At 32.0% G+C, this 115343-nt stretch carries 111 protein-coding genes and 2 tRNA genes (2 of these 113 cut by a window edge); 67 read left to right on the top strand and 46 right to left on the bottom strand.

Annotation, left to right across the window (positions count from 1 at the left end):
• Positions 1-121 carry the end of a hypothetical protein gene (locus tag IUY40_RS06035; RefSeq protein WP_195735964.1) on the top strand. Its footprint begins 1256 nt before the window's first position, so only the last 121 of its 1377 coding nucleotides appear in the window; its start codon lies beyond the left edge, outside the window; it ends in the stop codon at positions 119-121.
• 52 nt (positions 122-173) lie between these two features.
• On the opposite strand, the gene IUY40_RS06040 is transcribed toward IUY40_RS06035, so the two are convergent.
• Entirely contained in the window at positions 174-1535 is a 1362-nt protein-coding gene (locus IUY40_RS06040; RefSeq protein WP_195735965.1) for a hydroxymethylglutaryl-CoA synthase, read from the bottom strand.
• Between the two features lie 318 nt (positions 1536-1853).
• Between IUY40_RS06040 and IUY40_RS06045 the strand changes: the two genes are divergently transcribed.
• The 3 genes from IUY40_RS06045 (at position 1854) to IUY40_RS06055 (ending at position 5370) form a co-directional block, all read left to right on the top strand.
• Complete coding sequence (locus IUY40_RS06045; RefSeq protein WP_195735966.1) at positions 1854-2519, top strand: succinate dehydrogenase cytochrome b subunit; 666 nt, start codon at positions 1854-1856, stop codon at positions 2517-2519.
• A gap of 11 nt (positions 2520-2530) precedes the next feature.
• A complete protein-coding gene (locus IUY40_RS06050) occupies positions 2531-4531 on the top strand; it encodes a fumarate reductase/succinate dehydrogenase flavoprotein subunit (RefSeq protein WP_195735967.1) in 2001 nt (666 codons plus the stop codon).
• A 92-nt stretch (positions 4532-4623) separates the two neighbouring features.
• Positions 4624-5370 carry a succinate dehydrogenase/fumarate reductase iron-sulfur subunit gene (locus IUY40_RS06055; RefSeq protein ID WP_195735968.1) on the top strand — a complete coding sequence of 249 codons (747 nt, stop codon included), beginning with the start codon at positions 4624-4626 and terminating at the stop codon, positions 5368-5370.
• 72 nt (positions 5371-5442) lie between these two features.
• On the opposite strand, the gene IUY40_RS06060 is transcribed toward IUY40_RS06055, so the two are convergent.
• Positions 5443-7746, bottom strand: coding sequence for a family 20 glycosylhydrolase (locus tag IUY40_RS06060; RefSeq protein WP_195735969.1), 2304 nt, complete (start codon positions 7744-7746; stop codon positions 5443-5445).
• Between the two features lie 201 nt (positions 7747-7947).
• Here IUY40_RS06060 and IUY40_RS06065 point away from each other — a divergent pair, with 201 nt between their 5' ends.
• Positions 7948-8721, top strand: coding sequence for a DeoR/GlpR family DNA-binding transcription regulator (locus IUY40_RS06065; protein ID WP_195735970.1), 774 nt, complete (start codon positions 7948-7950; stop codon positions 8719-8721).
• On the opposite strand, the gene IUY40_RS06070 is transcribed toward IUY40_RS06065, so the two are convergent.
• The 8 genes from IUY40_RS06070 to IUY40_RS06105 all read right to left on the bottom strand — a co-directional run bounded on the left by IUY40_RS06070 (position 8718) and on the right by IUY40_RS06105 (position 19284).
• Complete coding sequence (locus IUY40_RS06070; RefSeq protein ID WP_195735971.1) at positions 8718-9788, bottom strand: membrane dipeptidase; 1071 nt, start codon at positions 9786-9788, stop codon at positions 8718-8720. The genes IUY40_RS06065 and IUY40_RS06070 overlap by 4 nt on opposite strands.
• 20 nt (positions 9789-9808) lie before the next feature.
• Positions 9809-10924 carry a D-TA family PLP-dependent enzyme gene (locus IUY40_RS06075; protein ID WP_195735972.1) on the bottom strand — a complete coding sequence of 372 codons (1116 nt, stop codon included), beginning with the start codon at positions 10922-10924 and terminating at the stop codon, positions 9809-9811.
• 4 nt (positions 10925-10928) lie between these two features.
• Complete coding sequence (locus tag IUY40_RS06080) at positions 10929-11576, bottom strand: aldolase (RefSeq protein WP_195735973.1); 648 nt, start codon at positions 11574-11576, stop codon at positions 10929-10931.
• Between the two features lie 14 nt (positions 11577-11590).
• Positions 11591-12622: a sugar kinase gene (locus tag IUY40_RS06085; RefSeq protein WP_195735974.1), complete on the bottom strand. Its 1032-nt coding sequence runs from the start codon at positions 12620-12622 to the stop codon at positions 11591-11593.
• A gap of 153 nt (positions 12623-12775) precedes the next feature.
• Positions 12776-13243, bottom strand: a complete 468-nt coding sequence (locus IUY40_RS06090; protein ID WP_195735975.1) for a RidA family protein — start codon at positions 13241-13243, stop codon at positions 12776-12778.
• Between the two features lie 5 nt (positions 13244-13248).
• The gene (locus tag IUY40_RS06095) at positions 13249-14568 is read right to left on the bottom strand and encodes a gluconate:H+ symporter (RefSeq protein WP_195735976.1); all 1320 of its coding nucleotides are present in this window, start codon (positions 14566-14568) and stop codon (positions 13249-13251) included.
• A 15-nt stretch (positions 14569-14583) separates the two neighbouring features.
• Entirely contained in the window at positions 14584-16116 is a 1533-nt protein-coding gene (locus IUY40_RS06100) for a SusD/RagB family nutrient-binding outer membrane lipoprotein (protein WP_195735977.1), read from the bottom strand.
• A gap of 12 nt (positions 16117-16128) precedes the next feature.
• Complete coding sequence (locus IUY40_RS06105) at positions 16129-19284, bottom strand: SusC/RagA family TonB-linked outer membrane protein (RefSeq protein WP_195735978.1); 3156 nt, start codon at positions 19282-19284, stop codon at positions 16129-16131.
• 247 nt (positions 19285-19531) lie between these two features.
• On the opposite strand from IUY40_RS06105, the gene IUY40_RS06110 reads away from it, so the two are divergent.
• Positions 19532-20302 (top strand): nitrilase family protein, encoded by a 771-nt coding sequence (locus IUY40_RS06110; protein WP_195735979.1) that lies wholly within the window; start codon positions 19532-19534, stop codon positions 20300-20302.
• Between the two features lies 1 nt (position 20303).
• Here IUY40_RS06110 and IUY40_RS06115 read toward each other — a convergent pair whose 3' ends face one another.
• Entirely contained in the window at positions 20304-21974 is a 1671-nt protein-coding gene (locus IUY40_RS06115) for an Ig-like domain-containing protein (RefSeq protein ID WP_195735980.1), read from the bottom strand.
• 206 nt (positions 21975-22180) lie between these two features.
• Here IUY40_RS06115 and IUY40_RS06120 point away from each other — a divergent pair, with 206 nt between their 5' ends.
• From IUY40_RS06120 to IUY40_RS06140, 5 genes are all read left to right on the top strand, one after another.
• Positions 22181-23185 carry a hypothetical protein gene (locus tag IUY40_RS06120; RefSeq protein WP_229335410.1) on the top strand — a complete coding sequence of 335 codons (1005 nt, stop codon included), beginning with the start codon at positions 22181-22183 and terminating at the stop codon, positions 23183-23185.
• Entirely contained in the window at positions 23145-25523 is a 2379-nt protein-coding gene (locus tag IUY40_RS06125; RefSeq protein ID WP_195735981.1) for a hypothetical protein, read from the top strand. The genes IUY40_RS06120 and IUY40_RS06125 overlap by 41 nt, the downstream gene beginning before the upstream one ends.
• Before the next feature lie 35 nt (positions 25524-25558).
• Complete coding sequence (mce, locus tag IUY40_RS06130; RefSeq protein WP_195736121.1) at positions 25559-25960, top strand: methylmalonyl-CoA epimerase; 402 nt, start codon at positions 25559-25561, stop codon at positions 25958-25960.
• 147 nt (positions 25961-26107) lie between these two features.
• Positions 26108-26181, top strand: a tRNA-Ile gene (locus IUY40_RS06135).
• A 183-nt stretch (positions 26182-26364) separates the two neighbouring features.
• Positions 26365-27558 carry a site-specific integrase gene (locus IUY40_RS06140; protein WP_195735982.1) on the top strand — a complete coding sequence of 398 codons (1194 nt, stop codon included), beginning with the start codon at positions 26365-26367 and terminating at the stop codon, positions 27556-27558.
• A gap of 44 nt (positions 27559-27602) precedes the next feature.
• On the opposite strand, the gene IUY40_RS06145 is transcribed toward IUY40_RS06140, so the two are convergent.
• A complete protein-coding gene (locus IUY40_RS06145; protein WP_195735983.1) occupies positions 27603-27944 on the bottom strand; it encodes a hypothetical protein in 342 nt (113 codons plus the stop codon).
• Between the two features lie 123 nt (positions 27945-28067).
• Here IUY40_RS06145 and IUY40_RS06150 point away from each other — a divergent pair, with 123 nt between their 5' ends.
• From IUY40_RS06150 to IUY40_RS06225, 16 genes are all read left to right on the top strand, one after another.
• Entirely contained in the window at positions 28068-28925 is an 858-nt protein-coding gene (locus IUY40_RS06150) for a hypothetical protein (RefSeq protein WP_195735984.1), read from the top strand.
• Between the two features lie 142 nt (positions 28926-29067).
• A complete protein-coding gene (locus IUY40_RS06155; RefSeq protein WP_195735985.1) occupies positions 29068-29286 on the top strand; it encodes a hypothetical protein in 219 nt (72 codons plus the stop codon).
• A gap of 11 nt (positions 29287-29297) precedes the next feature.
• Positions 29298-29471, top strand: coding sequence for a hypothetical protein (locus tag IUY40_RS06160; protein WP_195735986.1), 174 nt, complete (start codon positions 29298-29300; stop codon positions 29469-29471).
• A gap of 298 nt (positions 29472-29769) precedes the next feature.
• Positions 29770-30384, top strand: coding sequence for a DUF6046 domain-containing protein (locus tag IUY40_RS06165; RefSeq protein WP_195735987.1), 615 nt, complete (start codon positions 29770-29772; stop codon positions 30382-30384).
• Between the two features lie 19 nt (positions 30385-30403).
• Positions 30404-30685, top strand: a complete 282-nt coding sequence (locus tag IUY40_RS06170; protein WP_195735988.1) for a hypothetical protein — start codon at positions 30404-30406, stop codon at positions 30683-30685.
• Positions 30686-30710: 25 nt separating this feature from the next.
• Positions 30711-31037, top strand: a complete 327-nt coding sequence (locus IUY40_RS06175) for a hypothetical protein (RefSeq protein WP_195735989.1) — start codon at positions 30711-30713, stop codon at positions 31035-31037.
• 142 nt (positions 31038-31179) lie between these two features.
• Positions 31180-31485 carry a hypothetical protein gene (locus IUY40_RS06180; RefSeq protein ID WP_195735990.1) on the top strand — a complete coding sequence of 102 codons (306 nt, stop codon included), beginning with the start codon at positions 31180-31182 and terminating at the stop codon, positions 31483-31485.
• 30 nt (positions 31486-31515) lie between these two features.
• Positions 31516-32121 carry a hypothetical protein gene (locus tag IUY40_RS06185; RefSeq protein ID WP_195735991.1) on the top strand — a complete coding sequence of 202 codons (606 nt, stop codon included), beginning with the start codon at positions 31516-31518 and terminating at the stop codon, positions 32119-32121.
• A 17-nt stretch (positions 32122-32138) separates the two neighbouring features.
• Positions 32139-32423, top strand: a complete 285-nt coding sequence (locus IUY40_RS06190) for a helix-turn-helix domain-containing protein (protein WP_195735992.1) — start codon at positions 32139-32141, stop codon at positions 32421-32423.
• Between the two features lie 87 nt (positions 32424-32510).
• Positions 32511-33467, top strand: a complete 957-nt coding sequence (locus IUY40_RS06195; RefSeq protein WP_195735993.1) for a hypothetical protein — start codon at positions 32511-32513, stop codon at positions 33465-33467.
• Between the two features lie 631 nt (positions 33468-34098).
• Positions 34099-34425, top strand: coding sequence for a helix-turn-helix domain-containing protein (locus IUY40_RS06200; RefSeq protein WP_195735994.1), 327 nt, complete (start codon positions 34099-34101; stop codon positions 34423-34425).
• Positions 34409-35395 carry a hypothetical protein gene (locus IUY40_RS06205; protein ID WP_195735995.1) on the top strand — a complete coding sequence of 329 codons (987 nt, stop codon included), beginning with the start codon at positions 34409-34411 and terminating at the stop codon, positions 35393-35395. Before IUY40_RS06200 ends, IUY40_RS06205 begins: the two co-directional genes overlap by 17 nt.
• 1 nt (position 35396) lies before the next feature.
• The gene (locus IUY40_RS06210; protein WP_195735996.1) at positions 35397-35642 is read left to right on the top strand and encodes a hypothetical protein; all 246 of its coding nucleotides are present in this window, start codon (positions 35397-35399) and stop codon (positions 35640-35642) included.
• Between the two features lie 303 nt (positions 35643-35945).
• A complete protein-coding gene (locus IUY40_RS06215; RefSeq protein ID WP_068842116.1) occupies positions 35946-36935 on the top strand; it encodes a hypothetical protein in 990 nt (329 codons plus the stop codon).
• 329 nt (positions 36936-37264) lie between these two features.
• Positions 37265-37609, top strand: a complete 345-nt coding sequence (locus IUY40_RS06220) for a hypothetical protein (RefSeq protein WP_195735997.1) — start codon at positions 37265-37267, stop codon at positions 37607-37609.
• A 611-nt stretch (positions 37610-38220) separates the two neighbouring features.
• Positions 38221-38445 carry a hypothetical protein gene (locus tag IUY40_RS06225; protein WP_195735998.1) on the top strand — a complete coding sequence of 75 codons (225 nt, stop codon included), beginning with the start codon at positions 38221-38223 and terminating at the stop codon, positions 38443-38445.
• A gap of 32 nt (positions 38446-38477) precedes the next feature.
• Here IUY40_RS06225 and IUY40_RS06230 read toward each other — a convergent pair whose 3' ends face one another.
• Entirely contained in the window at positions 38478-39065 is a 588-nt protein-coding gene (locus IUY40_RS06230; RefSeq protein WP_195735999.1) for a riboflavin synthase, read from the bottom strand.
• Positions 39066-39123: 58 nt separating this feature from the next.
• Here IUY40_RS06230 and pdxA point away from each other — a divergent pair, with 58 nt between their 5' ends.
• From pdxA to IUY40_RS06290, 12 genes are all read left to right on the top strand, one after another.
• Positions 39124-40173, top strand: a complete 1050-nt coding sequence (gene pdxA / locus IUY40_RS06235; protein WP_195736000.1) for a 4-hydroxythreonine-4-phosphate dehydrogenase PdxA — start codon at positions 39124-39126, stop codon at positions 40171-40173.
• A 107-nt stretch (positions 40174-40280) separates the two neighbouring features.
• Complete coding sequence (locus tag IUY40_RS06240; RefSeq protein WP_195736001.1) at positions 40281-40823, top strand: DUF177 domain-containing protein; 543 nt, start codon at positions 40281-40283, stop codon at positions 40821-40823.
• A 9-nt stretch (positions 40824-40832) separates the two neighbouring features.
• Positions 40833-41027, top strand: coding sequence for a 50S ribosomal protein L32 (gene rpmF / locus IUY40_RS06245; RefSeq protein ID WP_007137315.1), 195 nt, complete (start codon positions 40833-40835; stop codon positions 41025-41027).
• Positions 41028-41199: 172 nt separating this feature from the next.
• Positions 41200-42198, top strand: coding sequence for a beta-ketoacyl-ACP synthase III (locus tag IUY40_RS06250; RefSeq protein ID WP_195736002.1), 999 nt, complete (start codon positions 41200-41202; stop codon positions 42196-42198).
• A gap of 22 nt (positions 42199-42220) precedes the next feature.
• Positions 42221-42703, top strand: a complete 483-nt coding sequence (accB, locus tag IUY40_RS06255) for an acetyl-CoA carboxylase biotin carboxyl carrier protein (protein WP_195736003.1) — start codon at positions 42221-42223, stop codon at positions 42701-42703.
• 89 nt (positions 42704-42792) lie between these two features.
• Positions 42793-44139 (top strand): acetyl-CoA carboxylase biotin carboxylase subunit, encoded by a 1347-nt coding sequence (accC, locus tag IUY40_RS06260; protein ID WP_195736004.1) that lies wholly within the window; start codon positions 42793-42795, stop codon positions 44137-44139.
• Between the two features lie 262 nt (positions 44140-44401).
• Entirely contained in the window at positions 44402-44698 is a 297-nt protein-coding gene (locus IUY40_RS06265) for a hypothetical protein (RefSeq protein ID WP_195736005.1), read from the top strand.
• Positions 44699-44748: 50 nt separating this feature from the next.
• Positions 44749-45045 carry a hypothetical protein gene (locus tag IUY40_RS06270; protein ID WP_195736006.1) on the top strand — a complete coding sequence of 99 codons (297 nt, stop codon included), beginning with the start codon at positions 44749-44751 and terminating at the stop codon, positions 45043-45045.
• Between the two features lie 53 nt (positions 45046-45098).
• The gene (locus tag IUY40_RS06275) at positions 45099-45395 is read left to right on the top strand and encodes a hypothetical protein (protein ID WP_195736007.1); all 297 of its coding nucleotides are present in this window, start codon (positions 45099-45101) and stop codon (positions 45393-45395) included.
• Between the two features lie 36 nt (positions 45396-45431).
• Complete coding sequence (locus IUY40_RS06280) at positions 45432-45728, top strand: hypothetical protein (RefSeq protein WP_195736008.1); 297 nt, start codon at positions 45432-45434, stop codon at positions 45726-45728.
• A gap of 40 nt (positions 45729-45768) precedes the next feature.
• Positions 45769-46065 carry a hypothetical protein gene (locus tag IUY40_RS06285; protein WP_195736009.1) on the top strand — a complete coding sequence of 99 codons (297 nt, stop codon included), beginning with the start codon at positions 45769-45771 and terminating at the stop codon, positions 46063-46065.
• A 124-nt stretch (positions 46066-46189) separates the two neighbouring features.
• Positions 46190-47521 (top strand): sigma-54 dependent transcriptional regulator, encoded by a 1332-nt coding sequence (locus IUY40_RS06290; protein ID WP_195736010.1) that lies wholly within the window; start codon positions 46190-46192, stop codon positions 47519-47521.
• Here the strand turns inward: IUY40_RS06290 and IUY40_RS06295 are convergent.
• Together IUY40_RS06295 and IUY40_RS06300 are read right to left on the bottom strand one after the other, a co-directional pair.
• Entirely contained in the window at positions 47518-49971 is a 2454-nt protein-coding gene (locus IUY40_RS06295; protein ID WP_195736011.1) for an ATP-binding protein, read from the bottom strand. The two genes, IUY40_RS06290 and IUY40_RS06295, sit on opposite strands and share 4 nt — an antisense overlap.
• Positions 49972-50175: 204 nt before the next feature.
• A complete protein-coding gene (locus IUY40_RS06300; protein ID WP_195736012.1) occupies positions 50176-52077 on the bottom strand; it encodes a S9 family peptidase in 1902 nt (633 codons plus the stop codon).
• Positions 52078-52359: 282 nt separating this feature from the next.
• Between IUY40_RS06300 and IUY40_RS06305 the strand changes: the two genes are divergently transcribed.
• The 3 genes from IUY40_RS06305 to IUY40_RS06315 are packed head-to-tail and all read left to right on the top strand — an operon-like array spanning position 52360 to position 55177.
• On the top strand, positions 52360-53472 hold the full coding sequence (locus tag IUY40_RS06305) for an FAD-dependent oxidoreductase (RefSeq protein WP_195736013.1): 1113 nt from the start codon (positions 52360-52362) through the stop codon (positions 53470-53472).
• A complete protein-coding gene (gene mtgA, locus IUY40_RS06310; protein ID WP_195736014.1) occupies positions 53472-54233 on the top strand; it encodes a monofunctional biosynthetic peptidoglycan transglycosylase in 762 nt (253 codons plus the stop codon). Before IUY40_RS06305 ends, mtgA begins: the two co-directional genes overlap by 1 nt.
• Positions 54230-55177: a lipid A deacylase LpxR family protein gene (locus tag IUY40_RS06315; protein ID WP_195736015.1), complete on the top strand. Its 948-nt coding sequence runs from the start codon at positions 54230-54232 to the stop codon at positions 55175-55177. The genes mtgA and IUY40_RS06315 overlap by 4 nt, the downstream gene beginning before the upstream one ends.
• A gap of 319 nt (positions 55178-55496) precedes the next feature.
• Here the strand turns inward: IUY40_RS06315 and IUY40_RS06320 are convergent, their stop codons facing one another.
• Both IUY40_RS06320 and IUY40_RS06325 read right to left on the bottom strand, forming a co-directional pair.
• A complete protein-coding gene (locus IUY40_RS06320; protein WP_195736016.1) occupies positions 55497-55874 on the bottom strand; it encodes a hypothetical protein in 378 nt (125 codons plus the stop codon).
• Positions 55875-56192: 318 nt separating this feature from the next.
• Positions 56193-56269 (bottom strand) — tRNA-Ala (locus IUY40_RS06325).
• Positions 56270-56375: 106 nt separating this feature from the next.
• Between IUY40_RS06325 and IUY40_RS06330 the strand changes: the two genes are divergently transcribed.
• Genes IUY40_RS06330 through IUY40_RS06345 form a run of 4 tightly spaced genes read left to right on the top strand, consistent with a single transcriptional unit; the run spans position 56376 to position 58583 of the window.
• Complete coding sequence (locus IUY40_RS06330; RefSeq protein ID WP_195736017.1) at positions 56376-57143, top strand: enoyl-CoA hydratase/isomerase family protein; 768 nt, start codon at positions 56376-56378, stop codon at positions 57141-57143.
• Between the two features lie 5 nt (positions 57144-57148).
• Positions 57149-57325, top strand: coding sequence for a hypothetical protein (locus tag IUY40_RS06335; protein ID WP_195736018.1), 177 nt, complete (start codon positions 57149-57151; stop codon positions 57323-57325).
• 32 nt (positions 57326-57357) lie between these two features.
• On the top strand, positions 57358-57810 hold the full coding sequence (locus IUY40_RS06340; protein WP_195736019.1) for a 6-carboxytetrahydropterin synthase: 453 nt from the start codon (positions 57358-57360) through the stop codon (positions 57808-57810).
• A gap of 14 nt (positions 57811-57824) precedes the next feature.
• Positions 57825-58583, top strand: coding sequence for a UDP-2,3-diacylglucosamine diphosphatase (locus IUY40_RS06345; RefSeq protein ID WP_195736020.1), 759 nt, complete (start codon positions 57825-57827; stop codon positions 58581-58583).
• Between the two features lie 103 nt (positions 58584-58686).
• On the opposite strand, the gene IUY40_RS06350 is transcribed toward IUY40_RS06345, so the two are convergent.
• From IUY40_RS06350 to IUY40_RS06375, 6 genes are all read right to left on the bottom strand, one after another.
• Positions 58687-59043, bottom strand: a complete 357-nt coding sequence (locus tag IUY40_RS06350) for a hypothetical protein (protein ID WP_195736021.1) — start codon at positions 59041-59043, stop codon at positions 58687-58689.
• A 236-nt stretch (positions 59044-59279) separates the two neighbouring features.
• Positions 59280-60560: an MFS transporter gene (locus tag IUY40_RS06355; protein ID WP_195736022.1), complete on the bottom strand. Its 1281-nt coding sequence runs from the start codon at positions 60558-60560 to the stop codon at positions 59280-59282.
• 1 nt (position 60561) lies between these two features.
• Positions 60562-62250 (bottom strand): single-stranded-DNA-specific exonuclease RecJ, encoded by a 1689-nt coding sequence (recJ, locus tag IUY40_RS06360; RefSeq protein WP_195736023.1) that lies wholly within the window; start codon positions 62248-62250, stop codon positions 60562-60564.
• Between the two features lie 66 nt (positions 62251-62316).
• Positions 62317-62661 (bottom strand): HopJ type III effector protein, encoded by a 345-nt coding sequence (locus IUY40_RS06365; protein ID WP_195736024.1) that lies wholly within the window; start codon positions 62659-62661, stop codon positions 62317-62319.
• A 120-nt stretch (positions 62662-62781) separates the two neighbouring features.
• On the bottom strand, positions 62782-63516 hold the full coding sequence (rsmI, locus tag IUY40_RS06370) for a 16S rRNA (cytidine(1402)-2'-O)-methyltransferase (RefSeq protein WP_195736025.1): 735 nt from the start codon (positions 63514-63516) through the stop codon (positions 62782-62784).
• Between the two features lie 91 nt (positions 63517-63607).
• Positions 63608-64645: a hypothetical protein gene (locus IUY40_RS06375; protein ID WP_195736026.1), complete on the bottom strand. Its 1038-nt coding sequence runs from the start codon at positions 64643-64645 to the stop codon at positions 63608-63610.
• Positions 64646-64888: 243 nt separating this feature from the next.
• On the opposite strand from IUY40_RS06375, the gene IUY40_RS06380 reads away from it, so the two are divergent.
• Together IUY40_RS06380 and IUY40_RS06385 are read left to right on the top strand one after the other, a co-directional pair.
• Entirely contained in the window at positions 64889-65479 is a 591-nt protein-coding gene (locus IUY40_RS06380; protein ID WP_195736122.1) for a thymidine kinase, read from the top strand.
• A 45-nt stretch (positions 65480-65524) separates the two neighbouring features.
• Positions 65525-65962, top strand: coding sequence for a hypothetical protein (locus IUY40_RS06385; protein WP_195736027.1), 438 nt, complete (start codon positions 65525-65527; stop codon positions 65960-65962).
• 76 nt (positions 65963-66038) lie between these two features.
• Here the strand turns inward: IUY40_RS06385 and rpoN are convergent, their stop codons facing one another.
• From rpoN to leuS, 4 genes are all read right to left on the bottom strand, one after another.
• The gene (rpoN, locus tag IUY40_RS06390) at positions 66039-67502 is read right to left on the bottom strand and encodes an RNA polymerase factor sigma-54 (RefSeq protein ID WP_195736028.1); all 1464 of its coding nucleotides are present in this window, start codon (positions 67500-67502) and stop codon (positions 66039-66041) included.
• An 89-nt stretch (positions 67503-67591) separates the two neighbouring features.
• Entirely contained in the window at positions 67592-69040 is a 1449-nt protein-coding gene (asnS, locus tag IUY40_RS06395) for an asparagine--tRNA ligase (protein WP_195736029.1), read from the bottom strand.
• 345 nt (positions 69041-69385) lie between these two features.
• The gene (locus tag IUY40_RS06400; protein ID WP_195736030.1) at positions 69386-70072 is read right to left on the bottom strand and encodes a zinc metallopeptidase; all 687 of its coding nucleotides are present in this window, start codon (positions 70070-70072) and stop codon (positions 69386-69388) included.
• A gap of 336 nt (positions 70073-70408) precedes the next feature.
• Positions 70409-73288, bottom strand: coding sequence for a leucine--tRNA ligase (leuS, locus tag IUY40_RS06405; protein WP_195736031.1), 2880 nt, complete (start codon positions 73286-73288; stop codon positions 70409-70411).
• A gap of 217 nt (positions 73289-73505) precedes the next feature.
• On the opposite strand from leuS, the gene IUY40_RS06410 reads away from it, so the two are divergent.
• From IUY40_RS06410 to truB, 4 genes are all read left to right on the top strand, one after another.
• Positions 73506-74381, top strand: coding sequence for a permease-like cell division protein FtsX (locus IUY40_RS06410; protein WP_195736032.1), 876 nt, complete (start codon positions 73506-73508; stop codon positions 74379-74381).
• Between the two features lie 48 nt (positions 74382-74429).
• Complete coding sequence (locus tag IUY40_RS06415; RefSeq protein ID WP_195736033.1) at positions 74430-74681, top strand: DUF3098 domain-containing protein; 252 nt, start codon at positions 74430-74432, stop codon at positions 74679-74681.
• Between the two features lie 87 nt (positions 74682-74768).
• Positions 74769-75566 (top strand): undecaprenyl-diphosphate phosphatase, encoded by a 798-nt coding sequence (locus IUY40_RS06420; protein WP_195736034.1) that lies wholly within the window; start codon positions 74769-74771, stop codon positions 75564-75566.
• A gap of 2 nt (positions 75567-75568) precedes the next feature.
• A complete protein-coding gene (truB, locus tag IUY40_RS06425) occupies positions 75569-76270 on the top strand; it encodes a tRNA pseudouridine(55) synthase TruB (protein ID WP_195736123.1) in 702 nt (233 codons plus the stop codon).
• 924 nt (positions 76271-77194) lie between these two features.
• Here truB and IUY40_RS06430 read toward each other — a convergent pair.
• Entirely contained in the window at positions 77195-77797 is a 603-nt protein-coding gene (locus tag IUY40_RS06430; protein WP_195736035.1) for a thioredoxin family protein, read from the bottom strand.
• A gap of 197 nt (positions 77798-77994) precedes the next feature.
• On the opposite strand from IUY40_RS06430, the gene pyrH reads away from it, so the two are divergent.
• The 3 genes from pyrH to IUY40_RS06445 all read left to right on the top strand — a co-directional run bounded on the left by pyrH (position 77995) and on the right by IUY40_RS06445 (position 82004).
• Positions 77995-78702, top strand: coding sequence for a UMP kinase (gene pyrH, locus IUY40_RS06435; RefSeq protein WP_195736036.1), 708 nt, complete (start codon positions 77995-77997; stop codon positions 78700-78702).
• 134 nt (positions 78703-78836) lie between these two features.
• A complete protein-coding gene (frr, locus tag IUY40_RS06440) occupies positions 78837-79400 on the top strand; it encodes a ribosome recycling factor (RefSeq protein ID WP_195736037.1) in 564 nt (187 codons plus the stop codon).
• Positions 79401-79505: 105 nt separating this feature from the next.
• On the top strand, positions 79506-82004 hold the full coding sequence (locus IUY40_RS06445; protein ID WP_195736038.1) for a DUF5686 family protein: 2499 nt from the start codon (positions 79506-79508) through the stop codon (positions 82002-82004).
• A gap of 43 nt (positions 82005-82047) precedes the next feature.
• On the opposite strand, the gene IUY40_RS06450 is transcribed toward IUY40_RS06445, so the two are convergent.
• The 5 genes from IUY40_RS06450 to IUY40_RS06470 all read right to left on the bottom strand — a co-directional run bounded on the left by IUY40_RS06450 (position 82048) and on the right by IUY40_RS06470 (position 88482).
• Positions 82048-84318 carry a cation:proton antiporter gene (locus tag IUY40_RS06450; protein WP_195736039.1) on the bottom strand — a complete coding sequence of 757 codons (2271 nt, stop codon included), beginning with the start codon at positions 84316-84318 and terminating at the stop codon, positions 82048-82050.
• Positions 84319-84430: 112 nt separating this feature from the next.
• Positions 84431-85150, bottom strand: coding sequence for a response regulator (locus IUY40_RS06455; RefSeq protein WP_195736040.1), 720 nt, complete (start codon positions 85148-85150; stop codon positions 84431-84433).
• Positions 85113-85874, bottom strand: a complete 762-nt coding sequence (locus IUY40_RS06460; RefSeq protein WP_195736041.1) for a histidine kinase — start codon at positions 85872-85874, stop codon at positions 85113-85115. Before IUY40_RS06460 ends, IUY40_RS06455 begins: the two co-directional genes overlap by 38 nt.
• 4 nt (positions 85875-85878) lie before the next feature.
• The gene (locus IUY40_RS06465; RefSeq protein ID WP_129540661.1) at positions 85879-86208 is read right to left on the bottom strand and encodes a multidrug efflux SMR transporter; all 330 of its coding nucleotides are present in this window, start codon (positions 86206-86208) and stop codon (positions 85879-85881) included.
• Between the two features lie 3 nt (positions 86209-86211).
• Complete coding sequence (locus IUY40_RS06470) at positions 86212-88482, bottom strand: cation:proton antiporter (RefSeq protein WP_195736042.1); 2271 nt, start codon at positions 88480-88482, stop codon at positions 86212-86214.
• Positions 88483-88680: 198 nt separating this feature from the next.
• Here IUY40_RS06470 and IUY40_RS06475 point away from each other — a divergent pair, with 198 nt between their 5' ends.
• Complete coding sequence (locus IUY40_RS06475) at positions 88681-91047, top strand: MMPL family transporter (protein ID WP_195736043.1); 2367 nt, start codon at positions 88681-88683, stop codon at positions 91045-91047.
• 1371 nt (positions 91048-92418) lie between these two features.
• Here IUY40_RS06475 and IUY40_RS06480 read toward each other — a convergent pair.
• Positions 92419-93222, bottom strand: coding sequence for a hypothetical protein (locus IUY40_RS06480; RefSeq protein WP_195736044.1), 804 nt, complete (start codon positions 93220-93222; stop codon positions 92419-92421).
• Positions 93223-93609: 387 nt separating this feature from the next.
• Here IUY40_RS06480 and IUY40_RS06485 point away from each other — a divergent pair, with 387 nt between their 5' ends.
• Both IUY40_RS06485 and IUY40_RS06490 read left to right on the top strand, forming a co-directional pair.
• Complete coding sequence (locus tag IUY40_RS06485; RefSeq protein ID WP_195736045.1) at positions 93610-94302, top strand: JAB domain-containing protein; 693 nt, start codon at positions 93610-93612, stop codon at positions 94300-94302.
• 141 nt (positions 94303-94443) lie between these two features.
• Positions 94444-94878, top strand: coding sequence for a hypothetical protein (locus tag IUY40_RS06490; RefSeq protein ID WP_195736046.1), 435 nt, complete (start codon positions 94444-94446; stop codon positions 94876-94878).
• A 90-nt stretch (positions 94879-94968) separates the two neighbouring features.
• Here IUY40_RS06490 and IUY40_RS06495 read toward each other — a convergent pair whose 3' ends face one another.
• From IUY40_RS06495 to IUY40_RS06520, 6 genes are all read right to left on the bottom strand, one after another.
• A complete protein-coding gene (locus IUY40_RS06495; RefSeq protein WP_195736047.1) occupies positions 94969-95604 on the bottom strand; it encodes a tetratricopeptide repeat protein in 636 nt (211 codons plus the stop codon).
• Between the two features lie 13 nt (positions 95605-95617).
• Positions 95618-95857: a hypothetical protein gene (locus tag IUY40_RS06500; RefSeq protein ID WP_195736048.1), complete on the bottom strand. Its 240-nt coding sequence runs from the start codon at positions 95855-95857 to the stop codon at positions 95618-95620.
• Positions 95858-96162: 305 nt separating this feature from the next.
• A complete protein-coding gene (locus IUY40_RS06505) occupies positions 96163-96930 on the bottom strand; it encodes a hypothetical protein (protein ID WP_195736049.1) in 768 nt (255 codons plus the stop codon).
• A 348-nt stretch (positions 96931-97278) separates the two neighbouring features.
• Positions 97279-97749: an Lrp/AsnC ligand binding domain-containing protein gene (locus IUY40_RS06510; RefSeq protein WP_195736050.1), complete on the bottom strand. Its 471-nt coding sequence runs from the start codon at positions 97747-97749 to the stop codon at positions 97279-97281.
• Between the two features lie 211 nt (positions 97750-97960).
• Positions 97961-98710 carry a uroporphyrinogen-III synthase gene (locus IUY40_RS06515; protein ID WP_195736051.1) on the bottom strand — a complete coding sequence of 250 codons (750 nt, stop codon included), beginning with the start codon at positions 98708-98710 and terminating at the stop codon, positions 97961-97963.
• A 14-nt stretch (positions 98711-98724) separates the two neighbouring features.
• Entirely contained in the window at positions 98725-99393 is a 669-nt protein-coding gene (locus tag IUY40_RS06520) for a DUF4271 domain-containing protein (protein WP_195736052.1), read from the bottom strand.
• 105 nt (positions 99394-99498) lie between these two features.
• Here IUY40_RS06520 and IUY40_RS06525 point away from each other — a divergent pair, with 105 nt between their 5' ends.
• The 3 genes from IUY40_RS06525 to IUY40_RS06535 are packed head-to-tail and all read left to right on the top strand — an operon-like array spanning position 99499 to position 102049.
• A complete protein-coding gene (locus IUY40_RS06525) occupies positions 99499-100224 on the top strand; it encodes a polyprenol monophosphomannose synthase (protein WP_195736124.1) in 726 nt (241 codons plus the stop codon).
• Positions 100225-100234: 10 nt separating this feature from the next.
• Positions 100235-101575, top strand: a complete 1341-nt coding sequence (locus tag IUY40_RS06530) for a dihydroorotase (protein WP_195736053.1) — start codon at positions 100235-100237, stop codon at positions 101573-101575.
• A gap of 3 nt (positions 101576-101578) precedes the next feature.
• Complete coding sequence (locus tag IUY40_RS06535; RefSeq protein WP_195736054.1) at positions 101579-102049, top strand: DUF4296 domain-containing protein; 471 nt, start codon at positions 101579-101581, stop codon at positions 102047-102049.
• A 10-nt stretch (positions 102050-102059) separates the two neighbouring features.
• Here the strand turns inward: IUY40_RS06535 and IUY40_RS06540 are convergent, their stop codons facing one another.
• Complete coding sequence (locus IUY40_RS06540) at positions 102060-103061, bottom strand: NAD-dependent epimerase/dehydratase family protein (protein WP_195736125.1); 1002 nt, start codon at positions 103059-103061, stop codon at positions 102060-102062.
• 133 nt (positions 103062-103194) lie between these two features.
• On the opposite strand from IUY40_RS06540, the gene tyrS reads away from it, so the two are divergent.
• On the top strand, positions 103195-104487 hold the full coding sequence (gene tyrS, locus IUY40_RS06545; protein WP_195736055.1) for a tyrosine--tRNA ligase: 1293 nt from the start codon (positions 103195-103197) through the stop codon (positions 104485-104487).
• 71 nt (positions 104488-104558) lie between these two features.
• On the opposite strand, the gene IUY40_RS06550 is transcribed toward tyrS, so the two are convergent.
• The 4 genes from IUY40_RS06550 to IUY40_RS06565 form a co-directional block, all read right to left on the bottom strand.
• On the bottom strand, positions 104559-105539 hold the full coding sequence (locus IUY40_RS06550) for an acyl transferase (RefSeq protein ID WP_195736056.1): 981 nt from the start codon (positions 105537-105539) through the stop codon (positions 104559-104561).
• Positions 105540-105625: 86 nt separating this feature from the next.
• Positions 105626-105964 (bottom strand): T9SS type A sorting domain-containing protein, encoded by a 339-nt coding sequence (locus IUY40_RS06555; RefSeq protein WP_195736057.1) that lies wholly within the window; start codon positions 105962-105964, stop codon positions 105626-105628.
• 160 nt (positions 105965-106124) lie between these two features.
• Positions 106125-107258 (bottom strand): hypothetical protein, encoded by a 1134-nt coding sequence (locus IUY40_RS06560; protein ID WP_195736058.1) that lies wholly within the window; start codon positions 107256-107258, stop codon positions 106125-106127.
• A gap of 204 nt (positions 107259-107462) precedes the next feature.
• Entirely contained in the window at positions 107463-110237 is a 2775-nt protein-coding gene (locus IUY40_RS06565; protein WP_195736059.1) for a TonB-dependent receptor, read from the bottom strand.
• A 232-nt stretch (positions 110238-110469) separates the two neighbouring features.
• Here IUY40_RS06565 and IUY40_RS06570 point away from each other — a divergent pair, with 232 nt between their 5' ends.
• From IUY40_RS06570 to IUY40_RS06580, 3 genes are all read left to right on the top strand, one after another.
• A complete protein-coding gene (locus IUY40_RS06570; RefSeq protein ID WP_035617332.1) occupies positions 110470-111153 on the top strand; it encodes a response regulator transcription factor in 684 nt (227 codons plus the stop codon).
• A 73-nt stretch (positions 111154-111226) separates the two neighbouring features.
• The gene (locus IUY40_RS06575; protein WP_195736060.1) at positions 111227-112306 is read left to right on the top strand and encodes an ATP-binding protein; all 1080 of its coding nucleotides are present in this window, start codon (positions 111227-111229) and stop codon (positions 112304-112306) included.
• Positions 112307-112475: 169 nt separating this feature from the next.
• Complete coding sequence (locus IUY40_RS06580; protein WP_195736061.1) at positions 112476-113795, top strand: porin; 1320 nt, start codon at positions 112476-112478, stop codon at positions 113793-113795.
• A gap of 63 nt (positions 113796-113858) precedes the next feature.
• Here the strand turns inward: IUY40_RS06580 and IUY40_RS19435 are convergent, their stop codons facing one another.
• Positions 113859-113984: an AraC family transcriptional regulator gene (locus tag IUY40_RS19435; RefSeq protein WP_317190904.1), complete on the bottom strand. Its 126-nt coding sequence runs from the start codon at positions 113982-113984 to the stop codon at positions 113859-113861.
• Between the two features lie 418 nt (positions 113985-114402).
• On the opposite strand from IUY40_RS19435, the gene IUY40_RS06590 reads away from it, so the two are divergent.
• Positions 114403-114651 carry a phage integrase N-terminal SAM-like domain-containing protein gene (locus tag IUY40_RS06590; protein ID WP_195736062.1) on the top strand — a complete coding sequence of 83 codons (249 nt, stop codon included), beginning with the start codon at positions 114403-114405 and terminating at the stop codon, positions 114649-114651.
• Between the two features lie 571 nt (positions 114652-115222).
• On the top strand, positions 115223-115343 hold the 5' portion of the coding sequence (locus IUY40_RS06600) for a hypothetical protein (protein ID WP_195736063.1). It continues 1193 nt past the right edge of the window; 121 of the gene's 1314 nt are visible here — the first part of the coding sequence; its start codon is at positions 115223-115225; its stop codon lies off the right edge, out of view.

Raw genomic sequence — 115343 nt, forward strand, 5'->3', positions numbered from 1 at the left:
TGATGAGGCTGCAACGATAATTGTTTATAGTTTTTGGGCTAGAAGATATCATGAAGGGAATGATACTGTAGTTTATGATATTTTGACGGAAATAAAAAAACACTACGATATAAGTGAATAAGAATTCTAGAATAAAAAAACCGAAGCTTAAAAGACTTCGGTTTTTAAATAATTTAATCAATCCATTTGTAGTAACGTGCGCCGATTAAAACAGGAATTTCTTTTTCAATTCGGTCTAAAATCCATTCGTTTTTAGGGGTTCTGATGCTTTGTTTTTGTTCTTTTTTGTGAAGTCTTTCGTAAGTGTCAAAATCGATTTCTACACTTTTGGTTAGGTTTTCAAAGAGTTTAATTTGGCTTATAGCCGATTGCCATTCGGGTTGAATTGTTCCTTCGAAAACTTTTGATTTAGAACCGCTTCCATAAGCAAGAAACCCGAATGTGGTTCCTGATATTTCTTTTTTAGTATCATAAAAATGAGCCAAAGTAGATAATAATCCCATAAAAATAGAGCCTGTATAAAGGTTTCCAATTAAAGAGGAAGCTAGTTCGGCTGGTTGCAATTTATCGTTTACAAATGTTTTGTATTCTTCGGATTTACTTATTTCCTTTAGTTTGTTTTGGTATTCTGATGTCGATTCCTCTCCTGAAATAATTTTGGATTCGCTGTCTAAAGCATAAATCTCGGATAACATTCTACGTCCTTGAAAAGAGTAAGGAAGGTGCATAATGATGCTATTCCAGTTCTTGTACAACGTTTCGTTAGTATTCTTTAGTTTCTTGAATGAAAAGTATGCGTTGCGAGTACGATCCATATAACACTGATTAGAGTATTGTCCGTCAAAAACGGGTTGATCTTTATGAATCTCAATCTCAGTTTCTAAATTATCAAACCAAGATTCGTTGTTTTTGTTTTGTGTAATTGTTTCTTTTGAGAGGCTTCTGTATGGTTTGAAAAAGTCAAAAACACCTTTTGTACTTGTTGCCCAATTTTCATCGAAAGCAATAATTCTAGGGTTTGAAGTTACTAACATTGCTAGTGCTCCAGCCCCTTGAGTATATTCTCCAGTTGAATTTAAATCGTATTTAGCAAAATCGGTCGTAACGACAATTGCTTTTTTTGTTGGATTTAGTTTAACGTAGTCAACGCAGTTTTGTAAAGCATCAACACCTCCGATACAGGCAAAAGTAAAATCGACAACATCACATTCTGATAAAGTATCTTCACCAAATTTTTGTTCCATTAGTGCGATTAAAAAAGAGCTTATAGGTTTTGAATTGTCTATTGCACTTTCGGTTCCGACATAAATTCGGCTTATTTCATTTAGGTTTATTTGGTTCTCAGTAATTAGTTTTGTTAGTGCATTTGCGCCAAAAACTACAGTATCTTGGTAAGTGTCTGGGAGGGTCATTTTGATTAAACCCAAGCCTTTTTCTAGTTTTTCGGGTTCAATATTTCTGGCTGTGGCCAAAGTTTTTATGGGCAAATGTATGTTGGCTACATCAAAAGAGATAGCGTCAATTCCTGTTTTCATTCTGGTTTTTTTGAGGCGATAAAGGTAAAATTTAGCTTTCAGACTTCGGTTGTTTTAAATAGATAAAATTCGGTTTTAGGGTGCTTTTGAGGAAAATAAATTAAAAGACTAAAAAAAATAGCAATTTGCTAATTACATAAAAAGCAAGAATTATATATGTCAAAATTCTTTTCAAACTTATTTTGTTCTTTTTAAATTAATTGCAAAGAAATCTGCGAAAATTCTTTAAAATCATTATAAATAACAACGAAATGGTTGTAGTTCATTAGTATTTAAGTTATTTTTGTATAATTTTTTAAAACAAACTATTAAACACTTATGGCACAATCTGCACTATTGAATGCTTCCATCTTAAAGAAAGTGGCTATGGCTCTTTCGGGAATATTCTTAATCACGTTTTTAGCGCTGCATGTTTCTTTAAATTTTATTTCTATAATCAGTGAAGATGTTTTTAATCAGGCTTCTCACTTTATGGGGTATAATCCGCTGATTCAATATGTAATGCAGCCAGTTTTGGCAATTGGAGTAATTTTCCATTTTGTAATGGGATTTATCTTGACTCTTCAAAATAGCGCTGCAAGACCAATTGCTTATGCAAAATACAATGGAGCTGCAAATGCTTCTTGGACTTCTAGAAATATGATTATTTCTGGATTGGTTATTTTGGCATTTTTAGGATTACATTTTTATGATTTTTGGATTCCAGAGGTTGCATATAAATATGTAGCAGGTACTGCACCTGACGCTACAAGATATTACGGAGAATTGGTTCATAAGTTTCATGACCCAATCCGTACAGGATTATATTGTATTTCTTTTGTGTTATTAGGATTCCACTTATGGCACGGATTCAGTTCTTCTCTTCAATCTATGGGAATGAACAACAAGTACTCTAGATCTTTAAGTAGATTCGGTTATGGATTTGCGGTAGTAGTACCAGCACTTTTCGTGATAATCGCATTATTTCATCATTTCAATAATTAATATAAATTATAATGGCATTAGATTCAAAAATTCCACACGGCCCAATATCGGACAAATGGACAGATTATAAAGATCATATTAATTTAGTAAACCCTGCTAACAAACGTAATTTAGATATTATTGTTGTTGGGACTGGTTTGGCTGGAGGTTCTGCAGCAGCGACTCTTGCTGAATTAGGGTATAACGTAAAAGCATTTTGTTTTCAGGATTCACCACGTCGTGCGCACTCAATTGCAGCACAAGGGGGAATTAATGCAGCAAAAAACTATCAAGGTGATGGGGATTCAGTTTTCCGTTTGTTTTATGATACTGTAAAAGGGGGTGACTACCGTGCGCGTGAAGCAAACGTTCATCGTCTTGCCGAAGTTTCGGCTAATATTATCGACCAATGTGTGGCTCAAGGAGTTCCTTTGGCTCGTGAATACGGTGGTTTATTGGATAATCGTTCTTTTGGAGGAACTTTGGTTTCTAGAACTTTTTATGCAAAAGGACAAACCGGACAACAATTATTATTAGGAGCATATTCTGCAATGAACCGCCAAATCGGTCGTGGAAAAATCAAAATGTACAACCGTCACGAAATGCTAGATTTAGTTATTGTTGACGGAAAAGCAAGAGGTATTATTGCTCGTAACTTAATTACAGGAGAAATCGAAAGACACTCAGCTCATGCTGTTGTTATTGGTTCAGGTGGTTACGGAAATGTATTTTTCTTATCGACAAATGCGATGGGAAGTAATGCTACTGCAGCTTGGAAAATTCACAAAAAAGGAGCGTTTTTCGCAAATCCTTGTTACACACAAATTCACCCAACATGTATTCCAGTTTCTGGAGATCACCAGTCAAAATTGACTTTGATGTCTGAATCTTTACGTAATGATGGTCGTATTTGGGTGCCTGCAAAATTAGAAGATGCAAAAGCTATCCGTGAAGGAAAGAAAAAACCAACAGATTTATCTGAAGAAGAAAGAGATTATTATTTAGAAAGAAGATATCCTTCATTTGGAAATTTAGTTCCTCGTGACGTTGCTTCGCGCGCTGCAAAAGAGCGTTGTGATGCTGGTTTTGGAGTAAATAAAACAGGTGAGGCAGTTTACCTTGATTTTGCTGCAGCAATACAGCGTTATGGTAAAGAACAAGCGTATGTTAAAGGTTTAGATGCTAATGATAAGAACCTAGTTATTAAGTTAGGAACTGAGGTAGTTGAAAATAAATACGGAAACTTATTCCAAATGTATTTAAAAATCGTTGATGAAAATCCATACGTAACACCAATGATGATTTATCCTGCGGTTCACTATACAATGGGAGGAACTTGGGTTGATTATAATTTAATGACTACAATCCCTGGATGTTTCTCTATCGGAGAGTCTAACTTCTCTGATCACGGAGCAAACAGATTAGGAGCTTCTGCATTAATGCAAGGTTTAGCCGATGGGTATTTTGTATTACCATATACTATCGGAGATTATTTGTCACCAGATATTAAGATGGGACCTATTTCTACAGATTTACCTGAATTCGTTGAAGCAGAGAAAAATGTAACAGACCAAATCGAAAAATTCCTTAATAATAACGGTACACATTCTGTTGACCATTTCCATAAGAAATTGGGAAAAATTATGTGGGATAAAGTTGGTATGGCTCGTAACGCTAAAGGATTAAATGAAGCTATTGTAGAAATTGCAGCTTTACGTGAAGAATTTTACAGAGATGTAAAAGTACCAGGAAAAGCGAATGAGTTTAATCAAGAATTAGAGAAAGCGACTCGTGTTGCCGATTTCTTAGAGCTAGGTGAATTGTTTGCGAAAGATGCTTTACACAGAAATGAATCTTGTGGAGGTCACTTCCGTGAAGAATATCAATCTGCAGATGGAGAAGCACAACGTGATGATGAAAACTTTGCTTATGTAGCAGCTTGGGAGTACAAAGGAAAACCTAGCGATGCAGTATTGCATAAAGAAGAATTAGTTTTCGATAATATTAAATTGGTAACTCGTAGTTATAAATAGCAATTAGTTAAAAGACAAAAGTTTCAAAGTTAACTGACTGAATGTTAATTGACTTTCGACTTTCGACTTTATGACTTTCAAACTAAAAAAGTATGAAACTTACATTAAAAATATGGCGTCAGAAAAACGCTGAAGATAAAGGAGCAATCGTAGATTACCCAATCGACGGTATTGAACCAGATATGTCTTTCCTTGAAATGCTAGATGTTCTTAACGAGCAATTAATAAATAAAGGAGAAGAACCAGTTGCATTTGATCATGATTGTCGCGAAGGAATTTGCGGAATGTGTTCATTATTTATTAACGGTGAAGCGCATGGACCAGACAGAGGAGTAACAACTTGTCAGTTACACATGCGTATGTTTAAAGATGGTGATACGATTTTTATCGAACCATTTAGAGCAAAAGCTTTCCCTGTAATTAAGGATTTAGTTGTTGACAGAAGTTCTTTTGAGAGAATTCAACATGCAGGAGGTTTTGTCTCGGTAAATACTTCAGGGAATACAATCGATGCAAATACAATTCCGATAAACAAACACGATGCAGATAAATCTTTTGATGCTGCTGCTTGTATTGGTTGCGGAGCTTGTGTTGCAACTTGTAAAAACTCATCGGCAATGTTATTCGTTGCTGCAAAAGTATCTCAATATGCTTTATTACCACAAGGACGTATCGAGGCTACGGATCGTGTTTTAAACATGGTTCATCAGATGGATACAGAAGGTTTTGGTAACTGTACTAATACAGGAGCTTGTGAAGTAGAATGCCCTAAAGGAATTTCTCTTGAAAATATAGCACGTATGAACCGTGAGTATTTATCTGCAAGTTTAAAAGGATAATCTGAAATAAAATTCAATTTATTTTTATAAAAAAAACGCATTCGCAACAGCGAATGCGTTTTTTGTTTTTGTCTATTCGCAATACAATTGCGAAGCACTTATTTCTTGTTTTTCTTTGCCTTCTTGACGGATAAAGCACTGTAAAGTTGAGCTCCCTGCTGCATCAAAATAGCTGATGTTTATTTTATGAAATCCTTTTTCGAGTTTTGCTGCTCCGAAGGCTTCATTAATCCAATGTCTTCCGTCATTATCAACAATAAGTTGGTTGTCGATAAATAATTTGGCTCCATCATCTACAATAGTAGAAAACTCATATTGTGCTGTTTCGGGAATGTAGATATATCCTTCAAACTTTAAGCCCATATATAGGTTCTCTTTTGATTTGTATTTCTTCATTTCTATTACGCCTTCATGTATTCCAGACTTAGTAAATTTTATAGTGTCTAGTTCTAGTGTTTGTTGTACGAGTTTATTTGTATAAGAATATTTTAAGCCATTTTTTGTTGGCTTAATAGCTAAAGCTGGTTGAATTTCAGAATTTTTAACGGAAATGGTGGTTATAGAACTTCGTCTGCCACTTGGGCTTATCTGAACTACTTTTATATTTCTAAATTCTCCTTTCGGGATGTAAATAGTAACTGGTTTTTTGTAATTGCTGGCAGTTTCATCTGGATTATAACCGTCGATGGTATAGAAAATTTGTCCATTTTTAATTGTAGGTTGCATCTCCAGTATATATTTGGAAGCTATAACTGCGGTATCTTGAATTCCAAATGGAGTAGGGACTTTGTAGAGTCTTTTTTGGGATTCTAATTTTTCTATATGATGTGGAAATCTTTTTAGCATTAAATTAGGGTAATTTTTATTCTTTGTTTCTGTCCAGGCAATTTCTGCAAACGGAAACAATCGAGGGTAAAGCATATAATTGAGCTTTGCAGGGCTTGTTATATATTCGGACCAAATATTAGCCTGAACTCCATAGATGTATTTTTGTTGTTCAGTGGTTAAACTATCTACTGGAGTTGGGTTGTAGTTATATACTTCGTGAACAGTGGTTAAACGCCCAACTGATAGTGGTTCTTGCAAAGAATAGCCTTGATTATGATCGAAATAAACATAATCTTCAGGGGTCATAATTACTTTGTGTTTTTCTTTAGCAGCTGCAATTCCGCCAGACTCTCCTCGCCATGACATTACTGTAGCATTAGGGGCAAGTCCGCCTTCAAGAATTTCATCCCATCCAAAAATTTGTCTTCCATTTGTGTTAAGGTATCTCTCTATGCGTTTTATAAAATAACTCTGTAGTTCATGCTCGTTTTTTAAGCCTAGTTCTTTTATTCTCTTTTGGCAATTAGGACATTTTTCCCATCGTGATTTTGGGCATTCATCTCCACCAATATGGATATATTCACTTGGGAAAAGGGCTATTACTTCTTTTAAAACATCTTCAAGGAAAACAAAAGTTTCTTCTTTGCCTGCGCAAAATACATCTTCAAATACACCCCAAGATTCAATTACTTTTAAGTCTGATGAAGGAAAACAAGCTAAATTTGGATAAGCGGCCACTGCTGCTGATGCATGTCCAGGCATTTCGATTTCGGGAATAACGTTTACAAAATGTGCTTCGGCAAATTTTACGACATCTTTAATTTCTTCTTGTGTATAATAACCTCCGTAGGGAGTATTATCAAAAAATCTCGGAAATCTTTCGAATTTGTTCCCTACAAGCGTTTGTGCTCTTTTAGATCCAATTTCAGTTAGTTTCGGGTATTTTTTTATTTCTATTCTCCAGCCTTGATCATCTGTTAAATGCCAATGAAAATTATTTAGTTTGTAATATGACATTTGGGCGATTAAATCCTTAATAACTGTTGTCGAAAAAAAGTGACGGGAAACATCTAGATGCAAGCCTCTATATTGATATCGAGGTTGATCTATAATTTCAACTGTTGGTAGTTTTATTTGAGCATCAACAGTTAAATTATTTGGTAGAAGTTGAAGTAAACTTTGTACTGCATAAAATAAACCTTGTTCTTGGCCCGTAACAAAGATCCCTTTGGGAGTAATGTTTATTTTATAGGCTTCTTTGTTTGTTTTCTCTGAAGCTGGTTCGGTTGCAAATTGAATTAGAATATCGGCTTTCTTTTTTGGCGTATTTTTATTTATAACAGATTCAAAAATTTGAGCTGTTTTAAATTCTTTAGGAGTGTATTTGTTGTCTTTGAAAACAATTTTTACTTGGCCTTTTATAATGATACTGTCACCAGTTTCTTGGTAGAAATTTGGTGCAGGGATTATAGCAGTATTGTTTAAAGTCTCTTGGGCATTTCCTAAAGAATAACATAGTATTAAAATAAATAAAAGGTTTTTTTTCATGTTTAGGTTTTGATTGGTTAAAAACAAATTTAAAGTTTATAATAGTATGAGTTGGTTTTTTTTGCAAAAAAATTGCATATGTATTTTTGTGTTTAATATATTGTGAATGATAGAATTGTGTTATTTTTTGGCTCTATTTTTATTTTAGTTAGCAATATTATTGCATTATTTGCTTATTTTTGTTCTAATAAAAAAAATCTTATGAATGATAATGAATTGGTGAATTACACCAAGGAAGAAAGAAAAGCTCATATTTTAAAAGAGATTAATTTGCATACTCGAGTGAGTTTTGACACTCTTTCAAACCAGTTGTTTGTTTCAGAAGATACTATACGAAGAGATATAAATGAACTTGAATCGGAGTCATTGTTGATAAAGGTAAAGGGTGGCGCTATGACAAAGGCTTATCATCACTCTTCTGTAACCCAAACTTATGCGGGTGAGGCTAAACAAATAATTGGAAAAAAAACAGTTGGGTTGCTTCATGACGGAATGGTTTTATTACTTGGAGGAGGAACTACCATTAGGGAATTTATTCGGTTGATTCCAAATGATTTAAATCTTACAATTTTCACTGTTACTGTTCTGTCTGCAGTTGAACTTCTGGATAAACCCAATGTAAAAGCTATAATGATAGGAGGAAGCATCTCTCCTTATAGTCAAATGTGTGTCAGTGGAGATGTTTATCATCAGTTATCAAGCATTAAAGTTGACTTATTAATTTTAGGAACAAATGCGCTAGATATTGAGGGTGGCTTTTCAGATTCAGATTGGGACACGGTTCAGGTAAAGAAGGCAATGATTCAATCTGCTCGAAAAACAGCTATACTTACTATATCCGAAAAATTGGACACTGTGCTTAAGATGAAAATTGCCAGCTTATCCGAAGTCGATTTTGTAATTACTGAAGTTGATCCAGATCATGAAAAACTTCAATCGTATAAGCAGGCAGTTCCAAGTTTGACATTTGTTTAATGCCAATTTTTCATTAGGAAGTTTATCCAGTTTTGGTGGAAGATTTTTTTCAAATCTTCTTCAGAGTAACCATGGCTCCTAAAGATGAAAACTAATTTTTGTAAATCGGCTATGGTGTCTAAATCATATGGTGTTTGTTCTGTTCCAAATGCTCCATCTAAATCTGAACCGATGCCTATATGATTTGCATTTCCTGCTAATTGACATATATGATCCATATGCTTAAAAACAGTTTCTAAGTTACATTGCATATCAATTGGGGTAGAAATGCCTCTTTGCCAATTGGAAACTAACATCCAGGCATCTAAGGCACCTCCTATTATTGATCCCCTATTGATAAGTTCTTTAATTTGATCATCGCTATATTGTCTGTTATGATTTACTAAACTTCGGCAGTTGTTATGACTTGCCCAAATTGGACCGTTAAAATTTTCTAATGCTTGCCAAAATGCATCATCGCATAAATGAGTTGCATCCAAGATAATGTTTAAGCGTTCCATTTCTTTAAGTAGTTCGATTCCTTTTGTTCCCATTTTTCCAGTTGAATCTGTTCCGTTGGCATAACGACCTGGGCCATAATGTGCTGGTCCGATAGCTCTTAGTCCGTAGTTGTATGCTTTTTCGACATACGATATGTCAATAATTGAATCTGCACCTTCCAAACTTAAGATGTATCCAATAGGTTTTTTATCATTTGGAGTGCCATCATTCCATAATTCAATTTGTTTTTGAAGGGATTTTTTATCGGTTATTGCAACCATTTCACCTTCTTCTTCCATGCATTTGTACCATGCAACTTGTGCTTGCGTTTGCGCCCAAGCTTGTTGTGGTGAGTTCCAACCTGGAATTGTACTTTCTGGTTTTACAAAACGTGCTATTTGAGTTGCTACTACAATACCAATGTTTCCTTTTCTTAAATCTGGAAACGATACAGTAGCTTTTTCTCTGTCGGGTTTGTCATTCATTCCTTTTTCTAAATGACGTAAGGTCGTTACATCATTTCTTAAATCTCTGTTCCATTCCATAGCATTCATGCTTAGGTCTAGGTGTGCATCAAATATGAACATAGCGTAGCAGTGTTTTATTTTTAAATACTTATTTTTTTATTGCGTGCAAGAACATTCCATTGTGCGTAAATGTCTTGTTGAGAGTTTATGACTTGAACTGTTTCGTATAGAGCGCAAGTTGGGCAAATATGATAGGGAATAGCATAAATGGAATCTCCTATATTGTATTGTTTGTTTCCTGTATTTTCTAATACTAGGTGTTCTTCCGAGTGTGATATTGGAATTAATTTGTCATCGTTTAAAATAGTCAGACGTTTGTCTAATGGATTTTCGGACGCTACAGATTTGTATCCAATATCGATGCATAAAGTGCTTGTCGTGGGTTTAGAAATAACTGTTCCGACTAAAACGGCAGCAGGCTTGAAATTTTGTTCAGGTAAATTAGTTTGATAATTAATATCCCAGAATATAAATGTGCCTGGACTGCATTCTACATTTTTTTGACTACTATAAAATGGGAATGTATTAGATCCTCCAGCAACAATATTTAGTTTATAATCTAGTTTTTGCTCTAGCCTAGAAAGTTTATCGTTTATTTGGGTAAACGTATCTGAGGCTTCTTTAGTTCGTTGCTCATTTGTACCTTTTAAATGACCGTCGTAGATATGTATTCCTAAAAGGTTTATATTGGATAAATTGATTATTTTATAAATTAAATGTTCCCAATCGCTTTTATAGTTTATCCCCGTTCGATCCATTCCGGCGTTTATATCAAGATAAATGTTTAATGTTATATTATTTTTTATACCCAATTGAGATAATTCGTTTGCTGTGTCTAAATTATCAACGATGGTTGAGAAAACAAGATTTGGATATTTTTGCAATAAAGTAATCCATCGTTGTTGCTTTAATCTGGTAGGTTGGTAGGCTAATAATATGTCAGAAATATTATGGATTGCACATAGTTCTGCCTCAGCAATAGTCGCACATTTAACCTTGTTTATCTGGTATGTTTTATACAGATCGAGAATTTCTCCTAATTTATGGGTTTTTATATGTGGTCTTATTTTTTGAATATCACCTTTTACTGATTCGATTAAATGTTCAATGTTATATTGAATTCGGTCGATATAAAGTGCTAAAAAGGGAGTGTCAATACGTGTTTCTGGATTTATTTCCCACCAATTACTTTCCATGTCTTTATTTTTTAGATTTTTCAACTACTGTGATTAAGTTTTTAAAAATTTCATAGGATTTATTATAATCCAATTGTAATAAAATTTCTTTTGAAAAAAGATGAGACCCAATGCCTACACAGACTGCCCCTGTTTTAAACCAGGATTTTAAATTGTTTTCTTCTAATGTTACACCTCCGCTAGGCATTAGCTTTAAATTAGGGAAAGGTGCTTTTATTGCCTTTATATAATTTGGTCCCCCTATCATATCGGCAGGAAAAAGTTTTACTATTTCTGCACCTAATTTGTTAGCATAAATGATTTCGTTTAATGTAGCAGCGCCAGGAATCCAGTATAAATTATTTTTAAAGCAATAGTTGCCTATTTCTGGATCGGTATGTGGGCATATAATGCAATCGGCGCCTAGTTTATGATACCCTTCGGCATCGTTTAGCGTTAAAACTGATCCTACAGCTAACTTAATATTTAAATTATTTGTGTTTCTAAAATTTACCATTTGAGCAAAAACTTCTTTTGCATCTGGAGAACGTGCAGCAAATTCGATGATTTTAATTCCCGAATCCGAAGCGGATTTTAGTATTATCTCGGCAGTTTTAATCCCAATTTGTGTAACCAAAGGAAGTACTCCTTGCGTTTTTAAAATATTGTACATCTTGTAACTATGTTTTACCTGTTAATTCTGTTGCTTGAGCCATTTTTGATAAAATGATTTATTTCTTCGGGTGTAGTTATAGCAAAATCGCCTATTATACTTTGTTTTATAACGCCACAAGCTGTCGCCCAATTGATGCATTCTTGTCCCGATAAATCATTCTTAAGGCTATAGAGTAGTCCTGCAGTGAAGGCATCTCCTGATCCAATTTGATCAGTTACCAGATGTATTAAATATGGCTTTGATTCGTATAGTTCTCCCTTATGTAATAACATGCCAGAATACAAATGTGTTTGACCTTCTGATTTTCTGAAGCTCATAGCAAGTGTTTTTAAGTATGGCATTTTCTCTTTTAGTAACTCGTAAGTTTTTAGAAACCGATTTGAATCGGAATCATTTTTATCTGTTTTAATACCAAAATATATTTCTGTTGAATCTAAATCGGCAATAGTAATTGTGCTGTAGTAAAGCAATTCGGGCATAATCTCTGAAGGATTTTTTCCGTATTGCCATAGTTTGGTACGAAAGTTAAAATCAGATGATATTGTTATGCCTTTGTGATGAGCTGCTAATATTGCTTTTTTGCAGACTAAGCTAGCTTCATTGGAAACCCCTGGGCTAATACCTGACCAATGAAAATGGGTTGTATTTTCTAAAACTTCATCCCAATTAATTTCATCTTCAGCAATAGTTGCAAAAGCCGAATTATTACGGTCATAGATTACCTGCGATTGTCTTATCTGATTACCTGATTCGATAAAATATAAACCAATTCTATCTCCTCCATAAATACAATCTGTGGTATTTACATTGTATTTATGGAGTTCATTTAATGCAAGTTGAGATAGGTCGTTGTTAGGTAAACGTGTTATATAATTTGTCTTAATGCCTAATTGAGAAAGTAGTACACAAACATTTGCTTCGGCTCCTCCTATATGAATTTGCATTTCTTTGGCTTGCGTAAATCGATTACCATTGGCTATGCCCATTCGTAATAGAAGTTCTCCAAATGTTGCAATTTTTGTTTGTGAGGTATTTGTATTCATAGTTATTGTTTTTTTTTGCCACAGATTACAGATCAAACATTTAATATTTTTGTACCATTAAGATATTAAGAAAATTAAGCTTAGCTTCTTAATATCTTAATGGTTCAATTAAAAAAATTAATGTTAATCATTTTAATTCGTAACATAACTTTTTTAATATAATTCGAAAATTGCTTCTACTTCTACAGGAATATTATCAGGTAAAGATCCCATTCCTACGGCGCTTCTTACTCCGATTCCGTTTTCTTGTCCCCATACCTCAGCAAATAATTCGCTACATCCATTAATTACATAAGGGTGACGTAAAAAATCAGAAGTACAATTTACCATTCCGAGTACTTTAATAACTCTTTTTACTGCGTTTAGACTATCAAAATTAGTGACAATGGTAGATAGCATTGTTAATCCTACTTGTCTCGCAGCCAGCTTTCCTTTCTCAATATCCATGTCGTCTCCAATTCGTCCTATAATTAATGATTTGTCATCTCTTACGGGGCCGTGTCCAGATAAGTATAAGTATTTGCCATCGACTAAAAAGGGTTTGTATATTCCAAGAGGCATTGGTGCTGGAGGTAACGTCAGGTTGAGCGTTTCAAATTTTTCTTGAGGTAATAAATTCATAGAAGTTAGTGTATAAAAGTGTTTAATATAAATATAAAAATAATTCCAAGGACAGATACAAGTGATTCCATCATTGTCCATGATTTAATTGTGTCTTTCATGCTAGTTCCAAAGTATTCTTTGAACATCCAGAATCCAGGATCGTTTACATGTGAACACATAAGACTACCTGCACCTATTGAAAGAACTAATAAATTAGGATCAAGTCCTTGTAATTTTAATAATGGTAATAATACGGCTGCGGTCATCAAGCCAGCAGCTGTTGCTGATCCAACACAAATTCGTATTAATGCAGCAATTAGCCAGGCTAGTAAATAAGGATGGATGTCTATTTTTATTAGTGAATCAACAATAGTATGGCTAACACCGCTTACCATCATTATTTCTTTTAAGCTTCCGGCTCCTCCAATTATAAGTATTATTAAGGCAACGTCTTTAATGGCTACGGCATATTCATCCATGATTGTTTTCATGTTTTTACCTGTACGAAAGCCTAATGTATAAGTACAAATTATTAATGAAATAAGCATAATGATACTAGGCTCTCCTATTGTTTGGCATAGTAAGGTTACTTCTTCATTTTTCCAAATTAATGGTAATAATGAAGTAATTGTTAAACCAAAAACAGGAAAAAGTGAAGAAGCTATACTAGTGAAAAAACTAGGTTTTGTGTCTAAATTCAAGGGTTCTTCTGTTGGGACTATGGTGTTCTGATCATCTGATTTAATATTCTTAAGTGTGTTTGAGAACAGTAGGCCCGCAATAAGGATAGTAGGAATAGAAACGATAATCCCATAAACTAATACAAGGCCAATATCTGCGTTTAAGATATTACTCAACCCCATTGGCGAAGGATGTGGAGGTAAGAAGCCATGTGCCACCGAAAGTGATGCAAGCATTGGAATAGCTATGTATACTTTGGGTAATTTAAATTGATTGGCTACTGAAAAAATTAAAGGAACCAGAAGTATAAAACCTACACTGTAAAACAAAGGAATTCCGACTATAAACCCAGTAATCATTAAACCCAGCCGAACATATTTTTCTCCAGTCCATTGCATCACAGTTTTTGCAATTACAGATGCTGCGCCAGATGAAACGGTAAGTTTGCCAATACAGGTTCCAAAAATAATGATTAAGGAAATTGATCCGAGCATATCGCCCAGTCCTTTTTGAACTGTTCCTGTTAATGTTGTTATAGGCAGGCCTAAAGCGAGACCTGCCAATAAAGATGTTATGATAAAGGCAATAAATGGATTGATTTTGAACCATGTTATTTGTAGCACTAAAAAAATAATGCATGCCGAAAGAATTAAAATGCTCATTTAATTAATTTATTGTTACTTTTTATCCCACCATATTCTTGTTGTAAATGTATCGCTGCCTTGATGTTTAACTGCCTCTGCTAAGTTAGCAGAATTAACAGAATATTCGGCAGTTGGGTATTTGAAACGTCTTGGTATTGTGCCGTTTGTCACGTTTCCTGGGAAGTTTACGGGGGTTAAAATTGGGTAGCCAGTTCTTCTCCAATTTGCATAAACTTCTTGTTCGTCTACAAACAAAGCGATCCAGAATTGGGTGTGTATTTGGTTCATTTTTTGATCAAACGTACCTCCTGATAAATAAGGATTAGCAGTTAAATAAGGGGTTGCATCTGTTATAGCGTAAGCAACGCCGTAAATTCCAGCATTTAGGAAAGAAGCTTTTACGGCTTTTTCATACAAACTTTGATCTGATTCTCCTGTGTACCATCCTCTAAGTGCAGCTTCAGCTAGATATAAATTAGTTTCGGCATTACTGAGTATAACAAGAGGAGAGTCAACTTTGAGAACGGTATTTTGGTTAGGCTCAGAGTAAGTAGCTTGTTCTATTGGTGATGGGGCTATTTTAAGTCCATTTGGAAAACCTTTTTGTATTGCTAAACTTGAGTTTTGTACAGTGCCTTGCCAAACACCAGCATATACGCTAATCCTTGGGTCATTTGTTGTTTTTAATACATCAATAAAGGTTTTGCTAAGTTTTCCGCCTTCATTATTTTTTTTGCCATAAGATGCTTTTGCATAGTCAAGACTTATGGGATCTAAAGCAGATGGATTACGATTTATATCGTTTGGTCCATCGGTATATTTCATTATTGCATTATCACCAGTATTCAGGATTACTCCACCAGCAATTGCTTTGTTTACCCAAGTTTTAGAAAGTACAGGGTCAACTTTGGATAATCTCATTCCTAACCGCAGCATTAATGAATAGGAGAATTTTTTCCATTTGTTAATATCGCCGTTGTATATTAAATCGGCTCCCCCGAAGCTAGGTTTGGAATCGTCTAATGCTAATGCTGCTTCATCCAATTCTTTCAGTAGGTCTTTATATATAAATTCCTGGCTATCATATTTAGGTAAAAAAAGCAAGTCTGAATTTGCTTTTGCTGCTTCAGAATATGGTACATCTCCATATAAATCTGTAATTCGGTGAAATAAATAAGCTCTCCAGATTCTAGCAATATTTAATTTGTTGCTGTTGTTTGGGTCGCCTTTTAATGCGTTTATTACAATTGTTACTTCATTTATTGAATTTGGGTATATTCTGGCAAAAAAAGCAGAGTAATAGACTTCGTTATCAAGATATTTGTCTCCAGCTCCTGATGCTTCTTTGTAGGTTGAATAATGTTGCATCATCTGGCCACATTCAATAATTGAAGTGAAAAAATAATTATTGTTCAAGCCGTCGAGCTGAGATCTGCTAAATATAAAGTTTGGAGTAGCTTTGTCTACTGCATTTGGATTTGTATTGATTTCCTCAAAATCTTTTGTACAGGCTACTATACTTAATAAAAGGATACCTGTAATATATAGGGTTGTTATTTTTTTCATGCCTTTTGATTTTTATATTTTTACATTTAAACTTAAGCCAAAGCTTCTGGTTCTCGGTACACCAAATTGTTCTATACCTTGAGCATTACCAGCGCTAAAAACTGATTCAGGATCTACGTTTGGGGTTTTTTTATAAAGAATGAATAAATTTCGAGCAACAAATGAAATAGATGCGCTTTGGATTACTGATAGTCCTTTTACTTTGTTAATAGGTAATTGGTATCCAATAATTACTTGTCTTAATTTTATAAAACTGGCATCATAAATAAATTCTGATGTTATGTTTTTCAGACCATCGTAATAAGTTCTTAAGTTTTCGGGAGCAATAACCATATCTACTGTTGCTCCATTTTTGTCTACACCTTTTATAGGTAAACCATCTTCGCGTCCATCCAAAGTAAGTTTTGTTAATCCCATACGTGTGCCGTATAAGTCGGTACCAGAGTATAAGCTACCTCCAAATTTAGCATCTATCAAAAAGCTTAATGTTATTGCTTTGTATCTAAATTCATTGCTAATTCCTGCTCCCCAAGGATGCACACCCTGACCTAGTTCTTCAAGGGGGCCTCTTTCTATAGTTGCTGAACCGCCGCTAACATTATAAACCGTGTTTCCATTGGAGTCTTTAAGAGGTTTGTATCCTTTTATTATGCTATAAGGTCTGTTAACATCACTTGAAATAATAGCATAGTTATTTACAGAAGAAGCCATTGTTATGGAGGTTAATTGATCAGTTAGTGCTTCAACAGTGTTTTTGTTGTATGAACCATTGAAAGTAGCATCCCATGAGAAATTTTTGGTACTTATAATTTTTCCATTAATTAAAAGCTCTACACCTTCATTTCTCATTTTTCCAAGATTTAACAAAGAAGAAGTTGCGCCAGATGCATTAGAAATCGTAGTTTCTACAATGTCGTTGGTAGTTGCGCGGTTGTACCATGCAAAATCAATATTTATGCGATTGTTCAAAAAACCTAAGTCACTACCTAATTCGAATGTTGTCGATGTTAGGGGACTTAATGTTGGACTGGGTACTCTTGAGCTAGTTGGCCCTTGGAGCTGTTGTCCGTTATGTCCGCCTTGAATCATAGAGTAAGATGGATTCAGTGCATATGGGTCTGGAGTTGCTCCGCCCACTTGTGCCCATGAAGCTCGTAATTTAGCAAATGAAATCCAATCTGGCATAGTTAGTATATCCGAAATTATTAAACTTGATCCAATAGAAGGGTAGAAAACCGTGTTGTTCTCTTTAGATAGTGTAGAAAACCAATCCTGGCGTCCTGTGAAGTTTAAAAAGAATACATTTTTATAATCTAAATCTATTGCACCGTAAACTGAGTTAGTTTTTGTTTTTCCATAAGGATAGGTATAGTTCACCGTTTTTAAGTTTGTTAGAGAGTAAAAGTCGTCTAGGACAAATCCAGTTCCGTCCACTCTTGTTTCATCTCTAAGTGTCGTTCTTGAGTTAACCCCTATTAATGAGCTTAGTGAAATTCCTTTATAAATATTTTTTTTGGTGTAATTAAGAATTGCTTCAGAGTTAATATTAGACAATGTCATTTTTGAACCCTGAACATAACCATCAGGAGTATTTAGAGATGTTTTAGGTATGTATCCGAAGAACTCATAGTTTGTGTAGTCTTGACCTATACGTCCTTGTAAAAATAAATCAGGAGTGAAGTTTAATTTTACATTTGCCATTCCCACAAAGCGATTTTTAGTGTCATTATTCTTAATTCTATTGACTACAAATTGTGGATTTGTAGCAACAGGCACTGGATTCCAAGCTACTTCTTTTCCGTTTTCATCATATCCAGGTGCTAAGTTTCGGATGTCTACTGTATTTGCAATTAAATAGGTTCCCCAGTTTGGATTTGCTTCAGCATCAGATAATGTTGGTCTGTTGTTTGATTTTTCTAGGTTGTATTGTGTTACAACATCAAATTTTAGCCAATCTGTTAAGTTTACATTACTTGCTAAATTAATTGTTTTGCGATTAAAGTCAGCGTTGGGTACAATACTTTCACTATTCATATTGGAGAACGAGAGTCTCCCATTGGCCTTTTCAGAGCCTCCAGATAATGCAATGGAGTTTATATAAGTGGTTCCTGGTCTATAGAAATTTTTAATATTATTTTTTTGTGGGCTATATGGTCTTTTTACCCCGTCAAATTGAATCACATCAGTTCCGTCCATTTTAGCTCCCCAAGACCAGCGGCCAGTAGCTATAGCTTCATTTTGGGTTAATGGTTTTTTACCAGCATCTCCAGCTCCGTATTCATATTGCCAATCTGGGATAACAGCAGGTGTCTCTAGAGTAAATGATGTGCTGTAGTCTATTCCGATGCCTTTTTGAGCGGAGCCTCTTTTGGTTTGAATTAAGATTACTCCATTGGCAGCATTAGCACCATATAAAGCCGCAGCGGTCCCTCCTTTAAGAACCGTTATAGATTTAATATCGTCGGGATTTATTAAAGCAGTTCCATCCCCTCGGTCAACATTTAATTTTGGAGAACCTGGGGCATTCCCTATGCCAGGTAAATTAAGTTGTGTGTTGTCTATAGGTAGGTCATTTACAACATACATAGGTTGGTTGTTTCCGTTTAACGAGCCATTTCCTCGTATTATAACTCTAGTCGAGCCATTTGGTCCTGTAGCAGTACTGCTAACATTTACTCCAGCAATTTTACCGACTAAAGCATTAGAGATGTTTGCTTCTTTTGCTTTATTAAACTCAGATCCTTTTAGCTCGGTTACTGCATAGGTTAGAGATTTACTTACTTTTTTAACGCCTAATGCAGTAACAAAAACTTGTTCTAAAACATTTTCAGATGGTTTTAAGTTTATGAATAATGGAGTCGTACCATTTGTTTTTGATTCGACTGTTTCATAGCCCATATAACTGATAATAATAGAATCTTCATTTTCTGGTACGCTTAGTTTAAAGTTCCCATCTTCATCAGTAATTGTTGCTATTTTATTATTATTTTTTGCATATATGGATGCTCCGGCAATTGGCATTCCATCATCTTGGCCAATTACTTTTCCTGTAATCTCAATTTGATTGATGCTTTGCTCTATAAAATGCTTTTTTATTGCAAAATCATGAGCATTTCCTGAAAAGATCATTCCTCCAATAAAAGTTAGAGATAATAGTTTTGTTTTCATAGTTAACTGGTTTACATTGGTTTAATGTGTAGTTTGATTTTGATTAGTAATCAAATATAGATAATTAATTTTTACAATACGCAATATTTTTGCATAAATAATGCAATATTTTTGCAATATTTTTTTTTAGAATGTTTTTTTATTGCCAAAAGCTTGATGTTTGTTGGGTTGGTCAGTTTTTAAGAAAGAAACTATTTTGAGTTAAAGTCGATGAAGTGATTTATTTTAAAAAGAGTATTTTTACAATATGAAAATAGCACTAATTCAATCTGTTCTTCATTGGGAAAATCCTGAGAAAAATCGAAATCATTTCGAGCAAAAAATTAATGAAATTAATGAAGTAGTTGATTTGGTTGTACTTCCTGAAATGTTTTCTACAGGATTTACCATGAATCCTTCTCTGGTAGCTGAAACTATGCGAGGGGAAACTGTTTTGTGGATGATATCATTAGCAAAAGCTAAAAAAACAGCAATTACCGGAAGTTTGGTAATTGAAGAGGATGGTAAATTTTATAACAGATTATTGTTTGTTTTTCCTTCAGGAAAATTGCAACATTATGACAAGCGCCATTTGTTTACTCTTGCAGGAGAGGATAAAGTGTATACTAAAGGGACGCAGAGATTAATTGTAGATTATTTAGGCTGGAAAATCTGTCCGCTAATTTGTTATGATCTTAGGTTTCCTGTTTTTTCTAGAAATACAGAACCCTACGATTTGTTACTATATGTGGCAAATTGGCCAAAAGTACGCACGATTGCATGGGATACATTGCTAAAAGCACGTGCTATCGAAAACGTATGTTATTCGATAGGAGTAAACAGAATTGGTTTGGATTATCATCAATACGAGCACATTGGTCACTCGCAAGTGGTAGATTTCCTTGGAGAATATTTAATTAATCCCCAAGAAACCGAAGGGGTATTTATTGTGGAATTAGATAAAGAAAAAATGTACGAAACAAGAAAAAAACTTGATTTCCTAAATGATAGAGATCAATTTATAATCGAAGGATTATAAATTATTTCTTTTTATCAGTTTTCTTCTTGTCTGTTTTTTTATCGACTTCAGGGTTGTAAGGAATGCTTAAATCAAAAGCTTGATCAACATCCCAATTGGCTCTAACATCAACTTCTTTTGAAAAATAAATTACCTCTTCGGCATATCTTTTTTCTAAAAAATTCCCTGGATCATATTGTTTGTTTTTGTTGTCGTCATAAATCGCACGAAGAGTAAACAAAGTTGGTTCTAAGAGGTCAAATTCTATTTTTGTATTGCCTTCGGTGTATTCAGTGGCAAGAACAGTTTCTCCCTTTTGGTTTGTTAATTCAATAATTATAGGAAATCGTTTTGCATTCTGTAAATTAAGGGTGAGGTTCCCGTAATCGACAGGGGCTTTAGTTGTTAAAGTATATTTTAAAGTGTCATTCGTCTTTTCATAAAAATCAGTCAATGCTCCAGGTAAAAGAGTAAATGTATACTTTTCTGAAGGCTCTTTTTTGAAATCGAAGAATAGATGTTGGTTGAAATCATCATATTCAGTTTTGAAAGGAACTGTAACAGAATCTTTGTTTATTAATTTTATTTTCGATTCATCAAAACGAACCAAAGGAGTTGCGCTTTCTAATGTAAAACGATCTCTAAAATGGATGATGCCACTTTGTAATGCATTAATATTTAAAGTGTCTTTCTTTTGGTCTTTTATCTTAAAGGAGTAAGTTTTTTTGTACTTGTCTTTGTCAATTTCCATCGATAGAGAATCAACTTTTAGCGGTTTATACCATACTTGTAGGGAATCTTTTTTAGGGAATTGAGTAACAATTGTTGGCAAAATTTCTCCGTTGTTTTTTAAGACAATCTTTGGTTTGGAGTTCTTAAAATTTTGTTTTCCATCGTAACCTACAACAAGTCTGTTTCCTGAAACTTGAGCAGGTTTATATGCTTTAAAAGGAAGTACTTCTTTAAATAATTCTAATTCATAAATAGTATCATTAGGTATGGTAATAGGATGTTTTATGAATCCTATCTTATCATCCTTTGGGTTGAATTTATTGTTGCTTCCTTTATCTTTTAAAGCGACCAAAAGATATTTTCCAGCTTTTAGATTCTCTAGTCTAAATGTTTTTAAACTATCTAATGTGTTGGTAATATATCGTGGATTTTCCTTGTAAACAACCGAGTCTTTATAAGTGTCGTTTATTTCATAAAGCATTACAGATACAAACGAATCTGATTGTTTATCATGTGCATCTTTTATTTTTCCGCCAAGAGCCAAGGAGTCTATGTAGCTTCCTGTAGAGAAAATGTACTTAAATTGGTTGTACGGATTTCCCTCGTTATTGTCAGTAATACTTTGTCCAAAATTAAAGCTATAAGTAGTATTAGGTTGTAAAGTATCGTTTATTTTTATAGTAATGTATTTGCTTGCCGTAGTTGGGGTTATAAGTGGCTCGTGCTTCATTGGAGGCGAAATAATCAATTGTTTATTCGCGTTTTTAATTTTCACATACTCATCAAATGTCAATTTTATGGTGTTACCTTTAAATTCGGTACTAAAATTCTTAGGAACACTAGATAATAAAACAGGTGCAAGGGTATCTTTTAATCCTCCGGTTATGCTTCCGCGTTTGGCGCAACTCACCATTAATAAGGTCAATAAAAAGAAAATATATTTAAAGTTGCTTTTCAACATAATCGGTTTAGATTTTTATTGCACAAAATAACAATTATATTTGCTTTAATCGAAATTTTTTATTGAATTATTGGGAGTTCTTGCTTCAAATTGAAAGAAAGGGAGTTTAGTTTTATCTCAAATTATTTATAAATAAACTCGTTTGTCTGTTATCGATAAAATAAAATGTATCCTTACATTTGACAGTAAATTTAATTTAGAATATTTTGAAACTTCGCGTTGTTTTTAGTGTTTTGTTTTTATTATTGATTTCATGTAATAAACAAGAAAAACCAGTTGCAGCTTTTTATTATTGGAAAACCATCTTCAAATTATCTGCAACAGAGAAAGAAGCTTTACAGCAAAATAATATCAGTAAGGTTTATATTCGATATTTTGATGTTGATTTGCATCCAAAGACTCAAGAAGCATTTCCGCTTAGTCCGGTTCATTTTGAAAATAAAACAGAAAATTTAACGATTGTTCCAGTGGTATACATCAAAAATAAAGTGATGTTGAAAAAAGGAATTAATGTAGATAGTCTGGCTAAAAAAATATTTGATTTTATTGAGTTAATAAATAAGAAAAATGGGATTTCGTGTCAGGAAATTCAAATCGATTGCGATTGGACATTGGCAAGTAAATCAAGTTATTTAAAATTTATAGAAACTTTCAAGAAGATATCTCACAAGAAACTCTCGGCTACAATACGGTTGCATCAGGTAAAATATTTTGAGAAGACTAAAATTCCAAATGTCGATTCCGGTGTTTTAATGTATTATAATATGGGAACAATTGCGCCCGATTCCCTTAATTCTATTTATGATAGAAGAATCGCACAACGATACATAAAAAGTTTAAAGAAATATCCTTTACCACTTGATTTTGCCTTGCCAATTTATTCTTGGGCAGTTCATATTCGAGAGAATAAAGTAATAGGATTAAAAAGCAAAATAGATATAAAAGAATTGCAAAATGATACTAATTTTGTATTAAGTCGAAAAAAATATTTTACTGTAAAGTGCTCTAATTATAAAAAAGGTACTTTTTACAAACAGGATGATGTTTTAAAAATAGAAGCGATATCTAGGGATGATTTACTGGAAATGGCTTCCGATTTAGAAGAGAATACGGCTCAATATCCTAAAGAGATTATTTTTTACGACTTAGATGAATTCAATTTAAAAAATTATGAAAAAAATGTTTTTAAACAAGTTCTTTCTTGTTTCTAGTGCTGTTTTATTGTTTGTTTATGGCATAATTTATGCTTGTGGAGGCGGTGATGATTGGGGAATGGGGTATAGTTCTAATTTTACTCCTGAAACTTTTGTCGAAAAATCATACAGGCCATTGTTTTTATCAGGAGAAGTTTTTTACGGGATTGGTTTTGATACCGAACATAATTCCAGGTTTAATGATGACATTAAATCAGATTGGAATGCCTATTTAAAAACAAAAGTTGATACTGCGACAGTTAGTTATTTTTTAATTGGAGATAATACGCCAAGATATTATTCTTCTGATAAAGATAAAATTTCAAAATACAAGGAAGAAATTGAGCAACTTCATGTTTTTTTTAAATCCAAAAAAGCAAATCAGGCTTCTTTAAAATGGAGTAAAAAAATTAACCTGAAAGATGATAAAACCAAAGCCTTTATCGAATTTTTATATTTGGCACAGAAAATAGAAACCATTTCAGTAGGAGAAGATTATTGGAGTTATGAACCTAGAGTAGCTAAAACTTTTGATGATTTGAAAATGATTCAATCTATCGAAAACGTGTATCATACTATATCAGATCCATTCTTAAAAAACAGGTATTGGTTTCTTACCATGAAAGCTTATTTTTATAGTAGCAATAAGCAAAAAGCAATTGCATTTTTTAATAAAACAGAAGCAACGGTTCCAAAAAACACGTTGTATTATCGAGGGCTTTCTTATGTGGCAGGAATAAATCATCAGCAAGGTAAATATTCGACATCTAATTATTTATATGCGCAAGTATTTGATAAATGCCCTGAAATGAGAGTTGTTACAGCTTATAGTTTTCACCCAGAAAACGAAACAGATTGGAATAAATCTTTGGCTATGGCCAAAAATAATAAAGAAAAAGCGGCGCTTTGGGCAATTCATGGCTATTATAAAGATGAAGCGCAGGCGATTGAGAAAATTTATGGATTAGATCCTAAAAATGAACATTTAAATTATTTGCTTACAAGATTGGTCAATCAGCAGGAGCAAGGGATTAATAATTCATTTGAGGTGGCTAAAGTCAATTCTGAAGGTTCTACGGATTATAGTGCGCCTGCAATAAAACAAACTGTTGCTGAAAATAAGAAAGGAAATCAAGCGAAAATTGATTTAAAAGCATTCGATTTAGTGTCTAAAATTGCTGCGACAGGAAATACAGAAAAGCCTTATTTGTGGGATATTGCTTTAGGATATTTACAAACATTAAAAGGAGAGTTTGTTAAAGCAGATGAAAATTTTACGAAAGCAGAGAAAACAATGCCTAAAACAGAATTGGCTAATAATCAGGTTAGATTGCTTCGTTTTGTAAATAATATGAGTAAAATAGATAAGCTAACTTCTAAAAATGAAAAAACAATTCTTAAAGATTTAAATTGGCTGTATCAAGAGCTTCCAAAGCAAAAGGTAGGTGATTTTCGTTATGAAAATGCTTCAAGTTGGAGTAGAATGTATTTAATGACTCTTTATACAGAGCAAAAAAATTATGTAATGGCAGAGTTGTTTGCTAATACGTCGGCTTATGGTTATTGGGGAACAGGGAATTCTTTTTATGATGTCGAAAAGAATTTGTTAGGAATGAAAACATTTTTGGCTAAGTCGGATAAAACCGAAATAGAAAAAATAGGTTACGGTATTTATAATTTGAATTTAAATAACATCAATAATTTTCAAGCGATACAGGCAACATATCAAAATAAAATTCCAGAAGCAATTGCTTTTATGCAACAAACAGATACATTACAAAATAAAGTTTTTTACGGAAATCCATTTAACGGAAATATAAAAGATTGTCATGATTGTGACCATTCTGCATTCCAAAAAAAGAAATTTTCTCAAATAGAATTTTTAACAACGATAAAAGCCATGCAAGATAAACTGGCTAAAAACGAAGATGTATATACAAATAGCTTATTGTTAGGGAATGCATTTTATAATATCACCCATTTTGGAAACGGAAGAAGTTTTTATGAAATCGGAATTGTAGGCTATGGTTCAAGTCCGTATTCATTTAGAGATTCTATGAAAAAAATGATCACAGATTGTTCAGTGTCTAAAATGTATTATCAAAAAGCGCTGGAAGCTGCTACAACCAAAGAGCAAAAGGCAAAGTGTACTTATATGCTGGCAAAATGTGAGCGAAATGAATATTACAATAAAAAGTATATTGCGGTTAAAAATTGGTGGGCTGCAGATGATGATAAGATAAATTTCTTAGCGTGGAATAGTTTTAAGATGTTGAAAAAAGATTATTCGGACACAAAATATTATCAAGACGTAATTGCCGAATGTGGTTACTTTAATACATACGTTAATCAATAAAAAGAATCTGTATTTTTTTAAATCAATTTAAGATGATGAATAAAATAGAACATATAGGAATTGCGGTTAAAGATTTAGAAGTTTCGAATCTTTTGTTCGAAAAGCTTTTTGGAGCTCCTGCATATAAATCAGAAGCAGTAGAAAGTGAAGGAGTGTTAACTTCATTTTTTCAAAACGGACCAAATAAAATAGAACTTCTCGCAGCAACAAACCCAGAAAGTCCGATTGCCAAGTTTTTAGAGAAAAAAGGAGAAGGGATTCATCATATTGCTTTTGATGTAACGGATATTGTTGCCGAAGTAGCGCGTTTAAAAAATGAAGGTTTTGTTGTTTTAAATGAAACGCCAAAAAAAGGAGCAGACAATAAATTGGTAGTTTTTTTGCATCCCAAAAGTACAAATGGGGTTTTGATCGAGCTATGTCAGGAAATTAAATAATTTTTTGAGTGTTTAATGGGAGAATTAGAAGCTTAAAAATCAGCTAGTTTAAGTTTTGGTTAAAAATATTAATGAAATTAAAGTAAAAATCATCCCCAAATATTTGCTACAAATGAAAAATAGTGGTAATATTGCAACCTCAAAACCGGTCCTATAGCTCAGCTGGTTAGAGCACCTGACTCATAATCAGGTGGTCCCTGGTTCGAGCCCAGGTGGGACCACAAACCGCACTAATTTAGTGCGGTTTTTTTGTTTAAAGTCCTTATTTTACTGAGGTTTACGGTTTTTTGACAAAAAAGATTATCATTAAATATCATTCTTTTTTCTACCAGTTTTCTACCCAGTTTCTACCCGATTTATTAAAATTGTTTATATACATTTGCGTAAACTAATACGCTAATATTATGAATAAAACACGCTACACGCCAGTGTTTAACCGCAAAAAACAGTTAAATACAGTAGGCAAAGCACTAATACAAATTGAGTGCTATTTGAACGGTAAGAACAAATATTTTTCTACCCAAATTTATGTTGAGCCAAACTACTGGAACAACAAAACGCGAACGATTAAAACGGACTACCCCAACGCAATCAAACTAAACAAACAAATTGCTGAAACAATCAGGAATTTTGAAAACTTCGAACTGGACAAAATAAACGCTGGAAAGCCTTTTAATTTGGGAATGTTAACCGATTTTTTTAAAGGCGACATTGTAAGCTCATTCACTGAATTTATGGAGTTGGAAATTGAGCAAATGAATTTAACTGAAGCAACAAAGAAAAACCACCGTACCACATTAGCAAGGCTAAAGCAATTTAAAAAAGTGATTTATTTTGAAGACATTACATTTGAATTATTAAACGACTTTGATGTTTTTTTACGTAAAATAAAAATCACTTACAAAGATGCACCGCCCAAAAAACTAATGCAAAATACAATTTGGAAGTATTTTAAAAATATGAAAACCTATGTAAACCTAGCAATAAATAAGGATTTAATGAATGTACAGCAGTACCCATTTAGAAAATTTAAGGTAAAACAAGGAGACAGCAACAAAGTTTTTTTAACTCCAGAAGAAATAGACCAAATGCAGGATTTAGTCTTAACAGGCGAAAACATAAAATACCAATACATTAAAGATTTGTTTATGTATAGTGTTTACACTGGATTGCGTTTTAGTGATGTTTTGAGTATGCAAAAACGGGAATTGGTCGCCATTGGTGGCAATACTTGGCTTATTAAAAAAATGGAAAAGACAGACGAAAACGTGAGAATACCGATTTATACAATCTTTAACGGTAAACCGCTGGAAATTATAGAAAAGTACAATCGTTTTAATACTGTATTTTGCTTTGAACAAATCACAAACCAGTACGCAAACCGCACATTAAAAATACTGGCTGGGCTGGCTGAAATAAATAAAACGATAACCTTTCACACTGCCCGCCATACCACTGCCACATATTTGCTATACAAAGGCGTGAGCTTAACCACTGTGCAAAAAGTTTTAGGACACAAGAAAATAGCGACTACACAAATTTATGGACATATAATGGACAATACCATTGAAAAGGAGCTAACAGCAGTGAATTTTTAAAAACAAAACCGCTCCTGTTTGGAGCGGTTTTTTTGTTGAATAATTTAAATTTTGATAGTTGTAGGTAGCCAATGTAGTTTTTTATAATCCATAACTTTTTTAGCAATCGGCAATTTAATTATATTGCCCGAATAAGAATATACAAATAAGGCTTTTTGTTCGCTCAAAGCAGTTAAAGTAATTTGATCCGTATTAATTAATTCAGATATTGCAATGTTAAATTCAGAAGTGCATCCCTCCCACAAAATTAAATTTTCTCTCAAATAAAGTGCTCTATTTCCCGAAATTTCATAACTCTTAGATAGTTTAAAAAACAATTCAGAAAAACTACAATTGGGATAATCTTTTACATATTTAATAATATCCTCTTTAATAAACTCTTTCATAATGATAGGGATTGAAAGTTTAAAAATATTTATTAGCAAAGTACACAATTCAAAACAATTTAAAACAAATCGTTTATATTTTTGTTAATTTGCAACTACAATAAACCAAATACGCAAAATACAATGACCAAGCAAAGTAAAATAACAGTAAAGCATTATTTAGAAAAGAAAGTTAAGCCAACAATGGTTTATGATGATTTACCGTTAGGATATCCATTGTATTACAGAATAACATATAAAAGAAAAACCACTAATTTAAAAAGTTTCACTGGTGCGATAATGACTGAAAAGGCATACGAACATTTTAAAACAACTAATGAAGTACTTAGTTATGAAACTAATTATAAAACTGGATTTACACATTTAAAATTAGAGGATGAATTACTATTTTTAGAAAAAGCAATTGAGCAATTAGTTAATAAAAACAGTGATATTGTGGTATTTGACGAGTACTTTGTTGAAAATTTAAAAACTTTTTTTAATGATTTAAGAGAAAGTTTATATTTTCAAGGTTGGTATAGCTATAAGCAAAAATTAGATTTAAGAGTTAAAGATAAATCAAGAAAAAGCCCGCTTACAGTCAGTGAAATACTTAATCAAAAAATAGATTTATCCAAAGAAGACATTGATTTTAACAACCAGTATAAAAAGTTCAATGATGAAAAAGGTTATAATCAGGAAAGATTTTATCATATTTTTGATAAAGGAAAATCATTAATTGAATGTTTAAATATTATAAAGGAGGTTACAGAAATTGACCTATTCCCCTATATCCATAAAAACACTTTAAAATATTGGCAAGTAATAGGATTAATTTTAATTGCCTATCCAAGAACTATATTTATAGATTTTTTTGTTAATTATGACATAAAAAAAATATTAGATATTAAAGAAAAGAACAATGTTGACTTAACAGCTATTGAGGTTACTGATATTTGTAACAAGTTAAAAAACAATCATTTAGGCATTTATTTTAAATAAAAAACAATAAAATATCTTTTTTTATTATAAAATTGTTTGGTATTACCAAACAATTTTATAATATTTGCATACATCAAACAAAAAATTGGTTTTTTTTAAATAACAAGTTAGGTAGTACAAAACATTTTTAACACTCAAAATTATGAATATTCAAGAAATCAAAAAACAGTTACCTACTGGAGCAATTAAAGCTATTGCTATTGAAAGTGGGATACATTATGCCACAGTACAAGGATTCTTTAATGGAAAGCAAACCAAAGAGAATGTAAAACTTATTGAGCATACAGCAAAGTACCTAAAGCAGTACAAAGAAGCCAAAGCCAATGCAATACAAGAACTCCAAGCGGTTGTCAGTGCTTAATTATTTGAGTTATGGAAAAACTGGAATTTTCAACAAACTGGAATAACAAATTAGACTGTAAATGTTTTACAACAATTAGGATTTTTAATCCTGCAAAACATTTTAGAGGAAATCAGTTTGAAGTTTTTTGCAAAGAAAGTTTAAAAGTAAAGCCCTTGTATTGGGGATTACGATTGCAAAACTAGAACAACTAAACGACTATGTGTGTTATATCGATACTGGATATAATAGAATTGATACAATAAATATGCTTCGTAAAATGTATCCTAGAGTTGATTTTGAAAAACAGAAAATTTGCATAATTCTTTTAGAAAAAATTGAACCGCCAAAACCAAAACAAGGAACTCTATTTAATTAATAAATCGATGAAAAATAAGCATAAGACTAAAAACAAAAAACTACCCTTTAAAAAAAAAATCAGCAATATCAAGGATTTAAAAAAGATGAAAACCACATTTAAACACTGTTTAAACACCATTTAATATGAATAGTCAAGATTTTTTATTTAGTGCCTTGATGGGTAGCCAATCATTCAAAACTATAGAAAGATTGGGATTAGTTCAGGATAATTTAACTGAAAAGGGATTGCCCAATATTCCATATTTAAGCTCAAATCAGCCTGTTGACAGAATAGACGAAAACAAACAATACTTTCCTCTTTCATTTTCTTTTACTGAGGGAGGTACTAAATGGACTTTCCCATTTGAGCCATTGATAAGCATAAGCAGTGGGAATGATATAACCAAGGTCAATGTTGCAAAAAAAGGGTTTGACAAAAAAGGACGTTTATTGTCGGGAACAATAAAAACCAGCTGGAGACAAAAAGACTTTGATATTACAATTACTGGAACACTTATAGGTAAACAGTTTTTTGGTAAACCCGAAGACTGTTTCCCTAAAACGCATTTGATTGAGCTTTTTGAATATTTAATTTTTGCGGGTAGCTTATTTGTTTATTCGTATCCTTTGGAGCTATTGGGAATAACTCAAATAGTAATAGAAAGTTATAGTTTTCCATTTACCAAAGGCGAAAATGTACAGGCATACGAGATAAAAGCTTTAAGCGATTATCCTCACAGTCTAGTAGTTAAAGAATAATTCTAAATCAAATACGCTAATGAAACACTGGAGTGATTTTATAAACAACCGAACACACAGTCTTAAAAGACTAGGAAAGCTGGCAAATACTTTAACATTTGAAGTTCAAAGCAAAGAATTTGAACTACAAAACGCCAAATTAAATTTAGAACGTTTTGAAGCTCAAATCTGCAATAAAATTGCTGGTAATTACTCCAGCGAATGTGAATTTGAAAACGCAATCTTAAGCGCAAAATATAAAGCTGATTTGTGGAATAATGAACCCATAGACAACCATAAGCCACAAACTGTAAAACAATAACCATTAACCAAATACGCTAAAAAAAATGAAAATAATACAGATCACAGAATATAATAAAAAAGCCTTAGAGGATGTTGGGGCTTATATAGAGTTAACTGACAGAGATAAAGAACCAATAATTAAAAAAATTAATTTTTACAACTTCACGGATATGATGTGTAGTGTCAGTGCGATTTTAGAAGCTATTGAAGTTATAGGTTATAATGGGAATAAAGAAAATTTATACACTTGTGCTAGTTTGGCAAGTGTTGCTAGAAAAATGCTACCTAGTGAAGAAATGGAATTTTTAGATAGGTTACTAATTAAAGAAGATAGGAACAAAGATGATTTTCAACCTATTAAAAAACTGTAATTATGAAACAAATATTTACGATAGAAAAGGTATTAATCCATAATAAAAATATGGATTTCACAGGAGTAAAAACAAGGATTATACTGTTTGGGAAAACAATAATAAGCTACCATTCAAAAAATAATTTAAACACTATATAATTATGCAAATAGAAGACATTGAAGCAATGTTAAATGATTTCAATCAAGATATGATTGACACGTTTAAGACCAATCAAAAGGACTTTAAAGCCTTAACCGTTCAAAAGGTTCTTACAATTTTATCAAAAAGAAAAATTGATTCAAACATAGCAAAAACAAAAGATTTTTGGGAGCGCATACAATCAAATATGCAGTTATTCATTTCTAGGGTTATTGATGAAATCGACAATAAATTAAAAGCCGATTTTACAGACAAGGAAAGAATCGATTACTTCTTTGATTACCTAGACAAAAACACTGATGCTTAAAAAATAAACCAACTGTAAAAAATGTAATTTATGAATTTTGAAAAAATATTGATAGAAAAAAATGAGGGTGCAATTAATGGAGAATTACACCAGTTACAAGCAAAAAAAGAGTATTTCCAAAATTATGTTAACAAAGTCGTTGCACTAGGAATAAGTTTGGAGGAAAACGATTTGGCATTAATGTTTGAAAACCCAAAAGCATACATAACCGAAAAACTTACGGCTGGAGAAAACATGCAGGTTGGAAATTTGAAACTGAACAAAGAAAAACTCTTTGATTTAATAGAAAAGCCAGCGGGAACAACCGAACTAATTGAAAGTGTTGAAAAAGATTTACAGGACAAAGGAGCTAGGGAGTTTAATATTTGGCACGTTGAATGTTTTAAGATTATTAAAAATTTGGTGGTTGTTAATCCTGAACATTTAGACCACATTAATACTAGATTTTCATTGTTTATTGAAAACGAAAATCAAAAACAGGCCTTTGAAAAACTTCAAGGAATTACAAAACTTATTAATGAAATTAATAAGTTGGATGGTAAAAAAGTAAGTTCAGATACTGATTTAGATGATCTAATAAAAAAATCGGATAACGGTTTTGTAGTAAATGCCAAAGCAATACAATTCTTTAAATAACCTCTAAAATTCTTTATATGGAAAACGGAATAGCAGTTATAACAGTGCCATTGACAGAATGGAAAGAGCTTAAAAGTCAAATGGGAAGTATTGCCAAAAGTTTATTGGACATTAAGAACAAAGGACAAAAAGAGTTTTTAAGTCCTAAAGAAGCAATGGAAATACTAAAATGCAGTAGAAATACACTGCAAAGCTACATTGATAAAGGTTTTTTTAATGTTACCAAAATGAAGTCTGAAAAGTATAGCAAAGTAATAATCAAGCGTGCAGATATAGATTTTTTCATTCAAAGCAGGGCATAAAAAAACCCCTCGAAAGGGGTTTTTATATTGTAACTAAAAACCAAATACGCTAATAATTAATGTTTAGTACTCTGCAAATATATAAAAATGATTGATAATATCACAATGATAAAGCGGTCTTTGTCGGAGGTAGAAAAAAAGAGTATTATAAAATCCAGCCGTTTAGTGTGTAATTCACTAAACGGCTTAATCTATTATGATAATCGAACAACTAAAAATTTTACTGGAGGGTTATTTATAAAAATTGATCCCAGCAATAAATTAAAAATAACGGGAAGTTTACACAAATACTTTTCCTATTTAGAGAATGGATGTTTAACAAATTTTGACAGTTTCACAATCAACAATGTAATAGAAGCTTTTGAAAAACTGATCTCAAACACTGGTATTGATCCCCGCAAAGTTGAAATAACTTTTTTTGAGATAGGTTTAAACATAAAGCTACCCATTGAATCAAAAACAGTTTTAGAAACAATACACAGTATCGGGAAGCATAAAGAAAAGCTGTTTTTGATTGATGCAAACCACAAAGAAGCTAGGCAAATAACAACGGAACGGCATAGAGATTACAGAATATATTTTAAAGTGTATGATAAGGTTTTCGAAATGCTGGACAAACACCACAAGCGAACGCCTACAGGAATAAATATAATTCGAATTGAAACGGTACACAGGCGATGCGAAAAACTGTATTTGAATGATTTTTTTGATTTGGACTTTTTACACAGATTACAAAATTCATTTTTTAATGAATGGGACAAACTTAATTTTTACAATGATATAGACGCACCAAAAGGCACACAGCGAAGCAAAATAGATTTGATACGTAATATTATTTACAAAGGTAAAAATGAGGTTTTAAAGCAATACAAAAGCCAGTATGAAAACAACGCCCTCACAAAAAGACAGTTCTATTCAGTGCGGGATTTTATAGAGAATTGGGAAGCAATACGGCATGAATTCGATATTAAGAATAGTAAAATAGTACCATTTTGGAAAACTGCGTATAATACTGAAAAACAAATGGTTATAATTAAAAAGTGAATTAATTGATACTTATTGAGAACATAAAAGGTTTGAATAGCACTTTTATAAATAGTTACACTTTTGTAACTATTGTAATTAATTGATAAACAATAATTTAAATACAAAAACTATATATAATGATATTTATTGATAAAAAAATCAAATCAAATGACACACGTATAGTCCCAAAAAAAATTTGTGGAAACTTGTAATATACTCCCGATAGGGAGCGCACCCATACCAGTATTGAGTTTGTACGGTATCTACAGCAGTACATAAGTGTAACTATTCAAAGATCATAACTAATAAACAAAAAAAGGTTGAAATAAGGCCTAAAAAACACCATTTAAACAGAATTATTCAAAAACCACCCTAACTAAAGCAATAAACACCAAATCATACCAAATAATGAAAAAGCACACCCCACAAAAGAAGTATTTGTATTTAAAAAAGGTCGGATTAATAAAGTGAAGCGCACCCGAACTGATAATTTTTGAATGGGGCGGTGCTAAAAATAAATCGGGTTAAACATTAACAAAAAACTGCAAAAATCCCCCTTAGTAAAAACAGTCCAAATTTTAATATTAAAAGTTATTTTACTACCATTTTACTACAGCCATATTTTCCTTAAACTTCAAAAACACCCATAATGAGTAAAACAAAAAATAAGCTCCCCGATACTAAACAAAGAAATAGCTACACGCTGGATGATAAAGCCAAAGCAAAAAAATATTATTTGATCGGCTTATCATTGCTTGAAGTTGGAAAATTAACGGACACACCATTTAGAACAGTTGAAAAATGGTACATAGCAGAAAACTGGAAAAACCAAAGAGAAACAACGCCAATAAAAACAAAGGCAAATGATTTGTTCAATGCTGGAATGAGTTACAAGCAAATTGCCGCAACATTGGGTAAAAGTCAAAGTACAATTTCCCGATATTTAAAAACTGTACGAAATGAAACCAACAATTAAAGAACTTCAAAACAAAGGATTGAAAAAAACAGCTGTCAAAGGATTGTTTTTGACAATTGAGGGCAAAGCATGGCATAAAAGCGCAAAGCGTGAAATTCCAGCTACCACAAACGGCAAAATACGATTTAACGGCAAAATGTACGATTTGCAAAAGTTAATGATTGAAACAACAAGCAAAGCTCTAAAGCCAAATATACCAGTTAAAAAAAATGTTTCAATTCGCGAACTCCAAAAGCAAGGTTTTAGAAAAACTAAAATAAGCGGTTTGTATATCACAAATAGCGGACTTTGCTATAATTCCATGTCAAAAAGAAATTTGGCTATTACAAACGGTAAAATCACTATAAACGGTAAAGCCTACAATGTAGCAAAGGTAATTTTGGAAACATTTTGTAAAATTCCAATCCGAAGCGGTCAAATTACCTTTAAAAATAGCAATGACAAAGATTTTTTCTTTGAAAATTTAGATTATACAAGCACATTAAAACAATCCGCACCCAGTGAAACCGATATAATACAGTGTATAAGACTATATTTTGAAGTTGATAAAAAATTAAACAAAAGGAGTGATCTACTAAAGTATTATTTAAATGAAATTATAAAAAACCGAGCTTTTAACTTCAAATACAAAGGATTGGATTTTGATTTATTTATTGAATACCATAGCACTAAATACTTTATAATATCTGATAACCAAAAAACAGTTTTTGACAAATTTAATTATTCAGCAACTAACGGAAAAAATGCAATAAACAAATACTTAAATTTACTGGTAAGTGAATGTTTACAGGATTTTGAAAACGGACTTTTAAAAATCAAAAATTTCAAGCCAAAGCCACCAACAAAAACACAAAAATTAAAAGAGTTGCAAAAATCCATTAATGAAATGGGATTAAATGTTAAAATTCCTTTGCGAAAACCAAGCACAGAAGAAACCTTAAACAAGTATTTAAAGCAAACCAAAATTTAATATGAAAAGCCAAAAGCGAATTGACGGTGTCCAAATAAATAAGCTTTTACGTTACAAACTTATTAAAGAGCTGTACCAAAAAAGTATACAAGAGCATCCATATACACCTACTACCAAAATACTAGAAATATACATATTCCCAGTTTACCCAATTTCACGTACTACTTTATACGAGATTCTTTGTACTCCAGTAACTAAATTGTTAGCCGAATATGAAGCAAAAAAACAAAATGAATCAAACAGCTAAAAAGGTAATTTTAAGCTGAAATAGTCTGTATAGGACTTGAATTAATTTTCTTTTTGGTCTGTAAATCAATGGTTTAATGTTTTTTATTTTTTATAGGTAGAAAAATGGTATAGAAAACATAAAATATCGGTTGATATATGAATTAAAAATCTACACTTAGTAACTTTTTTTTTACAAATTTATATAACATATACAAAATAATGTATTTTTACACATGCAATATAGCAGATAACCAAAATATATCCTATTAAACATTTTCTATTTTCTTTGTTTAATATGGAATTAAATAAACCATAAATCATAATGACTTTACAACAAATATTAGATCAAATACCGCACATAAGTAATAGAAATTACTGGCTTGTTAGAACTGAGGGCGGAAAAAATTATGACTCATTTTTAGCTGGAAAGTTCATTGGAATTGGATATAATAAAATAACACTAGAGGATATTAAGGCGGGTAATACTCGTGATGAAGTGGGGGTTACAATATTAGCAAATAAAATTAAAAAAGCATATGGAGAAGACGAAGCAAGACCAAAACACTCTGCCAGACAGCTTTTAAAATTTGCGTATGAAATTAAAAAAGGGGACATTATTATGATTCCAAGCGAAAATTCCGAATATATACAATTTGCGGAAATTTCAAATACAATTGCTTTTAATGAGTTAAATAATAAATTTGATTGTGATTTAATAAAGAGAAAGCAAATTAAATTACTTAGGCAAGTAACTAAAGCAAGTTTAGACCCTAAGTTGTTTAAACTAATGTTTTCCCATCATACTATAACAAATGCCGATCAATACGGAGAAGTTATTGATAAAATAATAAATGGTATCTTTGTAAAAGAAGATCATGCGCATTTAGTCCTTGAAGTGCAAGCGAAAGATGATGTTAAAGCAAGAAGTCTTTTTAAAATGGGAGATATTGCTTTGGATTTGCTAGATGAATTTTGCGAAGCTGAGGATTTAGATTATAAATCAGACGATTTTGATATAAAACTAGCTGTTCAATCTCCTGGTTTCATAGAGATATCTGGACTTGGAATGGGTGGAATAATTATACTAGGAATTATAATTGTGGCAATAGCTGGAGGTGGCTTTAGTTTAACTTATAAAAAAGATTTAAAGACCGAAATAAAATCAGACGGGATCATTGAGAAAGTGCGAAAATTTTTGACTACACGCAAAAACAATGATATAAAAACCGAACTACTTAAAAAGCATATGGATAGTTTAGAAATTAAAGATCCAAAAGAATTAATTGAGATATTAAAACAGCTTGATAAATAACAATGAATAAATTATTAAACATATTATCCTTACTTGGAAGTTTTTTAATAGTATTTGGAGTTTTATTCCTTGTGCAAGATATTACTATTGGAAGAATTTATTATGTTAAAAATTTAATTGTATATAATTTTTTACCGTTTAAATATTTAGTATTTACAGCTAGCTCTTTGTTGATTATTTTACGATTTGTAGATTTCTATATTCCGAAACGAGGTAAGTAAAGATTTTAATAATTTTTAGAATTAAGTAATTCTTAACTTCTTTAAAAAAATATAACGACAGCTGATCTATGAGCCTTTCTTCTTTGTAAATTTACAAAAAAAGATATTATGAAAGCTTACGAAACAGTAATTGACAAAAGAAAGTACACGATTCTATATGAAATTGATGAAGAAGAAATGAAAAAGTTGATGTATAGTAATGATTGTATTTTGAATATTACATGCACTCCGAATGAAGATGATTTTCTGACTGTAAAACGATTTCATTTAATCTTTGATGAAAGAAAAGAAGCTGATCTTTTTTTGGAAATAAATTGGCTATTACAAACTGATTTTTATAAAGGAATAGACTTTTTGAAAGCCAATAGGACAATTGGATATACTATGACTAGTGGCAGTACTTATATAGATGAAATTAGTTTTGGATACTATGCTCCATTTTACCCTAACTAATTTCGTCATAAACCTGTTTTAAATAGTCTGTTAATAAAATTTTTATGTACTTCGGAGCTTTTTAATGAACGGCGCATAACTAAGAAACTAGGAATTGTTGTAATGTTATTCTTATATTTAGATATGAAAATGTAAAATTTGAATTTTTTTACCATATTTCTACCCAAAATTAAAAATTAAAATAAATCACTGATAATTAGCGTTTTGTGCTAAGTAGTTCAGTTTCAGGTGGGACCACAGTTTAAATTAGAAAAGCCTTTACAGCAATGTAGAGGCTTTTTTTGTGATTGGCTAGTTTGATTTTATTGTTGTGTAATTAAAGTTTGGCTTTCCATTTTGGTTTTCGATAATTTTGTGTAAGATTTTATATATATTAGCAATTATTTCTTTAATGTTGAGTGTTAATTTTTGGTGATTACTATGTTGATATACAGTAGTTTGTTGTTTTTTTTAAGGGCTTTTTATTTGGTTTTTTTGTTAGTGGTATTGTAACTTTCTTTAAAAACGATACATTTGTTTACTAATTCTACTTGGTATTTGTAGCTTGTAGAATTTAGTTTTAAAAATAAATTTCCATTTTATGCATTTAATTTCAGAGAATTAAAATTTATATGAAAATTATTTCACAAAGGTTTTTAATAGTTCTAATGGTTTTGCTAGGTTCGATTAGTGCTTTTGCTGCTCCTGCCCCTCCTGCTCCGAAATTTATTCCACCACCACCAGGTGATCCACCATTGCCTATTGATGAAAATCTCGTGTTTTTATTTATTGTTGCATTATCATTTGGAGTATATAGTATATATAAGCATAAATTAAAACAAAAAACTCCAGCGTAACTGGAGTTTTTTGTTTTTAAGACTACTTTTTTTTAGTTGTTTTTGTATAATCTGGATACGTATTTGCCAATTACATCAAACTCTAGATTTATTTTAGTTCCAATCTTGAAATTATTAAAATTAGTATTTTCAAATGTATACGGAATTATTGATACGCTAAACTGATTTCTTTGAGAATTTACAACAGTTAGGCTAACTCCGTTTACGGTAATTGATCCTTTTTCGATTGTAATATTGTTTGATTTTTCATCATACTCGAAAGTATAATTCCAGCTGCCGTTAGCCTCTTCAATAGCAATGCAGTTTCCTGTTTGGTCTACATGACCTTGAACAATATGTCCATCAAGGCGATCGCTTAATTTCATGCCTCTTTCAAGGTTGATGATGTCACCAACTTTCCAGTCGCCGATATTTGTTTTCTGTATGGTTTCGGCTATGGCGGTAACGGTGTAAAGAGAATTCTGTGTATTTACAACAGTTAAGCAAATTCCATTATGGGAGACGCTTTGGTCTATTTTGAGTTCATTTGTAATGGAAGAATCTACAGTTATGTGAATATTATCTCTGTCTTTTCTTATTTCGACTACATTGCCAAGGGTTTCTATGATTCCTGTAAACATTTCTTATTTTATTTTACTAAATTTGCACATCAAAATTAGTAATAAATAACCTGTGGTCATGATAAAAAATGCAGAAAATATAATCGTCGGAATTTCAATAGGAGATTTAAACGGTATTGGAAGCGAAGTTGTTCTTAAAACATTTGAAGATTCTCGAATGCTAGAACTCTGTACTCCAGTCATTTTTGCAAATGTGAAAATAATATCTTTTATAAAAAAGAATTTCACGTCATCAGCAATGTTGCATGGGATTGACAAATTAGACCAGATTATACCAGGAAAAATTAATGTCTATAATCTTTGGCGAGAGGGGATCGATATTAATTTAGGAGCTAATGATGATAAAGTAGGAGAGTATGCGGTAATGTCTTTTGTTGCTGCTACTAAGGCTTTAAAAGAAGGAATTGTAGATGTTTTGGTGACTGCACCTATCAATAAATATAATATTCAATCAGAAACATTTAAATTTCCTGGGCATACAGATTATTTAGATCAGGAGTTAGAAGGTAATGCTTTGATGATGATGGTTCAGGATAACCTGAGAGTTGGTTTGCTAACAGATCATATTCCGTTAAGTGAGGTTGCATCGCATCTCACAGAGGAATTAATTGAGCGTAAAATTCAAACGATTAAACAGTCATTAATTCAGGATTTTAGTATCAATAAACCGAAAATTGCAGTTTTAGGTCTTAACCCGCATTGTGGAGATGGTGGTGTAATTGGTAAAGAAGATGATGCGATTTTAAAACCAGTTTTAAAGAAAATGTTTGATAAAGGAACAATGGTTTTTGGGCCTTTTCCTGCGGATGGTTTTTTTGGAAGTGGTCAATATGAGAAATATGATGCTATTGTGGCTACTTATCATGACCAAGGATTGATTCCATTTAAGACGTTATCTTTTGGTAAAGGAGTTAATTATACTGCCGGATTAAATAAGATAAGAACCTCGCCGGATCACGGTACGGCGTATGATATTGCTGGAAAAGATATTGCAGATTATAATTCATTTAAGGAGGCTATTTATTTGGCAATAGACATATTTCGTTCTCGTAATCAATATGAGGAGATTAGTAAAAAACCTCTTAAAATAAAAGAAAAACAGTTATAAACAAAAAAAGGTGAATAAGATTATTAGTTTTACAATAATTTTATATCTTTGCACCCCGATTCAGACTTCTGCGGTTCAGAATATGAATTAGGAAAAATGATGTTGAAATGAGCAAGACAAAAGAATATTTAATTCCATTCGTAGGATTAAAGTTAGGTAAACACCATTTTGAGTATCAAATAAGTAATGTGTTCTTTGAGAGCTTTGATTATGAAGAATTTCAAAATTCAGATATCAAAGTAAATGTAATTTTAGAGAAGAAAAGCAACATGTTAGAGTTGAGTTTCAAGCACAAAGGTACTGTAAATGTGCCATGTGACTTAACAAGCGAAGACTTTGATTTGCCTTTAAAAGGTAGTATGAAGTTGATAGTTCGTTTTGGAGAAGCTTTTAATAATGATAATGAAGAGTTGCTTATTCTGCCATACGGTGAATTTGAAATAGATATTGCACAATATATCTACGAAATGATTGCGCTTTCGGTACCTCTAAAAAGGATTCATCCAGGAATTAAAGACGGAAGTTTAAAAACAGAAGCTTTAGATAAACTGAATGAATTAACTATAAAAGAACAAAAAGAAGAGAGTAAAAAAGAAGAAGATATTGACCCTCGTTGGGACAAATTAAAGAAACTATTAACGGATAAATAATATAGTAAAATGGCACATCCTAAGAGAAAAATCTCGAAAACAAGAAGAGATAAGAGAAGAACACATTATAAAGCTACTGTAGCTCAAATCGCTACATGCCCTATTACTGGGGAGGCACATTTATACCACAGAGCTTACTGGCATGAAGGGAAAATGTACTACAGAGGGCAAGTTGTTATAGATAAATCTGTAGCTGTTGCTTAATACATTTTTGTAAATGATATTAGAACTCTCACTATGTGAGAGTTTTTTTTGTTGATTATAATTTTCGTTATTTAAGAAAATTAAGACAATACGTTTAGAATTTTTTTTGTAATTTTCAAGTCTTTTAAAAATTATTCAAATACTAGTATTTGGAAGGAAATAATTGAATATAATGAATACAATCACAGCCGCAATAACCGCTGTTGGAGCTTATGTTCCAGACTTTGTACTTTCTAACAAAGTCTTAGAAACCATGGTGGATACTAATGATGAATGGATTACTACCCGCACTGGAATAAAAGAAAGAAGAATTCTTAAAGATACTGATAAAGGAACCTCATTCCTTGCTATAAAAGCAGCACAAGATTTAATAGCCAAAGCGAATATTGATCCTTTGGAGATTGATATGATAATAATGGCAACAGCTACAGCAGATATGCCAGTAGCTTCTACAGGAGTTTACGTTGCAACAGAAATTGGAGCAACAAATGCTTTTGCATATGATTTACAAGCGGCTTGTTCTAGTTTCCTTTACGGAATGTCTACAGCAGCAGCGTATATTCAGTCAGGTAGATACAAAAAAGTATTACTAATAGGAGCAGATAAAATGTCTTCGATAGTAGATTATACTGATAGATCTACTTGTATTATTTTTGGAGATGGCGCAGGAGCAGTATTATTTGAACCTAATTATGAAGGTTTAGGATTGCAAGATGAATATTTGAGAAGTGACGGAGTTGGTCGTGATTTTTTGAAAATACCAGCAGGAGGATCTTTAATTCCAACTACTTTAGAAACAGTTCAAAGTAATAGACATAATATTATACAAGACGGGAAAACTGTTTTTAAATATGCTGTTACTAATATGGCTGATGCTAGCGAATTAATTCTTAAAAGAAATAATTTAACAAATCAAGATGTAAATTGGTTAGTTCCACATCAAGCAAACAAGCGTATCATTGATGCCACTGCAAGCAGAATGGATTTAGAAGACTCAAAAGTATTAATGAATATTGAAAAATATGGTAATACAACATCAGCTACATTGCCTTTGGTACTTAGCGATTTTGAGCATTTATTCAAAAAAGGAGATAACATTATTTTTGCCGCTTTTGGAGGTGGATTCACTTGGGGATCTATTTACTTAAAATGGGCTTACGATAAAAAATAAATTTAAACTAAAAACGAATATTATGGATTTAAAAGAAATTCAAAACCTAATCAAATTTGTAGCAAATTCGGGAGTTGCTGAAGTAAAGTTGGAGATGGATGATGTTAAAATCACCATTAGAACAACTTTAGAAGGTAATGTAACTGAAACCACGTATGTTCAACAATTGCCAGCTCAAGCAACATTGCCACAAGCTGTAGTGCCTCAGCAAGCGGCTCCAGTAGTTACAACTACAGAAGTTCCAGTTGCAGCAGAAAATTCTAATTTGATTACTATAAAATCGCCAATTATTGGAACTTTTTATAGAAAACCTTCACCAGACAAACCAGCTTTTGCAGAGATAGGTTCAACAATTGCTAAAGGAGATGTTCTTTGTGTTATTGAAGCAATGAAATTATTTAATGAAATTGAATCTGAAGTTTCTGGTAAAATTGTTAAGATTTTAGTAGATGATATGTCTCCAGTTGAGTTTGATCAACCGTTGTTTTTAGTAGATCCATCATAAAAAATTAGATTTTAGATTTTAGATTTTAGAAATTTTCTATAATCTAATAATCATATGATCTAATTATCTAATTATCTAATTTTAAAAAGATGTTTAAAAAAATATTAATTGCGAATAGAGGAGAAATTGCACTTCGTGTAATTCGTACATGTAAGGAAATGGGGATTAAGACTGTTGCAGTCTACTCAACTGCCGATGCTGAGAGCTTACATGTTAAATTTGCAGATGAAGCAGTTTGTATAGGTCCTCCTCCGAGTAACTTATCGTATTTGAAAATGTCAAATATTATTGCTGCTGCCGAAATTACAAATGCAGATGCAATACATCCAGGATATGGATTTCTTTCTGAGAATTCGAAGTTTTCTAAAATATGTCAGGAACACGGAATCAAATTTATTGGTGCTGCTCCTGAAATGATTGACAGAATGGGAGATAAGGCTTCTGCCAAAGCAACAATGAAAGAAGCAGGAGTTCCTTGTGTACCAGGTTCAGACGGATTGTTAGAATCATTTGAACAAACACAAAAATTAGCTGAAGAATTCGGTTATCCAGTGATGCTTAAGGCTACTGCTGGTGGTGGTGGAAAAGGAATGAGAGCAGTTTGGAAAGCAGAAGAGCTTCAAAAAGCTTGGGATAGTGCACGTCAGGAATCATTAGCTGCTTTTGGTAATGACGGAATGTATCTTGAAAAATTAATCGAAGAGCCTCGCCATATCGAAATTCAGATTGTAGGAGATTCTTATGGTAAAGCATGTCATCTATCAGAAAGAGATTGTTCTGTACAACGTCGTCATCAAAAATTAACTGAAGAAACTCCTTCGCCATTCATGACAGATGAATTGCGTACTAAAATGGGTGAAGCCGCTGTAAAAGCTGCTGAATTTATTAAGTATGAGGGAGCAGGTACAGTTGAGTTTTTGGTTGATAAACACAGAAATTTCTATTTCATGGAAATGAATACACGTATTCAGGTAGAGCACCCTATTACAGAGCAAGTTATTGATTATGACTTGATTCGTGAGCAAATTATGGTTGCCGCAGGAATTCCAATTTCTGGAAAAAATTATTTACCACAATTACATGCTATAGAATGTCGTATTAATGCTGAAGATCCATATAATGATTTTCGCCCTTCACCAGGAAAAATTACTACGCTTCATATGCCAGGAGGTCACGGTGTACGTCTAGATACGCATGTGTATTCAGGTTATAGTATTCCGCCAAATTATGATTCAATGATTGCTAAATTAATTACTACTGCACAATCTCGTGAAGAGGCAATTAGCAAGATGAGAAGAGCTTTGGATGAGTTTGTAATCGAAGGAGTTAAAACAACAATTCCTTTTCACAGACAATTAATGGATGATCCACGTTATATCGCAGGAGATTATACGACTGCTTTTATGGATACATTTAAAATGAAAGATTTGGAATAGATTATTACATATAGTATTGAAAGCCTCACAGTAATGTGAGGCTTTTTTTATTTGTATGATTTTAAAAAATCAAATTATGTGTATTTTTTACACACTTTATATCCACTTTACCCACTATTCGATTAGCGGTGGTTTTATATTTTAACAGCTAATCGTGTGTTTAGTAGTTGTTTATGTTGTTTTGTGGTCTTTTTAGTTTTACGGCATAATAATTTCTTTATCTGAAGTGTAAAACAATACAAATAATTTAAAATCTATTATTATGAAAAAGTTAATCTTATCAGCCGCAATCCTATTAGGAAGTTTGTCTTCATTTGCAACAGCTTTACCAACTTCAGTTATAGATGTTAAAACTACATCAGTACAGGAAGAATATACTGAAATTAAAATAGAAGAATTACCAGCAGCAATTTCAGAAGCTTTGAAAAAAGCATATCCAGATGCAATACTTAATAAAGCATATGTAAATGCTAATAAAGAGTATAAGTTAGATGTAACTGTAGGAGATAAAGTGGGAAGTCTTTTTGCAGATGCAACAGGAAATTGGATTAAAAAATAATTCGATTTAGAAAGTCAAAAAAATTAAAAAACATATAAAAATATATCATTATGAAAAAGTTAATCTTATCAGCAGCAATCGTATTAGGAAGTTTATCTTCATTCGCATCAACTTTACCAACTTCAGTTATAGATGTTAAAACTACATCAGTTCAGGAAGAATATACTGAAATTAAAATAGAAGAAATGCCAGCAGCTATTGCGGAAGCTTTGAAAAAAGCATATCCAGATGCGGTACTTAATAAAGCATATGTAAATACCAATAAAGAGTATAAGTTAGATATAACTGTAGGAGATAAAGTGGGAAGTCTTTTTGCAGATGCAACAGGAAATTGGATTAAAAAATAATTCGATTTAGAAAATAAAAATAAATTAAAAAAACATATAAAAAATATATCATTATGAAAAAGTTAATCTTATCAGCAGCAATCGTATTAGGAAGTTTATCTTCATTCGCAACAACTTTATCAACTTCAATTGTAGATGTCAAAACTACCTCAGTTCAGGAAGAATATACTGAAATTAAAATTGAAGAGTTACCAGCTGCTATTACAGAAGCTTTGAAAAAAGCATATCCAGATGCAGTACTTAATAAAGCATATGTAAATGCTAACAAAGAGTATAAGCTAGATGTAACAGTAGGAGATAAAGTGGGAAGTCTTTTTGCAGATGCAACAGGAAACTGGATTAAAAAATAATTCGATTTAGAAGTTTAAAACATTAAATTTAGTATCATGAAAAAGTTAATCTTATCCGTAGCAATTGTATTAGGAGGTTTATCAGCTAATGCTACAACTGTAGCAATTACAGAATCTACTGTAAAAGTAGTTAGTGTTCAGGATGAATACGTAGAGATTAGTGCAGATGCACTTCCTGCAGAAGTAAAAGCTACTCTTGAAAAATCTTTTCCAGATGCGAAACTGGAAAAAGCTTATAAAAATGAAAAAGATGTATATAAACTAGAAATCGTTCATAGCGATAAAAAATATACTATTTTCTCTGACGCATTAGGAAATTTGATCAAAAAATAATTGATCACAAGCCAAACGAGTTAAATTTAAACATATCATTATGAAAAAAGTAATCTTATCCGTAGCAATTGTTTTAGGGAGTCTGTCGATTTATGCAGTCGATCTAACAATTACAGAGCCAGTGATTAAAGTTGCAATTACGCAAGATGGCTACACTGAAGTTAGTGAAGACACGGTGCCAGTGGCAGTAAAAACTGCTTTGCAGAAGGCTTATCCGGATGTGAAACTTGATAAGGTATATGTAAATGAAAAGAAAGAATACAAATTAGAAATCTCAGTTGGTGACCAAAAGGCTACTGTGTATTCAGATGTTAATGGCAATTGGATAAAAATATAATTTAGGTAGATTAGTTTAGGTTTTTTTTAAGAAGAGATTGCATTTGCAATCTCTTTTTTTTTGCAAAATTTTGTGAAAATACAATTAATTTAGTCTTATTTTAGCATGAAAAGTCCATACACTAATGCCAAAGATTTTATTAATAGAAGATGATATTTCGTTTTGTAAATTATTAGATAAATTTCTAACAAAAAAAGCATACACAGTTGTGACTGCCTTTTCTGCAACCGAAGCTCGAAATGTAATTAAGGATGAATCTTTCGATCTTATTATTACAGACTTAAGACTTCCCGATTCAGATGGGATAGGGTTGATGACTGAATTTAAAAAAATCTATCCAGAAATTCCAGTTATTTTAATGACAGGATATTCAGATGTAAATACTGCTGTGAAGGCTATAAAAAATGGTGCTGCGGATTATATTTCGAAACCATTTAATCCAGAAGAAGTTTTATTAGTGATTTCAAATGCTTTACAAAATTCAGTTATAGTTCCAGAAAAAGAACAGAAAGTAAAGCCTCAAAAAAAATCAACCGAATTTGAGATTGTAAAAGGAATTTCTAAAGCTTCAAAGAAATTAGCAGAGCACATTAAGCTTGTTAGTCCAACCAATATGTCAGTTTTGATAATAGGAGAAAGCGGTACAGGAAAAGAAATCATAGCCAAGAGTATTCATGAACAAAGTCCTAGAAAAGGGAATAATTTCATTGCAGTAGATTGTGGCGCTATACCTAAAGAATTAGCAGCAAGTGAGTTCTTTGGGCATTTAAAAGGCTCTTTTACTGGAGCGATTACTGATAAGATAGGCTATTTTGAGGCTGCAAATGGAGGAACTGTATTTTTAGACGAGATTGGAAATCTTTCTTACGAAAATCAAATTCAACTTTTGAGAGCTTTGCAAGAACGAAAGATAAAACCCGTTGGGAGTAATAAAGAAATCGATGTTGATATTCGTATAGTAACTGCAACCAATGAGGATTTGCGAGAAGCTGTACAAAAAGGAGATTTCCGTGAAGATTTATATCATCGGATAAATGAGTTTTCTATTCATTCGCCTTCATTGGTTGAAAGAGAAGAAGACTTAATGATTTTTGCAGATTTCTTTCTTGAAAAAGCCAATGTACAATTAAACAAAAACATTATTGGTTTTTCGGAAGAAGTAACTGTAGTTTTTCAAAAATACAGGTGGCCTGGAAATTTAAGAGAACTTCAAAACTGTGTCAAGAGAGCAACGCTACTGTCACAAGGGGATTTTATAGAAACTAGTGTATTACCACTAGAGTTTTTTCAGACCCAAAAGCAGGTTCCAAATGATTTTTCATTGTCTGAAAATGAAAAAGAAGCTATAATTCATGCTTTGTCAAAAGCCAAAAACAATAAGTCAGAAGCTGCAAAAATGCTAAAGATTACCCGTAAAACTTTATACAATAAGTTAAAGCAATACAATATAGATTAAGTTATTTCTTTTTCGATTGTCAAAAGTAGTGAATTGATTTTAGTTTTTAATTCATCAAAAATTACCCCTAAATCTGTATCAGAGTATTTATTTAGTTCTAAATCATCTAAAGTCTTACTGATTTCAAAAGCATTTATTTGCTTGAACATTGGAGACATTCGGTGTGCAATAGCACTAATTTCGGCAGTCTCTTTATTATTGCTACTTTTTTCTAAAACTACTAAGTTTTCTTTTGTAGATGTTATAAAAGTCTTAAGTACTTCTTGAAGAGCCTCTTTGTCATTGGTTAAAAATGATTTTAAAGAATCAAGAGAGTAGCCTTTTTCTAAATTAAGGTTATTGATCTCACTATCTTCAGGTTCAATTTTATACGAACTATCAAATAATGAAACTACAGTTTTGAGTAATGTTTTAGGAGAGTACGGTTTTTTTACAACAGTTGTAAATCCAGCATCTATATAAACTTTAAAATCTAAATCATCTCTTCCTGTTAAGGCAATTATAGGTTGGTTTTGGTATTGAGAATAGGTGTTTGCTTTTAACTTTTCTAAAAATTGAAATCCATCAATTCCAGGCATTTGAATATCAGTTATTATAAAGTCAAAAGAGGTGTGTTCTATTGTTTTTAAGGCGTCATTGGCATTGTTAAAAGCTAAAACAGTATAATTGTGCTGTTTTAAAACTTCAGACGTTAAACCTAGTAAATTAGCGTCGTCATCTAGTACAATTGCGGTTTTATATGAGATTAAAGGAGCAGTGTGATTTTCTAGATTAGTTGTTTCTTTTAATTCAGATTCTGGATCGGTATCAAAAACCAATGGAAGCTGAATTTTAAAAGTACTCCCTTTACCAAAAACACTTTTCAGGTATAAATCGCCCCCTAAAAGAGTAGCTATTTTTTTTGATATGGAAAGCCCCAAGCCAGTTCCTCCATATTTTTTTTCAATATTTTCATTAGCTTGAGCAAATTCTTCGAATATTAGATTTTGATTTTTTTTCTCAATTCCAATCCCAGAATCTTCTATTTTTATAATAACAAAATCTCCATTGTCATTAATTGAAGCATTGATTTTTATAAAACCTTTTTCAGTAAATTTATAAGCATTACCAATGATATTGCTCAAAATTTGTTTTAGTCGAAAAGAATCTCCAATTATTTTTTGATTTAATTTTTCATCGGCGTGGATGATAAGTTCTATATCTTTTTGTTCGTAAACAGATTGAATACTTTTAGCAACCTCAGTTATGATTTCAGGAAGTAAGAAGGGCTTCTTTTCGAATGTAATTTTTCCAGCTTCGATTTGAGAAAAATCTAGTAAATCCTGTACCAATTGTGATATATATTCGGATGAATTTTTAATATTCTTGATAAAATACGATTGTTTAGTATTTATGTCAGAATTGCTTAAGAGTTCTGTATAGCCCACTATGGTGCTCAATGGAGTTTTTAGATCATGACTTACTGTAGAAATGAGCTGTTCACGGCTTTTTAAAAGATTTCTAGTTTTGAAATTAGCAATTTCTAGTTGTTTCTTATAAAGTTGTGTCTTGGAGAAATCACTCGTAATAAGGATAGAAAAAAAGATAGTAAGCAGCAGGCCTACAATGGCAGCACCAGTAACAATCTGATTGATTTTTTTTAGTGATTTTTCTTTGTCAGTATTATATTTAATGGAGTTTATTATAATTTCTCGTTCAATTATACGTAGTACTTTTCGGAGTTGCTCAGAAATTAAAATTTCATTTTTTAGTAATTTGTTTTCCTGATAATTGAGCGATTCCTTTTTCTTTTCTGTTTCTCTTTTTACAGAACTTAATAATTTTTTGGATGTTGATAAAATAGAGTCAGATGCTTTCTTGCTTAATGTATTTGTGCTATCGTCCGGAATATTCTGATTGAGGTAATCAACATATTTTTGGAGAACATTGCGTTGATAAGTTCCTAGTTTTTCAGGGTTTTTAGCAAAATCCTCAAGTTGCAATTTACGTAATGAAAATTCGAGTTTCGTTAATTCATCAATAGCATTATTTACTGTAACTTCATCATTAGCTTTGTTTTTTATGGATTTTAATTGCCTAATATTTTTAGTCTTTTCGGCCAATAAATAACTCACACTATCCAATAAAACAATTTGAGATTGGGTAGTAACTATATTTTTTAAAGAATCAATTCGAATTCGTAGGTAATCAGATTCTTTGATGTAGTGTTCGAAATCGGTTTCAGAATTGGACTGAATTGTTTTTCGAACCAGACTTTCAGTTTTGTATACATTTGAAAATATCTGACTTACTTTTAAAATTTTAGTTTTTTCAAAAGCGATTTTACTTTCTATGTTAGAGTAAATAACATTTTCTGAATATAAAACCCACCCCACACTAATTACAAGCGAAGCTAATGCGATGTAACTTATAAAAACTTTGAGCGGAATGTAACTTTTTTTACTCTCCATAGATTGTAATTATTGGGGTTTTTTTATCGCAATTTATTTAATTTTTTCTGATTAAGGCTTATAAATCACAATCAATATGTTATATGATTTTAATTAGTAAACGCAAAAAAGCCACAGATATCTATTTTAATGTCTGTGGCTTTTGTATAAAATTATTTTAAACTAATTTACTTGTTTTTGTTCTCTTATTTAAGAGCAATTAGATTAAAGCGTTTCTTCTAACCATTTAAAGAATTCACTTTGCCAAACTTGGGCATTCTGAGGTTTTAAAACCCAGTGGTTTTCTTCAGGGAAATACAATAATCTACTTTTTATTCCGCGTAATTGAGCAGCCTGAAATGCTTCTTGAGATTGGCCAATTGGTACACGGAAATCTTTTCCACCTTGAATAATTAAGATTGGTTTATTCCATTTGTCAACGTAGTTTATTGGGTTAAATGTAGTATATGCTTTTTGAGCAATTGCATTGTTTTTATCCCAGTAAGGACCACCAAAATCCCAGTTGTTAAAGAAAAGCTCTTCGGTAGTTCCAAACATACTTTGCGTATTGAAAACACCATCATGAGCAATAAAAGTCTTAAAACGGTTGTTGTGAATTCCTGCTAAAAAGAAAGCCGAATAACCACCATAACTTGCGCCTACACAACCTAAACGAGTTTTGTCAACATAGTTTTCTTTAGCAACATCATCAATAGCTGATAAGTAATCATCCATAACTTGTCCGCCCCAATCCTTACTAATTTGTTCGTTCCATTTTACTCCATGACCAGGCATCCCGCGACGGTTTGGCGCTACAACGATATAACCTTTGGCAGCCATTAATGAGAAATTCCAACGGAAAGAATAGGATTGTGTTAAAGCAGATTGTGGTCCGCCTTGGCAATATAAAAGTGTCGGATACTTTTTTGAAGCATCAAAATTTGGAGGCAAGATTACCCAAACCAACATTTTCTTGCCATCGGTTGTAGTAACGTAACGTCTCTCTGTTTTGCTTAAAGTAAGTTTCTCGTATGTGTTAGTATTTACATCTGATAATTGTCTCCAAGTGTTCTCTTTTAAATTAAAAGAGAAAATTTCGTTAGCATGATTCATGTCTGATCTGGTAACAATAATATTGTCATCTGCAAAACCAACTAAATCATTCACATCATAGTTACCATTTGTAATTTGACGAACATTTACAGCAATTTTTGTTAATCCAGGAAAGTTCACTTCAAAAAGTTGCTTTGTACCATCAATAGGTGCCACAAAAAAGACTTTCTTACCATCTTTGCTCCACATAAAACTATTTACAGTTCCATCCCAATTGGCAGTTAGGTTCATTTTCATGCCTTTAAAATCAACAATAATATCATTTTTATCAGCCTCATATCCGTCACGTTTCATTTGCAACCAAGTTAAATTACCAGTTGGCGAAAATTGCGGAGCCATATCATAACCTAAATTGTCCTCCGTTCTATTTATTGTTTTACCAGTTTGAAGGTTGTATTCGTAAATATCAGTATTGGTAGAAATTGCATACTGTGTTCCAGCTTTTTTCTTGCTTACATATAAAATGCTTTTGCTATCAGGCGACCAGATATAGTCTTCGTCTCCACCAAAAGGTTTTTGAGGACTGTTGAAATTTTCTCCTTTTAAAAGATCAATTCCAGTAGCGCCATCTTTGTTTTCTTTGTAAAAAACATGATTGAATTTACCCTCATTCCAAGTGTCCCAATGGCGATAATCTAGACCATCATAGATTTGTGCATCAGATTTATTCAGGTTAGGGTAAAAATCTTTTCCTAAAACTTTATCAATTTTTACTTCTTCATTATACACTAAAAATTTTCCATTTGGAGAAATGTTTTTATCAGTTAAAATTGTTTTTATATCTGAAACTTCAGTTGCTTTCCCACCATTTACAGGTAGAGAATAATATTTTGATTGTGAATTGTCTTCAGTAATTGATGGTGTTGTAACCTTATAAACAACGTTTTTTCCATCTTTGGAAAGTCCAAGCGCAGTAACTCGTCCTAGTTTCCATAATAATTCGGGTGACATTACATTTTGTGCCATGGTGCTTAAACTCATCATTACTAAGGTTGTAAATAGTGCTTTTTTCATAGATTTAAACTTAATTTTTAAGATTTTAAAAGTACAAAATTTATTTCAGCAACCTGATGATAATACAGTAGGTATTCTCTTAAAATTAAGATAAAAAGACAATTCGTAGATTTAAGAAATTAGTTAAATTACATGAGTAATATGAGTTTGTTTTAAGTTTTATTCGGACAATTTTGTTATATGAATTTATATTTGTTAAAAGATTGAATAAAATGCTTAATTTGTAAAACTCTTCTTATTGTAAATACTCAAAAAAATACTATTTTTATAAAAAATATCAATATGGAATTAAGTTATTGGGAACTTAAAAATTGGTTTACAAAGGTAGACTTTACTATTGTTGGTAGTGGAATTGTGGGCTTACATGCAGGATTACGGTTACGCGAAAAATTTCCCAAAGCCAAAATTCTGATTCTCGAAAAAGGAATGTTACCCCAAGGAGCAAGCACAAAAAATGCTGGTTTTGCTTGTTTTGGTAGTCTATCGGAAATAGTTGATGATTTGAAATCGCATACCGAAGAAGATGTAGTCAAACTTATTGAAAAACGTTGGAAAGGACTACAATTATTACGTAAACGATTGGGGGATCATGCAATCGACTTTAAACCTTATGGAGGATATGAGTTGTTTTTAAAAGAAGATGAAGAAGGATATAATGAATGTTCCAGCAAATTGCCTTTTGTAAATGAAATTCTTAAACCATTTTTTAAGACAGATGTTTTTGCTAAAGAAACAGATTGTTTTGAGTTTAAAGGTATTCATGAGTATTTGGTATTTAATCCTTTTGAAGGACAAATAGATACTGGTAATATGATGCAAGCATTATTGAAAGAAGCAATTGAAGCTAACATATTGATTTTGAATAAGCAAACAGTTACGTCCTATTTTGATAAAGGAAATCTTGTTGAGATTGCATTGGGAGATTTTATTTTTACTACAAATAAAATTCTTTTTGCAACTAATGGGTTTGCAAATGAACTTACAGATGGAGCAGTAAAGCCTGCAAGAGCACAGGTTCTTATTACAGAACCTATCCATAATTTAGAAATTAAAGGCACATTTCACTTAGATAGAGGGTATTATTATTTTAGAAATGTAGGCGATAGAATTTTATTAGGTGGTGGTCGAAATCTAGATTTTGAGATAGAAACCACAACCGAATTTGGATATACAGAAATAATACAAAATAAATTGGAAGATTTATTGAAAAATGTAATTTTACCAAATCAAAAAATAGATATCGCTCATAGATGGAGTGGTATAATGGGAGTAGGAAATAGTAAAAATCCAATTGTAACCCAATTATCAGAAAATGTATTTTGTGGTGTTAGATTAGGAGGAATGGGGGTAGCAATAGGTAGTTTAATAGGAACAGAATTAGCAGATTTAATATAATGGCGACTAAAAAAGCAGCACCAAAAAAAACAACAACAAGTAAAGTTAAACCAACTTCCCAAAAGAATAATAGGTCATTTGGTAGTAAAATAGTCCGTTTTTTTTGCAAATTACTTTTGTGGTTCTTTGGAGTTTCATTGCTTTTTGTGGTGCTTTTTAAATTTGTTCCTGTCCCTTTTACCCCTTTAATGGTAATTCGTGGAATTGAAAACAAAATAACAGGTAAGGAAAATTATTTTAGTCACGATTGGGAGCCAATTGAAAATATTTCCATGAATTTACAAAAAGCAGTTATTGCGAGTGAAGATGGAACTTTCTTAAAACACAATGGTTTTGACTTTAAGGCATTGCAAAAAGCATATAAAAGTAACGAGCGCGGCAGAAGAATAAGAGGAGGAAGTACCATATCGCAACAAACGGCCAAAAATGTTTTTTTATGGCAAGGAAAGAGTTATTTCCGTAAAGGGCTAGAAGCTTATTTTACAGTCTTGATCGAATTGGTTTGGGGAAAAGAGCGTATTATGGAAGTATATCTTAATAGTATCGAAATGGGAGATGGAGTTTATGGAGCCGAGGCTGCTGCACAACATTGGTACCGCAAGAGCGCAAAGAGCCTTACACCTATACAAGCTGCAGGAATTGCTGCTATTTTGCCAAATCCTCGTAAGTTTAAAGCAACAGGATCTTCAAGCTACATTAATAAAAGGAAAAATAAGATTGTAAAAGTAATGCGTAGCGTTGGTAAAATTGATTATGAATGATACCAAAAAAAGCATTAAGTATCATTCTGATTTTTATTGTAACTTTTGGTTTTGCCCAAAGCAGGACCCAAGAGATAGGACTTGTTACAGATAATGATTTATATACATCATCTAAAAATGATAAGTATTATACAAATGGGTTGGAGTTTTTTTATAGATTTTTATCAGAGAACAATAAAGAAAAAGTAAACAAAAAGATCACTGAGTTTCGATTAGGGCAGTATATTTATAATCCGCATACTATAAACGCTGATGACATTGCTTTAAACGATAGACCATTTGCAGGCTATCTTTTTGCAGGAGTAGGTCGAAATACCTTTTATCAAAATGAGTCTGTATTAAAGGTTGATTTTCAATTGGGTTTTGTTGGTAAAAACTCATTTGGGAAAGAGATGCAAGAGCAATTTCATAATTTTTTCCAATATAGAGCAGTTCATGGATGGCAACATCAAATCCAAAATGCTTTAGCAATTCAAGCACATTTTTTATATTCTACCAAGTTGTTTCCAAAGGCAAATTACAATTATATAGATTTTAATTTTCAATCAGAAGCTAATCTAGGAACTATTTTTACAGGAATAAAAGCAGGGTGGATGACAAGGATCGGTTTTAAAAAACTAGTTCCAATTTATGATTCCAATCTTAATGGAGCCTCAATGAATGCTAATCCAGGATTGAAACAAAGTGAATTTTATTTCTACGCAATTCCTAGTATTAATTGCCAAGTGTATGATGCCACGATTCAAGGAAGTTTGTTTAATGATAATAGCCCAGTAACATATAATTTAATTCCGCTTCGTTTTAATGCCGAAGCAGGCTTAAAATACAGAAAGAATAGTCTTAATTTATCTTATGCATTTGTTTACAGAAGTAAAGAACTAAAATATAAAGATAATATGGGATATTTTTATGGCTCAATTCAGGTTTCTTACTTGTTGAAATAAAAAACCGTAATCGCATATTTAAAAATTTGATTACGGTTTAGTATTTGTTTTTCTTTTATTAAACACTTTTTATTCCCACTTACTAATTCAGAAATATATTAAAATATGTAATATTTTATTCGAAAAACAAATATTTTACTTTTGTAAACTATCATTACATTCCATAGTCTCAAGTTCGTTAATTACTATTTAGCTATATCATAGTTATTGTTGAATAATGAATTTTTTGTACTCTCAAAGAGAGTAAATTATTCTAAAACAAATATAATATATTTTTTCTTACAAAATCTAAAATAATAATTAAATCGTAGGTTTATATTTATTGTTTTACGTAATTCCCCGGCAAATGTCCTTTTGAGTGCATTCTTGTATTTGATGTTTTTGAAAAGTTAAATCGAAATATAAAACCCTTGTCACCCTGATGAAAATCAGATACATACAAATTTGGTGTAGAAGATATTTCTTGCGCTAATGTTTCAGAAAATTTATATGCTTGCCTACTGTAGGAAAAAGATTCACCATTTGTAGTATACTTTATGTCATGATTTGTAAAGGTTAATGTTGCCCCAGAAGCTTCATCTTTCCAAACACCTTGTATCCAGGCTGGAGGATTAAAAATACCGTAGGAGTCTTCATCGCCTGAGGAACATGAAATAGTAATAATGGTTAAACTAAATAATAATAATAATTTTTTCATATGAAATGGTTATAAAAACTAAGAAAATAATGACATATTAAGAGATTAGGCTCTTAATCGAATTGCCTAAGTTCAAAAAATATACCATTTATAGAAAATTAACTATATTTTAACATCATTTTGTTGGGGATACAAGCTAGTTTGTGTTTTTGTAAAGTTTTACATTTGATAAAAAAAGAGATTAATATGGAGGAGGGCTTTTTGTTTGTAATAATTAGATGATAGAGTATTTATCTAACTTATTTTTTATTATAATGAGTAGTCCTAAAAAAATAAAACCTCTGTAAAAGTTAATTTACAAAGGTTTTATTTTTTTATTGGTGGAGAATATCGGATTCGAACCGATCACCTCTTGCCTGCCAGGCAAGCACTCTAGCCAAATGAGCTAATCCCCCAATATGAGAGCAAATAAAGTCATTTAATTGGAAAAAAGCAAATTTCAAAACGCATCAGCTTAAAATAATTGTCAAAATCGTAACTTTACAATCAAATCTATTTTTTATGAGTTCAGAAAATCAATACGGTTCACTTCATACTATAATTCAAAATAATATAGCAACAGTTGAGTTTTATCACCCAGCAAGTAATTCTTTTCCTAGAACTTTGCTTAATAAATTAACTGCAGAAATCGATAGCTTGAGTAAAAATGATGCTGTTACAGTTGTTATTTTAAGAAGTGAAGGGAATGGTGCTTTTTGTGCAGGAGCGTCTTTTGATGAACTTCTGGCAGTCGAAAATGAGGAGCAAGGAGCTGAGTTTTTCTCAGGATTTGCACATCTTATCAATGCGATGAGAAATTGTTCTAAAATAATTGTTGGACGTATTCATGGTAAATCTGTTGGAGGAGGAGTTGGTATTGTTGCTGCTTGTGATTATGCTTTTGCTACACAAGAAAGTGCTGTAAAACTTTCAGAATTAGCAATAGGAATTGGACCATTTGTTATAGAGCCAGTAGTTTCTAAAAAGATTGGAAAAACAGCAATGACAGAGATGACACTTGCTGCTCATGAATGGAAATCGGCAACTTGGGCAAATCATAAAGGGCTTTTTGCAAAAGTGCTTGAAAACGAAGTCGAATTAGACGAAGAATTATCTCATTTTGCATTGAGACTAGCAAGTTACAACCCCGAAGCATTAAGCGAAATGAAGAAAATTATTTGGCAAGGGACTGAAAATTGGGGCTCATTACTTTTGGAACGTGCTCAGATTTCGGGAAAATTAGTTTTGTCTGATTTTACAAAATCAGCTTTATTACAATTTAAAAAATAATTAATATGAATGTTGTTTTATTCCTTCAGCAAGTGGATGTTGCGAAGAAAATGGAGACTGCTCCTGATAGTAGTTATCAAATAGGAGTGGTAATAGGTTCGTTTATTCCATTCGTTATTTTGGTAGGAGTTGCGTACTGGATGTATAACCGAGCTAAAAAAAGAGACCAAAACGGTTTTTAATTTAGTAAATTTGCAACCTAAAATAAAACTCGATGAGTAATATCAGAATTACAAAACAATTTAGTTTCGAAACAGGACATGCGCTTTATGGGTATGATGGTAAGTGTAAAAATGTTCACGGACATAGTTATAAACTGTCAGTAACGGTTATTGGTTCGCCAATTACAGACCGCGATAACGTAAAGCACGGAATGGTAATTGATTTTTCGGATCTAAAAAAGATTATAAAAGAAGAAATCGTAGATCAGTTTGATCACGCTACAGTTTTTAATGAAACAACACCACATATTGAACTGGCAAACGAGCTAAGAAATCGTGGGCACCATGTGATTTTAGTTGATTATCAGCCAACAAGTGAGAACATGGTTGTCGATTTTTCGGAAAGAATTGTTAAAAGATTACCAACAAACATTTCTCTTTTTTCTTTAAAACTTCAAGAAACTGAATCATCATTTGCAGAATGGTATGCAAGTGATAATTTGTAATCGAAATAGATTTCATGCAATTACCCAATAATAAAAAAGTTTATTTTGCTTCCGATCAACATTTTGGAGCACCTACCTCTGAATTAAGTTTTCCCAGAGAACAAAAATTTGTTGCATGGCTCGATGAGGTAAAAAAAGATGCTGAGGCAATTTTTTTATTAGGTGATTTATTCGATTTTTGGTTCGAATATAAAACGGTTGTTCCTAAAGGATTTATTCGTGTTTTGGGTAAATTGGCAGAAATTCGTGATAGCGGGATTCCAGTATATTTCTTTGTAGGGAATCATGATTTATGGATGAATGATTATTTTGAAACAGAACTTAATATTCCTGTATATCATGATAATAAAGAATTTACTTTTGGAGGAAAAACATTCTTGATCGGTCATGGTGACGGAAAAGGTCCTGGGGATAAAGGGTATAAAAGAATGAAAAAAGTCTTTACAAACCCATTCTCAAAATGGATTTTCAGGTGGCTTCATCCAGATGTTGGTGTGAAATTAGCACAATATTTATCGGTAAAAAATAAATTGATTTCTGGAGATGAAGATGTTAAATTTTTAGGAGAAGAAAATGAATGGTTGGTATTATATGCTAAACGTAAATTAGAAACGAAACATTATAATTATTTCGTTTTTGGACACCGTCATTTGCCTATGATTCTTTCTGTAGGTCAAGATTCTAATTATGTGAATCTTGGTGATTGGATAGGATATTTTACCTACGGAGTTTTTGATGGAGAAACTTTCGAACTTAAAGAATTTAGAAAATAATCAGTTAGACGGACAATTTTATTTAATAGTATAATAAAAATGTTAGCTATGTAAGTTATGAAACTTCCTTATTTTTAAATGTTTTAAAAATAAGGAAGTTGTATTAATTTAAACCAACTCCATAGACATATTCTTCTAGCTGAATTTTAAATAAAGAGCCTTTTACCAAATCTTCTATCGCTTTTAATTCGTCCATAGAAACGGCCAAATCTATTTGAGTGCAAGGAGTTTTTAATAAAAATTTATGGCATTTATTTTTTAAGGCGCATTCTTCGCAACAAGCATTTGTCATTAAGCTATCCTCAATTAAATCATCAAAATCTTTTAATTCGGATATTGAAAAATAAAATCCGGTTTCTTTAAAAACCAATTGAATTTTATCAAAAAGGGTTTCATTAGAGGTTTTCCAATAAAAAGAAATTCCGAAGTCGTTATGATATATTTGTTCTATTTCTTTCATGATCATTAATTATAAAAACAAATATAATTATTATTTATATCAATTCTAAATAAAAAAATCATAAAATAGGTTAATTTTTGTTAACGACAGAGGTAAGCTAAATTCAGGTTTGCTAATCAACATGAATCTTTATGTGAACTTAGGTTGTTTATGTGGTTTAAGCGAAGTAGAATTTTAAGCTTTAAGTTAGTTCTCAGTAGCTATTAAATTTTGTTTTCTAACAATACTTTAATTTATTAGTTCATATTTTGATGGTCTTCCATATCTTTTTGTAAATCTAGGTTTCTAAAAGTAGGAGATTTTATTCCAAAGCCTAAAACGGTTAAAAGTGTCATGCTTCCGCCAAAAACAACAGAAGTAACAGTTCCCATAAGACGAGCAGTTAAGCCACTTTCAAAAGCTCCCAATTCATTAGAAGAACCTACAAACATAGAGTTTACGGCAGCAACACGTCCACGCATATGATCTGGAGTTTTAAGTTGTAGAATTGTTTGACGTATAACGACTGAGATTCCATCGGCAACACCACTTAAAAATAAAGCAGCAACCGAAAGCCAGAAAATGGTAGATATACCAAATGTAATTATGCATAGTCCGAAAATAAAAATAGCAGCCAAAAGTTTCATTCCAGCTTTTTTATACAAAGGAACATAGGCAGAAATTAGCATAGTGATAAAAGCACCTACTGCAGGAGCAGCTCGCAATATACCAAAACCTTCTGGGCCAACTTTTAAAATGTCTTGAGCAAATATGGGTAACAAGGCAACTGCGCCACCGAAAAGAACGGCTACCATATCAAGAGACAATACACCTAAGATGGTTTTATTATTAAATACAAATTTGATTCCTTCTTTTAAACTATCCATGACAGGCTCGCCAATTTTTGGATTTAAAATAGGTTTTTTGCTAATTTGTGATAGTGCGATTAATGCAAAAAGAGAACAGGCAAAAACGGAACACATAGACCAATGGACACCAATATAGTTAATTGAAAATCCTGCAATAGCTGGGCCTAAAACGGAGCCTACCTGCCAAACAGAACTACTCCAGGTAGCAGCATTAGGGTATAATTTTTTAGGTACAATTAAGGATAAGAGAGAGAAAATAGTTGGGCCTAAAAATGCTCTTACTAATCCGCCTAAGAATACTAAAAAATAAATAGAGTATAAAATAGTGTCTTTAGAAAAACCACTTACTATTTTTGGCCATGTCAGTAAAAATAAACCAAAACTAATAACAGAAAAGCCCAGAATGCATTTTACTAATAGCCCTTTTTTTTCCTTTTGATCTACAATATGACCAGCAAATAAAGCCATAGAAACTGCTGGAATTACTTCCATTAAGCCAATAATTCCTAATGAAAGAGGGTTTTTGGTTAAGCTATATACTTCCCATTCGATAACGATAAATTGCATAGACCAGGCAAAAACCATGGCAAAACGTAAAACTAAAAAAACGTTAAACTCTTTGTAGCGTAACGCTGCGTATGGGTCGTTTTTTTTGATTTTATCTGTCATCTTACTGAATGTCTTTTAACATTAACTGCGTAGAAATAGTACCATTCCATTCGTTTTCTGAGATGCAATATGTAGCTTGAAATGGCTTTTGTTGTGTTGTTAAGTCTAATTTTTTGCCTAAGCCAAATCCAATTGCCGAAATTCCTTCGGAGTTGTTTTGCTTTACAAACAGTTTAAGATGGTCTTCATCAGCTCCCATCGCTTTTGCATAACCTGTATCTTTTATATTTTTTGTCATAAAAACAGGAGTCATATTAAGAGGGCCAAAAGGTTCGAATTGTTTTAAAATTCGAATTAATTTTGGCGTAATATCTGTAAAATTAATCTCGGCATCAACTTCGATTTCGGGAGTTAACATTTCGGGTAGGATCGTTTTTTCTACCTGTTTCTCAAAGGCTTCTTTAAACGTTGGATAATTTTCTTCTTTTAGAGTCATTCCAGCGGCATACATATGTCCTCCAAATTGTTCCAAATGTTCAGCACAGGCATCAAGAGCATTGTATACATCAAAGCCTTTTACAGAGCGGGCAGAAGCAGCATATTTATCACCGCTTTTTGTAAAAACAAGTGTTGGTCGGTAATACGTTTCTATTAATCTAGAAGCTACAATACCTATGACGCCTTTGTGCCAATCCTCTTGAAAAACTACAGTTGAAAATCGATTTTGTTCTTGATTTTTTTCTATTTGCTGAAAGGCTTCTTTGGTGATTTGTTTGTCCAAATCTTTACGATCAGCATTGTATTTTTCTATTTCGGATGCAAATTGTTGCGCTTGTTCAAAGTTGAATTCAGTTAACAATTCTACGGCATGATTACCGTGTTTAATGCGTCCAGCTGCGTTAATTCGTGGCGCTATAATAAAAACAACATCGGTAATGTCGAGTGTTTTCTTTTTTACTTGATGAACCAAAGCCTTGATTCCAGGTCTTGGATTGCTATTGATAACTTGTAAGCCAAAATAAGCCAAAACCCTGTTTTCGCCAGTTATAGGTACAATATCAGCAGCAATTGCAGTTGCAACTAAATCTAAGTAAGGAAATAAATCATGAATAGTTTCATTGCGATTTGTTCCTAAAGCCTGAATTAATTTAAAGCCTACACCACAACCACATAACTCATCATAAGGATAAAAACAATCCTCTCTTTTTGGGTCTAAAACAGCAACAGCATCGGGAAGAGTATCTCCGGGGCGGTGGTGATCACAAATGATGAAATCGATATTTCGTTCTTTTGCGTAAGCGACATGGTCAATAGATTTTATACCACAATCTAGTGCAATAATGAGTGAAAATCCATTATCATCGGCAAAATCAATTCCCATAAATGAAACCCCATAACCTTCGGCGTAACGATCCGGAATATAGGTTGCTACATTTGGATAATATGATTTTAAATAAGAGGATACCAAGGAAACGGCAGTTGTGCCATCAACATCATAATCTCCAAAAACGAGTATGTTTTCTTGATTAGCAATTGCTTTCTCTATTCGGGAAACAGCTTTATCCATATCTTTCATCAGATAAGGATCATGGAGATGTTCTAACGACGGGCGAAAGAAATTTTTAGCATCATCAAAAGTTTCAATTCCACGTTGGATTAAAAGTGTTGCAACAAAGTTTTCTACATTTAACGTTTGTGCTAAATGGTTGATTTTATCTTCAGAAGGTTTTTCTTTTAATGTCCAGCGCATTTTTATTGATTTTTTTGAGTGAAGATTAACGATTTTTGATTTCAGAAATTAAAATTCTGAAATATTTTATTTTAATTCCAAAGCAGTTCCTTCAAACTGAATTCCATCCCAACTTAAGTTGATGAAATTTCTAATGTTTTGGTGATTCGTTCCGTTTGGGTCTTTTAAAACTTCTTCAAAATAAAAAGCACCAAAACATGCTAAAGTTTCTTCTTTGCTTAAATTTTGCAATTTTGCGAAAGCAAATAATTTACAAGACCCTGAGTTTTCACCAGCGGCATTGTGTTGAGTTCCGTTTTGGAAAGTAGTTGGAGTAAATGTGTAGTTTTCTTCGATTACTGCAATAGTTTCAGGAAAAGCTATTGATTTTGGATTCTGCTTTAATTTTTCTAAAAAGGCTTGAATGCTCATATTATGTTTTGTTAATATCTTTAAAATGATCTTAATTGTCAGTTCGAGCGGAGTCGAGAACCAATTGCTGCATCTCGACTCCGCTCGATGTGACAAAATGGTATTTGAACTAACATCGTGTTAATCTTCTTCTTCCTCTTCTTCTGTATCCTTAGAAAATTTACTTTTCTTAGGTTCTTTTATTATTGTTTTTCCAGCAACTACCACGACAATTTCGCCACGTGGAGCTATTTTTTCAAAATGGGCTAATACTTCTTGAGCAGTTCCTCGAACATTTTCTTCGTGTAATTTTGATAATTCTCTGCACACGCAAACTTGTCTGTCTTCGCCAAAATAAGTGATGAATTCGGCTAATGTTTTTACTAATTTATGTGGAGAAACATACAGAATCATAGTTCGTGTTTCTTCAGCAAGAGCCAAATAACGGGTTTGTCTTCCTTTTTTATCAGGCAAGAAACCTTCAAAAACAAACTTATCATTTGGTAACCCGCTATTTACCAATGCAGGAACAAAAGCCGTTGCACCTGGTAAACATTCTACTTCGATTTTATTTTCGACACAAGCACGAGTAAGTAAAAAACCAGGGTCGGATATTGCAGGAGTTCCCGCATCCGAAATCAAGGCAATGGTTTCTCCCGCTTTTAATCTTGCAATTAAATTCTCGGTAGTCTTGTGCTCGTTATGCATATGATGGCTGTACATATGGGTACCGATATCAAAATGTTTTAAGAGTTTACCACTTGTACGAGTATCTTCGGCTAAAATTAAATCCACTTCTTTAAGAATGCGAATGGCTCGAAAAGTCATGTCTTCTAGGTTGCCAATAGGCGTGGGAACAATATATAATTTAGACATATTTTTTTTAAATATTTAAACACAGATTACACAAATTAGAATGCTGAAAAATTCACAAAAATAAATTAGTGTAAATCTGTTGGATTCGTGTTTATGAGAATTTTTTCTCAATAATATCCACAAAACGTTCTGCATACTCGTCTTTTCCTTCCCAGTTGTTGTAATCTGGTTTTACCATATTTTCAAGAAAATCGTTGGCTTCGTTAAAATTATCAAATGTAATTAGTTGATTTAAAACACGATTGTAGTCTTCAGGACTATTTCCAAAAAGATGTTTTGTAAATGCAATACGGTCGTTAAGATCAATATGAAACCCCTTAGAAAGTTTCTGGTTCAAAGAAACAGGTTTAGGCTCTTCTAAAATTGCTGTGTTTACTACTTCTTCCTTTTTTTCCTTAAATTCTGTTGGAGCAGGTGGAGTTGGGTCAGGAGATGCTGCTTCAAAACTATCTACTTTTACAAATTGTGCATTGCTATAATCGATACCCATTAAATCTTCAAAGGAAATATGAACAATGTCTGATTTTTCTGGAGTTTCAACTTTTGTTTCTGGAGAAAAATCAAATGAAGGAGTGAAAGCTACAATTGGAGTTTCTATTTCTTCTTTTTCAATAATTTTTTCAGTTACTATTGGTTCTGGAATTTCAGCAACAACCTCTTCTTCTACAGTTTCTTCTGTTTTACTTTTGATTGCTTCTTTTAAAAAGGGTTCAGGAATCTCTTCAATTGATTCAGGGGTTTCTGAAACAGTTTCTTCGATGATTTCTTCAGTCGTGCTTTCTATTGCTTCATTTACTACTGTTACTGGTTCTGGAACTTTTTCAATAGGAGTTTCTAGGACCTCACTTACAATGGTTTCTTCTTTTGCAATTGGCTCTTCAATTATAATAGATTTCTCAGATTGAATTATTTCTTCCTTTTCAAATGCAGCTTCAATTGTAGTATCTATTTGAGCGCGACCAATGGTTGGTTTAGTTTCTTCAAAATTCTCATCAATAAATTTTAAAACAGCTAATTTTTCATATAATTTCTGCGTTTCAAGATATAATTGATTGATATCGGACTTGTTCTTAAGTTTTAAAATTCGATGTGCAATGCTGATTAAATCGGCTTCCAATTTTTTTTTCATAACGTTTGAAAATTATAATGAGTTAGGCATGTTTATTAATGTGTATTTTTCTGAATGAAATCAAAAAATGAAAGAAACATTGTGCAATATTCTTTTTATTTATTTAAATAACTGCTCTTGAATCTTCGATTTGATAAAATTTTTCTACTTTTGAAAAACGTAAAAGCATTGAATTTTTATGTTGATTTATTACTTGTACAAAGTAATGAAAACTATTCATTTTTAAAGGTAGAAAAATACAAAATGTTTCTCGAAAATACAGTAAATCACAAAGAACAATTTGGTTGGATTGAAGTCATTTGTGGATCAATGTTTTCGGGTAAAACCGAAGAGTTAATTCGCAGATTAAAACGTGCTCAATTTGCCAAACAAAAAGTAGAAATTTTTAAACCTGCTGTTGATATCCGCTATCATGACGAAATGGTTGTGTCGCATGATTCCAATGAGATTCGTTCAACACCAGTTCCTGCAGCAGCTAATATTGCTATTCTAGCACAAGGCTGTGACGTTGTTGGGATTGATGAAGCTCAGTTTTTTGATGATGAAATTATTACAGTATGTAATGATCTTGCTAATCAGGGAATTCGTGTAATAGTTGCAGGGTTGGACATGGATTTTAAAGGGAATCCGTTTGGTCCGATGCCAGGACTGATGGCAACAGCCGAATATGTGACTAAAGTGCATGCGGTTTGTACAAGAACAGGAAATCTTGCCAATTATAGCTTTCGTAAGACAGATAATGATAAATTGGTTATGCTCGGTGAAACCGAAGAGTATGAACCATTAAGTCGTGCAGCATATTATAATGCAATGAAAAAAAATCAGGAAAAATAAATTGTTTTCCTTCTGCTATTCTAAATAATTTTAAGCTTAAAAACGATGCAAGAAAAAACGAGTAAAAGAAAACAGAATATTTGGTTAATAGTTCCAATCGTAATTGCAGTAATTTTGGTAGGCTTCTTTCAGTTTTATTTTTATGAAAGTGCCGACGAAGTAAAAAATGAAGTAAAAGAGTTGGTGGCTAAGTACAATAAAAATTGCCCTTTGGCAATTCAGGAAGGAATTCGTTTAGATAGTGTGAGCTTGCATCAGGATAGAGTTGTGCAATACAATTTGACTTTGTTAAATGTAGAAAAAGAAACAGCTGATGTTGCGGTTATACATGAAGAAATCGAAAAGAGTCTGTTGAGTACAGCCAAAGCAAATTCAGGTCTTAAAGTTTTTAGGGAAAATGATTTTACATTGGTTTATAGTTATAATGACAAAAAGAAAGTGTTTTTGTTTAAAGTTACAATTATCCCAAGTCAGTATAAATAAATAATTCTTTATATAAAATAACCCGACAGGTTCTTGAAACTTGTCGGGTTTATTTTATATTTTGAAAATGTAATAGTTACATTTTTTTACGCATTCTTGCTACAGGAATATCAAGTTGCTCGCGGTATTTTGCAATAGTTCTTCGGGCAATAGGATATCCTTTTTCCTTTAGAATTTCAGCAAGTTGATCATCTGGAAGCGGTTTCTTTTTATCTTCTTCTTCAATTGTATTTTGTAAAATCTTCTTGATTTCTAAAGTCGAAACATCTTCACCCTGGTCATTCTTCATTGCTTCCGAGAAGAATTCTTTTATCAGTTTTGTTCCATAGGGAGTTTCTACATATTTGCTATTGGCAACGCGTGAAATAGTCGAAATATCTAGCCCAACCATATCGGCGATATCTTTGAGGATCATCGGTTTTAGCTTGGTTTCATCACCATCTAGAAAATATTCTTCCTGATAATGCATTATTGCATTCATAGTTACGTATAATGTTTCCTGACGTTGGCGAATAGCATCTATAAACCATTTAGCAGAATCTAGTTTTTGTTTTATAAATTGTACAGCATCTTTTTGCGCCGTCGATTTATCTCTGGAATCTTTATAGGTCTGCATCATTTCCTGATAATCTTTGGAAACATGTAGTGATGGGGCATTTCTTCCGTTTAAGGTTAACTCAAGTTCACCATCAACAATGCGGATCGCAAAATCGGGAACTACATTTTCAGTAACTTTATTGTTTCCTGTAAATGCGCCTCCTGGCTTTGGATTCAATCGTTCTATTTCATGAACTGCCTTTTTTAGCTGTTCGTTCGAAACATTATATTTCTGTAACAGTTTATCATAATGCTTTTTGGTAAAAGCATCAAATTGATTCTCGATAATATCGATTGCCAATTCTACATATTCTGTTGGAGTTCTGTGTTTTAATTGTAGCAATAAGCATTCCTGTAAATCACGTGCGCCAACGCCTGAAGGCTCCAGTTCGTGAATTACATGTAGCATTTTTTCGACTGTTGCTTCGTCGGTATAAATACCTTGTGTAAAAGCCATATCATCTACAATGTCCGGAATACTTCTTCGTATGTATCCCATGTCATCGATACTTCCTACTAGAAATTCAGCTATTTCGCGCTCTTCATCGTTTAAGATAAAAGTATTTAACTGATTAATTAAATCCTGATGAAAACTAACTGGTGATGCAAATGGAGTTTCGCGCTCTTGATCATCATCACTATAGTTATTGGCTTGTGTTTTGTAATCTGGAGTATCGTCGTCGCTTAAATATTCATCAATGTTAATATCATCTGCTTCGATTCTGTCAGACTCTGCGTCATCATAATCATCGTAATCTTCATTCGCAAATTCATCCGCTTCGAAATCTTCTTCTTTTCCAGCTTCTAAAGCTGGATTTTCGTTCATTTCTTCTAATAAACGTTGTTCAAATGCTTGCGTAGGCAATTGAATTAACTTCATCAGCTGAATTTGCTGTGGAGATAATTTTTGAGATAATTTTAAATTTAAAAATTGCTTTAGCATTTATTTTTGTTTGAAAGTTCAAAGTTTCAAGTTTCAAGTTGCACAAACCTGAAACCTGAAACTTGAAACATTTTTTTAAACTTTATTTTTTAAAATTCTGCATTTCCAGGAGTTCTTGGGAAAGGAATTACGTCACGTATGTTTGTCATTCCGGTAACAAACAATACCAAACGTTCAAAGCCTAAACCAAAACCTGAGTGAGTTGCCGAACCGAATCTTCTCGTGTCTAAATACCATGATAATTCTTCTTCGTCAATTTCTAAAGCTTTCATTTTCTCGATTAAAACGTCATAACGTTCTTCTCTTTCAGAACCTCCAACGATTTCTCCAATTCCAGGAAAAAGGATATCCATTGCACGAACTGTTTCTCTTCCTGGTTCAGTGTTATCATTTAAACGCATGTAAAACGCTTTAATATTTGCTGGGTAATCAAATAAAATTACTGGGCATTTAAAGTGTTTTTCAACTAAATAACGTTCGTGTTCTGATTGTAAATCAGCTCCCCATTCGTTAATGATATAATTAAATTTTTTCTTTTTATTTGGAGTAGAATCTCTCAAAATATCGATTGCTTCAGTATAAGAAACGCGTTTGAAATTGTTTTCTAATACGAAGTTTAATTTTTCTAATAAGGGCATTTCGCTTCTTTCTGCCTGAGGTTTTGATTTTTCTTCGTCAAGTAATCTAGTTTCTAAAAATTTCAAATCATCCTGACATTTGTCTAACGCATATTTAATTACATACTGAATAAAATCTTCAGCCAAATCCATATTGTCATCCAAATCATTAAACGCAACTTCTGGCTCAATCATCCAAAACTCAGCCAAATGGCGAGAAGTATTTGAGTTTTCTGCTCTAAAAGTTGGTCCAAAAGTATAAATTTGCCCTAAAGCCATTGCATAAGTTTCTCCTTCTAATTGTCCAGAAACTGTTAAGTTTGTTTCTTTTTCGAAAAAATCTTCTTTATAATTTATCTTTCCATCTTCTGTTCTTGGAGGGTTATCAAAAGATAAGGCAGTAACTTTAAACATTTCCCCAGCACCTTCAGCGTCCGAACCAGTGATTATTGGTGTGTTTACATACACAAAGCCCTTTTCTTGAAAATAGCTATGTACAGCATATGATAACACTGAACGAACACGCATTATTGCTCCAAACATATTGGTTCGTACACGTAAATGTGCATTTTCGCGTAAGAAGTCTAAGCTTGGTTTATTTTTTGGCTGTATCGGAAATTTTTCAGCATCCGAATCTCCTAATATTTCTAGTTTTAAAACTTGAATTTCGACATTCTGACCAGCACCTTTACTTTCTATCAAAGTTCCAGTTACTGAAACCGCAGCACCAGTGGTAATTCTTCTTAAAGTTTCATCTGGTGTATTCTCAAAATCAACAACACATTGTATATTATTAATGGTAGACCCGTCATTAAGCGCAATAAATTGATTGTTTCTAAATGTTCTCACCCAACCTTTTGCATTTACCTCTTGAAGCGTCTTTGTACCGTTTAGTAAGTCTTTAACTTTAGTATGTTTCATTTTAAGTATAAAATTGATATTAAAAATTGTCTTTCAATCGAATTGCAAATATAATCGAAATGTTTGTAAATGCCATAAGGACTCAATTGTAATTAGAAAATGTGTCGATTTGGTATTTGGTTAATTAGAAAATGAGATAATGTACCAATTAGGAAACTAGAAAATGGACAAATCTTGCTAGTTTTTTATCCTGTAGTTTTTTTGATATCTAATTTACAAGATACTATATTGTTCCTGATAAGTTTTAAACTTGTTGGATATTTAATTGAATGATATAGTAAAAAATTACCCCCGATAGATTTTTAAACCTATCGGGGGTAATTATCTTATTGACACATGATCTGATTAGTTTCTTCTTCCTCCCATGTATATAGAGACATAATATAATAAAGTAGCAATTGAACCAATAGCCGCTACTACATAAGTTCTAGCAGCCCATTTCAGAGCATCTTTAGCGCCAGCTTGTTCTTGTTGTGTAAGCATTCGTTTACTTTCTAACCAAGCGAGAGCACGATTACTAGCATCATATTCTACGGGCAAAGTCACAATTGAAAATATAGTCGTTGCTGCAAAAATTATAATCCCAATTAATAATAACTGTGGAAAAGTTTTAAGCATTAAAATACCCGCAAGTAAAATCCATTGCATGTAAGAAGAAGCAACGCTTACAATTGGCACTAATTTAGAACGCATTGTTAGCCATTGGTAACCTACGGCATGTTGTACAGCGTGCCCACATTCGTGTGCAGCAACGGCAGCCGCAGCAGCATTACGTTGGTTATAAACGGCTTCACTTAAATTTACTGTTTTGTCTACTGGATTATAGTGATCCGTTAACTGGCCTGGTGTCGAAATTACTCTTACATCACGAATACCATTATCAGCAAGCATTTTTTCGGCAATCTCAGCACCAGTCATTCCGTTTTGTAATTGCAATTTCGAATATAGTTCGAATTTACTCTTCAGTCTTGAACTAACTAACCAGCTAAATAACATAATCGCTCCAGCAAGAATTAAATAACTCGTTCCCATATCTTTTTGTTTTTTAGTTTATTGTTTAAAGTTACTAGATAAATAGCAATTTCTGAACCAAATTAAAAAAATGTCATTTTGTCATTTTTAAAATAAAAAAATCCAAATTCCAACATGCATTGGAATTTGGATTTTAAATATTGCATAATTAATTTTAACACATAGAAACATAAGTTTTGCACTCTCAGAAAAGGTGTTTCACTTGTTTTAAATGCACACAGTCAGCTATGTGAAAGAAATATATTTCTTTTTTTGCTCTTTTTTACACATAAAAGCTATGTTTCTATGTGTTAAATGAAATTTAAACGAATTATAACCAACGGGTTAATGTGTGTATTACCCAACTAAATTAATGATTTTTCCAGGAACGATAATTACTTTGTTTGGTGTTTTACCATCCAATTGTTTTAACGTTCTTTCATCTTTCATAATGATTTCTTCGATTTGCTCTTTGGTTAAATCTAAAGGCAATTCGATTGTAAAACGCATTTTTCCGTTAAATGAAACTGGGTATTCCTTGCTACTTTCTACCAAATGTTTAGGTTCGAAAGTAGGGAAAGCAACAGTTGCAATAGATGTTGTATGACCTAATAACGACCATAATTCTTCAGCGATATGTGGTGCATAAGGCGAAATTACAATTGCTAAAGGCTCAAGTATAGCACGAGAATGACAGTTTTGTGTAGATAATTCGTTTACACAAATCATAAACTGACTTACAGAAGTATTGAAAGAAAAACTCTCAATATCTTCTACCACTTTTTTAATGGTTTTGTGTAATGATTTTAAGTTGTCTTTTGTTGGCTCATCATTGGTAATAATTAAACCATTATCATCAAAATACAAGCGACATAGTTTTTTCAAGAAACCAAATACTCCCGAAATTCCAGCGGTATTCCAAGGTTTAGCTTGCTCTAACGGACCTAAGAACATTTCGTATAAACGTAATGTATCGGCGCCATATTCATTACAAATGTCATCTGGTGTAACTACATTATAATATGATTTCGACATTTTTTCGACCTCGCGACCTACAATGTATTTTCCGTTTTCATCAAAAATAAATTCGGCAGTATTAAAATCTTCTCTCCAATTTTTAAACTTTTCAATATCCAATTCATCAGAAGAGTTTACGAAATGAACGTCAACACGAATCGGTTGTACGTTTTGATCTTCAATTTTGTTTTTAGATATAAAAGTGTTTGTTCCTTCAAGTCTATAAACATAAGCAGTAGTTCCCAAGATCATTCCTTGATTAATCAGTTTTTTGAATGGTTCTTCAGTTGGAGCGAAGCCCTTATCTTTTAAGAATTTATTCCAAAAGCGAGAATACAATAAATGTCCCGTTGCGTGCTCACTTCCTCCAATATATAAATCGACACTTTCCCAGTAGGCCAAAGCTTCTTTACTTGCAAATTCATTTTCGTTATGCGCATCCATATAACGCATCCAGTACCAAGAACTTCCTGCCCAACCTGGCATAGTGTTCAATTCTAATGGAAAGATTGTTACATTGTCAACCAAATCAGTATTTACAACTGTATTCGTTTTAGTATCCCAAGCCCAAACAGCGGCATTTCCTAAAGGAGGCAATCCGTCTTCGGTAGGTAAGTATTTTTCTACTTCAGGTAAAATAATTGGTAAATGTTGCGTAGCAATCATTTGTGGCAATCCATTTACATAATAAACAGGGAAAGGCTCCCCCCAGTAACGCTGACGTGAAAATACGGCATCACGCAAACGGTAATTGGTTTTTCCTGTTCCTTGATTTAGTTTCTCTAATTCGGCTATTGCTTTTTGAGTTGCCTCTTTGTAATTTAATCCGTTTAAGAAATCAGAATTTGCAATTTCAACATTATCTTTAGAACCGTAAGCGGCTTCAGAAATATCAACATTAGCAAAAATATTTTTGATTTCTGGCATTCCGTTTTGCCCTTTAAAGAAATTGGCAAAAGCATAATCTCTTTCGTCTCCACAAGGAACTGCCATTACAGCACCAGTTCCATATCCAGCCAAAACATAATCACCAATCCAAACAGGAATTGGTTCTTTTGTAAAAGGATGTTCAGCATAAGCACCTGTAAATACACCAGAAATGGTTTTTACGTCGGCCATACGCTCACGCTCAGAACGTTTTGCCGTTTTTTCGATATAGGCTTCAATAGTTGCTTTTTGTTCTGGAGTTGTAATCTCAGCAACCAAAGGATGTTCAGGAGCCAATGTCATAAATGTAACTCCAAAAATAGTATCAGGGCGAGTGGTGAAAACTTCTATAGTTCTGGGCTCAGAGCTCTGGGCTGAGGGCACTACACGGAAAGAAACCATCGCTCCAACGGATTTTCCAATCCAGTTACGTTGACTTTCTTTGATGCTTTCGCTCCAGTCAATATCGTTAAGACCTTGCAACAAACGTTCTGCATAAGCAGAAATACGCATGCTCCATTGTGTCATCTTTTTACGAATTACAGGATAACCACCGCGTTCAGAAACTCCGTTTACGATTTCGTCATTTGCTAAAACAGTTCCTAAACCAGGACACCAGTTTACTTCGGTTTCTGCTAAATAGGTTAATCTGTATTGTAATAGTATTTTTTGTTGCTCATCAGACGAAAATGATGTCCATTCGCTTGACGAAAAAGGAGTAATATTATCGTCGCAAACTGCATTTACAGTTGCGTTTCCCTCTTTTTCGAAAATAGAAATCAAAGTCGAAATATCTTCGGCTTTATCAGCATCTTTATTGTACCAAGAGTTGAACAATTGGATAAAAATCCATTGTGTATGCTTGTAATAATCAGGATTCGAAGTACGAACTTCTCTGCCCCAATCAAATGAGAATCCTATTTTGTCTAATTGTTTTCTGTATCCAGCAATCTGCTTTCCTTCTTTATCTACACCACCGTCAATATTTACGCGAGTAGTATCTTCAGGACGTTGACCAGTTTGTATAGCATATTGTTCAGCAGGTAATCCGAAGCTATCATATCCCATTGGATGCAAAACATTAAAACCTTGATGTCTTTTAAAACGAGAATATACATCAGAAGCAATATAACCTAGCGGGTGCCCTACGTGTAATCCTGCTCCAGATGGATAAGGAAACATATCGAGTACATAATGTTTCGGTTTTTCTGAGTTGTTTTCGGCTGCAAAAGTTTTATTGTCTGCCCAATATTTTTGCCATTTGGCGTCTATTTCAATCGGATTGTATTTCATTCCCTACTTTAATTTTTATTTTTAATGGAGTTATGCTTTCGCTTACTCAAGTCATTTTTATGGTTCAAAGGTTCAAAGTGACAGAGATTCAAGCTTCGGTCACAAGAATAATAAGTTCACAAATTTACATTTATTGTACGAAAGTTAAAAGTTTGGTCGTTATTAACTTTAAATAATGAAATTCTTTATTATTTTTACCACATAATTTAAGCAAACTATGAGTTCTAACTTTGATAAATTTCAAAAACGCAGATTAATTTCCTCTTATTTTTCGGTAGTATTAAGTGTATTTCTGGTCTTATTCCTTTTGGGAGTACTAGGATTATTTATTATTAATTCTAAAAAACTAGCGGATGACTTTAAAGAAAAAATCGCGATGACCGTTTTCTTTAAGAACGAGGCCAATGATAGTATCATAAAGGCATTTAATGCTGAATTAAAAAGAGCTCCTTTTGCAAGATCATTTGTTTATGTTACCAAAGAAGAAGCTGCTAAGCAACATACAGATATTATTGGCGAAGATTTCTTGACGTTTTTAGGAGAAAACCCATTATTGAATTCTTATGATATTCACCTAAAAGCCGATTATGTAGTTAAAGATAGTATTGCTAAAATAGAAAACCGCTTACGCAAAAACACAATGATTTCGGATATTGTTTACGATAAACAATTGGTGAATCTGGTTAATGATAACATCAAAAAAGTAAGTATGTGGATTTTAATTGTGAGTGGATTTTTAACTGTAATAGCAGTATTACTTATCAATAGTTCATTACGATTATCAATACATTCAAATCGATTCATCATTAAAACAATGCAAATGGTAGGTGCTACAAAATCATTTATTCGTAAGCCATTTGTAATGCGAAGTATAAAATTGGGATTAATAGGCGCTGGTTTGGCAATTGTTGCTTTAATCGGACTTTTAATATACGTAGATACTAATTTTCCAGGACTAGGGATAATGGAAGATAAGGCATTAATCGGATTGGTCTTATTGACAGTTTTAGGAATTGGAGTTTTAATAACTTGGTTAAGTACGCATTTTGCAACACAACGTTTCTTGAATTTAAGAACTGACGATTTATATTAATAAAAATATATTTGCCTTCGACTTTGGTTAGGTGACAAAAAAATAAAAATGGAAAATAAAGAAGAACAAAATAAAAAGGAATTCCTTTTTGATAAAGTAAATTATAAAATTTTATTGATCGGAATTGGGGTAATTGGATTAGGCTTTATCCTGATGGCAGGCGGTGGAAGTAATGATCCAAATGTTTTTAATGAAGCTATCTTTAATTTTAGACGTATTCGTTTGGCTCCAACTACTGTTTTGATAGGTTTTGGAATTACAATTTATGCTATTCTTAAAAACCCTAAAACAGAACGTTAGATTGTTATAAAATTAGATTGTTAGATCCATGCGTTGGGTGTAATTATTGAAAAATCAAACAAACTAGTATATTAAAATCTAAAATTAATGAATACTTTACAAGCTATTATTTTAGCCATTATTGAAGGAATTACAGAGTTTTTACCTGTTTCTTCAACTGGGCACATGATTATTGCTTCATCATTTTTTGGAATTGCCCATGATGATTTTACAAAGCTTTTTACAATTGTAATTCAGTTAGGAGCTATCCTTTCGGTAGTAGTTTTATATTTCAAACGATTCTTTCAGACGCTTGATTTTTACTTTAAATTATTGGTTGCATTTATACCAGCAGTTGTCTTAGGGTTATTGCTAAGTGATTTTATAGATGGTTTATTAGAAAATCCAGTTACAGTTGCAATTTCACTATTAATAGGAGGACTTATTTTATTAAAAGTTGATGAGTGGTTTAATAAACCAAATGCAGCCGAAACTTCACAAGAAATAACATATTCACAAGCTTTTAAAATTGGATTGTTCCAGTGTTTGGCAATGATTCCAGGAGTTTCAAGAAGTGGAGCGAGTATAGTAGGGGGAATGTCGCAAAAATTGACAAGAACTACAGCAGCAGAGTTTTCATTCTTTTTGGCAGTTCCTACGATGTTTGGAGCTACCGCTAAAAAATGCTACGATTACTATAAAGCAGGATTCGAATTATCACACGATCAGGTTAATTTATTAATCATAGGTAATATTGTAGCTTTTATAGTAGCACTTTTGGCAATTAAAACTTTTATTGGATTCTTGACTAAAAACGGATTCAAAGTATTTGGATATTACCGAATTATTGCAGGGATAGTATTGTTGTTAATACATTTCTTTATTCATCCACTTACCATTATATAATGATTACTCCCGAAGATTTTTTAAACGGACAAGTTTTACTGATAGACAAACCTTTGAACTGGAGTTCTTTTCAGGCAGTGAATAAATTAAAGTATGCACTTATAAATAAGTTAGGGCTTCCTAAGAAATTTAAAATTGGTCATGCAGGAACATTAGATCCTTTGGCAACTGGATTATTACTTGTTTGTACAGGTAAGTTTACCAAAAGAATTACAGAGTTGCAAGGTCAGGCAAAAGAATATACGGGTACTTTTTTCATTGGTGCAACAACGCCTTCTTATGATTTAGAAACCGAAATTGATCAAACTTTTCCAACGGAACATATCGATACTGCATTGATTCATGAAACGGTGAAGCAATTTTTGGGCGAAATAGATCAAAAACCACCAATATATTCGGCTATAAAAAAAGATGGGGTTCGTTTGTATGAACATGCACGTGCTGGGGAGACTATCGAAATTGCAAGTCGAAAAACTACAATCCACGAATTTGAGATTACGAGAATAGCACTTCCGGAAATCGATTTTAGAGTAGTTTGCAGCAAAGGAACTTATATTCGTTCACTTGCCTTTGATTTTGGAAAAGCAATGAATTCAGGCTCGCATTTAACAGCTTTAAGAAGAACCAAAATTGGGGATTACGATGTAAAAAATGCAATTGATGTTACTTTATTTGAAGCTTCTTTAGGGTTGAACAAAGAATAAACTATTTCAAAAGAAATTTGTTTTAAATTTTTTAGTTAACGTTACTAGTATGAAAATCAAAAAAAAATAATTCCGATAATCTTGCGATACCTGGTAAACCAATGTCTCAAAAAAAATTTGCTTCAATGATTAAAGAAGCAGAAGGCGGAGTTTTTTATTCATTAGAAGAGTCTAAAAAACATTTTCAAGAATGGAAATCCCAAAGAAATAAGTAGTTATTTCTTTTTGTTGATCTTCCTTCAATTTATGAATATGGAACCGAAACTTTTGGTTTAAAACTTGCAGATTATTTTATTGAAGAAATATATTCTTATTTAGGTAATTTATCTAAAGATTACTTACTTTATCCAGAATGCCATCATCTTAAAACTAAAACCAAGAAATATCGTAATGTTCTTAGGTTCCTATCTAATTATTTATCGTATAAGACCTAATAGAATTGAAGTTTTAAGAGCTTTTCATGGAAGTCGTTCTCCTAAGACTATTGGGAAAATTAGAAAAATTACTATTGATTAAGTTGATATAAAATTTAAAACTCATAAATAAGTTATCTGTGGAAATTAAAGGTAAAAAAAAAGCACATTACATAATAGTAATGTGCTAATATCTCATTCTAGAGTATTGTTGTTCCATACTGTGCTTTTGGAGTTAATAATGAGATATATTTTTTCCTCCAAATAAAAATGTCGAAAAAAAATCGTAAAACCTTTCAAATAACTTTTTCATAATAGGGTATTTTTAAATTGTTAGACATTAAATAAACACCGATAAAAAAAGTAAGTAATAGAAATGGGATTCTTGTTACAAGATACGAATTTTTTAGTTAAAAACAAATATTTCGAAAGCACTAATCATTCTTGTTCAGTCAGTTAGCTGTTTTGTGATTCATGAGGGGTTTGTTATAACGATTACAATCAATTGTGTTTAACAACTTTCCATTATTTCCATGATCTCGTTTTGAGTCGAAATTCCTTTATCGTGTAAATACCACAATTGTAAATTTGTTTTGATAGTTTCATCAAAAGCTCCAAATTCTTTTTTATAGTTATTGACTAATTCACTTGCACCTTTTGGACGAGGCCCCCAATCAGCAATAACTTCAAGTTTCTCTTTGTCAATTATAATTAATTTTGGGATTGCTTTTCCTCCATTAGTCAAGAATAAATTCATTAAATCAGGATTCTCATCACGAAGTACAATTTTTAGCTCAATCTTGTCATTAGATGCTGCTGCCATTTTATAAATAATGGGTAATAATTGTGCAGCGTCACCACACCAACCTTCAGAAATAAGAAGCCAGATATAATTTCTGCGAACGTTTTGTAGCTTAGAAATCGTTGTTTCTGTAATTTTTATTGTTTTTTCTAACCGATTCATTCGAGTTTCATTCAAGCTGCTATAATGTGTCAGATCTTCAGATTGTTCGAGTCCTGTTGATTTTCCTTCAGCTAATAAATCAGTAACTAATTTTCTGTATTCGGTGTATGAATAGCTGTTGGACAGGGCATTGGTGATACTTTTTTGCATAAATTTATTTTTTTATGTGGAATACAAATTTACAGATTTAAAAGAAATAGATACTGATTTTTGTCATATTGCATCCTAAATGTATTATTTAAATTGGGCTTTTTAGGTAAAAATTAGAAGATAAATTAATTTTTTTAAAACACTATTTTTAAAAATGAGAATATGTCTATATTTGCACAAACCAACGCAACATAGAAATGAAATACAAAAGAATTCTTCTTAAATTAAGTGGAGAAGCCTTGATGGGAGATTTACAATACGGAATTGACCCAAAAAGATTGGACGAATATGCTGAAGAAATTAAGCAAATTCATGCAAAGGGAGTAGAAATTGCCATTGTAATTGGAGGAGGAAATATTTTTAGAGGAGTTTCTGGGGTAAGTTCAGGAATGGATAGAGTACAGGGTGATTATATGGGAATGCTTGCTACCGTAATTAACGGAATGGCATTACAAGGAGCTTTGGAAAATAAAGGGATGCTAACACGTTTGCAAACGGCTCTAAAAATTGAATCAATTGCGGAACCTTATATTAAAAGGAGAGCAGTACGTCACCTTGAGAAAAACAGAATTGTAATTTTTGGTGCAGGTACAGGAAATCCTTATTTTACAACAGATACTGCAGCAGTTTTGAGAGGTATCGAAATTAATGCAGATGTTATCTTAAAAGGAACACGCGTAGATGGTGTTTACGATTCTGACCCAGAGAAAAATGCAGCTGCTGTAAAATTTGATTTTATCTCTTTTGAAGATGTACTTAAAAAAGGATTAAATGTGATGGACACTACCGCTTTTACATTAAGCCAGGAAAATAAATTGCCAATTGTGGTTTTTGATATGAATAAAATCGGGAATTTATTGAGAATTTGCGAAGGTGAAAATATCGGAACTGTAGTGAATATATAGATTACTTAGATAAGGATATCAGGAGTGGTAATAAAATGCTTAAAAGAAAGAATCTTTTTAAAAAATTAAAGTATATTAGTTGTATTCATTTTTAGAAATCAAACCATCTAAAAATTTAAAAATATAGAAAAAAAATGACTGAAGAAATCGAATTTATCTTAGATAGCACTAAAGAGTCAATGACAAATTCTATTGCGCATTTAGAAAAAGAATTTCTAAATATTCGTGCAGGGAAAGCATCTCCAGCTATGCTAGGAAGTGTTTTTGTAGATTATTATGGTTCTGCAACGCCACTTTCGCAAGTAGCAAAAATTAGTGTTCCAGATGCAAGAACAATTACTTTGCAACCTTTTGAAAAAAATATGTTGCAAACAATTGAAAAAGCAATTATGGTAGCCAACATTGGTTTTAATCCAATGAATAATGGAGATGTGGTTATTATAAGTGTTCCGCCATTAACTGAAGAACGTCGTAGAGATTTAGCAAAACAAGCAAAATCAGAAGCAGAAGATGCTAAAATTGGTGTAAGAAACGTTCGTAAAGATGCTAACACTGAAATAAAAAAACTAGAAAAAGAAGGAACTTCAGAAGATGTTTGTAAAAGCGCAGAAGAAGAAGTACAAAACTTGACAAATAGTTATATTAAAAAAATTGATGAGTTATTAGTTAATAAAGAAGCTGAAATCATGAAGGTTTAACCTTTTGTAACGATTAAAAAATCCGTCTTGTTAATTTTTACGAGACGGATTTTTTTATGCTTACTTTTGTGATATCAAAGCCTAATCTATAATATTATTTTCTGTATGAAATTATTGTGTTTCTTAGCATTATTTTTCACGCTTTCTATACAAGCGCAATTTCAGATTAACGGAATTGTAACAGAAAAAGGTGCAAATAAACCACTTCCTTTTGCAACAATCATTACCGATGACGGAATTAATGCTATTTCTGATGTTGATGGTAAATTTACACTACAATCAACTTCTAGTATCGAGTATTTTACTGTTTCTTATATCGGCTATAATTCAGCTAAAGTATATACCTCGACTAATAAAAAGTTTTATAAAGTAGGTTTGGTAGAATCTACAGCAGCTTTACAGGAAGTTGTTATTGCAAACGAAAATCCTGCTCTTGCGATTATAAGAAAAACAATTGAGAGTAAGAATAAAAATAATCCGCAAAAAAAGCTAAACAGCTTTGAGTATAAAACGTATAATAAATTAATTGTAACAGCTAATCCTGATTCGATAAACTCAAGATTAGATTCTATTTTTGTGCAAGAAGCTATAGGTAGGCGATTTATTAAAGTTGACTCGGCTAATTATAAATTCAAAGAGATTTCTAATAAACAACATTTGTTTCAGACAGAAAAAGTATCACAATATCAATTTGAGAACAATAAACTGAAAGAAACTATTTTAGGAACAAAAATGGCAGGTTTTAAACAACCTATTTATGAAATTATTGCATTTAACTTACAATCGATTTCTATCTATGATTCTAATTATGAACTTTTTGAAACCAAGTATAATAGTCCAATTGCTAAAGATGCTTTAAAAGATTATGACTATAAGTTACTCGATACCGTTTCGATAGAAGGTAGAGAGACCTATATGGTTTACTTTAAAAACCGAATGAGGAAATCAGAATTGGGTCTAGAAGGAGTTCTTTATATTGATAAAGGTAATTATGCTATTGCAAAAGCAGTAATGCGAATTAAAGGGGTACTTGATATTAGTGGAATACATGAGTTTGATTATATTCCTGAGCAGAAATTATGGTTTCCAAAGGGTACAGCTTTTAAAATAGTAAAAGGTAAAAATGATGACGATATTAAGATTCTTGGAGGGACAATTCAGTTTGATGGAGATGCAGAACAAGAGGACGTTCATAGAAAAAAAGGAGCTTCAGATTATACCTATTTAGTATCCGAAAGTAATAATTTTGATGTTCATTATAATACCCCTATAGAAATAAAAAACCCCTCAATATATATTGAAATTAAAGATGATGCTATAAAAAAACCAGAAAGTTTTTGGAATAAATATCGAAAAGATAGTCTAGATATACGCTTTCAAAAAACGTATATGTCGCTGGATAGTATTTCATTAAAGAAAAGAATTGAAAGTAAAATTAGATTTGGAAGAAAAATCATTAATGGTTATTTACCGATAAGTGTAGTCGATTTAGATTTAAGAAAATTATTTAGCTATAATAATTACGAAGGATTTCGATTTGGTTTAGGAGGCGTTACTAATGAGCTTTTTTCAAAAAAATATAAGATAGGTAGTTATGCTGGATATGGAACCAAAGATGGAAGTTTTAAGTACAATTTAGATTTATCTACCCGAGTAGAGAAATTTTCGAATACATGGGTAGGAGGATCTTATACCAATGATGTGAGAGAGATTGCAAGTACTGTTTTTGCAGTTGATAAAAGAGTATTCAAATTATACGACCCTAGACCTATAAATATTAGTACTTTTTATAAGTATGTTAGTTGGACAGGATATTTAGGTACACGGATTGTTCCGAAAACAGAAAGTATTTTTGAAGTTTCGCGTTCCTTGGTAGAACCAAAATTTGATTATGCGTACAATTTAAATGGAAGATTGTATACTAATTATGTTATGACTACGGCAATGCTTTCATTGGCTTGGAATCCTTTCAGTGATTATATGCAAACGCCAACGGGACGAATCGAAATTGAAAAAAGATTCCCAAAGTTTACGATACAATACACGCAATCATTGCCCAACGTAGCAGAAAATGATTTTAATTTCTCTAAAATTGACTTTAAAACTGAATATGAGAAAAAATACCTGAACGGTCAAAAAACAAGTTTACTCTTGCAAGGAGGATATGCAATGGGAGATGTACCGATTACGCATTTGTATAATACATCACCAAATAATATTACCAAAGAAGCAATGATTCAGAGGATAACATTTGCAGGCCGAAATAGTTTTGAAACAATGTTTTTTAATGAGTTTTTTTCAAGTAAATATGCAATTCTTCAGGTTAAACATGGTTTTAACCGATTTAAAATAATCAAAAAAGTAAGGCCATCCTTAGTATTAGTTTCGCGTATGGCATGGGGGAACATGGAAAATCCAGAGCAGCATGTCGGGATTGATTATAAGACATTAAATAAAGGGTTCTTTGAATCTGGTGTAGAAATAAATCAGATTTTTAATGGTTTAGGTCTAAGTGGATTCTATCGCTATGGACCAAACCAGTTGCCAAGATTTGAAGATAATATTGCTATTAAATTAAGTTTTGTACTTAATTTAGGTATCTAAATAAAAATCCCATTCACTACGGCGAATGGGATTTTTAAAATTATTATGGTTTAAGAATTAAAACTGATGGCGTATTGTTAAGCCATGTACTTTGAGACTCGATTAGTTTTTTCCAGCTGTCTAAACTAATAATCATTAAATTCTGGTTCTCTAAAAATTCTTTTTTAATGGTTCTATCATGCATTAACATGATATGATTAGGGGCAATTTGTTCAATAGATCGGATAGATTCCTGCATTTCACGATTATTTTTTAATTCGCCGCTTGCATCCAAAATAGTAATTTGTGAACCATTGTTGTTAATTAATTTCTTAGCATATTCGATAAGGAAAGCGTCTTCTTTGCTAAAAACAGGAATAAAAACCTGGTTTATTTCTTCTAAGTCCTTATCAATAAAAATCCCAACAGGCATTTTGCTTTTTGTGATAACATGTCTTGTTCTTTCGTCAAAAGGAGAGTTTTCGAATAAACCTTCCTTTCCTGTGAATTTATCAATTAAACGGTCAGGATTCACGATTCTAGTTGTGAATCCAAGTATTTTACCTAATAAAGTTCCGTCGAAAATTGATTGTCCTAAACTAACCAATAATAAATCGTATTCACCTTGATTTGCTGTTTCGGTTATATCGCCATCGATATCATTGGATAGTTTAAAAAGACTAACCATATTTTGATTTAAATTTTCCGATTCAGAAATAACAGGTAAAAGCATCTCTCTTTCGTAATCCTTTACTTCAAATGGGTGCAACTCTGAGCTTAATGATAAATGCATTGCAGTTACAATGGTATTGTCTGGTTGTTTTTTAGTCAGGCTATTTGCAATTCGCAATAATGTTTTTCCTTTCTCAGGAGTATCGAATGAAAATAGAATCTTGTATTTGCTTTTATTACCTATTTCTTCTGGGATGATTGTTTTTTTATCTTTAAAAATAAAATTGATAAAATCTAAAGCTGGCCCAGTCATAAAGGTGGTGACTAATGCCATAATTACCATCATGGTAAAAATTTCAGTAGATAAAACGCCTAAATCGTATCCTATATTCAAAACAACTAATTCCATTAAACCACGAGTGTTCATTAAGGCACCTATGGCGAGACTATCTTTCCAGTTTTGTCCCACAAATTTGGCGGCAAGGGCACTTCCAAAGAATTTTCCAACTACTGCTACCGCAATAATTACACCTGTGACTTTCCATAAATACGGGTCATTTAGTAAGCCTATTTGTGTGCGTAATCCTGTGAAAACAAAGAATAAGGGAAGCAAAAGTATAACAGATACATCTTCTACTTTTTCGATGAAAATATTACGGAATTTGTTGTTTTCTGGCATAATTGCTCCTGCTAAAAAAGCGCCAAATAAAGCATGGATTCCTATTAACTCAGAAGCATAAGCAGAAAATAAAAGTGTCAAAAAGAAAATAGCAACTACAGGTTTGTTTAAGCTCTCACGAGTAGAATTTAAGTCGCCTACACGTTTTAAAAATGGGCGAACTATTTTGAGCATAACAATTACATACACAATAGCTAATCCTATTACATATAAAGAACTTGTAAAAGAACCTGCTTTTACAATAGCAATTACTACAGCCAGAATACACCAAGCAGTAATGTCATCTGCAGCAGCACAAGTTATGGCAATAGTTCCGAGCTTGGTTTTTTGTAAACCTCGTTCCTGAACAATTCGAGCTAAAACTGGGAATGCAGTAATACTCATAGCAATACCCATAAATAGCCCGAAAGAAGAAAATTCAACTCCTATTGGGGCAAAAGTATGATAAATGAAATAAGCTAAAGTTAGTCCTAATGCAAACGGAATTACAATACTGGCATGGCTAATTACAACAGACTCATGAGCTTTGTTTTTAAGAACTTTTAAGTCCAGTTCCATACCAATTACGAACATAAAAAGTATTAAACCAATTTGACTTAAGAACTGTAAGTTCCCTAAAGATTCTTTTGGGAACAAGGTAGCCGAGAATTCTGGAAAATACATCCCGATAAGAGATGGACCTAAAATAATACCAGCAACCATTTCTCCAATTACAGATGGTTGACCAATTTTTCTGAAAACCCACCCGAAGAAACGTGCTACCAAAATAATCGTAATAATTTGGGCAAGCAAAATAGCAAGCGGATGTTGCAGGTTTTCAATCATTGCCGAAAGAAAGTCATTCCAATGGCTATTCACTGTTTTTTTTACAACAATATCTCTTCCTATTTCTAATGATTTTCCTTTGGAGATTACCAAATAAATTAAAGCAGAAAATCCACCAATAATTATGAGATAAAACAATGAGTTTTTGATGTTTTTCATATCACTTCATTTTGATTTATTGTGCAAATATGAGAAGTGACTTTTAATGAAAAAAGTAAATCGTAAGCTAATTTTAATTAGATGTAATAAGATGGTGTAATTTTGTAATAAGTTATATTTTTACCTTAAGAAAAAAGTCAGATCGGTATGTTTCGCTCAACGAAAGGGTAATGTTTTGCCCGTTTTCTCTTTGTTGGTGTAGTACAATTTCATTGTGATTAAAAAACTGAATAGCACTCATTGCAATAATTTCCTTTTTGTTTACCCGACAAAAATGGGTGTCTGGTAATTGTTTTAAGAGTGAATCAAAATTAATGTTTTTTAAGATAATCAAGCTCCCGTCTGTAAGAAGCACGGTTTTATCGCGACTATCTGTTGTTGCTGTTTTTATGTATTGAATCTGATTAAAATACAATAAAGTTTTTCCTTTATTTGTATTTAGATGCATGAAGTTTTTGACGGCTTTTGGTTTGTTAAATTGCTCAAGTGCTTTAGAAATAGCTTTTTCTAAACGTTCTAATTTTACAGGTTTAGTAATATAATCTACAGCGTCAATATTAAATGCTTCAGCAGCATATTCTTTGTAAGCTGTACAAAAAACAACTAATTTCCCCTCAAGTAAACTGGCTAGATTCAATCCGTCAATTCCGGGCATTTCGATATCAGAGATTAACAAATCAAAATCTAGATTTGGAATTTCAGACAATAGTTTTTCGGGATTATTAAAAGCTTTTACAATCTCTAATGTTGGAATTTGCTCACATAGCATTTTCAGATAAGTTAATCCAGGTAACTCATCGTCCAGTAATAAGCATTTGAGTTTTGTATTCAAGTAGATTAATTTTTAAATGAGCAATGTAAGTATCGTTCTCTACAAATTTATCAAGTTTAAATTGATTTTTATAGATAATTTTTAATCGTTGTTCTAGTGTGGCATTTCCTATGCCGCTTCGCTCTTTCTTTAATGCCTTTTTATCCGAAATTTTATTAGATACTGTTAGAGAAAAATGATTGTCTTTTAATTCAAATATTATTGAAATAAAGGCATCTGCATTTTGTATATCAGCATGTTTAAAAGCATTTTCGATTAAATCGATAGAAATTAAAGGGGCTAGCAATGGCTGCTCATATAACTTTTCATCTTCGCCAATAATAGTTTTTACTTTTAATTCAAAAAGTGGACTAATTTTAATTTTATTGATTTCGATTAAATTCAGTGCAAATTCAATTTCTTCTTTTGGAGTTACCAGTTTTTTTTTGCTTTCATAAAGTATGTAATCTAGCACATTGGCCAATTTATCTAAAGCAAAATAAGTTTGATACGCATGCGATTGAATCGAATTAAGGATATTTTTGAAAAGATGTGGGTTAAGTTTAGATTCTAATGTTTCCAACTGTAAATCATTTACCTTCATTTCTAGCAGGTAAAAATTCTTTTCGGCTATTTCTTTGGCTTTTCTAGATTGAACCAATTGATAAACAATATAACCAATCAGGGCTACTAGCAAAAGAATTATTGCTAGTAGAAGATTAGTTATTGTAGTGCTTGTTTGCATGTTATTAATGACTAGAAACAAATTTTAGCCCAATTATTGAAGCTATTAAAGTTGTTAAGAAAAATATTCTCCAAAATGTCGCAGGCTCTTTAAAGATAAGAATTCCAACCAAAACAGTTCCTACAGCTCCAATCCCAGTCCAAACAGCATAAGCTGTTCCTATAGGTAAAACCTGAGTTGCTTTGTATAATAGGAGCATGCTTATGGTAAGACATACAAAAAATCCAATCATCCAGTAAGTGGCTACCATTCCAGATGATTCTTTGGCTTTGCCAAGACAAGAGGCAAAACCTACTTCGAATAGTCCAGCTATTACAAGTAAAATCCAATTCATTTTTTAGGGTTTAATAATTAATACAGAAGGAACATTGCTTAACCAAGTGCTTCTAGAGTCGACTAATGCTTTCCAGCTTTCAAGACTAATAATCATTAGGTCTTGTTTGTCTAAAAATTCTTTTTTGATGATACGATTGTTCATCATCGATATATTTTTAGGAAATTTTTGCTCCAAGGTACTAATCGCACTCTTAATTACAAAATTTGTTTCTATGTTTCCGTTTACATCCAGAATCATAATGTGTGAATCGTTATTGAATATTAATTTCTGTGCATAGTCTATCAGGAACGTATCCTCGACATTAAATATTGGAATAAATACTTGATTTACACTTTGTAATTCTTTGTCGATTAAAATCCCCATAGGCATTTTGGTTTTCGAAACTATCAATCGAGTTCTTTCATCAAAAGGAGAATTTTGGAACAATCCTTCTTTTCCTGTAAACTTATCTATTAGACGATCAGGATTAATGATTCGGGTTGTAAAACCAATTACTTTCCCTAATAGTGTTCCTTCAAAAATAGATTGTCCTAGACCTACCAATAATAAATCGTAGTCACCTTGATTGGCAATGTCAGCAATATCAGTTTCAATATCTATAGTAGCTTTAAAAATAGTAGTGATTTCTTGTTTAAGAATCTTAGACTCTTCGACAATAGGGATAAAACTATTTTTTTCTTTATCATCAATGTTAAAAGCATGCATTTCATCACTTAAGGATAAGTGCATTGCTGTGACTTGAGAGGTATCTTGTTGTTTTTTGACAAGACTATTTGCTAATCTCAAAAGGGATTTTCCTTTTTCATTGTTTCCAAAAGAAATTAAAACTCGGTATTTACTGCTAATTGATGGTGTTTCAAGAGCCGAAACTTCTTTATCTTTAAATATATAATCAATTAGATCTAATGCTGGGCCAGTCATAAAAGTAGTTACCAATGCCATTATTACCATCATTGTAAAAACTTCGGGAGTTAAAACTTTAAGCTCTAGACCTATGTTTAATACAACTAATTCCATTAATCCTCGCGTATTCATTAAGGCTCCAATGGTCAAACTATCTTTCCAGCTTTGTCCTACGAATTTGGCTGCAAATGCACTTCCGAAAAATTTACCAACAACTGCTACCAAAATAATCATTCCGGTTATGGTCCATAAATAAGGATCGTTTATAAGTCCGATTTCGGTTTTTAGACCAGTAAAAACAAAGAAAAGAGGCAATAATAAAATCACCGACACATCTTCGACTTTCTCGATAAACATAGTTCGGAATTTAGGAACATCTGGCATGATTGCACCAGTCATAAAAGCCCCGAAAAGGGCATGAATACCAATAACTTCTGTGGCATATGAAGAAGCGATAAGAGTAAGTACAAAAATTGCAACTACAGGTTTATCAATGCTAGATTTAGTTCCGTATAGATCACCAATTCTTTTTAAAAATGGTTTTACGATGTATAACATGGCCAGAACATAAATGACTGCTAGTAAAATGATGTATATTGAACTTACAAATGAGCCTGCTTTTACAATCGCAATAACTACAGCAAGCAAACACCAAGCTGTGATGTCATCGGCGGCAGCACAAGTGATAACAATAGTACCTAATTTGGTTTTATGAATACCTCGTTCTTGAACAATACGCGCCAAAACAGGAAACGCAGTAATACTCATCGCAATTCCCATAAATAAACTAAAGGACAGAAATTTTACGCCTTCGGGAGCAAATCGGTTGTAAACAAAATAGGACAATCCAATACCTAATGCAAAAGGAATTACGATACTAGCATGGCTTATTACTACGGCTTCATTGGCTTTGTTTTTTAATGCTTTTAAATCAAGTTCCATTCCGATTACAAACATGAAAAGTATCAAACCAATCTGGCTTAAAAACTTTAAATTACCTAATGACTCAACAGGAAATAAGGCCATAGAAAATTCAGGAAAGTACAAGCCTAATAAAGAAGGTCCTAGAACAATACCAGCAATGATTTCGCCTATAACAGAAGGTTGTCCGATGCGTTTGAATATCCATCCAAAAAAACGCGCTACAAAAATGATTGTTATTATTTGGGCTAATAAAATTGCAAGAGGATCTTGAAGATTAGATTGCATCGAAGCAATAAAGTCATACCATGAGCCTTTTCCGGTTCCTAAAACTTCTATTGTTTTATTTGCTTCTAAAAATTTTCCTTTAGTGATAATCCAGTAAATTAAAGCAGTAAAACCTCCAGTTACTCCTATATAAAACAATGCGTTTTTGTAGTTTTTCATCCTGTATTTTAAATAATGTAATTATTTTCTCAAAAATAATACAAATATCATAAAAGGGAGCTAAGAAATCGTATCAATTTCAATTAACTTATTGTAAAAAATTAACGGTAATTTATACATCTAGAAACATAAAATTGTAACCAAAACTTATCCTTTCCTGTGTTTTTCACTACATTTGCAACCATTTTTAAAATTTTTATGAAAAAGAAATCGAATGTAGGTTTTTGGGAATTAGTTGCTAGAATTATACTCAAAAACAGGATTGTAATTTTAGGGATTATTATTGCAATTACACTTTTCCTTGGTTATCAATGGAAAAATCTTGCTATGACCTATACAGAGGCTAACTTGCTTCCGAAGGAGCATATTGCAAATAAAGATTATCAAAAATTTTTAGATAAGTTTGGAGAAGAAGGAAATCTTATTGTAATAGGTTTTAAAGATTCAGCTTTTTTTACACCAAAAAACTACGCCGCCTGGAATGAATTAATGACAGGTTTAAAGAAGTCTAAAGAAGTAGATTTGGTGGTTTCTTTAAATGATTTGAAGAAATTAGAAAAAGATACTGTAAACGAAAAATTTGTTCTGGCTCCGTTTATTAATCAAAAAAAAGCATTAGATCCTGAATATTTAAAAAAGGTACAATACGATTTGTTTCATAATCTGCCGTTTTACGAGGGGTTATTATTCAATAAAGAAAGCGGAAGTATTCGGTCTGCAGTTTATATGAATAAAAAGCTTGTAAATACAGCCGAAAGGAAAACGTTTATTCTTGAAAATCTGGTCCCTAAAATTGATAAGTTTGAGAAAACAACCGGAATCGATTTGCGTGTTTCTGGAATGCCTTACATCAGAACGATCAATGCAGATAACATGAAAGGCGAAATTGGTCTTTTTATAGGCGCAGCTTTGCTTACAGTTTCTCTGATTTTCTTTTTCTTTTTTCGATCGTTCAGAGCTACTTTTATTTCTGTTTGTATTTTAATTGTTGGAGTAATATGGTCTTTTGGAACACTCGGATTATTCCATTATAAAATCACGATTTTAACAGCAATAATTCCGCCTTTAATAATTGTAATTGGAATCACAAATTGTATTTTCCTGATTAATAAATACCAGCAGGAAATAAAATTGCATAACAATCAGGCAAAGGCATTGCAGCGTATCATTTCTAAAATTGGAGTTTCAACTCTTATGACGAATTTAACTACTGCAGTGGGATTTGCGACATTTATGATTACAGGTAATGATTTGCTTTTTGAATTTGGATTAGTAACATCAATAAATGTTATCTCAGTTTATTTGCTAACGCTTTTAATTGTGCCAATTGTGTACAGTTTTATGTCAATTCCAAAAGAAAAACATTTACATCATTTAACTAAAACCTATATCTCGGTACTGTTGGATTGGGTAGAAAGTATAGTAAAAAACAAACGAAAAGTTATTTATACCATTTATGGATTGCTTTTACTGTTTAGCATCATTGGAGTTTCACAAATGAAAGTTTCGGGAAGTTTAATTGGCGAAATGCCCAAAAGCGCTTCTTTCTTTAAAGATATTTTGTTTTACGAAAAGGAATTTAATGGAGTGATGCCATTAGAAATTATGATTGATACCAAACGTAAAAAAGGGGTCATGAAATTATCGACGATGCGTAAAATGGATGAGTTGCAGGCTACGATTGAAGGAATGCCAGAATTGTCTAAGCCAGTTTCTATAGTAAATTTGGTTAAGTACTCTAAGCAAGCCTTTTATAACGGTAATCCCGAATATTATCAATTGCCAACTTCGCAAGAGCAAACATTTATTTTGACGTATGCCAAAAATGCGACAAAAAACAGCAAAGATAATTTAATGAAAAGCTACGTAGATTCGACAGGACAATATGCTCGAATCACGACTTTTATGAGAGATATTGGTACAGATGAAATGGCCAAAGTCGAAAAGAAACTTCATTCTAAAATAGATGAAATTTTTCCGAAAGACCGTTATGAAGTTACAGTAACAGGGAAGGCATTAGTTTTTCAGAAAGGAACTTCGTATTTGGTAGATAATTTAATTGAATCACTAATTTTTGCCATTTTTGTTATTGCAGCACTTATGTTGTATTTGTTCAGATCGTTCAAAATGGTTTTTGCTTCGGTTATAACAAACATATTGCCACTTTGTATCACATCAGGATTAATGGGGTATTTTGGAATACCGCTCAAGCCATCGACGATATTAGTGTTTAGTATTGCGTTTGGAATATCTGTAGATAATGCGATTCAGTTTATGGCAAAATACCGACATGATTTGTTACAGAATAATGGAAAGGTAAAAAAATCAGTTTTCAGTGCGCTGAGAGAAACCGGAATAAGTACTTTTTATACTTCGGTTGTATTAATCTTAGGGTTTGCAACGTTTACACTTTCAAGCTTTAGCGGAACAATCGCATTGGGAGGATTAATTTCCTGTACATTGGCATTTGCAATGTTTGCAAACATATTAGTCTTGCCAGCTTTGGTATTGACGTTTGAAAAGAAAAAAACTAAAAAAGAAGATGTTATAGAAGGAGAGATTTAATCTCTCCTTTTTTTGAATAAATATGTGTTATAGAAAATAAATAAATATTTGGTTCTGTTAATTTTCTAATAATCATTTTATTCTCAATTTAGGATCTGGTTTGTTTACTCAAATATTATCCATTTCTAAAATGTAACAGACTACCACATAAATTTTCCATTTCTCATGATATTGAGACAAGTGAAAATAATAACTATATCTAATAATATTAGAAGGCTAATTATTATTCTAGTTTTCATCGGCATCTTATAATTTTTCACATATTCGTATTTTGTATTTTTGTACAATTGAACAAAGAAAATAACAAAGAAAATACCTAGACACACATAGTAATAACGAGGAACAGTAATTACGTAAAAAGAGAGTGTTTCTAAATTAATAGAAAAAAGAGCGGCTAATATTACAGATGGAGATACAATCCAATAATCTCTTTTGTCTTCATAAAAATGGATATACATTTTAGAGAAAAAGACAAATAAAGGTTCTGTTAATTTTCTTATGATCATTTTTTTATAAATTTAAAGTCTGGTTTGTTTACTCTGGTATTATTTATTTCTGAAATGTAACAGATTACCACATAAATTTTCCATTTCTCATGATATTGAGACAAGTAAAAATAATGACCATATCTAATAATACCAGAAGGCCAATTATTACTCTAGTTTTAATCGACATTGCATAATTTTGGACATATTCGTATTTTATATTTCTGTACAATAAAATAAAAAAAAGAATAAAAAAAACAGCAAAACATATATAGTAGTATTTAGGAAGTAATACTATATAATAAGATAATATTTGTAAATTTAAAGTGAAAAGAAATGCTAAAATTAATGATGGAAACATAGACCAATAATTTCTTTTATCTTGATAAAAATGGATATACATCTTAGAGAAATGAATAAATATTGGGTCTGTTAATTTTCTAATAATCATTTTGTTATCAATTTAAAGTCTGGTTTGTTTACTCTGGTATTATTTATTTCTGAAATGTAACAGATTACCACATAAATTTTCCATTTCTTGAAATATTTGCAAAAATGAAATTAATGACAAGGTCAATTATTATTAATATACTAATTGTGACCTTCGTTTTAATTGACATTTTATAATTCTTTACATATTCATATTTTATATTTTTATATAAAAGGAGAAAAAAAATAGCAATAGAAATAGGGAACCAAATGCCGAAATCTGCATTAATCCCATTAATCTTATTCAAATAAAAAAGTACTGTTTGCAGATTAATTGTAAATAGAGTTGCTAAAATCAATGATGGAAACATAGACCAGTAATCTCTTTTGTCTTCATAAAAATGGATATACATTTTAGAGAAAAAGACAAATAAAGGTTCTGTTAATTTTCTTATGATCATTTTTTTATAAATTTAAAATTTTGTCGATCTATTCTAGTGTTATCTATTTTAACTTTTGCAGAATCGTAAATATTTTCTGGTTGGTGGCTAAAATATTTATCTTTTGTATCAGTCCTGATTAATATAAAATAAACTCCTGCTATAAGCGCACCAGGTCCAAAAAAAGAAAGCCCAGTCATAGCCACATCTAAAGCAAATATTTCTCCAGAAATTTTCTTATTTTCATAATCTTTATAAGATAAATAAATCCCGACCCCACCAGCAAAGCGACTAAGCCCTTTTGCAACTTTTGCAACAGTTTTTAATGCACTTATACTTTCTGCTGTTCCCTGTACGTAAATTTTACCATCGGTAATGCCTGAAGCAATTTTGTTAAACTCGTACGTTCCTTGCGGATGAAAATTAGTTGCTTCAAAGCTTTTTAAATTATCTGCTAAAGCAAATCCACTGTCTGTAATGTTTCCTAAAGTAGTCCCAACTCCTGTTAATAATGAATTTACCACAAAGACAGATCCTGCAAAGCTTGTTTTTATCTCTTTTAATCCATTAACGATACTCCAGCTACCATTTTTATTTCCTAGATAGACTTTTTTATTAAATTTGTCATAATAAATTTCTCCTTCCAGAGCGATTCTTTTTGGACCATCGGGGAAAAAATTATTATGAGGATCTCTAGTTTCTCTAGCTTCAAGCATTTCCCCCAATACATCTGTTCTTTCCCAACTATCATTTTTTAAAAAATCCTCTTTATCAAAGGGATCTCTTTTCTTTTGCTTTCCTGATTCAAACTGTCTAAACATAATAAAAAGGATTGTTTTCTATTAATTTTGTATTCTGTATTAATTGTGTAGTACAATATACTGTATTTTTTTTAGTGGAGGTATTTATTTGTAAGTTTTTTATTAAAAATAAGTTAATTAATTATTTAAATAACTTATTTTTGCTAACTAAGAAAACGTCAGTTAAAACAGGTTTAGATAAAGGATCAAAAGTTGAATTAATATTAAACTCGGCTATCAAAGTTTTTAATATTCAGATTGTTTATAAGAACATTTGTAAAAATTATTTATTCAAAAGACAGGAACGAAACAGCTAAGATAGCAAACAAACTATTAGGAGAGTCTGAATATTGACTAGCTAAAATTGATTATGTTTGTATGTCTTACTAAATTAAAAAGGTTAAAAATATGAATATCAATATAGAAGAGCAGGATAAGATTGAAATAGGAGGTTCTCGCGATTTATACGGAATCATGCAGTGTATTTTATTACGTGAAAATGAAATAGATCGTGAGAAAGAACATTTCTGGATGATAGGGCTTAACATGGCAAACACTATTCTGTATATAGAATTAGTGAGCATGGGCAGCGTAAGAGCTACGCAAGTTGAACCAATGAACGTGTATAGAGTAGCTGTGTTAAAAGGCGCAACGAGTGTACTAGCGGTGCATAATCACCCGAGTGGAAGAATGACTGCATCTGAGACCGATAAAGACACAACAGATCGATTGATACAAGTAGGCAAAATATTGAATATAAATTTTATAGACCATCTTATTATTAGTCCAGAACGATACATGAGTTTCGTAGATACTGGATTAATGGCTCAATTAGAAAAAAGCCTAAAATATGTTCCTACTTATCAAATAGAAGAAAGAATCCGTAAACAAGAACTGGAAATAAGAGAAGAAAAGGAAAAAACGGATAAATTAAAAGAAACAGCTCAAACAGAGAAGTCTTTAAGAATTGAAACTGAGCAAAAATTTGAAAAGGCTATTGTTAATCTTTTAGATAAAAAAATGGCAGTCGAAGAAATAGCTGCTATTTTGAATCTTACTCCAAAAGAAGTAGCGCAAATAAGTAAAAAAAGAAAATCGTAGTAGCTATAAAAGATATTTGATAAAACACAAAGAATAAATTGTTTAGGCAGGAATTATACCCTAAAAAGAAAAGATAATTGTTTTAATAATGATAAAGTTCAGACATTTTTTAAAATAAGTCTTTAGTTAAAAAATTAGGTTATGCAGGAAGAACTTAGAGGAAGAATATATCAGGATGATCATTTTGTCGTTTCAGATTTTTCGGATGTTATTTTGGAAGGTTTGGTAGGAATGGAAGATGAAGAAGACGGAAGACCAGTGATTGTTTTTATTAAAATAAAAGGAAAGAATTGGCATCGATTTTTTTTAGATGCAGGATATGGCTTTTGGGAAAACTGGGAAGAAGAAGAACTTGATAAAGAAGAATGGGCAGAAGATGAAGTAGTTTATGTAGATTATATTGAGAAATACAATATAAAAAACAAATCAATCGATTCCGTTTTTTGTAAAGAAGATAAGATTACAATACAATTTAAAAACAAAGATCAATTCGTATTACAGACAATTACTCTTAGTGATATGGATTCCTCCTCAGAGATTAATTTTATCAAAAATGATTTACAAGAAGATAGATAATAGCAGGTAATTTTTTGTAAAAATGTCCGGCTTCGTAGCGCTGAGTAGGTTTAAATTTAGCGCTAGAATCCAATTAAAACAACATAATAGCTATAAGAGTTCTTTGTTTTTGCATATAGTTTCTTCACTATCTCTTTTTCTCTTATTTGCAGAGTCAGTTAGATCTTCATTTTGTGAAATTTCTAGAGTTTCGTCTAAGTATTTTAAGCTATTTTCACAATCAGCTAAATGGTTATAGCTAATGGCTAAATTGAATAGTAAAATTGATTTAACATGTAGGTTTTTATTACTTGTAAATTTTTTTCCTTTTAGTAATATTTCATTTGCTTTTTCAAAATATCCGGTACTCAAATAATTGGAACCTAGATTTATATAAGTTCCGACATATGTACTATCAATTAAAATTACATTTAATAACATTTTATTAGCTAGTTCTTTATTTCCTAAATTAAATTCTGCTTCGGCAATACCATTAAGTATTGATACATTTTTGCTTTCTATTTTGTCAGCTTGAATAAATTTTTCTCTTGCAGACTCGTAATCTCCGAAATCTACATCTTTTAGGCCTTCTCCAAATATTTTTCTAGCTGTTTTGTTTTCTATTCCAGTATTTTCAAAAAAAATCACGTCATTTGTTTTCATTTTGTATTTAACTTCATTTTCCTTTTTCTTATTACAAGAAATTAGCGCTATAATAATCGCAAATAGATATACAGTTTTTCTCATTGTTTATAATACTCTAGGTTCTTTTGGCTTTTTGTGTTTTCGGAGTTCCTTTTTTTTGATGCTTATCAATCACTATTACTTTTTTAGTAATCCTTGTTTCATGGGTAATTATCCGAGTCATAGGTTCTCCTTTATCATTTTTTGCTCCATTTTCAATCATCACTTCATCAGTAATTATTCCATCTATATAATTAACGCCTAACTTATCGAAACGAATATTGTATAAAGGGATTAGTCTATTATTTCTTGTCACAGAGGTATCAGTTGTTATTCTCTTTAGATAGTCATCATTATAATTAATAGTTTTAGTTTTTAGAAACGCATATTCAATAAATCTCGCTTTTTTTACATCGTCTAAACTTGTAGTAATAGTATCTAAAATATTTTTATAATTTATTTTTGCCGTTATACCGCGTATTTATATAGACAGTATCGGGGAAAATAATACTTATTTCACGACTAGCAATTTTATTCTTCTTTCTTGTCTTTTTTTCTTCTTTACAAGAAATTAGTACTAAGAATATTATTGTTAAAAACAAGGTAGCATTTTTCATTATTCTATTGTTTATAATAATCTAATTTCTTTTGAAGTTCAATATTTTTTACATCTCTTTCTTTTTCTGCTTCTTTTAGATTTCGATCATTCATTTTGTTTATAATTTCATTTTGAGAGACTTGTACAGCTGTGTCTTTTGCTTTCGTTTTATGAAGTTGAGAAGGATTCCCACCAAAAGCGTCGGTAGCACTATAATTATATAATGCCATTATATGCATTTCTGGATCAGACGGAACGGTGGCTTTAGTATCGGACGATTGCGGTTTAGGTGTGCCATATTTTAATCGAAGTTGAAATTCTAAAAGCCACGGATACATCATTGATGGGTTCGGAAATAATTTGCCTAATAAGTAACCAAGATCAAAAAGACCATTATAAGTATGTCCTGGATGACTAATTGATCCCCTGCCTCTGTCATTTTTTATATTCCCGCTTCCTGCAACTGCATCTATGCCTAATCCCCAGATGTTTAGGCCATCTTGTTTAACGATTGTAGCAAATAAATGTTTAATTATCACAGGCTCCAATTCTGTGGCTTCAGTCCAAGTGCCGTTCATGTTTCCTCTATATACTTTATTATCAATTTCGTCAAAATAAACTTCACCTCCGGTAGCTATTCTGTTTGGAGGATTAGAAAAAATAGAATGATGATGGTTTGTAGTTAACATTTTATTCAATGCACTTGGTTTGTCCCCAATATCATCTTGCATAAAATTGTTATAATCAAAGAGTTTTTTTCTTTTTTTATCGGAATCGAATTGTCTATACATAATATAAGTATTGGTTTCTACTGGTTTATATTTTGTAACAATCGTAAGTTATATGCGATATGTAACAAGTAATAATAGTAAATATACTACATTATAACTTACAACTCGTTTAAATTTGTAGGTTTTTTATTTTTATAAAAAATCATAAACCTTGATTAATGGATCTTTACTGTAGGAAAAATGCTATTTTTGGTGGTTTTGAAAATGTTTTTCAAAGTAAAATAATTGTCACAAAATTAAACGATAATGCGGATAGTTTATAAAATAGAGTAAATACTCTATTTGTTTTAAGAATAATAAAGCATGAAAATAAATCGAGAAATTTATAGAATAGTATTATCTATAAAATCACAGCTGAATTTGTCGGTCTATTTGTTGGTCTAATGAGATGAAGGTTTCTGTTCTAGAAACGCCCTCAATTGCCTGAATTTTAGTGTTTAATAACTGCATGAGATGCTGGTTGTCACGACAGATTATTTTAATCAATATCGACCAGTTTCCAGTTGTGTAATGACATTCCAGTACTTCAGGTATTTTTTTTAACTCCTTTACCGCTTCTAGATTTCGAGCTGCTTTATCTAGATAAACACCTACAAAGGCCATTGTATTGTATCCTAGTACTTTATTGTTAACGGTAAATTTTGAGCCAGATATTACGCCAGATTGCTCTAGTTTACGTAATCGTTGGTGAATGGCTGCGCCAGAAATTCCAATTTTATTTGCAATCTGCAATATCGGTTTCCGAGCATCTTCCATTAGGTGTCGCAAAATTTCTTTGTCGATACCATCTATCTCAATAACCAAAGAATTGATTTTCATATGTTTTGATTTGAAGCTAATTTATGCAAATCAGTTTAAATTATAAATCAAATCTAATGATAAAACTTTAAAGAAGAGGTTGATTTGAAAATTTTGTCAAAGTTTTAAACTTTGATTGGTTGCGGAGGTGATGCTGATTTGTTTATAAAAGTTTTGGGTATAAAAAAAGCCACGGAATTTTCGTGGCTTTTTAATTATTTGTGTAAAAGGATTATTTTCCTTTATTTGCTTCAGCAATGTATTTTTCTAGTGCCATTGTCATAGATGGGGTTTCTGGAGTTGGGGCAAGAATATCAATTCTTAAACCGTAGTCTAGAGCCTCTTTTTGAGTAGTGCTTCCAAAAACAGCTATCCTAGTTTCGTTTTGTTTAAAATCAGGAAAGTTTTTAAATAATGACTTTATACCAGTCGGGCTAAAAAATGCCAATACATCATAATAAACATCTGCCAGATCAGTTAAATCACTCATTACAGTTTTGTAAAAAATTGCTTGAGTCCAATCTACTTTTAAATTATTTAATGTAATAGGAGCATCTGCATTTAATTGATCAGAAGCTGGTAGTAAGAATTTTTCGTCTTTGTACTTTTTGATTAGTGGAGATAAATCTGCAAAATCTTTAGCACCAACATAAATTTTACGTTTTCTATACACTACATATTTTTGTAGATAAAAAGCAACGGCTTCAGATTGACAAAAATATTTTAATCCTTCAGGGACTTTGTAACGCATCTCTTCTGCTACTCTAAAAAAATGATCAACAGCATTTCTACTCGTTAATATGATTGCAGTATAGTGATTAAGGTCGATTTTTTGAAGTCGAATCTCTTTCGCGTTTACCCCTTCCACGTGAATGAAAGGTCTGAAATCAATTTTTATTTTGTGTTTCTGTTGGAGCTCAAAATAAGGGGAGTTTTCCACTTTAGGTTCAGGCTGTGACACCAAAATTGTTTTCACTTTCATAGTTGTAATATTTTCTAAGCCCTCCCTTTGGTAAACCAATAATATATAAAATAATAAGGGGCTATTTCAAGAGTGCAAAGATATAAAATAAAATAAAACAACTTACTCAATATTACGTTTTGATAGGTTTTAATTGAAATAAAATAAGATAATAAGCTGATAAATAGCGATATAGCTAGTATTGTTAGTAGCACATTTTTTGAAATATCATCATAATAGAACAAAATTGCGTTGATTGGGAGTATTAAAATACCGATATATGCTCTATAAGTTACTTTTTGTAGGTTAAAGTGTTCGATAAATTCATCTATATTAAATGAAGTAGCGATTATTTTTTCTATTAAATACTTTGATAAAATAAAGAATGCTAATAAAGTGACGATTTGAATATATAGTACCCAATCAGTTTTTGAAGCATATCCAAAACTACTAAGGATAAGTTGTATAAAAAAAGCAAATGAAATGATTTGCAAGAAGAATAAAGCAATTGTAAAACCGCTTTTTATATGACTGCTGTCTCGGTATATTTTGGCATATTTATCAGAGAAAATCAATTTTGTAAAATCGCCAAAACGACTTTCGTAAATAGACTTTGTTATAGCGATAACAGCAAAGCACAACACAAATAAAAGTGTTGCCCAGTCTTTATTTTCAGTAATTCTTGGATGAAGGTGTTCAATCATAGCGATACAAAATTAGTAATTTTTTATATCAATACTTTTATTATAACTTTATTATGAATGAAATGCTATAAAAAGTTTACTTTTGCGTTGAAATTACTCAGAAAAATGAATGATTGTATTGTTATAATTCCCACTTACAACGAAATTGAAAATATAGAAAGCATTATTAGGGCTGTGCTTTCTCAGCATAAACCTTTTCACCTTCTTATTGTTGATGATAACTCGCCAGATCACACTGCGGCTAAAGTTGTTATGCTTCAAGAAGAGTTTGAAGGAAGATTGTTTATAGAAAACAGAGCTAAAAAAGCTGGATTAGGAACTGCTTATGTTCATGGATTTAAATGGGCTTTGGATCGAAAATATAATTATATTTTCGAAATGGATGCTGATTTTTCGCATAATCCAAATGATCTCGAAAAACTTTTTGACGCTTGTCATTTTGGAGGAGCCGATTTGGCTATCGGATCGAGATATGTAACAGGAGTAAATGTTGTAAACTGGCCATTAAGCAGGGTATTGATGTCTTATTTTGCATCAGTTTATGTAAAATTCATAACTGGAATGAAGATACATGATGCCACAGCAGGATTTGTTTGTTATAAAAGAGAGGTTTTGGAGGCTATTAATCTTAACAAAATAAAATTTGTTGGTTATGCTTTTCAAATTGAAATGAAATACAGAACATATTGTAAGAAATTTGAAATTACCGAAGTTCCTATTATTTTTACGGATAGAACAAAGGGAGTTTCTAAAATGAGCAATGCTATTATCAAAGAGGCAATTTTTGGAGTTATAGCGCTTCGGCTAAAAAAATTAGTCAATTCTTTATAAAACAATTAGAATGAATAGGATATTAATAAAAAATGCTAAAATCGTAAACGAAGGGTCCATTTTTGAGGGCGATTTGTTAATCGAAAATGATTTAATTGTAGAAATTTCAGATAGTATAAGTCTGAAGACTTCAAACTGTATTGTTATTGATGCCGAAGGTAGTTACCTAATGCCAGGTGCAATAGATGATCAAGTACATTTTAGAGAGCCTGGATTAACACATAAGGGAGATATCGAATCTGAATCTAAAGCAGCTGTTGCTGGTGGAATTACTTCGTTTATCGAGCAGCCTAATACGGTTCCTAATGCGGTAACTCAGGAGATATTAGAAGAAAAATATGAGATAGCTTCAAAAAAATCATATGCAAATTATTCGTTTATGATGGGGGCTACCAATGATAATTTAGAAGAGGTTCTAAAAACAAATCCAAAGAATGTAGCAGGAATAAAAATATTTTTAGGTTCATCAACCGGAAATATGCTGGTAGATAATGAAGCTACACTCGAAAAAATATTCTCAAGTACTCCGTTGCTTATCGCAGTACATTGTGAGGATGAAACAACCATACAAAATAATTTAGAAAAATATAAAGCAGAGTATGGCGAAGATGTTCCTGTTACGGCGCATCATTTAATTCGTAGTGCTGAAGCGTGTTATATTTCATCATCAAAAGCTATTGCATTAGCAAAGAAAACAGGAGCACGTTTGCATATTTTTCACCTTTCGACTGCAAAAGAAATGGAATTGTTTACAAATAAAATTCCTTTGGAAGAAAAGAAAATTACTGCCGAAGTTTGTGTGCACCATTTATGGTTTACAGATGAGGACTATAAAACTAAGGGTAACTTTATAAAATGGAATCCAGCTGTAAAAACTGCCGATGATAGAAAAGCACTTTGGGAGGCTTTGCTAGATGGTCGTATTGATGTAATTGCAACAGATCATGCGCCACATACAAAAGAAGAAAAGAAACAATCGTATTTAAAAGCTCCTTCAGGAGGACCTTTGGTACAACATGCCGTTGTGGCTATGTTTGAAGCGCATCATCAAGGAAAAATTAGCGTTGAGAAAATCGTTGAAAAAATGTGTCATAATCCTGCAAAGATTTTCAAAATAGAAAAAAGAGGATTTATCAAAGAAGGTTATTATGCCGATTTGGTAATTGTAAACCCAGGTTTGCCTTGGAGTGTAAATGCAGATAATATTTTGTCTAAATGCAAATGGTCTCCATTTGAAGGCTATACTTTTAAGTCAAGAATCACGCATACTTTTGTAAACGGACAATTGGTTTACAATTCTTTTAAGGTAAAAAATGTTCATGCAGGGAAAAGATTATTGTTTGATAGATAGAATATGAAAAAAATAATCACAATTATTTCGGTAATACTCTTTGCTGTTGGCTGTAAAAAAGAATTGGTCGAAAAGCCTGAACGACTTGTTGAGAGAGATAAAATGATAGATATTATGTATGATTTATCATTATTGGAAGCAATAAAATATCAAAATCCAATGTCGCTAGATTCTAGTGATAGGGATCCGACTAGATTTATATTAAAAAAATATAAAGTCGATAGTTTGCAATTTGTGAAGAGCAATATGTATTACGCCGCCGATTATAACGATTATAAAATCATGTTTGATGAGGTTGGTGCGCGCTTAGAAAAAAATAAAAATAAAATTGATTCAGTAATTAAGATAGAGGAGAAGAAAAAGAAATTACTTAAAAAAAAGAATAAAGTTGTTAAAAAGGACTCTATTAAAGTTAAAGAGGAATTGCTAAAAGTAAAACCAGATTCGATTAAAAGAAAACCTAAGCTAAAGTAAGACGACTATCTTATAAAGTCGAAACTTCTTTAATGTATTCATGAACGTTTTTAAAGTCGGTTTTTAAAGTTGTTTTTATTTTCTCATTCGAATAGATATCTTTTGTATAAGACGATTTTGCGGTTGCTTTAGTAATCTGTCTTTTCTTCAGGAAAAAAGTAGATAGAAACCAATCGATCTTCCATATTATTTTCATAAGTAAAGGACTTGCATGTTTTGTAGGTCTTTTTACTTTTAGTGCATCTGCAATTGTGTTTAATACATCTCTAAAAACTATATTATCAGAAATTAGAGTAAAACGTTCATTTTTTATCTCGCTCTTCATTAATGTAACTGCAATTCTCACGACATCATCTACAGCAACAAATCCGGTACTGCCTAGAGTGTAAAATGAAAGCCCATTGGCTACTTTTGTGTAAAGTTCAGCGCTTCCTCGTTCATTGGTTTTAGATTTTGGGATAGGCCCCATAATAACACCAGGATTTAGAATAACAACATTCAGACCTTCTTGCCAACCGCGCCAAACTTCCATTTCGGCACCATATTTAGATATGGCATAGTCGCTATGTGGTTTTTCGGGATTCCATTCGATTTCTTCGGTTATAATACTCTCGTGGGGAGCAAGGTCTCCAAGAGCAGCGATTGAACTCACGAAACATAATTTTTTGACTTGCTTTGCAATGCAAAAATTAACAATGTTTGCTGTGCCTTCAATATTAGTTTTTCGAACCAAGTTTTCGTCCTTTGGATCAAATGAAATTAGAGCGGCGCAATGATAAACGTATTCTACATCAATAAAAGAAGTTTCTAAGGAAGGAACGTCAAGTATGTCGGCCTCTATCCATTGTATTGATTCAAATAAATGAGACTTTTTATATAAATCAAAAACAGACTTTGTTCTTTCTATTTTCTTCTTATTTCGGTAAATTGCCCGAACGTTATCTCCATTTTCGATTAAATGAAGTAATAAATGTGCACCAACTAAACCTGTTCCTCCTGTTACTAAAACCATTTTGTAAAGATAATTAGATTGTTGGATTCCTCCCATTTTTAGTTTTCTTATTTTTTTGAACATTCTTAATTTAAATTCATTTTTGAGATTGCAACCGACAATCGTTATATTTGTAAAAATTATTTTAAAAGAAATGAAAAATTTTATTGAAGAAGTGACTTGGAGAGGAATGCTTCACGACGTTATGCCTGGAACAGAGGAACATTTGATGGAACAAATGAGAGTGGCATATGTGGGAATTGATCCAACTGCAGATTCATTGCATATAGGGCATTTAGTTGGGGTAATGTTATTGAAACATTTTCAGTTATCAGGACACAAGCCATTAGCGTTAGTTGGTGGTGCAACAGGAATGATTGGAGATCCATCGGGGAAATCGAATGAAAGAAACTTACTTGATGAAGCAACATTGCGTCATAATCAAGAAGCAATAAAAGGACAACTATCTCGATTTTTGGACTTTACTTCAAATTCAGCTAATGCAGCCGAATTGGTTAACAATTACGATTGGATGAAGGAATTCTCATTCTTAGATTTTATTCGTGATGTAGGTAAGCATATTACCGTAAATTATATGATGGCTAAAGATTCTGTAAAGAAGAGATTAACATCAGAGGCTGCCGAAGGAATGTCATTTACAGAGTTTACTTATCAGTTAGTTCAAGGGTACGACTTTTTGCATTTGTATAAAAATAAACAATGTACGTTGCAAATGGGAGGGAGTGACCAGTGGGGAAATATCACTACGGGAACTGAATTGGTGAGAAGAATGGAAAGTGGAAAAGCATATGCTTTGACTTGTCCCTTAATTACAAAAGCAGATGGAACTAAATTCGGAAAATCTGAAGGAGGAAATATCTGGCTAGATGCTGCAAGAACATCTCCATACAAGTTTTACCAATATTGGTTAAATACTTCGGATGTTGATGCTGAAAAATATATTAAAATTTTCACTTTCTTATCAAAAGAAGAAATTGAATCTTTGACAATCGAACATAGAGAAACGCCACATTTGCGTATTTTACAAAAAAGATTGGCTGAAGAAATTACTGTGATGGTACATTCTGCTGCTGATTTAGAAAATGCAATTAAGGCTTCAAACATATTATTCGGAAATTCTACTTCAGATGATTTAAAACAATTGGATGAAGCGACTTTCTTAGACGTTTTTGATGGAGTGCCACAAGCAGAAATTGCAAAGGCAGATCTAGAAAGCGGATTAGAGATTATAATAGTTCTGAATGAAAAAACAGGATTCTTTAAATCAAATGGAGAAGCAAGACGTGCTCTTACGGCTAACTCTATTTCGGTTAACAGAGAAAAAATAACAGAAGAGTTTGTTCTTTCTAACAAAGATTTAATAAATAATCAATTTGTATTGTTACAAAGCGGAAAGAAAAATTATTTTGTGATAAGAGTAGTGTGATCGTTTAATTGGTAATTTGTTTAATTATTAGTTTCGGTTAACCGATTTTGCAAATAAACAAAACAACTTTTTTACAAAACCATTAAGTTACAACCTCGAATATCTGAGTTATCAAAACGTCCCAATACCTCGAAAGAGTTGTTGGGATATTTTTTGCCCAAATCTTGCGTAGCAATAAAAGAACAAGAATTAATATTGGCTAGGTCGATTACGTTTATACCACCAGTTTTCCCTTCTTTTACGTAAGATAAAGCATCTTCTGCATCTCGAACAAGGATTTGTATCCACGAAGGACATTCGAATATTCCTTCGCCTAGAGAATAGGCTTGTGATAATAATTCGGTCATACCATATTCAGAATGTATTGCTGAAACGCCAAAACCTTCACATAATTGGTTGTGCAATTCTTCACGAATCATTTCTTTGCGTTTGCCTTTCATCCCGCCGGTTTCCATAACGATGGTGTTTTGCAGTTTAAACGAGTTTTTTTCGATTAAATCTAATAAAGCATATGTTACCCCAATTAAGATAGTATTTTGCCCTGATTGGTCTAATTCGATTAGCTTCTGAGTAAGTGCTTCGTGGTTGTGTAAATAAAATCCGCTTTCTGGATGATTTGATAATTTAATTAAATCCTCAACCATATAAATAAGCGAAGATCCATCTCGTTCTAAATAGGATGGAAGCAAAGCTAGTACGGCATAATCTTCGATATTGCCGTAAAATTGAGAAAAGCCTTTGCGGTAGCTTTCTTCATATAAAGAAACGTCGGTTACAATGTGTTTGCTAGTAATCATTCCTGTTGTACCACTGCTGGTAAAAGTGACCTGTGCAGGATCAGGATTAGAAACTACCGGATGGCTCTTAAAAAACTGAATTGGTAAAAAGGGAATTTGTTCCAGCGATTTTACTTTTTGAGGATCTGTTTTAAGATAATCACAAAACGTTCGATATACTACGTTGTTTTCGTATTGAAAACGGAATACTTTCAATGCTATTTTTTCAAATTGCTTTTGACTGGAAATCGTAAATATATCAGTTGTTGTAATCAAGATCTTTTTTTTGCAAAGGTAATTTATTTAAAAGAAAAAAGCTCCAATATTACTTTGGAGCTTTTTTTTATTTTTATTTTTAAAATTTATCTGACAATTAGTTTTCTAGTTGCAGTTGCATTTTCTTCATTTATTTTTATGATATAAACACCAGGAGAAAGATTAGACACATTAAGTTCTCTTGAGCTTAATTGTGTTTGTAATACTTTTTTTCCAAGTATGTCAAAAATAATTATTTCTTTTTCTAAATCATTTTTAGATGATATATATACTTTACCATTACTCACAGGGTTTGGATACAAACTCAAGCCCTCTATAATGGTGCCGTCTGTTTTTGGCTGTTGCTTACTGTCTTGTGCCGAAACACTTGCAGTAATAAAGAAAAAAGCCAATAAGAGTGTAATATAAAAGTAGTTTTTTGCCATCGCTTAATTTTAGTCTAGTAAATATACTAAAAAAAGTTTTCAAAAACTACGCCAAAAAAAAACATCCTAAAAATTTAGGATGTTTTTAACATTTTATGAGTGAAGTGATTAGAAATCAACTAATCAATAAAGAATTGTGTGCTTCTAAAACTTTATTTAATTACTTAGTCCAGTTACCCCAAGTAGGTAATCCAGCACCAGCACCAGCACCAGTTGCACCAGTAGTTGTTCCTGATAATTTAGCACCATCAAAAACAGTTACAGAAGCTCCAAAAGTATAGTTTGTGATAGTGAAGTTACCAGCAGCGATATTTGCAGTTGCACCAGCATCAGTAGATAATTTTGTAAGGTCTTTAGGCATTCCATCAGCAACATATAAGTTTGTGTAAGCTTGTTTTCCGCCACCTTCTTTGTAATTGATTGCTTTTTCGTCAGCTGTAAAAGCAGCATCACCTTTAATGATAGATATGTTAACGATTTTAGCGTTAGTCATTGGAATAGCTGTACTTGGATCTTTTGCGTTGGTAGATCCTTCAACACCTGCTTTAGTAACACCTTTGATGTAAACGTTTGTAGCAGTACCTTGCCATCCGTCAGCAAAATCTAATGAATCATCATAAGAGTTTATGATTACTAAGTTAGAAGCGTTTACTGCTCCTCCGAAGAACTCAATTCCGTCATCACCACTTTCGAAAGTGTAGATATCAGATACTATTGTTCCTGAACCTACTCCGAAGAAAGAAACCCCATTGTATTCTTTTTCAGCAGTATATTTAGAACCTGTGTAAGAAATTTTTAAGAAGTTGATATTTCCAGAAGAATCTGCATTGTCGTTACCTCCATAGCTTAAAGCACCTACTTCAGAAGTACCATTGTCTCCTGTGTTTACTTTAGCATTACCAGCAATAATTAATCCACCCCAGTCACTTTGAGCAGGAGTAGCTTTTCCAGATGTCATAATAACTGGTTTAGCAGCAGTACCATTGATGTTGATTTTAGCGTTTCTCTCTACAGCAATATATAAAGATGTAGCTGGTGCAGTAGGAGAACTTTTGATTACTGTTCCGGCAGGAATAACCAAAGTAGCTCCACCTTTAACAACTAAACCTCCTGTCAGAGTATAAGTTTTAGTAGGATCTAAAGTTACAACACCATCATTGATGTTACCTTTTAAATCGTCAACTGTTAAAACGAAAGTACTTTTTGTTTCGTTGTTTTTGTTGTTATCATCAGAACTACAGCTTGTTAAAGCAAGTCCCAATATTGCAGCCATTGCAAATAATGATTTTTTCATTTTGTTGTGTTTTATTGTTTTAATTTATTTAAGGCAAAGTAAACGAACATATGTTTTTGCTGAGTTAAGGCCGTATTAACAATATATTAAGTATATTGGGTAAAAAATAAATCTGCTTAATGTAAAATTTACATTGAGTTATGACTCAATAAAAAAGGTGATTAGTATTATCTAATCACCTTTTATTTTTTTATGGTATTACTTTTAGAATGTATAGTTTAAAGTAATTCTAAAATCAGAACCTGCTTTGTATGAAATTGCGGTAATATCGCCAACAGATTCTTTTCCTGGTACTTTTCCTTGCTCTTGCACACGTCTGAAAGCCGGGTTTAAAATATTGTTGTAAATAAAGCCTAATTTTAAGTTTTTAGTCAAACTTGCATTAGCGATAAAGTCTAATTTATTTACAGCTTTATCAACCATGTCTCCTACTTTTCCGGTTCCAATAACAGCTAATTTATCTGAAAAATAAGAGTATGATATTGTTGTAGTTATGTCCTGGCCCTCTCTGAATTCATTTAAAAATGATAAATTAGCATTGGCAAGGAAATTAGAAGCCCCTGTTAGTTTACTCTCTGTGAAAGTAAAGTTTGCGCCAAAATCATTTTCGTTATTTACTTTCTCATTACTTAAATCCTGATTTGTATAAAGGTAAGACCCATTGGCATCAAACGAAAGTTTTGTCTTTAGGTTGTTACTGTTTTTAATTTCAAAAATGTCTTTTCTAAATTCTAATTCAACCCCTGCTACAGTTGCTTTGTCTCCCGTATTGGCATAAGTAATATCATTTGAAGATGAATTAAGGAACATTTCGTTGATTGGATTTTGAATAATTTTTCCAAATGCAGTAACAGAAATTAATTCGCCTGCCTTAGGGAAAAATTCCCATCCTAAATCAAAGTTGTAATTTGTTGAAGCATACAAATTAGGGTTTCCTTCGTATGCCTGTGCGACATCTTCGTAAATAATAGGCACTTTTTCTTTAAACTGAGGTAGTGTATATGTTTTACTTGCAGAGAATTTTAAATTCTGCTTTTCATTCAAGGTGTACTTCGAAATTAAACTTGGTAATATGTTAAACTTTGATTCATCAGAACTATTACCATCAGGAACTGTGGTTGTGATATAGGAAACATTCTGAGTCAATTGTTCCAGTCTCGTACCTAATATCACACTCAATCTATCAGTTAAAGAGTATTGAATATTAGCGAACGCAGCATTAATATATAAATTTCCATTATACAATTGGTTAATTCTGTTTGAGTAAGATGAACCCCAATGTGCAGGATCTAAATAATTATTTACGTGGTGTATGTCTTCTTTAGGAAAAGAAATTGTATTTCTGTTCGGAAAGAATGAATATTGTTCCATCTTGTAATCTACATCCTTGAACTTTCCTGAATAACCAATAGTTACTTTTCCTTTGTATGTATCATCGCTTTTTTTGTTGAAATTATACGATAATGCAATATTTGCAGCGATTTCATTCTCTTTTAAGTCCTGAAAAAATCGGTGATTATTGATGTTTGAATTGGTAAAAAACGTATAGTCTGTACCATTAGGAGCATGTACAAAAGAGTTCTGCATACGATCTGGGATTGCGCTGTCAGACATACTGTATCCTACTCCCCAATTTAAATTCCACTGATTGTTGAATTTGTTTTTTCCTGTTAATTGGTTTACAATTAATTGAGTTCTTTCAAATGTTCCACGTTTGATAAAACCTGAAATTTGTTGAAGAGCATCTCCACCACCATCAAAATTTTGGTTAGTTCCTTCGTACTCACTGTAATCCTGATCACTTGAATTTAAGAATAAAGAAGTAAAGAAGATTGAGTTTTTATTGTTGATTTTATAATCAGCTGTAGCCATAACTGTTGTTGTAGTGCTATGTTTGTATGCTGTTCTGTAAAAATCAGAAAAAATATCTCCGTCAGCACTAATCCCACCTCTGCTGTATCCTTCTGTAAATTTATTTCTTGCACTAAAAGATCCTGTAACAAAGGTTCCTATTGAGCTTTCGTCGTTTATGTTAAACTTCTTTCCTGCAGATAGTGTGTAGAATGCATTCAATACATTTTTGTTTTCTTGTCTGTCCCAGCTCGTTGAATAATTATATGGTTGAAGTGGAGAATTAGGAACGCCTACTTTTTTGAATCCAGTGTAAGACGGTCCGTCTTGTAAATAGAAATGATCTTGTCCTAAAACGTTTGTATTAGCACCTGTTCCAATCGAAAAGCTGATAAAAGGTTTTCCGCTGAATTTTTTTGAACTAATATCAATATTTGCTCCTCCAAAATCGGCATAGTTCTGAGCCTCAAATGTTTTACTTACTCCAATATTATCCACAATATTTGTAGAGAATATGTCTAGAAGTATGTTTTTATTCGCAGGATTGTTTGAAGGTAATGGAAGACCATTTAAAGTAGTAACATTGTAGCGATCCCCTAATCCTCTTACAAATACATTTCCTGAGTCGTCATTTTTAGAAACACCACTTACTTTAGATACTGCATTTGCTACATCGTTAATTCCTTTTCTTGAAATTTCTTCAGCACCAATGGCGGCTTTAAAGGCAACAGCATTTTTTTGTTCTAAAAGTAAAGCAGATTCTTTTTGTTTACTTACAGATGATGCTTTTACTACTACATCTTTAAGAGTGTAACTTCCTGAAGATAATGTTTGATTAACAGTTGTAGTTTCATTTGCTTTAACGATTACTATTGCTTCTATAGTTTCATACCCCAAGAAACTATAAATTACAGTATAGCTACCAGGAGCTATGTTTATCGAATATTTACCATCGATATCAGTATTTGCGCTGTTGTTAGTTCCCTTTATAAGAACGTTTGCAAATGGAAGTGCTTCATTATTAGTTTGTTTGTCGGTTAAAACCCCAGAAATTGTACCTTTGGTCTGAGCCATAGAAACAGCACAAATAAATAATGTAATAAATAGAAATTTTAAGTTGAATTTCATTTTCGTTTGTTGTTTGTTTATTTTTTTGCAAATAAAGGACGGCTATGTAAAGTTCGTGTTAGCTACTTGTTATTCTTTTGTCTCCAATATATTATGAAATTGTTATGAAATTAAATTACGGTTAACACTACTTTTTAACAGTCGATTTATTATTACCTTTACACTCGCAATTAGATTCATTGAATGTTATATAGTATAAGTATCAATGAGATAACCCAATTTTTGCCATTTTATGAAAAAAACACAAACTAAGATTTTACTAGTAGATGATGAACCGGATATTTTAGAAATTGTTGGATATAATCTTTCTCAGGAAGGGTATCAAATAATTACTGCCTCTAACGGGAAAGATGCAATTGCAAAAGCACAAAAAGAATTGCCAGATCTTATAATAATGGACGTTATGATGGCCGAAATGGATGGTATGGAAGCTTGTGAGCATATTCGAAAAATACCCGAATTGAACAATGTTATTATTACATTCTTAACAGCAAGAAGCGAAGATTATTCACAGGTTGCAGGTTTTGATGCTGGTGCAGATGACTATATTACTAAGCCAATTAAGCCTAAGTTGCTGGTAAGTAAAGTAAAAGCATTGTTGAGACGCTTAAAAGAACAAGAAGTTAGTAGTGATACATTAAATGTAGGTGGTATCGAAATTAATCGTGAAGAATATAAAATCGTAAAAGATAATATTGAGATTGCTTTGCCTAGAAAAGAATTTGAATTATTCTATTTATTAGCTTCAAAACCAGGAAAAGTATTCAAGCGTGATGAAATTCTAGATAAAGTTTGGGGTAATGAAGTAGTCGTAGGCGGAAGAACAATTGATGTGCATATTCGAAAATTAAGAGAAAAAATAGGCGAAGATTTATTTAAAACCATCAAAGGAGTAGGATACAAATTCGAGGTTTAAAATAAAGATTACCAACCAAAAGCATAATGCAAAGAAATGAGAATTATCTTTGTATAAGCTATCCATGAATTAAATGAAAATAAGTTTTAAAAAAACCTATAAGTTTGCTGTAAAGTCAGCGCTATATATTAGTCTCTTTGCTACAGGGTTCGTAATGATTTTGATTTTATTATTCTTCAAAAATAAATCAGAAAACCTATTACTATTTGGTTTGGTCTTTATCATATCAGTATATGCATTCTCATTTGTAGTTATTCAATATCGTGTAGAGCGTTTTATTTATAGAAGAGTAAAGAAAATCTATGATGAGGTTTCGTTGCTAGAATCTAGTACGCTTATCAACCAGCCGATAACTACCGATATGGAAACGCTTTCGCGTGAAGTCAAAAAATTTGCAACCGATAAAAAGTTGGAAATCGAAATGCTCGAAATTCGTGAAGAATATCGCCGAGAATTTCTGGGTAATGTTTCGCATGAACTTAAAACTCCATTGTTTACCGTTCAGGGGTATATATCGACACTATTGGATGGAGCGATGGAAGATAAGACCATTCGAAAAAAATATCTTAAACGTGCCGAAAAAGGGGTAGAGCGATTAATTTATATCGTAGAGGATTTAGATATGATTACTAAATTAGAAACTGGCGATTTAAACTTAGTAATTACTAATTTTGATATCATCGAACTTATTCAAAATGTTTTTGATTTATTGGAGATGAAAGCCGATAAAAAGAAGATAAAATTAACTTACGAGAAGAAATTTCTTCAGCCTATTTTAGTAAAAGGAGATAAAGATAGAATTCAGCAAATATTAGAGAATCTGATTGTGAATTCTATTAAATATGGTAGACAAGGAGGAACTACCGAAGTAGGAGTAGTAAATCTTACAAAGAAAAAAGTACTCATTCGTATTAGTGATAATGGAGAAGGAGTTGAGAAACAAAATATACCAAGACTTTTTGAACGCTTTTATAGAGTAGATAAAAGTGGTGCCCGTTCTGAGGGAGGTTCAGGATTAGGACTTGCAATCGTTAAACATATTATCGAAGCTCATAAAGAAAAAGTATATGTAGAGAGCGAGTTTGGTATAGGTTCTGAGTTTTCATTCACATTAGAAAAAGCATATAAAAGTATTAATGCTGAAGTTAAATAAATGTAATCTCATTACCTTGATTCAGCATAAAATACTCTCCTTTTAACATTAATTTAAAATCGTTTATTATCTCTTAATATTAAATTTTTATTATGATAACATCTTGGTAACGTTATGTTAACCTTGATAGGTGACTTTTGCATTCTGAACGCAGAGTTAAAAAAATAAAATGAGAAAATTTTTAGTTGTAGTGTTATCTTTAGTAGCGGGTATCGCCCATGCACAAGAGGTAAACAAGGAGGAGATCAAGAAAGAGGTAGTTCGTATTTTAGACTCTATAAATAAGGCAAAAGAAACTGCAATAATAGCGCAACCAGTGATTGAGCCTACTCTTAAAAAAGAAGAAAAGGATCATTGGTACGAAAAAATCTCATTACGAGGTTATGCACAAATAAGATATAACGGATTATTATCTACCAATGATAAAGTTTCATGTGAACAATGTGATAGATCTTGGGGAACAACTTCAACAGAGCCAGATGCAAAATCTAACAATGGATTTTTTATAAGACGAGCACGATTAGTATTTTCAGGGCAAGTACATCCTAATGTCTATTTTTACTTCCAACCCGATTTTGCAAGTTCACCAAGTACAGGAATTAACAATTTCGTTCAAATTAGAGATATCTATTTTGATATTTCTTTTGATTCTAAAAGAGAATATCGTGTTCGTGTAGGACAAAGTAAAATCCCTTATGGTTTCGAGAATATGCAATCTAGTTCTGTTCGACTTACATTGGACAGGAATGACGCTATGAATAGTGCTATATTAAATGAACGTGATTTAGGAGCGTTTTTTTATTGGGCACCAAGCAAAATAAGAGAGCGTTTCGAAATGTTGGTAAAAGACGGTTATAAAGGTTCAGGTGATTATGGTGTTTTTGCTTTTGGAGTTTATAACGGGCAAATTGCTAATAAACTAGATAGTAACAGAGATTTAAATGTAGTAACTAGAGTAAGTTATCCTTTTGTAGTAGGAAGTCAAATTATTGAGCCAGGAATTCAGGCTTATACAGGGAAATGGGCATTTACTACCGAGATTTCACCAGGAGTACCAGTAAATGCTAATAAACAATATGTTAAAGATCAGAGAGTAGGAGCAACTTTTGTTTTATACCCGAAGCCTTTTGGAATACAAACAGAATATAACATAGGTAAAGGACCTCGTTATAACAAGGAAACCAATAGTATTGATGTAACAAATATAAATGGTGGTTATGTTTTATTAAATTATAAATGGGATTTAGGGAAACAACTATTATATCCTTTTGCAAAATTTCAATATTATGATGGAGGGAAAAAATATGAAAAAGATGCCCGAAGTTATGTTGTTAGGGATTATGAAATAGGGATTGAGTGGCAACCATTAAAAGCACTAGAGTTTACTGCAGAATATGTTATTGCAGATAGAACTTTTGAGGATAGCGTATTACCAAATAACCGACAACAAGGGAATCTATTGAGAATACAGGCTCAATTTAATTTCTAAAAGGCATATGTCTCTTATGATTTAAATCTGTTATAAGATGTTTTTATGTCATTTTTCCTAAACTCACTCGGTGACATTTTCTTTTGTTTTTTTAAAGGATTTATGTAAATGGCTTTCGTCTATAAAACCCAACTCAAAAGCAATTTCTGTAATCCTCATATCACTATATAGCAAGCGATTTTCAATCATCTTAATGCGGTAATTGGCTGTATATTGTTACATAATCATATTGGTAAGTTATAGAATGAGAGTATCTTAATTTTAATTGTGGAAGATCACGATAATATGTTTGAAGCAAAAATTAGACGCTTTGCTATCTAATATGAAATTATTGAAAGAATTTGACAAGTTCACGAATTACCCAAATGTAGCTTGATTTTTTCTCTGCTTTTGTCTCTATACTTAAATGGAGATTGATTTTTAATTTATTATTTTAGTAGTTAAAATCATGTAAATATGAATTGAGAAGCAAAAATTAGCACTCCTAAAAAGGAAAAACGAATTGCTGTTTATTTTGAAAAAAATCCCGAATTAATAGCTAGAATAAAAAAGCTGGAAGGTTCTAGATGGAGTCAGACTTTGAGGCTTTGGCATCTTCCGGACACGGTTGAAAACAGAGATAGGTTTCCATTTGGTTCCATTAGCTCATTTTCTTCCCTCGGAAGAAGGTATCGAGCAAATTGAAAAATTCAAACAGTGGCTTCGTTCTAAACGCTATAGCGAAAACAAACTCAAAACTTATAATGAAGCATTGAAATCCTTTTTGATTTTCTACCGGGAAAAACCCATCATCGAAATCTCTAATAAAGATATGATTGTTTATAATAACGACTTTATATTGAAAAACAATCTTTAAGATTCCGATTCTAAAAGAAATATTGTATTGCTTAAAAAATCCAAAGGAAAGAAAGACAGAATTACTCCTTTATCTCCTTAAATTTTAGAAATACTTCGGGAATATTATATCTTATTTAAACTTACAACATATTTATTTGAAGGTGCAAATTCTGGTGAGCCCTATTCAGAAAAAAGTTAGCATAACAAAACCTGTAAGTTTACATTGGTTGCACTATAGCTTCGCTACCCATTTGCTTGAAAGCGGAACTGATTTAAGGTATATCCAAGAATTATTAGGCCATCAAAGAAGCAATATCACTGAAATTTATACCCATGTTAGTACGAAAAGCATTCAACAAATAAAAAGCCCATTTGATGATTTATGAAATAAAAATCTTATTTTTGAAAACAAACAAATACTGACATTTATCAGACATATCGACCTAATTTAGGGTAGATAAGTCGGATTTCGTCAGACATATATACAAGTTGGGCAGGATTTTGGTGCAGTTCAGGAAGACAATACCTGAAACTGACAATTTAATTTTAATTTATAAAGTTGCGCCCGACACAATTCAGGGTAAAAAAAAATGAAAAAAATATTTATAAGTTTTGGAATGTTGCTAGTTTTTGGTTTAACTAGCATTACACTTAATTCGTGTAGTAACGACGATGGAAGTGGTGATGAAAATGATGATGGAAAAAATACTA

The organism is Flavobacterium sp. ALJ2 (assembly GCF_015594725.1).
Classification (GTDB): Bacteria; Bacteroidota; Bacteroidia; order Flavobacteriales; family Flavobacteriaceae; genus Flavobacterium.

Coding starts and splice junctions, on each gene's coding strand:
- IUY40_RS06200 (WP_195735994.1), top strand. CDS start 34,099: ATGAGTAAAACAAAAAATAAGCTCCCCGATACTAAACAAAGAAATAGC.
- tyrS (WP_195736055.1), top strand. CDS start 103,195: ATGAAAAATTTTATTGAAGAAGTGACTTGGAGAGGAATGCTTCACGAC.
- IUY40_RS06280 (WP_195736008.1), top strand. CDS start 45,432: ATGAAAAAGTTAATCTTATCCGTAGCAATTGTATTAGGAGGTTTATCA.
- frr (WP_195736037.1), top strand. CDS start 78,837: ATGACTGAAGAAATCGAATTTATCTTAGATAGCACTAAAGAGTCAATG.
- IUY40_RS06380 (WP_195736122.1), top strand. CDS start 64,889: ATGTTTCTCGAAAATACAGTAAATCACAAAGAACAATTTGGTTGGATT.
- IUY40_RS06400 (WP_195736030.1), bottom strand. CDS start 70,072: ATGGGAACGAGTTATTTAATTCTTGCTGGAGCGATTATGTTATTTAGC.
- IUY40_RS06080 (WP_195735973.1), bottom strand. CDS start 11,576: ATGTACAATATTTTAAAAACGCAAGGAGTACTTCCTTTGGTTACACAA.
- IUY40_RS06410 (WP_195736032.1), top strand. CDS start 73,506: ATGAGTTCTAACTTTGATAAATTTCAAAAACGCAGATTAATTTCCTCT.
- IUY40_RS06505 (WP_195736049.1), bottom strand. CDS start 96,930: ATGTATAGACAATTCGATTCCGATAAAAAAAGAAAAAAACTCTTTGAT.
- IUY40_RS06205 (WP_195735995.1), top strand. CDS start 34,409: ATGAAACCAACAATTAAAGAACTTCAAAACAAAGGATTGAAAAAAACA.
- IUY40_RS06330 (WP_195736017.1), top strand. CDS start 56,376: ATGAGTTCAGAAAATCAATACGGTTCACTTCATACTATAATTCAAAAT.
- IUY40_RS06060 (WP_195735969.1), bottom strand. CDS start 7,746: ATGAAAAAAAACCTTTTATTTATTTTAATACTATGTTATTCTTTAGGA.
- IUY40_RS06480 (WP_195736044.1), bottom strand. CDS start 93,222: ATGTTTAGACAGTTTGAATCAGGAAAGCAAAAGAAAAGAGATCCCTTT.
- pdxA (WP_195736000.1), top strand. CDS start 39,124: ATGATAAAAAATGCAGAAAATATAATCGTCGGAATTTCAATAGGAGAT.
- IUY40_RS06165 (WP_195735987.1), top strand. CDS start 29,770: ATGAATAGTCAAGATTTTTTATTTAGTGCCTTGATGGGTAGCCAATCA.
- IUY40_RS06475 (WP_195736043.1), top strand. CDS start 88,681: ATGAAAAAGAAATCGAATGTAGGTTTTTGGGAATTAGTTGCTAGAATT.
- IUY40_RS06175 (WP_195735989.1), top strand. CDS start 30,711: ATGAAAATAATACAGATCACAGAATATAATAAAAAAGCCTTAGAGGAT.
- IUY40_RS06340 (WP_195736019.1), top strand. CDS start 57,358: ATGAGTAATATCAGAATTACAAAACAATTTAGTTTCGAAACAGGACAT.
- IUY40_RS06540 (WP_195736125.1), bottom strand. CDS start 103,061: ATGGTTTTAGTAACAGGAGGAACAGGTTTAGTTGGTGCACATTTATTA.
- IUY40_RS06065 (WP_195735970.1), top strand. CDS start 7,948: ATGAATGATAATGAATTGGTGAATTACACCAAGGAAGAAAGAAAAGCT.
- IUY40_RS06275 (WP_195736007.1), top strand. CDS start 45,099: ATGAAAAAGTTAATCTTATCAGCAGCAATCGTATTAGGAAGTTTATCT.
- IUY40_RS06320 (WP_195736016.1), bottom strand. CDS start 55,874: ATGAAAAAATTATTATTATTATTTAGTTTAACCATTATTACTATTTCA.
- IUY40_RS06345 (WP_195736020.1), top strand. CDS start 57,825: ATGCAATTACCCAATAATAAAAAAGTTTATTTTGCTTCCGATCAACAT.
- IUY40_RS06250 (WP_195736002.1), top strand. CDS start 41,200: ATGAATACAATCACAGCCGCAATAACCGCTGTTGGAGCTTATGTTCCA.
- rpmF (WP_007137315.1), top strand. CDS start 40,833: ATGGCACATCCTAAGAGAAAAATCTCGAAAACAAGAAGAGATAAGAGA.
- IUY40_RS06170 (WP_195735988.1), top strand. CDS start 30,404: ATGAAACACTGGAGTGATTTTATAAACAACCGAACACACAGTCTTAAA.
- IUY40_RS06465 (WP_129540661.1), bottom strand. CDS start 86,208: ATGAATTGGATTTTACTTGTAATAGCTGGACTATTCGAAGTAGGTTTT.
- IUY40_RS06335 (WP_195736018.1), top strand. CDS start 57,149: ATGAATGTTGTTTTATTCCTTCAGCAAGTGGATGTTGCGAAGAAAATG.
- IUY40_RS06385 (WP_195736027.1), top strand. CDS start 65,525: ATGCAAGAAAAAACGAGTAAAAGAAAACAGAATATTTGGTTAATAGTT.
- IUY40_RS06460 (WP_195736041.1), bottom strand. CDS start 85,874: ATGCAAACAAGCACTACAATAACTAATCTTCTACTAGCAATAATTCTT.
- IUY40_RS06355 (WP_195736022.1), bottom strand. CDS start 60,560: ATGACAGATAAAATCAAAAAAAACGACCCATACGCAGCGTTACGCTAC.
- IUY40_RS06100 (WP_195735977.1), bottom strand. CDS start 16,116: ATGAAAAAAATAACAACCCTATATATTACAGGTATCCTTTTATTAAGT.
- recJ (WP_195736023.1), bottom strand. CDS start 62,250: ATGCGCTGGACATTAAAAGAAAAACCTTCTGAAGATAAAATCAACCAT.
- IUY40_RS06300 (WP_195736012.1), bottom strand. CDS start 52,077: ATGAAAAAAGCACTATTTACAACCTTAGTAATGATGAGTTTAAGCACC.
- IUY40_RS06230 (WP_195735999.1), bottom strand. CDS start 39,065: ATGTTTACAGGAATCATAGAAACCCTTGGCAATGTAGTCGAAATAAGA.
- mce (WP_195736121.1), top strand. CDS start 25,559: ATGAATAAAATAGAACATATAGGAATTGCGGTTAAAGATTTAGAAGTT.
- IUY40_RS06225 (WP_195735998.1), top strand. CDS start 38,221: ATGAAAATTATTTCACAAAGGTTTTTAATAGTTCTAATGGTTTTGCTA.
- IUY40_RS06580 (WP_195736061.1), top strand. CDS start 112,476: ATGAGAAAATTTTTAGTTGTAGTGTTATCTTTAGTAGCGGGTATCGCC.
- IUY40_RS06115 (WP_195735980.1), bottom strand. CDS start 21,974: ATGTTGAAAAGCAACTTTAAATATATTTTCTTTTTATTGACCTTATTA.
- IUY40_RS06305 (WP_195736013.1), top strand. CDS start 52,360: ATGGAATTAAGTTATTGGGAACTTAAAAATTGGTTTACAAAGGTAGAC.
- IUY40_RS06265 (WP_195736005.1), top strand. CDS start 44,402: ATGAAAAAGTTAATCTTATCAGCCGCAATCCTATTAGGAAGTTTGTCT.
- IUY40_RS06350 (WP_195736021.1), bottom strand. CDS start 59,043: ATGAAAGAAATAGAACAAATATATCATAACGACTTCGGAATTTCTTTT.
- IUY40_RS06215 (WP_068842116.1), top strand. CDS start 35,946: ATGACTTTACAACAAATATTAGATCAAATACCGCACATAAGTAATAGA.
- IUY40_RS06570 (WP_035617332.1), top strand. CDS start 110,470: ATGAAAAAAACACAAACTAAGATTTTACTAGTAGATGATGAACCGGAT.
- IUY40_RS06150 (WP_195735984.1), top strand. CDS start 28,068: ATGACCAAGCAAAGTAAAATAACAGTAAAGCATTATTTAGAAAAGAAA.
- IUY40_RS06210 (WP_195735996.1), top strand. CDS start 35,397: ATGAAAAGCCAAAAGCGAATTGACGGTGTCCAAATAAATAAGCTTTTA.
- IUY40_RS06095 (WP_195735976.1), bottom strand. CDS start 14,568: ATGAGCATTTTAATTCTTTCGGCATGCATTATTTTTTTAGTGCTACAA.
- IUY40_RS06555 (WP_195736057.1), bottom strand. CDS start 105,964: ATGGCAAAAAACTACTTTTATATTACACTCTTATTGGCTTTTTTCTTT.
- IUY40_RS06160 (WP_195735986.1), top strand. CDS start 29,298: ATGGAAAAACTGGAATTTTCAACAAACTGGAATAACAAATTAGACTGT.
- rpoN (WP_195736028.1), bottom strand. CDS start 67,502: ATGCTAAAGCAATTTTTAAATTTAAAATTATCTCAAAAATTATCTCCA.
- IUY40_RS06530 (WP_195736053.1), top strand. CDS start 100,235: ATGAATAGGATATTAATAAAAAATGCTAAAATCGTAAACGAAGGGTCC.
- IUY40_RS06575 (WP_195736060.1), top strand. CDS start 111,227: ATGAAAATAAGTTTTAAAAAAACCTATAAGTTTGCTGTAAAGTCAGCG.
- IUY40_RS06270 (WP_195736006.1), top strand. CDS start 44,749: ATGAAAAAGTTAATCTTATCAGCAGCAATCGTATTAGGAAGTTTATCT.
- IUY40_RS06525 (WP_195736124.1), top strand. CDS start 99,499: ATGAATGATTGTATTGTTATAATTCCCACTTACAACGAAATTGAAAAT.
- IUY40_RS06565 (WP_195736059.1), bottom strand. CDS start 110,237: ATGAAATTCAACTTAAAATTTCTATTTATTACATTATTTATTTGTGCT.
- IUY40_RS06520 (WP_195736052.1), bottom strand. CDS start 99,393: ATGATTGAACACCTTCATCCAAGAATTACTGAAAATAAAGACTGGGCA.
- IUY40_RS06070 (WP_195735971.1), bottom strand. CDS start 9,788: ATGTTCATATTTGATGCACACCTAGACCTAAGCATGAATGCTATGGAA.
- IUY40_RS06090 (WP_195735975.1), bottom strand. CDS start 13,243: ATGAATTTATTACCTCAAGAAAAATTTGAAACGCTCAACCTGACGTTA.
- IUY40_RS06045 (WP_195735966.1), top strand. CDS start 1,854: ATGGCACAATCTGCACTATTGAATGCTTCCATCTTAAAGAAAGTGGCT.
- IUY40_RS06415 (WP_195736033.1), top strand. CDS start 74,430: ATGGAAAATAAAGAAGAACAAAATAAAAAGGAATTCCTTTTTGATAAA.
- IUY40_RS06220 (WP_195735997.1), top strand. CDS start 37,265: ATGAAAGCTTACGAAACAGTAATTGACAAAAGAAAGTACACGATTCTA.
- IUY40_RS06040 (WP_195735965.1), bottom strand. CDS start 1,535: ATGAAAACAGGAATTGACGCTATCTCTTTTGATGTAGCCAACATACAT.
- mtgA (WP_195736014.1), top strand. CDS start 53,472: ATGGCGACTAAAAAAGCAGCACCAAAAAAAACAACAACAAGTAAAGTT.
- IUY40_RS06075 (WP_195735972.1), bottom strand. CDS start 10,924: ATGGAAAGTAATTGGTGGGAAATAAATCCAGAAACACGTATTGACACT.
- IUY40_RS06290 (WP_195736010.1), top strand. CDS start 46,190: ATGCCAAAGATTTTATTAATAGAAGATGATATTTCGTTTTGTAAATTA.
- IUY40_RS06315 (WP_195736015.1), top strand. CDS start 54,230: ATGATACCAAAAAAAGCATTAAGTATCATTCTGATTTTTATTGTAACT.
- IUY40_RS06190 (WP_195735992.1), top strand. CDS start 32,139: ATGGAAAACGGAATAGCAGTTATAACAGTGCCATTGACAGAATGGAAA.
- accB (WP_195736003.1), top strand. CDS start 42,221: ATGGATTTAAAAGAAATTCAAAACCTAATCAAATTTGTAGCAAATTCG.
- IUY40_RS06240 (WP_195736001.1), top strand. CDS start 40,281: ATGAGCAAGACAAAAGAATATTTAATTCCATTCGTAGGATTAAAGTTA.
- asnS (WP_195736029.1), bottom strand. CDS start 69,040: ATGAAACATACTAAAGTTAAAGACTTACTAAACGGTACAAAGACGCTT.
- IUY40_RS06510 (WP_195736050.1), bottom strand. CDS start 97,749: ATGAAAATCAATTCTTTGGTTATTGAGATAGATGGTATCGACAAAGAA.
- leuS (WP_195736031.1), bottom strand. CDS start 73,288: ATGAAATACAATCCGATTGAAATAGACGCCAAATGGCAAAAATATTGG.
- IUY40_RS06155 (WP_195735985.1), top strand. CDS start 29,068: ATGAATATTCAAGAAATCAAAAAACAGTTACCTACTGGAGCAATTAAA.
- IUY40_RS06085 (WP_195735974.1), bottom strand. CDS start 12,622: ATGAATACAAATACCTCACAAACAAAAATTGCAACATTTGGAGAACTT.
- IUY40_RS06485 (WP_195736045.1), top strand. CDS start 93,610: ATGAATATCAATATAGAAGAGCAGGATAAGATTGAAATAGGAGGTTCT.
- IUY40_RS06195 (WP_195735993.1), top strand. CDS start 32,511: ATGATTGATAATATCACAATGATAAAGCGGTCTTTGTCGGAGGTAGAA.
- rsmI (WP_195736025.1), bottom strand. CDS start 63,516: ATGTCTAAATTATATATTGTTCCCACGCCTATTGGCAACCTAGAAGAC.
- IUY40_RS06495 (WP_195736047.1), bottom strand. CDS start 95,604: ATGAGAAAAACTGTATATCTATTTGCGATTATTATAGCGCTAATTTCT.
- IUY40_RS06375 (WP_195736026.1), bottom strand. CDS start 64,645: ATGAAAAAAAAATTGGAAGCCGATTTAATCAGCATTGCACATCGAATT.
- IUY40_RS06450 (WP_195736039.1), bottom strand. CDS start 84,318: ATGAAAAACATCAAAAACTCATTGTTTTATCTCATAATTATTGGTGGA.
- IUY40_RS06295 (WP_195736011.1), bottom strand. CDS start 49,971: ATGGAGAGTAAAAAAAGTTACATTCCGCTCAAAGTTTTTATAAGTTAC.
- IUY40_RS06535 (WP_195736054.1), top strand. CDS start 101,579: ATGAAAAAAATAATCACAATTATTTCGGTAATACTCTTTGCTGTTGGC.
- IUY40_RS06125 (WP_195735981.1), top strand. CDS start 23,145: ATGAAAAAAATGTTTTTAAACAAGTTCTTTCTTGTTTCTAGTGCTGTT.
- IUY40_RS06420 (WP_195736034.1), top strand. CDS start 74,769: ATGAATACTTTACAAGCTATTATTTTAGCCATTATTGAAGGAATTACA.
- IUY40_RS06105 (WP_195735978.1), bottom strand. CDS start 19,284: ATGAAAACAAAACTATTATCTCTAACTTTTATTGGAGGAATGATCTTT.
- IUY40_RS06050 (WP_195735967.1), top strand. CDS start 2,531: ATGGCATTAGATTCAAAAATTCCACACGGCCCAATATCGGACAAATGG.
- IUY40_RS06185 (WP_195735991.1), top strand. CDS start 31,516: ATGAATTTTGAAAAAATATTGATAGAAAAAAATGAGGGTGCAATTAAT.
- IUY40_RS06430 (WP_195736035.1), bottom strand. CDS start 77,797: ATGCAAAAAAGTATCACCAATGCCCTGTCCAACAGCTATTCATACACC.
- accC (WP_195736004.1), top strand. CDS start 42,793: ATGTTTAAAAAAATATTAATTGCGAATAGAGGAGAAATTGCACTTCGT.
- IUY40_RS06515 (WP_195736051.1), bottom strand. CDS start 98,710: ATGAAAGTGAAAACAATTTTGGTGTCACAGCCTGAACCTAAAGTGGAA.
- IUY40_RS06055 (WP_195735968.1), top strand. CDS start 4,624: ATGAAACTTACATTAAAAATATGGCGTCAGAAAAACGCTGAAGATAAA.
- IUY40_RS06145 (WP_195735983.1), bottom strand. CDS start 27,944: ATGAAAGAGTTTATTAAAGAGGATATTATTAAATATGTAAAAGATTAT.
- IUY40_RS06470 (WP_195736042.1), bottom strand. CDS start 88,482: ATGAAAAACTACAAAAACGCATTGTTTTATATAGGAGTAACTGGAGGT.
- IUY40_RS06285 (WP_195736009.1), top strand. CDS start 45,769: ATGAAAAAAGTAATCTTATCCGTAGCAATTGTTTTAGGGAGTCTGTCG.
- pyrH (WP_195736036.1), top strand. CDS start 77,995: ATGAAATACAAAAGAATTCTTCTTAAATTAAGTGGAGAAGCCTTGATG.
- IUY40_RS06180 (WP_195735990.1), top strand. CDS start 31,180: ATGCAAATAGAAGACATTGAAGCAATGTTAAATGATTTCAATCAAGAT.
- IUY40_RS06560 (WP_195736058.1), bottom strand. CDS start 107,258: ATGAAAAAATCATTATTTGCAATGGCTGCAATATTGGGACTTGCTTTA.
- IUY40_RS06445 (WP_195736038.1), top strand. CDS start 79,506: ATGAAATTATTGTGTTTCTTAGCATTATTTTTCACGCTTTCTATACAA.
- IUY40_RS06140 (WP_195735982.1), top strand. CDS start 26,365: ATGAATAAAACACGCTACACGCCAGTGTTTAACCGCAAAAAACAGTTA.
- IUY40_RS06365 (WP_195736024.1), bottom strand. CDS start 62,661: ATGAGCATTCAAGCCTTTTTAGAAAAATTAAAGCAGAATCCAAAATCA.
- IUY40_RS06110 (WP_195735979.1), top strand. CDS start 19,532: ATGAAAATAGCACTAATTCAATCTGTTCTTCATTGGGAAAATCCTGAG.
- IUY40_RS19435 (WP_317190904.1), bottom strand. CDS start 113,984: ATGATTGAAAATCGCTTGCTATATAGTGATATGAGGATTACAGAAATT.
- IUY40_RS06490 (WP_195736046.1), top strand. CDS start 94,444: ATGCAGGAAGAACTTAGAGGAAGAATATATCAGGATGATCATTTTGTC.